The sequence below is a fragment of the Nonlabens sp. genome (genome assembly GCF_039941875.1).
Classification (GTDB): domain Bacteria; phylum Bacteroidota; class Bacteroidia; order Flavobacteriales; family Flavobacteriaceae; genus Nonlabens.
The window spans coordinates 346028-461370 of sequence record NZ_JBDVDQ010000003.1; the positions used below are offsets into that span (position 1 = coordinate 346028).

At 35.7% G+C, this 115343-nt stretch carries 91 protein-coding genes and 1 tRNA gene (2 of these 92 running past the window's edge); 42 read left to right on the forward strand and 50 right to left on the reverse strand.

From position 1 onward, the window contains the following. Window positions 1-417, forward strand: partial view of a PfkB family carbohydrate kinase gene (locus ABJF08_RS02000; protein WP_104513962.1) — the 3' end only. Its footprint begins 504 nt before the window's first position; only the last 417 of its 921 coding nucleotides appear in the window; the start codon falls outside the window, past its left edge; the stop codon is at window positions 415-417. A 69-nt stretch (window positions 418-486) separates the two neighbouring features. Further along, window positions 487-2385 (forward strand): amidophosphoribosyltransferase, encoded by a 1899-nt coding sequence (locus tag ABJF08_RS02005; protein WP_348114370.1) that lies wholly within the window; start codon window positions 487-489, stop codon window positions 2383-2385. Between the two features lie 70 nt (window positions 2386-2455). Here ABJF08_RS02005 and ABJF08_RS02010 read toward each other — a convergent pair whose 3' ends face one another. Beyond that, on the reverse strand, window positions 2456-3064 hold the full coding sequence (locus ABJF08_RS02010) for a superoxide dismutase (RefSeq protein ID WP_348114371.1): 609 nt from the start codon (window positions 3062-3064) through the stop codon (window positions 2456-2458). 191 nt (window positions 3065-3255) lie between these two features. Here ABJF08_RS02010 and ABJF08_RS02015 point away from each other — a divergent pair, with 191 nt between their 5' ends. The 3 genes from ABJF08_RS02015 (at window position 3256) to ABJF08_RS02025 (ending at window position 9128) form a co-directional block, all read left to right on the forward strand. Further along, window positions 3256-6405: a UvrD-helicase domain-containing protein gene (locus ABJF08_RS02015; RefSeq protein WP_348114372.1), complete on the forward strand. Its 3150-nt coding sequence runs from the start codon at window positions 3256-3258 to the stop codon at window positions 6403-6405. Between the two features lie 46 nt (window positions 6406-6451). After that, the gene (kbl, locus tag ABJF08_RS02020) at window positions 6452-7645 is read left to right on the forward strand and encodes a glycine C-acetyltransferase (RefSeq protein ID WP_348114373.1); all 1194 of its coding nucleotides are present in this window, start codon (window positions 6452-6454) and stop codon (window positions 7643-7645) included. A gap of 115 nt (window positions 7646-7760) precedes the next feature. Beyond that, window positions 7761-9128 (forward strand): OmpA family protein, encoded by a 1368-nt coding sequence (locus ABJF08_RS02025; RefSeq protein WP_348114374.1) that lies wholly within the window; start codon window positions 7761-7763, stop codon window positions 9126-9128. Window positions 9129-9310: 182 nt separating this feature from the next. Here ABJF08_RS02025 and ABJF08_RS02030 read toward each other — a convergent pair whose 3' ends face one another. The 3 genes from ABJF08_RS02030 to ABJF08_RS02040 all read right to left on the reverse strand — a co-directional run bounded on the left by ABJF08_RS02030 (window position 9311) and on the right by ABJF08_RS02040 (window position 14082). Beyond that, the gene (locus tag ABJF08_RS02030; protein ID WP_348114375.1) at window positions 9311-9508 is read right to left on the reverse strand and encodes a hypothetical protein; all 198 of its coding nucleotides are present in this window, start codon (window positions 9506-9508) and stop codon (window positions 9311-9313) included. A 271-nt stretch (window positions 9509-9779) separates the two neighbouring features. Next, window positions 9780-11207 carry a DUF5689 domain-containing protein gene (locus ABJF08_RS02035; RefSeq protein ID WP_348114376.1) on the reverse strand — a complete coding sequence of 476 codons (1428 nt, stop codon included), beginning with the start codon at window positions 11205-11207 and terminating at the stop codon, window positions 9780-9782. Window positions 11208-11238: 31 nt separating this feature from the next. Next, complete coding sequence (locus ABJF08_RS02040; protein WP_348114377.1) at window positions 11239-14082, reverse strand: TonB-dependent receptor; 2844 nt, start codon at window positions 14080-14082, stop codon at window positions 11239-11241. 135 nt (window positions 14083-14217) lie between these two features. Between ABJF08_RS02040 and ABJF08_RS02045 the strand changes: the two genes are divergently transcribed. Further along, window positions 14218-15309 (forward strand): endonuclease/exonuclease/phosphatase family protein, encoded by a 1092-nt coding sequence (locus ABJF08_RS02045; RefSeq protein ID WP_348114378.1) that lies wholly within the window; start codon window positions 14218-14220, stop codon window positions 15307-15309. Between the two features lie 64 nt (window positions 15310-15373). Here ABJF08_RS02045 and ABJF08_RS02050 read toward each other — a convergent pair whose 3' ends face one another. Next, window positions 15374-15736 (reverse strand): YraN family protein, encoded by a 363-nt coding sequence (locus ABJF08_RS02050; RefSeq protein ID WP_348114379.1) that lies wholly within the window; start codon window positions 15734-15736, stop codon window positions 15374-15376. A 2-nt stretch (window positions 15737-15738) separates the two neighbouring features. Beyond that, window positions 15739-16641, reverse strand: coding sequence for an LD-carboxypeptidase (locus ABJF08_RS02055; RefSeq protein WP_348114380.1), 903 nt, complete (start codon window positions 16639-16641; stop codon window positions 15739-15741). Between the two features lie 165 nt (window positions 16642-16806). Here ABJF08_RS02055 and metG point away from each other — a divergent pair, with 165 nt between their 5' ends. The 4 genes from metG (at window position 16807) to ABJF08_RS02075 (ending at window position 23647) form a co-directional block, all read left to right on the forward strand. Then, window positions 16807-18879, forward strand: a complete 2073-nt coding sequence (metG, locus tag ABJF08_RS02060; RefSeq protein WP_348114381.1) for a methionine--tRNA ligase — start codon at window positions 16807-16809, stop codon at window positions 18877-18879. A gap of 65 nt (window positions 18880-18944) precedes the next feature. Then, window positions 18945-19403 (forward strand): hypothetical protein, encoded by a 459-nt coding sequence (locus ABJF08_RS02065; protein WP_348114382.1) that lies wholly within the window; start codon window positions 18945-18947, stop codon window positions 19401-19403. Between the two features lie 305 nt (window positions 19404-19708). Further along, complete coding sequence (locus ABJF08_RS02070) at window positions 19709-21145, forward strand: hypothetical protein (RefSeq protein ID WP_348114383.1); 1437 nt, start codon at window positions 19709-19711, stop codon at window positions 21143-21145. Between the two features lie 312 nt (window positions 21146-21457). Next, entirely contained in the window at window positions 21458-23647 is a 2190-nt protein-coding gene (locus tag ABJF08_RS02075; RefSeq protein ID WP_348114384.1) for a TonB-dependent receptor, read from the forward strand. 91 nt (window positions 23648-23738) lie between these two features. Here ABJF08_RS02075 and ABJF08_RS02080 read toward each other — a convergent pair whose 3' ends face one another. Then, entirely contained in the window at window positions 23739-24173 is a 435-nt protein-coding gene (locus ABJF08_RS02080; protein ID WP_348114385.1) for a hypothetical protein, read from the reverse strand. A gap of 188 nt (window positions 24174-24361) precedes the next feature. Here ABJF08_RS02080 and greA point away from each other — a divergent pair, with 188 nt between their 5' ends. Both greA and ABJF08_RS02090 read left to right on the forward strand, forming a co-directional pair. Beyond that, on the forward strand, window positions 24362-24838 hold the full coding sequence (gene greA, locus ABJF08_RS02085) for a transcription elongation factor GreA (RefSeq protein ID WP_348114386.1): 477 nt from the start codon (window positions 24362-24364) through the stop codon (window positions 24836-24838). Window positions 24839-24840: 2 nt separating this feature from the next. After that, window positions 24841-25233 (forward strand): HIT family protein, encoded by a 393-nt coding sequence (locus ABJF08_RS02090; protein ID WP_348114387.1) that lies wholly within the window; start codon window positions 24841-24843, stop codon window positions 25231-25233. A 74-nt stretch (window positions 25234-25307) separates the two neighbouring features. Here ABJF08_RS02090 and ABJF08_RS02095 read toward each other — a convergent pair whose 3' ends face one another. Continuing rightward, complete coding sequence (locus ABJF08_RS02095) at window positions 25308-25757, reverse strand: nucleoside deaminase (RefSeq protein ID WP_348114388.1); 450 nt, start codon at window positions 25755-25757, stop codon at window positions 25308-25310. A gap of 169 nt (window positions 25758-25926) precedes the next feature. Here ABJF08_RS02095 and ABJF08_RS02100 point away from each other — a divergent pair, with 169 nt between their 5' ends. The 3 genes from ABJF08_RS02100 (at window position 25927) to ABJF08_RS02110 (ending at window position 29310) form a co-directional block, all read left to right on the forward strand. After that, complete coding sequence (locus ABJF08_RS02100) at window positions 25927-26847, forward strand: hypothetical protein (RefSeq protein WP_348114389.1); 921 nt, start codon at window positions 25927-25929, stop codon at window positions 26845-26847. Window positions 26848-26892: 45 nt separating this feature from the next. Continuing rightward, window positions 26893-27417 (forward strand): hypothetical protein, encoded by a 525-nt coding sequence (locus tag ABJF08_RS02105; protein WP_348114390.1) that lies wholly within the window; start codon window positions 26893-26895, stop codon window positions 27415-27417. A gap of 129 nt (window positions 27418-27546) precedes the next feature. After that, window positions 27547-29310 (forward strand): 1-deoxy-D-xylulose-5-phosphate synthase, encoded by a 1764-nt coding sequence (locus ABJF08_RS02110; protein ID WP_348114391.1) that lies wholly within the window; start codon window positions 27547-27549, stop codon window positions 29308-29310. On the opposite strand, the gene ABJF08_RS02115 is transcribed toward ABJF08_RS02110, so the two are convergent. Both ABJF08_RS02115 and dgt read right to left on the reverse strand, forming a co-directional pair. Then, entirely contained in the window at window positions 29311-32127 is a 2817-nt protein-coding gene (locus tag ABJF08_RS02115) for a T9SS type A sorting domain-containing protein (RefSeq protein WP_348114392.1), read from the reverse strand. 49 nt (window positions 32128-32176) lie between these two features. Beyond that, window positions 32177-33508, reverse strand: coding sequence for a dGTP triphosphohydrolase (dgt, locus tag ABJF08_RS02120; protein ID WP_348114393.1), 1332 nt, complete (start codon window positions 33506-33508; stop codon window positions 32177-32179). A gap of 158 nt (window positions 33509-33666) precedes the next feature. Here dgt and ABJF08_RS02125 point away from each other — a divergent pair, with 158 nt between their 5' ends. From ABJF08_RS02125 to ABJF08_RS02135, 3 genes are all read left to right on the forward strand, one after another. Beyond that, window positions 33667-36396, forward strand: a complete 2730-nt coding sequence (locus ABJF08_RS02125) for a TonB-dependent receptor (protein WP_348114394.1) — start codon at window positions 33667-33669, stop codon at window positions 36394-36396. A gap of 90 nt (window positions 36397-36486) precedes the next feature. After that, window positions 36487-37632, forward strand: coding sequence for a hypothetical protein (locus ABJF08_RS02130; RefSeq protein ID WP_348114395.1), 1146 nt, complete (start codon window positions 36487-36489; stop codon window positions 37630-37632). Window positions 37633-37815: 183 nt separating this feature from the next. Beyond that, window positions 37816-40077, forward strand: coding sequence for an inorganic phosphate transporter (locus ABJF08_RS02135; RefSeq protein ID WP_348114396.1), 2262 nt, complete (start codon window positions 37816-37818; stop codon window positions 40075-40077). 311 nt (window positions 40078-40388) lie between these two features. Here the strand turns inward: ABJF08_RS02135 and ABJF08_RS02140 are convergent, their stop codons facing one another. Genes ABJF08_RS02140 through ABJF08_RS02155 form a run of 4 tightly spaced genes read right to left on the reverse strand, consistent with a single transcriptional unit; the run spans window position 40389 to window position 47121 of the window. Continuing rightward, window positions 40389-43928 carry an efflux RND transporter permease subunit gene (locus ABJF08_RS02140; protein WP_348114397.1) on the reverse strand — a complete coding sequence of 1180 codons (3540 nt, stop codon included), beginning with the start codon at window positions 43926-43928 and terminating at the stop codon, window positions 40389-40391. A gap of 3 nt (window positions 43929-43931) precedes the next feature. Beyond that, window positions 43932-45107 (reverse strand): efflux RND transporter periplasmic adaptor subunit, encoded by a 1176-nt coding sequence (locus tag ABJF08_RS02145; RefSeq protein WP_348114398.1) that lies wholly within the window; start codon window positions 45105-45107, stop codon window positions 43932-43934. Window positions 45108-45129: 22 nt separating this feature from the next. Continuing rightward, window positions 45130-46503, reverse strand: coding sequence for a TolC family protein (locus tag ABJF08_RS02150; RefSeq protein ID WP_348114399.1), 1374 nt, complete (start codon window positions 46501-46503; stop codon window positions 45130-45132). Beyond that, window positions 46504-47121 carry a TetR/AcrR family transcriptional regulator gene (locus ABJF08_RS02155; protein ID WP_348114400.1) on the reverse strand — a complete coding sequence of 206 codons (618 nt, stop codon included), beginning with the start codon at window positions 47119-47121 and terminating at the stop codon, window positions 46504-46506. A 134-nt stretch (window positions 47122-47255) separates the two neighbouring features. Between ABJF08_RS02155 and ABJF08_RS02160 the strand changes: the two genes are divergently transcribed. Continuing rightward, window positions 47256-48239: a polyprenyl synthetase family protein gene (locus ABJF08_RS02160; protein WP_348114401.1), complete on the forward strand. Its 984-nt coding sequence runs from the start codon at window positions 47256-47258 to the stop codon at window positions 48237-48239. 87 nt (window positions 48240-48326) lie between these two features. Here ABJF08_RS02160 and ABJF08_RS02165 read toward each other — a convergent pair whose 3' ends face one another. The 4 genes from ABJF08_RS02165 to ABJF08_RS02180 form a co-directional block, all read right to left on the reverse strand. Next, window positions 48327-49937, reverse strand: a complete 1611-nt coding sequence (locus ABJF08_RS02165) for an ATP-dependent DNA ligase (protein ID WP_348114402.1) — start codon at window positions 49935-49937, stop codon at window positions 48327-48329. Next, window positions 49934-51031, reverse strand: coding sequence for a ligase-associated DNA damage response exonuclease (locus tag ABJF08_RS02170; RefSeq protein WP_348114403.1), 1098 nt, complete (start codon window positions 51029-51031; stop codon window positions 49934-49936). Before ABJF08_RS02170 ends, ABJF08_RS02165 begins: the two co-directional genes overlap by 4 nt. A gap of 56 nt (window positions 51032-51087) precedes the next feature. Next, the gene (locus tag ABJF08_RS02175) at window positions 51088-51597 is read right to left on the reverse strand and encodes a hypothetical protein (protein WP_348114404.1); all 510 of its coding nucleotides are present in this window, start codon (window positions 51595-51597) and stop codon (window positions 51088-51090) included. Between the two features lie 99 nt (window positions 51598-51696). Then, window positions 51697-52386 carry a hypothetical protein gene (locus ABJF08_RS02180; protein WP_348114405.1) on the reverse strand — a complete coding sequence of 230 codons (690 nt, stop codon included), beginning with the start codon at window positions 52384-52386 and terminating at the stop codon, window positions 51697-51699. 254 nt (window positions 52387-52640) lie between these two features. Between ABJF08_RS02180 and ABJF08_RS02185 the strand changes: the two genes are divergently transcribed. Then, the gene (locus tag ABJF08_RS02185) at window positions 52641-53579 is read left to right on the forward strand and encodes an NAD-dependent epimerase/dehydratase family protein (protein WP_348114406.1); all 939 of its coding nucleotides are present in this window, start codon (window positions 52641-52643) and stop codon (window positions 53577-53579) included. A 53-nt stretch (window positions 53580-53632) separates the two neighbouring features. Next, complete coding sequence (locus ABJF08_RS02190) at window positions 53633-54058, forward strand: TerB family tellurite resistance protein (protein ID WP_348114407.1); 426 nt, start codon at window positions 53633-53635, stop codon at window positions 54056-54058. 10 nt (window positions 54059-54068) lie between these two features. Here the strand turns inward: ABJF08_RS02190 and ABJF08_RS02195 are convergent, their stop codons facing one another. Genes ABJF08_RS02195 through fbp form a run of 5 tightly spaced genes read right to left on the reverse strand, consistent with a single transcriptional unit; the run spans window position 54069 to window position 58290 of the window. Next, window positions 54069-55571, reverse strand: coding sequence for a hybrid sensor histidine kinase/response regulator (locus ABJF08_RS02195; RefSeq protein ID WP_348114408.1), 1503 nt, complete (start codon window positions 55569-55571; stop codon window positions 54069-54071). Next, window positions 55568-56050 (reverse strand): Rab family GTPase, encoded by a 483-nt coding sequence (locus ABJF08_RS02200; protein WP_348114409.1) that lies wholly within the window; start codon window positions 56048-56050, stop codon window positions 55568-55570. Before ABJF08_RS02200 ends, ABJF08_RS02195 begins: the two co-directional genes overlap by 4 nt. Window positions 56051-56055: 5 nt before the next feature. After that, complete coding sequence (locus ABJF08_RS02205; protein ID WP_348114410.1) at window positions 56056-56886, reverse strand: cell envelope biogenesis protein OmpA; 831 nt, start codon at window positions 56884-56886, stop codon at window positions 56056-56058. Between the two features lie 6 nt (window positions 56887-56892). Next, complete coding sequence (locus tag ABJF08_RS02210; protein ID WP_348114411.1) at window positions 56893-57246, reverse strand: fructose 1,6-bisphosphatase; 354 nt, start codon at window positions 57244-57246, stop codon at window positions 56893-56895. Between the two features lie 33 nt (window positions 57247-57279). Continuing rightward, complete coding sequence (gene fbp / locus ABJF08_RS02215) at window positions 57280-58290, reverse strand: class 1 fructose-bisphosphatase (protein WP_348114412.1); 1011 nt, start codon at window positions 58288-58290, stop codon at window positions 57280-57282. Window positions 58291-58405: 115 nt separating this feature from the next. On the opposite strand from fbp, the gene ABJF08_RS02220 reads away from it, so the two are divergent. From ABJF08_RS02220 to ABJF08_RS02235, 4 genes are read left to right on the forward strand one after another with little or no spacing between them, the layout of a single operon-like run. After that, window positions 58406-58879: a GNAT family N-acetyltransferase gene (locus ABJF08_RS02220; RefSeq protein ID WP_348114413.1), complete on the forward strand. Its 474-nt coding sequence runs from the start codon at window positions 58406-58408 to the stop codon at window positions 58877-58879. Continuing rightward, window positions 58880-60166, forward strand: a complete 1287-nt coding sequence (locus ABJF08_RS02225; protein WP_348114414.1) for an aspartate kinase — start codon at window positions 58880-58882, stop codon at window positions 60164-60166. It begins immediately after the preceding gene. A 49-nt stretch (window positions 60167-60215) separates the two neighbouring features. Further along, window positions 60216-62051: a lysophospholipid acyltransferase family protein gene (locus ABJF08_RS02230; protein ID WP_348114415.1), complete on the forward strand. Its 1836-nt coding sequence runs from the start codon at window positions 60216-60218 to the stop codon at window positions 62049-62051. A gap of 12 nt (window positions 62052-62063) precedes the next feature. Further along, the gene (locus ABJF08_RS02235; RefSeq protein ID WP_348114416.1) at window positions 62064-63077 is read left to right on the forward strand and encodes a carboxypeptidase-like regulatory domain-containing protein; all 1014 of its coding nucleotides are present in this window, start codon (window positions 62064-62066) and stop codon (window positions 63075-63077) included. Between the two features lies 1 nt (window position 63078). Here the strand turns inward: ABJF08_RS02235 and ABJF08_RS02240 are convergent, their stop codons facing one another. The 5 genes from ABJF08_RS02240 to ABJF08_RS02260 form a co-directional block, all read right to left on the reverse strand. Then, window positions 63079-63585 carry a hypothetical protein gene (locus tag ABJF08_RS02240; RefSeq protein ID WP_348114417.1) on the reverse strand — a complete coding sequence of 169 codons (507 nt, stop codon included), beginning with the start codon at window positions 63583-63585 and terminating at the stop codon, window positions 63079-63081. Between the two features lie 55 nt (window positions 63586-63640). Beyond that, complete coding sequence (locus ABJF08_RS02245; protein WP_348114419.1) at window positions 63641-64051, reverse strand: TM2 domain-containing protein; 411 nt, start codon at window positions 64049-64051, stop codon at window positions 63641-63643. Between the two features lie 37 nt (window positions 64052-64088). Beyond that, window positions 64089-64484 (reverse strand): VOC family protein, encoded by a 396-nt coding sequence (locus tag ABJF08_RS02250; protein ID WP_348114420.1) that lies wholly within the window; start codon window positions 64482-64484, stop codon window positions 64089-64091. Continuing rightward, entirely contained in the window at window positions 64481-65425 is a 945-nt protein-coding gene (locus ABJF08_RS02255; RefSeq protein WP_348114421.1) for a 2-hydroxyacid dehydrogenase, read from the reverse strand. The genes ABJF08_RS02250 and ABJF08_RS02255 overlap by 4 nt, the downstream gene beginning before the upstream one ends. A 68-nt stretch (window positions 65426-65493) precedes the next feature. Next, the gene (locus tag ABJF08_RS02260; RefSeq protein ID WP_348114422.1) at window positions 65494-65970 is read right to left on the reverse strand and encodes a hypothetical protein; all 477 of its coding nucleotides are present in this window, start codon (window positions 65968-65970) and stop codon (window positions 65494-65496) included. 270 nt (window positions 65971-66240) lie between these two features. Here ABJF08_RS02260 and ABJF08_RS02265 point away from each other — a divergent pair, with 270 nt between their 5' ends. Together ABJF08_RS02265 and ABJF08_RS02270 are read left to right on the forward strand one after the other, a co-directional pair. Further along, a complete protein-coding gene (locus ABJF08_RS02265; RefSeq protein WP_348114423.1) occupies window positions 66241-66471 on the forward strand; it encodes a hypothetical protein in 231 nt (76 codons plus the stop codon). A gap of 36 nt (window positions 66472-66507) precedes the next feature. After that, the gene (locus ABJF08_RS02270) at window positions 66508-68040 is read left to right on the forward strand and encodes a T9SS type A sorting domain-containing protein (RefSeq protein WP_348114424.1); all 1533 of its coding nucleotides are present in this window, start codon (window positions 66508-66510) and stop codon (window positions 68038-68040) included. A 44-nt stretch (window positions 68041-68084) separates the two neighbouring features. Here ABJF08_RS02270 and mgtE read toward each other — a convergent pair whose 3' ends face one another. The 10 genes from mgtE to ABJF08_RS02320 all read right to left on the reverse strand — a co-directional run bounded on the left by mgtE (window position 68085) and on the right by ABJF08_RS02320 (window position 78581). Further along, on the reverse strand, window positions 68085-69434 hold the full coding sequence (gene mgtE, locus ABJF08_RS02275) for a magnesium transporter (RefSeq protein ID WP_348114425.1): 1350 nt from the start codon (window positions 69432-69434) through the stop codon (window positions 68085-68087). Window positions 69435-69506: 72 nt separating this feature from the next. After that, window positions 69507-70346 (reverse strand): 16S rRNA (adenine(1518)-N(6)/adenine(1519)-N(6))-dimethyltransferase RsmA, encoded by an 840-nt coding sequence (rsmA, locus tag ABJF08_RS02280; protein WP_104513913.1) that lies wholly within the window; start codon window positions 70344-70346, stop codon window positions 69507-69509. Between the two features lie 46 nt (window positions 70347-70392). Then, on the reverse strand, window positions 70393-70716 hold the full coding sequence (locus ABJF08_RS02285; protein ID WP_104513912.1) for a DUF4286 family protein: 324 nt from the start codon (window positions 70714-70716) through the stop codon (window positions 70393-70395). 19 nt (window positions 70717-70735) lie between these two features. Continuing rightward, a complete protein-coding gene (locus ABJF08_RS02290) occupies window positions 70736-72526 on the reverse strand; it encodes a tetratricopeptide repeat protein (protein ID WP_348114426.1) in 1791 nt (596 codons plus the stop codon). Window positions 72527-72538: 12 nt separating this feature from the next. Next, entirely contained in the window at window positions 72539-73810 is a 1272-nt protein-coding gene (gene serS, locus ABJF08_RS02295) for a serine--tRNA ligase (RefSeq protein ID WP_348114427.1), read from the reverse strand. A 67-nt stretch (window positions 73811-73877) separates the two neighbouring features. Continuing rightward, a complete protein-coding gene (locus ABJF08_RS02300; protein ID WP_348114428.1) occupies window positions 73878-75218 on the reverse strand; it encodes an HTTM domain-containing protein in 1341 nt (446 codons plus the stop codon). Beyond that, window positions 75199-76134, reverse strand: coding sequence for a bifunctional riboflavin kinase/FAD synthetase (locus ABJF08_RS02305; protein ID WP_348114429.1), 936 nt, complete (start codon window positions 76132-76134; stop codon window positions 75199-75201). Before ABJF08_RS02305 ends, ABJF08_RS02300 begins: the two co-directional genes overlap by 20 nt. A 146-nt stretch (window positions 76135-76280) precedes the next feature. After that, entirely contained in the window at window positions 76281-76919 is a 639-nt protein-coding gene (pth, locus tag ABJF08_RS02310; protein WP_348114430.1) for an aminoacyl-tRNA hydrolase, read from the reverse strand. Between the two features lie 63 nt (window positions 76920-76982). Next, complete coding sequence (locus ABJF08_RS02315; protein ID WP_348114431.1) at window positions 76983-77615, reverse strand: 50S ribosomal protein L25/general stress protein Ctc; 633 nt, start codon at window positions 77613-77615, stop codon at window positions 76983-76985. A gap of 24 nt (window positions 77616-77639) precedes the next feature. After that, entirely contained in the window at window positions 77640-78581 is a 942-nt protein-coding gene (locus ABJF08_RS02320; protein ID WP_348114432.1) for a ribose-phosphate pyrophosphokinase, read from the reverse strand. Window positions 78582-78714: 133 nt separating this feature from the next. Between ABJF08_RS02320 and ABJF08_RS02325 the strand changes: the two genes are divergently transcribed. From ABJF08_RS02325 to ABJF08_RS02350, 6 genes are all read left to right on the forward strand, one after another. Further along, window positions 78715-78796, forward strand: a tRNA-Leu gene (locus tag ABJF08_RS02325). 275 nt (window positions 78797-79071) lie between these two features. Next, window positions 79072-79815 (forward strand): MotA/TolQ/ExbB proton channel family protein, encoded by a 744-nt coding sequence (locus ABJF08_RS02330; RefSeq protein WP_104513905.1) that lies wholly within the window; start codon window positions 79072-79074, stop codon window positions 79813-79815. 22 nt (window positions 79816-79837) lie between these two features. Beyond that, entirely contained in the window at window positions 79838-80311 is a 474-nt protein-coding gene (locus tag ABJF08_RS02335) for a hypothetical protein (protein ID WP_348114433.1), read from the forward strand. A 3-nt stretch (window positions 80312-80314) separates the two neighbouring features. Beyond that, window positions 80315-80941, forward strand: a complete 627-nt coding sequence (locus tag ABJF08_RS02340) for a biopolymer transporter ExbD (protein WP_348114434.1) — start codon at window positions 80315-80317, stop codon at window positions 80939-80941. A 2-nt stretch (window positions 80942-80943) separates the two neighbouring features. Beyond that, window positions 80944-81429 carry a biopolymer transporter ExbD gene (locus tag ABJF08_RS02345; RefSeq protein WP_348114435.1) on the forward strand — a complete coding sequence of 162 codons (486 nt, stop codon included), beginning with the start codon at window positions 80944-80946 and terminating at the stop codon, window positions 81427-81429. A gap of 88 nt (window positions 81430-81517) precedes the next feature. Then, on the forward strand, window positions 81518-82228 hold the full coding sequence (locus ABJF08_RS02350) for a porin family protein (RefSeq protein WP_348114436.1): 711 nt from the start codon (window positions 81518-81520) through the stop codon (window positions 82226-82228). A gap of 16 nt (window positions 82229-82244) precedes the next feature. Here ABJF08_RS02350 and ABJF08_RS02355 read toward each other — a convergent pair whose 3' ends face one another. The 7 genes from ABJF08_RS02355 to pyrH form a co-directional block, all read right to left on the reverse strand. Further along, on the reverse strand, window positions 82245-82850 hold the full coding sequence (locus ABJF08_RS02355) for a hypothetical protein (protein ID WP_348114437.1): 606 nt from the start codon (window positions 82848-82850) through the stop codon (window positions 82245-82247). 6 nt (window positions 82851-82856) lie between these two features. Next, window positions 82857-84314 (reverse strand): RNA polymerase factor sigma-54, encoded by a 1458-nt coding sequence (gene rpoN, locus ABJF08_RS02360; protein WP_348114438.1) that lies wholly within the window; start codon window positions 84312-84314, stop codon window positions 82857-82859. Window positions 84315-84481: 167 nt separating this feature from the next. Further along, on the reverse strand, window positions 84482-85930 hold the full coding sequence (gene asnS / locus ABJF08_RS02365) for an asparagine--tRNA ligase (RefSeq protein ID WP_348114439.1): 1449 nt from the start codon (window positions 85928-85930) through the stop codon (window positions 84482-84484). A 124-nt stretch (window positions 85931-86054) separates the two neighbouring features. Beyond that, a complete protein-coding gene (locus ABJF08_RS02370; RefSeq protein WP_348114440.1) occupies window positions 86055-88445 on the reverse strand; it encodes an efflux RND transporter permease subunit in 2391 nt (796 codons plus the stop codon). Between the two features lie 82 nt (window positions 88446-88527). After that, on the reverse strand, window positions 88528-90717 hold the full coding sequence (locus ABJF08_RS02375; RefSeq protein WP_348114441.1) for a DUF5686 family protein: 2190 nt from the start codon (window positions 90715-90717) through the stop codon (window positions 88528-88530). A gap of 133 nt (window positions 90718-90850) precedes the next feature. Continuing rightward, the gene (gene frr / locus ABJF08_RS02380) at window positions 90851-91405 is read right to left on the reverse strand and encodes a ribosome recycling factor (RefSeq protein ID WP_348114442.1); all 555 of its coding nucleotides are present in this window, start codon (window positions 91403-91405) and stop codon (window positions 90851-90853) included. 43 nt (window positions 91406-91448) lie between these two features. Then, complete coding sequence (gene pyrH, locus ABJF08_RS02385) at window positions 91449-92156, reverse strand: UMP kinase (RefSeq protein WP_348114443.1); 708 nt, start codon at window positions 92154-92156, stop codon at window positions 91449-91451. A gap of 237 nt (window positions 92157-92393) precedes the next feature. Here pyrH and ABJF08_RS02390 point away from each other — a divergent pair, with 237 nt between their 5' ends. From ABJF08_RS02390 to ABJF08_RS02405, 4 genes are all read left to right on the forward strand, one after another. Then, window positions 92394-92957, forward strand: coding sequence for a DUF3109 family protein (locus ABJF08_RS02390; RefSeq protein ID WP_104513893.1), 564 nt, complete (start codon window positions 92394-92396; stop codon window positions 92955-92957). 353 nt (window positions 92958-93310) lie between these two features. Next, window positions 93311-94303: a ribonucleotide-diphosphate reductase subunit beta gene (locus ABJF08_RS02395; RefSeq protein ID WP_348114444.1), complete on the forward strand. Its 993-nt coding sequence runs from the start codon at window positions 93311-93313 to the stop codon at window positions 94301-94303. Window positions 94304-94451: 148 nt separating this feature from the next. After that, the gene (locus tag ABJF08_RS02400; RefSeq protein ID WP_348114446.1) at window positions 94452-97058 is read left to right on the forward strand and encodes a ribonucleoside-diphosphate reductase subunit alpha; all 2607 of its coding nucleotides are present in this window, start codon (window positions 94452-94454) and stop codon (window positions 97056-97058) included. 285 nt (window positions 97059-97343) lie between these two features. After that, window positions 97344-97790, forward strand: coding sequence for a PA2169 family four-helix-bundle protein (locus ABJF08_RS02405; protein ID WP_348114447.1), 447 nt, complete (start codon window positions 97344-97346; stop codon window positions 97788-97790). 124 nt (window positions 97791-97914) lie between these two features. Here ABJF08_RS02405 and ABJF08_RS02410 read toward each other — a convergent pair whose 3' ends face one another. Then, entirely contained in the window at window positions 97915-98832 is a 918-nt protein-coding gene (locus tag ABJF08_RS02410) for a hypothetical protein (protein ID WP_348114448.1), read from the reverse strand. A 408-nt stretch (window positions 98833-99240) separates the two neighbouring features. On the opposite strand from ABJF08_RS02410, the gene dnaE reads away from it, so the two are divergent. From dnaE to ABJF08_RS02430, 4 genes are all read left to right on the forward strand, one after another. Beyond that, a complete protein-coding gene (gene dnaE, locus ABJF08_RS02415) occupies window positions 99241-103590 on the forward strand; it encodes a DNA polymerase III subunit alpha (protein WP_348114449.1) in 4350 nt (1449 codons plus the stop codon). A 141-nt stretch (window positions 103591-103731) separates the two neighbouring features. Continuing rightward, on the forward strand, window positions 103732-104052 hold the full coding sequence (gene trxA, locus ABJF08_RS02420) for a thioredoxin (protein WP_348114450.1): 321 nt from the start codon (window positions 103732-103734) through the stop codon (window positions 104050-104052). A gap of 180 nt (window positions 104053-104232) precedes the next feature. Further along, window positions 104233-105231 carry an NADP-dependent oxidoreductase gene (locus ABJF08_RS02425; RefSeq protein ID WP_348114451.1) on the forward strand — a complete coding sequence of 333 codons (999 nt, stop codon included), beginning with the start codon at window positions 104233-104235 and terminating at the stop codon, window positions 105229-105231. A 124-nt stretch (window positions 105232-105355) separates the two neighbouring features. Beyond that, complete coding sequence (locus ABJF08_RS02430; protein ID WP_348114452.1) at window positions 105356-106285, forward strand: DUF58 domain-containing protein; 930 nt, start codon at window positions 105356-105358, stop codon at window positions 106283-106285. A gap of 207 nt (window positions 106286-106492) precedes the next feature. On the opposite strand, the gene ABJF08_RS02435 is transcribed toward ABJF08_RS02430, so the two are convergent. The 4 genes from ABJF08_RS02435 to ABJF08_RS02450 form a co-directional block, all read right to left on the reverse strand. Then, on the reverse strand, window positions 106493-109225 hold the full coding sequence (locus ABJF08_RS02435; RefSeq protein ID WP_348114453.1) for an alpha-amylase family glycosyl hydrolase: 2733 nt from the start codon (window positions 109223-109225) through the stop codon (window positions 106493-106495). A gap of 61 nt (window positions 109226-109286) precedes the next feature. After that, the gene (locus ABJF08_RS02440) at window positions 109287-110423 is read right to left on the reverse strand and encodes a SusE domain-containing protein (protein ID WP_348114455.1); all 1137 of its coding nucleotides are present in this window, start codon (window positions 110421-110423) and stop codon (window positions 109287-109289) included. Between the two features lie 19 nt (window positions 110424-110442). Next, window positions 110443-112035: a RagB/SusD family nutrient uptake outer membrane protein gene (locus ABJF08_RS02445; RefSeq protein WP_348114456.1), complete on the reverse strand. Its 1593-nt coding sequence runs from the start codon at window positions 112033-112035 to the stop codon at window positions 110443-110445. A 17-nt stretch (window positions 112036-112052) separates the two neighbouring features. Continuing rightward, window positions 112053-114935, reverse strand: a complete 2883-nt coding sequence (locus tag ABJF08_RS02450; RefSeq protein WP_348114457.1) for a SusC/RagA family TonB-linked outer membrane protein — start codon at window positions 114933-114935, stop codon at window positions 112053-112055. Between the two features lie 190 nt (window positions 114936-115125). Between ABJF08_RS02450 and ABJF08_RS02455 the strand changes: the two genes are divergently transcribed. Beyond that, window positions 115126-115343, forward strand: partial view of a LacI family DNA-binding transcriptional regulator gene (locus ABJF08_RS02455; RefSeq protein ID WP_348114458.1) — the beginning only. It continues 802 nt past the right edge of the window; the window shows 218 of its 1020 coding nt (coding positions 1-218); its start codon is at window positions 115126-115128; its stop codon lies beyond the right edge, outside the window.

A 115343-nucleotide genomic window follows, 5' to 3' on the forward strand; every position in this document is an offset into this window, starting at 1 on the left:
GTAATTACTATTAATGATGAAGAGGCTAGACAACTGTCTGGAGAATACTCTCTAGTTGCTGCAGCAAGAAAGATTCATGCTATGGGTCCTAAGTATGTAGTAATTAAAAAAGGAGAGCATGGAGCATTATTATTCCATAATGAAGAGATTTTCTTTGCACCAGCATTACCACTAGAAGAAGTGTTTGATCCTACTGGAGCAGGAGATACATTTGCAGGTGGATTTGCAGGATTCCTTGCAGCTAGTGGCGACTATAGTTTTGAAAATATGAAGCGTGCTATTATTTATGGATCTAACTTTGCATCCTTTGCAGTAGAGAAATTTGGTACAGAGCGTATGCAAACTATTACAAATGAAGAGATCAAAACTCGTTTAGAGCAATTTAAGGCGCTAACAAAATTTGAAATAAAAAATTAATAATTCTATCAAAAAGCCTCAAGTAATTCTTGGGGCTTTTTTTATTTTTATATCCTTATAATCCCCATCATGAGCGATCAATTAAAACACGAGTGTGGTATAGCACTTATCCGTCTTCTTAAACCATTAGAATTTTACAAGGAGAAATACGGTACTGCCTTTTATGGTATAAATAAAATGTACTTAATGATGGAGAAACAGCACAACCGTGGTCAGGATGGTGCTGGATTTGCAAGTGTAAAACTGGACTTAGATCCAGGGCAACGCTATATTTCTAGAGTACGTAGTAATGCTGCGCAACCTATTCAAGATATTTTTGCGCAAATTAATGACCGTATTAATACTGGGCTTACTGAAAATCCAGAGATTAAAGATGATGTCGCTGCACAGAAAGAACAACTTCCATATATCGGAGAGTTGTTAATGGGGCATGTGCGTTATGGAACTTTTGGAAAGAATAGTATAGAATCGGTACACCCTTTCTTAAGACAAAACAATTGGATGCACCGCAACCTGATTATGGCAGGTAACTTTAATATGACTAATGTGAACAAGCTTTTTAATAAGTTAGTGTCATTAGGACAACATCCTAAAGATATGGCAGACACGGTAACTGTCATGGAAAAAGTAGGTCATTTTCAAGATAGACAAGTAAGTAAGTTATACAAGAAATTCAAAGCTAAAGGGCTCTCTAAAAGAGAGGCTAGTCCTAAAATAGCAGAAGAGCTAGACGTTGCAAAAATCTTGCGTAAAAGTGCAAGAGACTGGGATGGTGGTTATGCTATGGGTGGACTTATGGGACATGGTGATGCATTCTTATTACGTGATCCTGCAGGAATACGACCAGCTTATTATTTTAAAAATGATGAGGTAGTAGTAGTAGCGAGTGAGCGACCTGTTATACAGACAGCCTTTAATGCACCTTTTGATGAGGTAAAAGAGCTGGACCCTGGTAAAGCAATTATCATAAAGAAAGACGGTACAGTTACTCTAGATCAGATTACAGCACCATTAGAACGCAAAGCGTGTTCTTTTGAGCGTATATACTTTTCTCGTGGTAGTGATGCAGAGATCTACAAAGAGCGTAAAATGTTAGGGAAATTGTTGTTCCCTAAGATTATGGAAAGTATTGATAACGATATTGATAACACCGTGTTCTCTTACATTCCTAACACTGCCGAAACATCATTTTACGGTATGGTAGAAGAAGGTCATGCGGTTCTTAACCAGCAAAAAAGAGATTTTATTATTGCAGGTAATGGACAGTTAACAGCAGAGCAGGTGGAAGAAACGCTATCGCGAAAGCTGAGAACTGAGAAAATAGCTATTAAAGATGCAAAGCTACGTACCTTCATAACAGAAGATTCTTCTCGTGATGATCTGGTAGCTCACGTTTATGATGTGACTTATGGTGTAGTAAAGCCAGAAGATAATCTGGTAATTATAGATGATTCTATCGTAAGAGGAACGACCTTAAAAAAGTCTATCCTTAAAATGATGGATAGATTAAACCCTAAGAAAATAGTAGTAGTATCTAGTGCGCCACAAATACGTTACCCAGATTGCTACGGTATAGATATGGCACGATTAGAAGGTCTAGTTGCTTTTAGAGCGGCGCTAGCACTACATAAAGATCGTGGTACTTACCATATTATAGAAGATATCTATAAGAAATGTAAATTACAAACAGAGTTAGAAGATGTAGATGTAGTAAATCACGTAGTAGATTTATATGCGCCATTTGAAGACCAAGAAATTTCTGATAAAATAGGAGAGTTGCTGTCTGATGAAGATATTAACGCCGAAGTGAAAGTGATTTATCAAACGGTAGAAAATCTTCATAAAGCCTGTCCTAAAAACTTAGGAGACTGGTACTTTACAGGTGACTACCCAACTGCTGGTGGTAATCGTGTGGTAAACCGTGCTTATATCAATTTCTTTGAAGGAAATGATGAGCGTGCTTATTAAGAACTAGTATTTACTGAATAAAAAAATCCCCAAATCAACTTGTTGATTTGGGGATTTTAGCTAGTTAGGATTATTTTCCTTCAGCATATCTTTTAGAAACTTCTTCCCAGTTAATTACGTTAAAGAAAGCTTCAACATAATCAGGACGTCTGTTTTGATAGTTTAAGTAATAAGCATGTTCCCATACATCAAGACCTAAAATAGGAGAGCCACCACAGCCTACACCAGGCATTAATGGGTTGTCTTGATTAGGAGTACCGCATACATCTAGTTTTCCACCTTCGTGAACACATAACCATGCCCATCCAGAACCGAATTGTCCTTTTGCAGCAGTACTAAATTTGTCTTTGAAAGATTCAAAAGAACCAAAAGAAGCATTGATAGCATCTGCAAGGTCTCCAGTAGGAAGACCACCACCATTAGGAGTCATTACTTCCCAGAATAATCTATGGTTATAAAAACCACCACCATTATTTCTTACCGCTTTATTTTCTAAGTCTAAATTTAAAAGAATGTTCTCGATAGTTTTACCTTCTAGATCAGTTCCTTCTACAGCATTGTTTAATTTAGTTGTGTATCCTTGATGATGCTTACCATGGTGTATTTCCATTGTTTTAGCATCGATATGTGGTTCTAACGCGTCTGTTGCGTAGTTTAATTTTGGTAATTCAAAAGCCATTGTATATCGTTTTTAATTTGTTAATTCTCGAGCTATAAAATTAAGTACTTAAAAGTTACTGTTAAAATAATCTACGTTATTTTATACTTAAAGTGTTCAACCTTAAAATGATGAGTAAAATAGTTAAAAGAATAAAGACTTCTTTAAGAATAATTTCAAATTGATGCTGTTTTCTATGCTTATATTTGACTATGTCCCAATCATCTACTACTTTTTATAGCGCCAGCGCAGGTTCCGGTAAGACCTTTACACTAGCTAAGGATTACCTCACACTGCTATTTAAAAATCCTTATTCAAATGGGTATCGTCGCATACTCGCCGTTACTTTTACCAATAAAGCGGTAGGCGAGATGAAAGAACGTATTCTCGATTACTTACATAAATTTACTCTAGAAGAATTAGAGGAAAGCGTTGCAGGTATCGCTAATCATATAATGACAGAGACTGGTCTAGATGAGGAGCAGTTTAAAAAGAAAGCACGTGCTATTTTTAATCAATTGCTTCACGATTATTCGGCTTTTGATATTGTGACTATAGATTCTTTTAACCATCGTATTTTAAGAACATTTGCAAAGGATATAGACCTGCCAGATAACTTTGAAGTAGAGCTAGATAGCAATAAACTTATATCTAAAGCCATTCATAACCTTATTGCGCGTGCAGGAAAAGATAAAAAGCTCACACAACTTCTGGTAGATTTTTCATTATTAAAGATAGAAGAAGGTAAGAGTTGGGATGTAGAGTATGATCTTTTAGATATTGCAAAATTAATCCTCAATGAAAATCATTACCCTTATTTAAAGCAATTAAAAGGTAAAGAGGTAGAAGATTTTTTACGCTTTCGCGAAAGCTTATACAAGAAAATCAATTCGTCTCAAAAAGACTTAACTGAAAAAGCAAAAGCTCTTGTGGCTGTTGCAGAAAGTGCCCACATTGCTCCTAAAGATTTTAAAGGTGGATCTAGAAGTATTTTTAATGTAGTGATTAAAGTATCTCAAGAAGATTTTACCGTAAAACTAGATGCAGCCTCCATAAGAGATTTAATAGCTGGTGACCTGTATCCTAAAAGTAAGGCTCAGGAAATTAAAGACGCTATTGATACCATGGCGACAGACCTTAAAGTTTTTGCAGAGTCTTATAAAGAAAACATGGGGACTGTACTTTTTTATAAAAACATAGCAAGCAGCCTCACACCATTATCATTACTTAATGAGTTGCTTCAGGAGATCGATAAAATTAAGGATACAGAACAAATAGTACCTATTTATGAATTCAATGCACTTCTTGCAGAGCAGATAAAAGATGAACCAGCCCCATTTATTTATGAAAGACTAGGTGAGCGCTACCGCCATTATTTTATAGACGAGTTTCAAGACACCAGTCGTATGCAGTGGGAAAACCTCTCGCCGCTTATAGAAAATGAACTACAGCAAGAGCGAGAGAATGAAGAGAGAGGTAGTCTTATGCTTGTGGGAGACGCAAAGCAGTCCATATATAGATTCCGTGGTGGAGATGCCGACCAGTTTTTGAGACTACTCGCTACTCCAGACCTTTTCATGTTGCCTAAAAAAGATGAAACCTTAGAGTTTAACTGGCGCAGTTTTGATGAAGTAATTAAATTTAACAATGAGTTTTTTGACACCTATGGAGATCACTTAAATAGTGATGTTTATCAGACATTATATAAAAAATATTTAGAACAAAAAACTAGAGCAAAGGAAGGTGGTTATATACAGATAGACTTTATAGATAAAGACTTTGAAGCTCCTTATGAAAACGAAGACGACTTTAAAACGCCGTATCCTTATCACGTGCATCAACAATTATTAAAAGCCCACAACAACGGTTTTGCTTTAGGTGAGATATGCGTGTTAGTCCGCGCTAATAAAGAAGGTCACGAGATTGCAAAATATCTCGTGTCTCAAGAAATGCGTGTTGTTTCTGGGGATAGCTTACTGGTTTTTGCATCGCATAAAGTCCAGCTGTTAGTTTCACTGATGAAAATGATTCAGGTCCCAGACCAGCAACAGCCACGTTTTGAGTTTTTGATAGCCTATACAAGAGTTTTTAATATTGAAGATATTCATTCTTTTGTGACATCCCATTTACAAGAGAGTTTGCTGGATTTAGGTAAAAAACTAGTAGGTGTAGAAGAAGAAGATTTAGGTTCTGCTTTCGCGAAAGCGGCATTATTTCAAGCAACAGAACACGTAGCAGAATCTCTAGGGTTATTTAAGGAACAAGATACCAGGTTGCAATCTTTTATGGAGTTCTTATTTGAATACTCCACAGGTTATGAAGTTTCACTTTCTGGGTTTATCGAGCACTGGGAATTAAAAAAAGAAAAACTGAGTGTACCAGCTGCTGCAGATGCTGATGCAGTGCAGATAATGACTATTCATAAGTCTAAAGGTTTAGAATTTCCTGTAGTAATAGTCCCGCATTGCGATAAGAAACTAGACGATGCAAGAAATCCGACTGGTTGGGTTGCTGTAGATGAAAAGGAATACGAAGGTTTTGATCAGGTTTATATCAATTTAAAAAAGGATAATGAATTTTATCCTGGTGAGGCGCCACAAGTGTATCAAAATAATCTTGCCAAAGCGCAAATGGATCAAATAAATACGCTTTATGTTGCATTTACAAGAGCTAGAGAGCAATTGTATATAAGTGGTATAGATAGTAAGACGACTAATTATTCTTCTTTATTAAAAGATTTTGTCGATAAAAAGGGGCTTGTCTTAAATGTAGAAGAAGGTTTTAAAAGTGCCCAAATAGGAGAACCGCAACGCAGGTCTGATCAAGGTAAGACAGATGTGAGCGAGATGCTGGAAGAATATAAGGTAAACCTAGACACAGATAGGTTGAGTATTTCTACTAGAAAAGGATTGCTATGGGCTAGTGGTGTGAGTGATGCTATTCAAAAAGGAAATGTGTTACACGAGTATCTTGCGCAAGTGATCACGGCTAAGGACATTGTAAAAGTGAAAGCAAAGATAGACCGTGATTTTTCTTTATCAAAAATGGAACAAGAAGAGATGAAGGTGATGATTACTGATGTGATCCATCATCCTGATCTTTTACCTTATTATAAAGAAGGATTAGAGGTGCGTAATGAACAGCCTATTTTACTTCCTAAAGGAACGCGATTAATACCAGATAGATTAGTGATTAAAAAGGAAGGTGTTGTGATTATGGATTATAAGACAGGAGCGGTTATGGATAAGCATCGAACTCAACTTAATGATTATGAGGCTTTGTTAATTTCTATGGATATGGAGGTTTTAGAAAAAATCCTGGTGTATACAGATTCTCTAGAAATAGTGAAATGGCAAGGATAAGCCTCGTTAGACTTATTATCTTTGTAAAACTTAAAAATAAATAAATATGTACGGATCAATTAAGGAACACCTACAAAAAGAGCTAGCTGATATTAAGGAAGCTGGACTATATAAAAAGGAAAGAATTATTACATCACCACAAGATGCGGTTATTACATTAGACGATGGATCTGAGGTAATAAATTTTTGTGCTAATAATTATTTAGGATTGTCTTCTCATCCAGAAGTAATACAGGCTGCAAAGGATACTTTGGATTCTCATGGTTTTGGTATGAGTTCAGTAAGGTTTATTTGTGGTACTCAAGATATTCATAAAGAGCTAGAACAAAAATTAGCAGACTTTTATGGTTGCGAGGATACAATATTGTATGCGGCATGTTTTGATGCTAATGGAGGTGTTTTTGAACCGTTGCTTACTAAAGAAGATGCGATTATTTCAGATTCTTTAAATCATGCATCTATCATAGACGGTGTGCGTTTATGTAAAGCAGGTCGCTACCGTTATGCTACTGGAAACATGGCAGATCTAGAAAAACAATTACAACAAGCAACTGAAGATGGTGCTAGATATAAACTAATAGTGACAGATGGTGTGTTTTCTATGGACGGATTATTAGCGCCTCTAGATGAAATTTGTGATCTTGCAGATAAGTACGATGCGCTAGTTATGGTAGATGAATGTCACGCTGCTGGATTCTTAGGAGATACAGGACGTGGTACTCTAGAAGCAAAAGGTGTTTTAGGTAGAGTAGATATTGTTACTGGTACTTTAGGTAAAGCATTAGGTGGAGCAATGGGTGGTTATACGTGTGCAAATAAAGAGGTGGTTGAAATCTTAAGACAGCGTTCTAGACCATACCTTTTTAGTAATTCTCTTGCACCTTCTATAGTAGGAGCATCATTAAAAGCATTAGAATTAATAGATAGAAGTACAGAGCTTATCGATAAAGTACAGTCTAATACGGCGTTTTTCAAAAAAGGAATGCAGGATTTAGGATTTGACATCGTAGATGGTGACAGTGCAATTGTTCCAGTTATGTTATACGATGCCAAGCTATCTCAACAAATGGCAGATATGCTTTTAGAAGAAGGAATTTATGTAATTGGGTTCTTTTATCCAGTTGTACCTAAAGAAAAAGCAAGGATTAGAGTGCAATTAAGTGCTGCTCATGAGCATATTCACCTAGAAAAAGCGATCTCAGCATTTGAAAAAGTTGGGAAAAAGCTAGGTGTTATCTAAAATTATCAAGTAATAAGCAATAAAAACAGCATTTTTAGACAAATTTATCAGTTTAAGTCTTGTAATAGAGGTGGAACGGTTTAATTTTGCAACGTTGATTAATAAAAACCCCAACATGAGAAATATTTACAAATTATTAGTTGCTGGAGCAATTTTACTTTCTGCCAGCATGAGTTACGCGCAAGATGAAAGCAATCGCTGGAGTATCGCAGTAGGAATTAATGCTATCGATCTTTATCCTGTAGGAGAAAAGGACGCTGGATTAGGTGACTACTTTGATGAATTCTTCAATGTGGATCATTACAACATTATGACTGTTCCTAGTCGTTTTGAAGTAGGTTACTATGTTGGTGATGGTATCGTTGCAACTGGTGCATTTTCTGTGAATTCAATAGACACAGTAGGTGATACTAAAATTGATGACCTATCTTACTACTCTTTAGGTGGTGGATTAAGATATAATCTTGCAGAACTATGGAATGGTGAAGTGTTTAGTCCGTATTTAGGTGCAGGTGGTTCTTACCAGTGGTTAGATGATGAAGGTTTTGGTACTTTCAATGGAACTTTTGGTTTTGATGTGAAGTTAATGGACAACGTTTATGCAAACGTTCAAACTTCTTACAAGCATGCTTTTGAAGATGATTTACCTAAGCACTGGCAACATACTGCTGGTCTTAAGTTTACTTGGGGTGCAGTAGATACTGACGGTGATGGTATCGTTGATTCTAAAGATGCATGTCCTACAGTAGCTGGATTAGAGAAGTTTATGGGTTGTCCAGATTCTGATAATGATGGTATAGAAGATTCTAAAGATGGTTGTCCTAATGATTTCGGTCCAGCTGAAACTAACGGATGTCCAGACAGAGATGGTGATAAAGTTCTTGATAAAGACGATAAATGTCCTGATACTCCTGGTGTTGTAGCTCTTATGGGTTGTCCAGATGCAGATGGTGACGGTGTTGCAGATGCTGATGATAAGTGTCCTAATGAAGCAGGTCCTGTTGCAAGACAAGGTTGTCCTGTAAAAGATAGGGATAATGACGGTGTTGAAGACGCTATGGATAAGTGTCCAGACGTTAAAGGTATCGCAGAATTACAAGGTTGTCCAAGACCAGTTATGCCTACTAAAGAAGTTCAAGCTCAATTAAACGAGTATGCTAAAACTATCTTGTTTGATACAGCTAAAGCTTCTATTAAAGCACAATCTGCTGCAACGTTAGCTGATATTACTGCTATCTTAAAGAAATACCCAGAAGCTAAATTTACAATTGAAGGTCATACTGATAGTGTAGGTAGTGCTAAATACAACGAAAGACTTTCTGACGATCGTGCGCTTTCTGTAAAAGAATACTTGGTAAAGAATGGAATTGATGAATTCCGTTTAAGTTCTAAAGGATATGGTGAAGCTAATCCTGTAACTAGCAACAGTACTAAAGCTGGTAGAGCTCAAAACAGACGTGTAGAGATTAACTTAGTAAAATAAGTTATTACTAACATTTCAAAATAATAGAAAGCCACTCTGAAAAGAGTGGCTTTTTTTATGCGATAAACTGAAATTTTATGTATTGAATTAGATTCTGTTTCATTGGCATTTCTAGTAGTATCTACTTGTCATTGGTTAGTTTTTATGTTGTCTTAAATTATATGTGGGTAGTTAGCTTTACCTTATACATGATTCTGTTTATAATAGGGTCTGTTAAGGTGTTTTAATCCATTATCAATAAAGCTAGCAGCAGTAGTATTATAGGGAGAAGAAGAAGAAGAAGAAGAAGAAGAAGAAGAAGAAGAAGAAGAAGAAGAAGAAGAAGAAGAAGAAGGCAGTTTTAATTCATTTACAGTAAATGAGCATAACGATGATGTCATATGAACTTGAAATGCTTTTATTAAAAATATGAGTATGATTGTTTGTTGTAAAACTTAAAAAATTAGCTGCCAGTAATTGTTGTCTTTGCGTTTATTGAACCTCAAATAAGCTTTCTCATTTAACTTATTATTGTATTATGAACATTACTGGTAAATAGTATTTATTTGTGTTAGACAGCTTTAAATTTATTATAAGAAAAAGCCCCTAGAATCAATTGATCCTAGGGGTTTTTTAAGATTACGCTTTTGCGAAAGTAGAATTTTATTAGTGTTAGTCACTAGTTAGAGATATGTTATCTAACTCGTAAGTAACATCGTTAGAACTGTCTCCACTGCCGACATATTTAAATGCAATTGCTCCAGTTCCAGTAACACAATCTAAAGATACATTGCCAGAAGTTGGCCATTCATTAAAACTATGGCTTAGAGGAGCGCTTTGATCTGCAATTATAGCATCGCTTAAAGGTTCCCAAGTTGCAGTGGTAATACCTGCAGTTGTACCATCCCAGTCAGAACTAAATAGGGCTTGCATATTTACAGAGCTGTCATAGAAGTCAAATGAACTTTGGAAAGTAATAACTTCACCTGTTTGTGCATCAAAGTCAAACAATGGAGTAATTAACCATGCTATATTACTAGCGTCTCCAGATCTGAAAGGACGTACTCTAGCACTTCTACCTAAGGAATTAGCATCAGTAAAAACTTCCCAAAAAACAGAACCAGCTTCTATGAAGTTAGTCCATCCAGTTGGCATTGCAGCAAGGCCTGTAGATTGCGCCTCAAAATCTTCGTTTAAAAGTGTGTTGGTACCTTGTGAAGCAACAGTACCGCAAGATGTTACAAGGAAATCACACCTTACAGAAGGATCAAAGTTGAAATCTTCAGTGCTGTTAACAGCAATCACGTAATTATCGTCTTCAAAATCTCTTTGTAAAATAGCAGATACAGAACCACTACCGTTAGGCAGTCTCAAAGCTTTAAAATCTGAAAATGTACTGGTTTCTAGTCTTATTGGTGCAGCTGCAAAGTCTGAGCAGGTTTGAAGAAAACGAACTCCATCAAATTGATCAGTAGCTTCAGAAGCAAAAGTTCTTCTGTTATCTATATCTTCCTGATTAAACTGTGTCTGAGGTAAAACTATCATAGTTAGTAATGGAGTGGATATAAATTCAGTTGGTCCATTAACTTCTGTAGGGGTAATGGTGAATACCTCAGAATCTCTTAAGATAACCTGGTCTTGTAATGCAGGGCTAATTTTTTCAATGTTACCATCAATTCCAGCTATTCCTAGTACAGGGACTCCATTTGAAATACCTGCAGTAAGTCCGTCTAATTTAATATAAACACGTTGTCCTAATGTGTAAGTAGTAAATAAAGGACTGTTATCAACAAGAATTTTGATTCCTGCAGTAGGGTTTTCTGTAGCATCTTGAATGATTAATTCTTCAAAATAATTTCCTGCTTCATCACTTGAGATAACATAGCCTTCTGTATACTGACTGTTATCACTTCCAAAAGTGATAGTTCCTGTGAACGATTGCTCTATTTGAGAAATTACAGCACTCATATCTATTAAATTTGCAGGTGCTTCAATATCAACAGCTGCAGTGTCTGGAATGCTGAAGTCGTCATCCTCAACACAAGAAAATGTAATTACTGATAATACAGCAATTGCAAAAAGTTTATGGAATTTTTTCATTTTATTATTTTTATATAAATTCATTTTTCTTTTAAAATCTTAAATATACGTTTAGGTAATAGGTTGTTCCGTTACCAAAGAAGTAACGTGGTGCAAATACTTCCTGAGGATTGTTCTGATCTTCTTGTACCGATCTAAAGTTAGAATTACGAGATTGTTCAAAACCACCAGTTTTGTATTCTTGATCAAATACATTGTTGATGGTAGCAAAGAATCCTACATACTTGTCATCAATTCTCCACGATTTACCACCTATGATATTCCATAACATGTAGTTGTCAAACTGCTCTTGCTTTAAAAGCTCATTAGCAACCTCGTCATCAAAATCATTAAATTCTTGTCCGTCGTAATCTAATCTAAAGTTAGCTGATCTTCTTAAGTTACTAATGTCAGCATAACCATTTGCAAAATAGTTTGCAGTTACACCTACATTCCAGTACTCAGGATCTCTGTATTCAAAACCTACTTGTAAAGCAGTTTCAGGTCCACCGGCAACGTGGTAGTCTTTTAAACTGGTTGTACCGTCACCAAATGTAAGTTGACCATCAAAGTCATCACTTGTAAGATAAAGATCAGGATTATTTGTGTAAACGTTTTGTCCTACTGCAGCAGCACCTTTTAGTTTAATAGTAGGAGTAACTTGTACTTCTAGACCTAATTCTATACCAGCATTACGTCTCTCTACGTTAGTTAACACTTCTTGTACAAAAGCACTACCGTCATCCAGTGGAAGTCCTGTAAGATCTTCTGTAAAATAAAAACCTAAGTCAGTTCCATTAGTAAACTGTGTGTAGTAACCAGTTAATCTAGCTTTTACTATAGGAGTTGTGTAAACATAACTAATATCTCCACTGTATGATTTTTGAGATTCTAACCCTACTACAGTTTCATTATTTTGTCTAGCATTGCTGAAAGAGTTTCTGATAGTTGGCGCTTGAGTTATAAATGCTGCATTTGCAGTAATAAATTTTTGTCCAGAGATTTTATAAGTCATACCACCTTTAACACCGTAGTCTGTGAAATCTAACTCCTCACTTTCACCAAAGGAAAGGTTACCTAAATAGTTACCATTTTCAAATTTTCCATCTCTTTGGTACGTAGTTCTAGAAACATTACCAGCTACAAAGAAATCTACGTTTTTAGTCTTGAATTGTGTTTGAGCAAATGCGGCAACAACTTCTGCATTAATGTCGTAGTTGTATTTATAACGATCACCTACACCTACTATTCTGTTAGGAGTACGTACGTTAGATTGTGCAGCTTGGTCTAGGTTAATATCACTTGTTTCTTCTGCAAAGAAGTCTACATCTAAGAAACCAGTACCTCCTAAAAGGTCATTAATTTGAGCATAGTTTTCACTATTTAATCTTCTGTATCTAACACCACCGTTAAAAAGGATGTTGTCAGTAAGGTCTGCAGTAAGAATACTGTTTACAGATAATTGCTTGTCATCTATACGGTCTTCTTGAATAACATATATAGAATTTCCGCCGTTTTCTCTCACGATACGGTTACCTTCATATAGCGCATCCCAGTTCAACTGTCCATCATTGATAAAAGCTTGTTGTGCCTCATATGCATATTGAAAATCGATAGCATCTTGACCATTTCTTAAGAAATAACTAGGTAAGTTTTGATAATAATCAGGATTTGGGTTTCTAGCTCCACCTATGTATGAGCTTTGACCATCAGTTTCTACAAGTCTAGTACCACCGTTATCTATACGAGTGTTTCCTATTTTACCAAATTGATAACCTACATTAGTATTCAATTTAACTTTATCATTAATCGTCCAGTAGTGGTTCAACATAAAAATAGGTTCTTCTATCTCTCTTATTCTACTGTTGCGTTGTACATTATTTTGTAAGCCCCAGAAAGGATTATACTTTGTACCTTTTAAATCTCTTATCTCTTGAGTAACTGCCGTCTGGCGGCCGCGTCTGTTAGGTGTATAAAGACCTGTAAAGTTAATAGAGTGTGCATCGTTTATTTTTTTCTCTACAGAAAGACCTAAAGAATTTGCGTCATATAAAGTACCATCTATATAACCTTCGTCTCCTGCTCTTCTAGAAGCGTTGATCGCATACGACCAGCCATTGTTAAGAAGTCCAGAACGGTGCGAGACCATAAAACGACCTCTATAACTTCTATTAGAACTTGCATAAGAAATTTGACTTCCTGCACGTTGCTGTGAAGCTCTCATGTCTATATTCTGTACACCTGCATAACCACCAAAACTTTGATCGGCAGCAGTTAATCCCATAGTAAAAGTTTGATTACGTTGTAAATCGTTAACTCCACCCCAGTTGCTCCATTGTGGTCTACCAGAAAATTGCTTATTCATCTCGATACCATTGATAAGTACCTTACCATCTTCACTGTTTAAGCCTCTAGGTCTGAAGAATGTTGCGCTAAAATCAAATGCAGCAGCTCTTAAAAATTGATCTTTAGAAGATTGTAATAATCCAGAAAAGTTGTTTGCTGCGTTCTCATCTTCGGCAAGTTCATTTTCTGTTAAAGAAATAATACCTTGAGATTGAGTAATGTCAGAATTATCTAACTGTAAATAAAGAGGGTCAATATTTACTATGTTAGTTAAGTCTATAACGACAGGAATCGTTTTTGAATAATAACTGTTAAAACTAACAAGAATTTTTTGATCTCCTACAGGAATTGCTCCGGTAACAATAAAGTAACCATTTGCATCAGTAGTAGCCTTAAAGCTAGTGCCGATTACAGAAATGTTTACGCCAGGGATAGCCTCTTCAGTTGCGTCATCTATTACACGACCTTTAAGTAATTCTTGTGCCATACCTAGACTAGATATGAGCATAAAAACACCTAGAAAAAGCTTCTTAAAATGTTGATTTGTCATTTATTAATATTAATTATACGTTATGAAATGCGGGCAAAATTACAATTTTATAATCAGTTGCGTACCTTTGGCCCGTAGTTTGTAATGAAGTTTACAATAACATAACTTAACATTCCTTAACATATCTTTAGTAAAATGTTTAAAAACCTAATAATAAGTGCTTTATGTATTTTCGCTTTCGCGGAAGCGGTAACGGCACAAAACACTGTAAAATCAAAAAAATATAAAGTTAGAACAGTAGCGTTCTACAATTTGGAGAATTTATTTGATACAGAAGACGATATAACCATCAATGATGAGGCTAGTCCTATTATGGAAATGTCTGAAGGCGTAAGAGCCGAAGTCTATAAGAAAAAACTTACTTCTATGGCGCGTGTAATTCGCAAAATAGGTGCTGAAAAATCGCAATCTGCTCCGTCAATTTTAGGAGTTTGTGAAGTAGAAAACAGAAAGGTTTTAGAAGACCTCGTAAATCATCCATTGCTTATAGAATTTGATTATGGAATTGAGCATTACGATTCTCCAGACCGTCGTGGTATCGATACAGGATTGCTTTATAAAAAGAGTGATTTTAGAGTGTTGAATAGTCAGAGTAATGAGCTAGTTATTTATGATAAAAGTTCTGGAAGACGTAGATATACTCGTGACCAATTAGTCGTTACAGGAGAATTAGATGGTGATAAAATGAGTATTATCGTTAATCACTGGCCATCACGTAGTGGTGGAGAACAAAAAAGTCGCGCGTCTCGTGTGGCAGCAGCAGCTTTAAATCAAAAAGCAATAGACTCTTTACATAGTATAGACGCGATGTCTAAGGTTTTTGTAATGGGAGATTTAAATGATGATCCTACTAATAAGAGCGTTTTAGTAACTCTTAATGCGCAAAAGGATAGAGAAGATGTAAAACCACAAATGATATATAATCCATATATACAGATGTTAAAGGATGGTTTTAATACACTAGCATACCGTGATTCTGGAAATATTTTTGACCAGATCATGTTTACTTACCCATTGCTTAACGAAGCAAATCAAGGTGGCTACCGTTATTACCAGGCTAATATCTATAACCCAAGTTTTATGACTAATAAAACAGGTAGGTATAAGGGATATCCTATGCGTAGTTTTTCTGACGGTACATTTACAGGTGGTTTCAGTGATCACTTTCCAGTATTTGTGTACTTAGTAAAAGAAATTAAGGACAGCGATAAAGCACAAGAAAAATAATAAGATACCTATACTCTGGTATTACGATATTAAAAAAGCGCCTCTATTGAGGTGCTTTTTTAGTTTAAAAATGATAAAAAGCATCTTCTATATGCTCTAGTTTTGTTCCTGCTTTATTTTTAATAATGGCAACTATGTCAAAGCGTACCTCTACATCCTCATCTATTAGATTTTCTACAAAATGATTTGCCGTAGCAACCAGTCTTTGAATTTGTCCAGGTTTTAAAAAATCCTGTGGATCGCCAAAATCAGGAGTAGACCTCGTCTTAACCTCTACCACAACTATTACATCTTTTTTGCGGGCTATAATATCGATCTCACCCTTTAGATAGGTGTAGTTTCTTACCAGAATATCATATCCGTTTTTAATCAAATGTGTGGCAGCAAGTTCTTCACCTTCATTACCTAATTCATTATGCTCTGCCATGATTATTGATTAAATTTAATAGACTCAGGTGTAATACTTATAGTCATTTCTTCACCTAAAATTAAAGAGCGATTATCTGTAATATGTCCAGCAGGAAAATTAAAAATAACAGGAAAATCATAACTCTCTGTAAGGGATAGAATAATCTCTTGGGCATTTTTACCAAAAGGGATTTCATGATCATTCATATCTGTCATACCGCCTACTAGTAACGCCTTTATGTTTTTAAGTTTGCTTGCTCGTTTTAAGGAATACATCATACGTTCTATATGGTAAAGGTATTCATCTATATCCTCGATAAATAAAATATGACCGTCCGTTTCTGGAAAGGTGTCGCTACCTAGCATACTGTATAAAATAGAAAGATTTCCACCTGTGACAGGAGCTTTTATCACCTGATTAGGTAAGTGAAATGAATTTTCGATGGTTATAGTTTGGCTTTCGCCGAAGAGAGCTTTCCTCAGGCTTTCTATACTAGAATCTGGTTTTTTAGATAGTTCTAGCGGCATGAAACTATGCAAACTGGCAAAACCTTGAGATTGTAATTTCCCATGAAGCAGTGTCACGTCAGAGTAACCTATGATGACAGTAGATTTTACTTTCATACTGTCAGAAAAATCAATCGCATCTATTAATTGTACCGTTCCATAACCTCCACGTGCTATCCATACGGCATCTACATCGGTATTGTTTATGCTGTCTTGTAAATCGGCCAGGCGTTCTTCTTTTGTGCCACCTAATTGGTGCTCTATTTTTCCTATCGTATTTCCATAACTTACCCTAAGTCCCCATGATTCTAATAGGTCTTTAACAGGTGCTAGTTGGCTTTTTTCGGCACTTCTAGCAGTGCAAAGGATTTTGACGTGGTCGCCTTCTTTAAGTTTGGGAATAGAGTGGTAGTTCAATTTTTCAAGAGATTTGGTTTAAAAATACGGTAATCGATTAAATATGTTTGCGGTTTGTTGGAATTCCGCTTTCGCGAAAGCGAGATCAACACCAATTTATAGAATACTAAAAGCATCTTTTAAAAGCGTGCAATGTCGTAAATTTGCAGCTTTCAAAAGAATTTCATGAGCGATCAAAAACGTTTTACGATTACGGCAGCATTGCCTTATACTAATGGACCAGTACACATAGGTCACCTAGCTGGTGTATATGTCCCAGCAGATATTTATGCACGTTACCAGCGTATGAAGGGTAGCGATGTAGCATTTATTTGTGGTAGTGATGAGCACGGTGTACCTATTACCATTAAGGCAAAGAAAGAAGGGATTACACCTCAAGAATTGGTAAATCGTTACCACAAGATCATAGGAGATTCTTTTAAGGAATTCGGTATTTCTTTTGATAATTATAGCCGTACCAGTGCGCCAGTACATCATGAAACGGCTAGTGCATTTTTTACCAAATTATATAATGACGGTAAATTTATTGAGCAAGTAACAGAACAATTATATGATCCAGAAGCAGACCAGTTTCTAGCAGATCGTTTTGTAGTAGGTACTTGTCCTAAATGTGGTAATACAGAATCTTATGGAGATCAATGTGAGAAATGTGGTACTTCTCATAACGGTACAGATTTAATAGATCCTAAAAGTGCCATAACCGGAAATACGCCAGAGTTAAAAGAGACTAAACACTGGTTTTTACCACTAGATGAATACAGTGACTGGTTAAATGAATGGATCGTAGAGGGACATTCTAAGGACTGGAAAGCAAATGTATTAGGTCAGGTTAAAAGTTGGATTACAGACGGGCTGCACCCACGTGCGGTGACTCGTGATCTGGATTGGGGTATCCCAGTGCCAGTAAATGGAGCAGATGGAAAGGTACTTTATGTATGGTTCGACGCACCGATAGGATATATCTCTGCAACTAAAGAATGGGCAGCTAGAGAAGGTAAGAATTGGGAAGATTATTGGAAGAATGAAGATACTTCTCTACTTCATTTTATAGGTAAGGATAACATCGTTTTTCACTGTATTATTTTTCCTGCGATGTTAAAAGCGCACAGCGATTTTATATTGCCAGAAAATGTTCCGGCAAACGAATTCCTAAATCTAGAAGACGATAAGATTTCTACTTCTAGAAACTGGGCAGTATGGTTGCATGAATACCTAGAAGACTTCCCTGGGCAACAAGATGTATTGCGTTATGTGTTAACGGCCAATGCGCCAGAAACAAAGGATAATAATTTTACTTGGAAAGATTTTCAAGCGAGAAATAATAATGAGCTGGTAGCTAACTTAGGAAACTTTGTAAACCGTGTTATTGTACTGACTAATAAGTATTACGACGGTATAGTTCCAGAAACGGCAAATCTTACAGAACGCGATCAAAAGGTTTTAGATCAGATTAAGACATTCCCTAAGTCTATAGGTGATAGTCTAGATCGTTACCGTTTTAGAGAGGCTTTGCAAGAATTTATGAACTTATCTAGTATAGGTAATAAGTACATTGCCGAAGAAGGTCTTGAGCCATGGAAATTGGTAAAAACAAATCCAGAACAGGTGAAAAACATCATGTATGTATGTATACAGATAACAACGGCACTTGCTATATTAAGTGAGCCGTTTTTACCACATACATCTGAAAAATTAAAAAATATTCTTGATTATAAAAGCGCATGCGATGCGCAGTCTGCGGCTCTTAATTCATGGAATGAATTAATTGCGCTGCCATCAGGACATAAAATCAACAAATCAGAATTGCTTTTTTCTAAAATTGAAGACGAGCAAATACAGGCACAATTGGATAAACTAGAAGCTACAAAAACTGCAAATGCTGCAGAAAAATTAACTCTCATGCCACAAAAAGACGAAACTAATTACGACGACTTCATGAAAATGGACCTGCGAGTAGGAGAAATTCTTACTGCAGAAAAAATGCCTAAAGCAGACAAGCTTATGGTCATGACAGTAGATACAGGAATCGATAAAAGAACCATCGTTTCTGGAATCGCACAACATTATACTGCCGAAGAATTAGTAGGTCGCAAAGTAACAGTTTTAGTAAACCTTGCACCTAGAAAACTAAGAGGTGTAGAATCTCAAGGAATGATTTTACTAGCCGAAGATCCTGATGGAAAATTAGTATTTGTAAATCCAGATGACGCAAGTGTGAATGGTGCTGTGATTGCTTAAAAAGCTATATTACTCAAAGAGCAGAATTAATTCTGCTCTTTGTAAAAGTAAATTGAATATTAAAAATGAAAAATCTTCAATTAGGCGACATATTTGAAATTAAAACGCAACGTGGTTGGGCTTATTTTCAAGTGTGTCATTTTGATAAGCTAGAAGGTGATTTAATAAAGATTTTTAATCATGTATACGATAATTCTCAAACTGATTTTCAAAAAATAATATCGGTTAATGACACGTATTATTATAGATCCCTTTTAAAACCAGCATATAGAAGAAAATTAGTTGATCTAGTAGGGTATGAAGATTTACCTAAGGGATTTGAATTACCTCGTTATTCTAGAAGTAAGCATTTAGTACGAGGTGAGTTTTTAGGTTGGTTTATTATTGATCATGTCGCAAATACACAAATACTGATACAAGAGCTTAGTGAGGATCAAAAGAAATATTCTAGTGACGGTATTGTTAATGATACTTTTCTAATAGGAAGACTAGACTCAAAATGGTCTTTGAGTGCATGGATTTGATTATTTTTTAGTTCATGAAAGTAAATTATAAAAAGTACTATTTTTATAGAGATTTAGCTTTTTTAAATAATTTAGATAAAAACTTCTTTACTAGCCGAAGACCCAGATGGAAAACTAGTATTTGTAAATCCAGATGATGCGAGTGCGAATGGTGCGGTGATTGCTTAAAAGCTATATTACTCAAAGAGCAGATTAATTCTGTCCCTTTTTTTATGGTTCAAAATTATAGGAAATCTAATACTATAAGAATAATTTCTACATATCATTAATCTTCATATATTTAGCCTAACCAAACCTACCACCCAATGAAAACAGTCATTCAACTATTGTTAGCTTTTGTCATTTTAACTAGTTTTATAAAACCAGATCGCAGTACTGCAGATGGTTTTAAAATAGACGAGAACTATAAAGTACAAGGGACTTTTTCAGGAAATACTCAAGGTGAGGACAGCTTTCATTTTATAATAGCTAAAAATAAAAAAGAGAAAAACTACGATATCTTACCTTTTCAGTTTAAAAATGAAGAGATTGTAAAAATGGAACCTATCACTTTTAAAGAGCAGCCTAATGTGTTGTCATTTCACAATAATGGAGATCAGCTATCTGTAATTACATCTTATAAGGATGGTAAATCAAGAAAGTTTCAAGTGGTAGATGTTAATCTTAAAGATTATACTGTTAAAAAATCTGAGGCTCTGGATGGCGAGAATTATAAAACCACAGTTAGAGAAAAAGATCAAAATTTTCTGGTCTTTTCAGATAAAGAGTCGCTTAAAATAGTGGCTGTTAAAAATGCTAGCGATGTAAAAGATATCACTATAGAAGCTACGGCTGCAAATAAAGAATTTTTAAAAATGCTTTCTAAAAATAATCTTGATGCTATAAGTAGTCAAGATTTTGTGGAAAATGGTTCCATAAACGATTTTAGAATCTATAGTGATCAAGGCACGATTACCATTACACAAGAAGATACTAAAGAAGGTACTACAAATGTGGCGCAAATAGACACGAGTGATTCTTCAAATACAGAATTAAAGGTGACTAACTTTAAAAGTAATGACAGTGGAGAAGGTAAATTGAAGAAGAGTACTTCTTACGTTTCAGATAATAAGTTGTTCCAGATGAATCTTAAAAAAGATGCTGCTACTCTAGATGTTCACAATCTAGATGATAAGAGTAACAAGCAACTTAATCTATTGAGTGGTGATGTGGTAAGTGCAGCTTCTAGTAAAACAGCTGCAAATAGCTTTCTTAAAAACGCTACCAAAGGTAAGAACCAACCTACCGTTACGGTTAATGAGGCGCAAGATGGAGCCTTAAAACTGAGGATAGATTATGTAAATAAGAAGTTATATAATTACAATTATAACTGGTGGTGGCACCATCACTGGATGATGCAAAACCAAATGTGGATGATGCAACAACAGCAACAACAGATGATGTTGCAAAACAGCCTACCACGTTTTGGACCAGATGTGTCTGACGCCTACCCTATTTATACGGTAAAAGAAAAGGAAGATTCATTTTTTGAGATAGGCCTTAATACTAATGGATCTATCATACCGGCTAGCGATGTAACGACTATTCATAAAAACATTGATAAGAAATCTTACATCGACGATATAGATAATAACAAGAAGTTGAAACACTCGTCTACCGTTTTTACTAAAACTACATTTAGATACATTTCTTACAACAAGAAAACAAAAAGCTTCCTCATAAATAGTAAGTCATTGAAATAAAATAGATTAAAATAATTTTTGAACAAGGGTTAAAATTATTTTTGATTTTGATTTTGGTTTTGAATTTCAGTCGTACTTTTGCCGCCTGTCTCAAGGGGTGCTACTGGAAACAAAGGCTGAGATAATACCCAAGGAACCTGGGCGAGTAATGTCGCTAAGGGAATAGATTTAGATTAGTTTTGATGTGTGTTGTTATATCGCTTTCGCGAAAGCGTGCATCTCAATTATTTATTTCAAGAGAATCCTTCAAACATTTAATTTTAATTCAAACCGAATAAATGCCCCTTTTATTTGAACTTAAACAAAGTTCATATGAAACATTTATCTCGCGTTGTAATTGCTATGGCATTAACTGTAACAGGCCTAGCAACAGCGCAAAATTCACAAGAACAAGATTCTACTAAAGCAAAAAAGCTGGATGAGGTACTGGTAAAAGCAGTGCGTGTAGATGCAAAATCACCTATTACACACAGCAATTTATCAAAGGAAGAGATCGCAAAACGTAATATAGGACAGGATTTGCCGCTGTTGCTTAATTTTTTACCATCTGTAGTAACTAGCTCTGACGCTGGTGCTGGTATAGGTTATACGGCTTTAAGAGTGCGTGGTGTGAGCTCACAATCTACTAACGTGACTATTAACGGTATTCCATATACTGATGCAGAATCACTGGGTGCGTTCTGGGTAAATCTAGGTGACTTTTCTTCTTCTATAGAAAATCTACAGGTGCAACGTGGTGTCGGTACGAGTACAAATGGTAGTGGAGCATTCGGTGCGAGTATAAATATCTTAACTGATGCTGCTTCTCAAGAAGCGAGCGGTGAGATTTCTAACTCTTTCGGTAGTTTTAATAGTAGAAAACATACGGTAAAATTCTCTACTGGATTGATGAATGAGCATTTTGAAATCGCAGGTAGATTATCAAATATCGCGTCTGACGGTTATGTAGATCGCGCCTCTACAGATTTAAAATCTTATTTCTTACAAGGTACTTATGTGGACGATAACACGCTTATTAAAGCAATCACCTTTGGTGGTAGTGAGGTAACCTACCAGTCATGGAATGGTATTGACGAAGATATGCTAAGAGATGATAGAACGTATAATACTGCTGGAGAATATGAAGATGAAAATGGAAATGTGCAATTCTATGATAATGAAGTAGATGATTATAAGCAAGATCACTATCAATTGCACTGGAACCAGCGTTTTAACAATAACTGGTCTACTAACATAGGTTTAAACTATACCTATGGTCGTGGTTTCTTTGAGCAATTTAAAGAAGATGAAGATTTTGCTACTTATGGACTGGACCCACTAGTAGTAGATGGACAGCCACTTGAAGAAACAGATTTAATACGTCGTAGATGGTTGGATAATGATTTTTATGTGCTTAACGCAAGTGTAAATTATAAGAATAATGAGATAGATGTAACCTCTGGAATATCTGCTAGTCATTATGATGGAGATCACTTCGGTGAAGTTATTTGGGCGCGTTTTGCTAGTCAGAGTAACATTAGAGATCGTTATTATGACGGTAATGCTTTAAAAAATGATCTGTCTGTGTTTTCAAAAGCTACCTATAAATTAAACGATCGTTTTCAATTGTATGGTGATGTGCAGGTGCGAAATGTAAATTATAAAACATCTGGGATAAATTCTGATTTAAGTGAATTTCTAGTAGATGAGAACTTTACTTTCTTTAACCCTAAAGCCGGTGTTACTTATAAGTATGACGACACTAATGATTTGTACTTTTCTTATGCTAGAGCAAATAGAGAGCCTAATAGAAATGATTTTGAAAGCAATCCAGATGTGAAACCAGAACAACTTAATGATTTTGAATTAGGATGGAGACATAAGAAAGGGAACTTTACTTTTAATGCAAATACATACTTCATGCTTTACAACGAGCAACTAGTTTTAAGTGGAGAACTTAATGACGTAGGTGCGCCGTTAAGAACTAATAGTGGTAAAAGTTACCGTTTAGGAATAGAGCTAGAAGCAATTATACCAGTTACTAAGCAACTTACTCTACAGCCTAATGTAGCATTGAGCAGCAATAAGAATGATGAAACGATACGTTCTTTTGATGGAGAATTACAGAATCTAGGATCTACCGATATCGCTTTTTCACCTAGTGTGGTGGCAGCAAATGCAGTAGTGTATCAGCCGTTGAAAAACTTTCAAGTTTCTTTATTAAGTAAATTTGTAGGAGATCAATTTATGAGCAATACAGAAGCCGATGCTTCTAAGCTGGATAGCTTTTTTACCAACGACATCAATCTAGTTTACACTATAAAGCCGAAGTCTATATTTGAAACGGTAGTGTTTACTGGTTTAGTGAATAATATATTCAATGAAAAATATGAAAATAATGGGTATTACTTTACCTATGACGACGATTTTTCAAATCCAGGAACCATCTCTACGGTAGAAGGTAATGGATTCTATCCACAAGCAGGGACTAATTTCTTATTAGGCGCTACGCTTATTTTTTAAAATATAAAATCAACCAGTGCCATTAAGAATAAATAGGTATGTACATTTATTCTTAATGGCTTGGCTTGGTAAATTCTACTTTATTAATCTGCTAATTAGATATTCTAATAGTAGCACCATTTCTTTCTACTCGGTAGGCTTTTAAACCATACTGTCCGTCACCTTCTATAGGCTGGCCGGTTAGAATATTATATTTATTAATATCATCAGTACATGGGCAGGTCGCCTCTATACCGTTTATTTCGAGTGTAGAGCAACTGTTAGGCGAGTGATTAGGATCGCTTAATTCATAAGCCACATATTGCGAGTTATTAAAGTTATAGACCACCGCACCACGTAAACCTACATTAGGAACGATCACAAAATTACCTGGAAAGTTAAGGTTGCTATATTGAGGTAAATTAGTATTAAGGTCCATCTGGAATCCTATATCTACTAGAAATGGGTTGTTATTACGGCCGTCATCGCTTGTGCAAGCAAAAACGATAAGCAATAAAGCGAGTATATAAGCGTTACGTATTTTCATAAGAAATCAATTGGCTTCAAAAGTATAACGAACTGATTGATATTTATTATATTTGTTTGATAATCCCGCAGCAATGATGGGATTTTGTTATTTATAGACGCCTAGTCATGATGTAAGCAGTGAGACTAGTGGTTATATCGCTTTCGCGAAAGCGGAACACAAACAACAACATTTAAAATTGAAAAGACATGAGTAACGTATCATATTATACAGAAGAAGGACTAAAAAAATTAAAGGACGAGTTAAAGCAACTTAAAGATGTGGAGCGTCCTGCAGCATCGCAAGCAATAGCAGAGGCTCGTGATAAAGGTGATTTAAGTGAAAATGCAGAGTATGATGCTGCAAAGGAAGCGCAGGGAATGCTAGAAATGCGCATCTCTCAACTAGACGCTATAGTTAGTAATGCACGTATTATAGATGAAGAAACGCTAGATCTTTCTAAGGTTTTAATTCATAGTACGGTTAAAATTAAAAACTTAAATAATAAAATGACCATGAATTACAAGCTAGTCGCACAAAGTGAGGCAGACGTAACCAAAGGTCACATATCGGTAGAGTCTCCTATAGGTAAAGCACTATTAGGTAAAGAAGTGGGAGAAGTCGCTGAGGCTGTTGTACCAGTAGGCACGATTAAGTTAGAAATCATGGAAATTACAAGAGATTAACTATGAGCGTTTTCACAAAAATTATTACTGGAGAAATACCTAGCTATAAAGTCGCAGAGAATGAAGATTTTATCGCATTTCTAGATATAAATCCTAATGCGCCAGGACATACCTTATGTGTTCCAAAAAAAGAAGTGAATAAAATCTTTGATCTAGATAGCGAGACTTATTTTGATCTTATGGATTTTTCTAGAGAGGTAGCTCTTGCATTAAGAGAAGAGATTACTTGTGAGCGTATAGGTATGTCGGTAATAGGACTAGAAGTACCACATGTACATGTGCATTTAATACCATTACGTGATATGGAAGATATGCGTTTTAGTAACAAAGTGAGCTTAAGTAAAGAAGAAATGCAGGATATTGCAACTCGTATAAAAGCACGTTTTGATTCTTAAAATTGAAAAAAAATTGAAAACAAAAAACTCCAAGTGATTCACTTGGAGTTTTTTGTTTTAGATCATTTGTAGATTTAATTTAGTCCACGCTGTCTTATAAAAAAGTCCTTCATTAATTTTGCACAAGGTTCTTCTAGAATTCCAGATATTACTTTAGTCTTAGGGTGCAATTGTGTTCCCATAGTTTGGTAACCACGTTGTGCATCACTTGCTGCAAAAACTACAGTCCCTATTTGTGACCAGTATAAAGCACCGGCGCACATCTGGCAAGGTTCTAAGGTTACATAGAGCGTGCAATCTTTTAAATATTTACCACCTATAAAACTAGATGCCGCGGTTATGGCTTGTATCTCTGCATGAGCAGTCACGTCTGTTAGCGTTTCTGTGAGATTATGACCTTTGGCTATGATTCTATTTTGCGCTACAATAACAGCGCCTACAGGAATTTCATTACGATCAAAGGCAGCCTCAGCCTCCTGTAACGCTTTTCTCATGAAATACTCGTGATCGTATGGTTCTATCATAATCTAAAATCAAAATCAAAATCAAAATCAAAATCAAATTTAAAAATAATATTGTCAGTTTGAGTACCAATCAGAAACGATTACAAATTATCAATACTTTTATTGATTTCTATAATTTAGGCAGGGCTTTTGATGAGGTTAAAGAATATCAATTAATTCACTAACCATTATGAATTATTATTCTTTTAAAATCTCAGAGCCTTGTCATGAAGACTGGAATGAAATGTCGCCTGCTGCAAAAGGTAGATTTTGTTCTTCTTGCGCTACAACAGTCATTGATTTTACAAAAATGACACCGCAACAAATCCATGATTATATGGAATCGCAAAAAGGCAAACGTGTTTGCGGTAGATTGAAACAGCAGGAACAAGAAAAACTAATTGTTAAAATTCCAGTAACGGAATTGCAAAAACCTACTTCTCCTTACCGTGTATTTGCTTGTTCATTATTAATCATTATGGGAACTACTTTGTTGAGTTGTAATTCTAAAAATGGAAACAAACAAAAAATAGATGCTGTTGAGGTAGTGGATACTAATGCTGTAGAAAAATTAGATTCTTTGATTCAAGAAAATAATAAAGAGGTTGCTGTCTTAAAAGATTCTCTAGAAGAAGAGATTCCTGTTGTTATGGGAATGTTAGGGCCGCCACCATCACCACCTGAAGGTCCTATAGTGGCTGTAGGTAAAGTTGTTGAAGTTGTAGGTGATATCATCGAGAATAAAGAATATCATAATGAAGTTCCTTTTGCAATAGTGGATAAAGTTCCAAGATATAAAGACACACCAGAACATCTTTCTAAAGAGGAGTTTAAATCGTATTTTACAAAAAGGTTAACCCAAGAGATACGAAAGAATTTTAATACTAAAGTTATTGATTCGACATTAAAAGATCGCCATAAAATTGCAGTTCAGTTCAAAATAGACACTATAGGAACAGTGGTTGATATTAAAGTTAAGGCGAGATATAAAGAATTAGAAAAAGAAACAATTCGTGTATTGAATATGTTGCCACAATTTATACCAGGTGAACATAGAGATGAAAAAACTACTGTGATTTATTTATTACCTATCATTTTTGAGAATAAGTAGAACCGATCGAATAATTTCATTTAATTTTAAAATTAAATTGTTTCAATGATATCACTCTTTAGTAATTCTTTGTTTTTTGTAGTTGTATTTATGTTATGTGCCTGTTCTTCAGTAAGAACTAATGATTTTGATCAAAAAAATGATCTCAATACAATCGCAAAAATATTAGATAGTGTTGATCAGTCTCAAGGTTATAAGCAGAACGTATTCCCTGAATTAATTGCAGATATTCCTTTTCTTTTTGTAGACAAAACACCTCGATTTAATGATGTTCCAGAAAGTATTTCAGAAAGAAATAATAAAAAATATTTTCAAGAAAAAGTAAAGGAACATTTAAAGAGTAACTTTAATAAAGATGTTACTGATCGGGACTTATTAATTAGAGATAAGGTAAAAGCTCAATTTATAATAGATGAATCAGGGGAAATCACAGAGATTCTTATAGTTGCAGAGAATTTAGCATTAGAAAAAGAATTCATTCGTGTCTTAAATATGTTGCCTAGGTTTGTTCCTGGTAAGCATAATGGTTCTAAAGTTAGAGTTCTATATGCTGTAAGAGTTGATTTGTAATCAATAGAAAAAATGTTGAAGTAGAGTCATAGTTAATATTGTTTAAAATTATTGTTAGCTCAGTTGATTTTGTTTTTCAAAATTCATTTTCGAGTTCAGATTCAAGTTGATAGGTCTTACCTTTGAAACATGGCTCAAACACTACTTTCTAAGATTAATTCTCCTGCTCATTTAAAGGAACTTCCCGAAGAGGATCTGGCTAGAGTTGCGCAAGAATTAAGAGCTTTTATTATAGATATAGTGGCTGCTAAAGAAGGACATCTAGGTGCCAGTCTAGGTGTGGTAGAGCTAACTATTGCGTTGCACTATGTATTTAATACTCCAGACGATCAACTGGTTTGGGATGTTGGGCACCAGGCTTATGGACATAAGATTTTAACTGGCCGTAGAGACGTTTTTCATACCAATAGGGATTTGGGTGGTATATCTGGTTTTCCTAAAAGGTCAGAGAGCGTTTATGATACCTTTGGGACAGGACATAGTTCTACCTCTTTAAGTGCTGCTCTAGGAATGGCTATGGCTAGTGCTTTAAAGAAAGAAGATAGAAAACACATAGCAATAGTAGGTGATGCGAGTATTGCTAGCGGTATGGCTTTTGAAGCTTTAAACCATGCTGGCGTCAGTGGAGCAGATGTACTGGTGATTCTTAATGACAACGCGATAGGAATAGACCCTAGTGTAGGTGCGCTCAAAGAATACTTAACCAAAACAAAATCTGGTAAAGAAACAGGTAGTGATAATATCTTTGAATCGCTACACTTAGATTATTCTGGACCTATAGATGGACATGATTTACCGCTGTTAATTAAAGAACTAAAAAGACAAAAAGACTTAAAAGGACCTAGACTTTTACATGTGAGAACGGTAAAAGGTAAAGGACTTAAACAAGCCGAAATAGACCAAGTGCGTTACCACGCGCCAGGGAAGTTTGATAAAATTACAGGCGAAATTACACCTAGTGATACCAGTAAATTGCCTCCTAAATTTCAAGACGTCTTCGGACTTACCATAGTAGAGCTTGCAAAGCAAAATGATCGCATTGTAGGTATTACACCAGCGATGCCTACTGGTAGTTCTATGAAAATAATGATGGAAGAATTGCCAGATCGTGCCTTTGACGTAGGTATTGCAGAGCAGCATGCGGTAACGCTAGCCGCAGGAATGGTGACTCAAGGTTTAGTACCTTTTTGTAATGTGTATTCCACCTTTTTACAGCGCGCTTATGATCAGGTGATTCATGATGTAGCATTGCAAAAACTACCAGTGGTTTTCTGTCTAGATAGAGCAGGTATAGTAGGTAAAGATGGTGCGACACATCACGGCGTTTTTGACCTGGCCTATTTAAATTGTATACCAGACATGATTATCGCAGCACCTATGGACGCTGTAGAAATGAGAAATATGATGTACACCGCTTCTCAAGGACTGGAGTTGCCTATAGCCATTAGATACCCTCGTGGTCGTGGTAAAATTGTGGACTGGCAGCAGCCTTTTACACTTATGGAAATAGGTTCTTCTAGATTGCTCAGTGAAGGAAATAAAATAGCGGTAATAAGCATAGGACCTATAGGGACTATGATTCAAGAGGTAATAAAGGAAGAGCAATTAAATAGTACTCATTTAGATATTAGGTTTTTAAAACCTATAGATACTAGGGCTTTAGAATTGATTTTTAAAAATCACGATCACATTATTACCATTGAAGACGGTACAGTAGTCGGTGGATTAGGCAGTGTTGTTGGTGATCTCGCTTTCGCGAAAGCGTACCAAGGAAAAGTCCATAAACTAGGTATTCCAGATTCATTCATGGAACACGGCCCCACTGCCGATTTGCATAAAATTGCAGGAATCGATAAAGGGACCGTGTTGAAATTGATTAAAGACCTTCTTTAATTACTCAATTATTATTTTCTCTGATTGTGTGTAACCGTTAGAGCTAAGTTTTATCAAGTAAAAACCACTTTTTAAATCGAGTTGTATGGCAGCTTCTGTATTGCTTAGGTTGATTTTATTTGCAAATACTTGTTGTCCACTTAGGTTATAGACTTCCATATTAGTATTTAAAAGATCTTCGCTAGAAATGATGTGAATGTTACCATTAGACACGGTTGGGTAGATTTTAATACCTAAATCTGTTTTATCTACTCCGCTTATACTAAGTGTGTCAAATTTTCCAGTAAACATACCTCGTCCATGAGTAGTTGCTAGTATGGTGTTATCGCTAGTTCTTAAATCTAAGTCTACTACTTTTACGTTAGTCATACCATTTATAAGCGGTTGCCATGTTGGACTAGCGCTGTTAAAATCACTACTTGCATAGATTCCCATTTCAGTACCTATAATAACCTCTCCTGGTAATAAAGGATTAGGTAAAATAGTTTTTACTGGCATATCAGGTAGGTCACCTTCTTTGGCAGTCCAGGTTGCACCAGCATCATTTGTGTACCATATATTCTCAACTCCATAATTATGCATGGTTACATAGATCTCTGACTCTGTCGCACCGAATTCTATATCAGACACACTGCCTAAAAAATTGGGTCCAGTTATACTAGTCCATATAGGGTTAGTAGTATTTGCGCCTGTAACTTTTAATAATAATGAAAACTCTGTTCCTACCATTAAAGTAGAAGAACCTAATGTATAAGGAGAGATCTTCATAGCGGTAGGTCTATTACTAGAAATAAAACTATTAGTAATAGTCGTACATACAGATGTGTTGTTTAATAACTCGCAAGTATCGATACCGTTGGTTCCATTAAAGTTTCTTGAGTTAGAGAATAGGTAATTAAGATTACGATCTAACTCTGCTACATTAATAAAATCACCATCTGCATTTGCGCCACCATCCGCACAACTTGCTGTAGCAATACAGTAGGCAAAATTATAACTAGGATAACTGACTAGTCTATGGTTGTTAAATTGGGAGGTAATTACAGCATAGTTATCGTCACTATCTATTGCTACATGAGCACCATCGCCTCCTAGAGCTTCTATAAAATCATTTGTTCCTGCGGCCGCGTTATTTATAGCTAGTGTTCCATTGTCTTGTGCACCACCGACTAGATTATCTCCATTAGAAAAATCAGAATCTATACTACCGTAGTAAAACTGAGTCACGTTATAACCATTATTTCTAGTAGATATAGAGCCGTTATTGAAAGAAGCACTATTAAGACTGGATGCCCATGAGACACCGCCATCACTACCTATAAGTGCCTGGTTAGAATCTGTAGGGTGAAAACTCAATGTATGAATGTCTGCATGTACAAACGGTGCGTTAATAGATTGTAATCCATTTGCGTTGATCCATTTTGATATTTGAGACCAAGAAGTACCTCCATCTGTAGATCTAAAACTATCTATTCCTGCCGCATAAACGATTTGATCATTAGTGGGATCTACCTCTATAACAAGGTTATAAAAAGCCTGGCCTCTAGAAAAATCGTTAGCAGATATGGAGTTATCTGCATCGTTAGGTTCATTAATTGCCGTGGTAGTTAATAAACCGTCATTACTAACATATAGATCTACAGCACTGCCTTGCTGCAGGGCTACATAAAATAAGTTAGGATTAGTTTTTGAAGCTGCGATTTCCACACGGTTACCACTCCTAATAGTGCTTTGTACAGTCCAGTTGATTCCATCGGTAGATTTATAAAAACGACCGCCACCAGCATTTGTGCCAGGTACAGAGATGGTACCCATGTAAAGACTGTTATCTGCGCCTATTTCAAAGTCATTAGGAGCGACATAAAAAGTCTGCCCGCCAAACAAATATGACATTGAGGTATTTTCAATTCTCGACCAGTTTACACCACTGTCTATACTGCGATAAAGCCCAGCGTTTTGTGCTCCTAAAACATTTACAGGATTTGAAATATTGAAGTTAGGTGATACATAATTGGTAGATCCTACACCTACATATACTTCACTAATACCATTGTTGTTTCTAACGATTATATCGTTAATAAAGAATATACCAGCTGTAAATAAATCTGCTTGTCCACTACCTAAAGTTCCTTGTCCTGCAGGTGTGATGTTCACATTACTCCATGTGGCGCCACCATCAGTAGTTTTGTACAGTCCGTTACCTACTGCAGCACCTGCAGCATATTGCTCACCAGTACCTATATAAAATGTCATAGAATCGTTAGGATCTATAGCATGTGCGCTTACGTTTAAGTTGGCAGCTAGTCCAGGCATGATGCTCCATGTAGAGGTAGGTGAAGTAATGTCATCGTTAACCCATAAACCACCGCCTACACCACCGGCAAAAACACGATTGTAATCAATACCATCACCATTATTAACACCTACATCGTTAGGGTCATAAAAAACCACTCTAGTTCTACCGCCTATGTTAGATGGTCCTCTTTCTTCCCATGCTCTACCTGCAGATCCAGGTGCGCTTTTAGTAAAATTAGTTGAAATAGTCTCTACTTCATAAGGTGTAGGAATCCCTATAGTAGGATTCATACTTAATTCCCATTCACGCTCGTTATATGCATTAGGTGGTAGAGAAAGTGCTTTGCGCTCACTTCTAGAAAGTTTTATAGTCTCTTTATAAGGGCTGTTTTCTACATATTGTTGGTGTAGATCCCTCGCTTTTTGAATAGAATTGATAGCCTCTGTTTTATTAAAATAATAATAAGAGCTAGCAGCTATAAAACATAGAAGTATACTGGTGAAAAGTATTTTTTTATTCATGGTAAAGCAATTAAAGGTTTAAAGGTAAGGTATTTATAAGTGGCTGCTTCTAGATCTTACCATTGATAATGTTGAAAAGAGCAATAGATTTACTGTCCGTTAATGAAGCTACATAACCACATACATCTAAAATGCGTTCATAATCTGTAGTACCACTTAACCTTAATCCTTTGCAAGATTTTAAAATAAGTTTATCATAAGAGTCCTCCGCATTATTGAGGCTATTTATACTAGCATTTACTGCAGCATCTAGTATGTCTTGTAAAATTTTATAACCAGCGACTTCTTTTTGAATGACCTCTTCGTTGTTATAAACCTTATCAATAGTTATGGCTAGTATGTCGTCTATTTGTGCTTTGTATGTGGATTTATCAGTAAGTGCATGTGGAAAAGTACCATTAAGTATCGCTTCTTCATTTTCCATGAATATAGAAATGCAGTCTGTAATTAAGTTGTTAATCGCTAGAGATCTTAGATAAGACAGCCTTTCTGAAGTCGTAGAGAGCTGAGTGTAAATATCTGTTCTTATCGTATCTCTTACTAGTTTAATTAATTGCTCTAGAGCGTGGTCCTCACTTATCCAGCCTAGATTGATACCGTCTTCAAAATCGATTATCGTATAACAAATATCATCTGCTGCTTCTACCAGGTAGGTAAGTGGGTGGCGGTAATGAGACTCTTCACTATCGGTATTGTTAAGAAGACCTAGCTCGTTAACTACATCATTAAAATGATCTACATCTGCCTGAAAGATGCCGTATTTTTTCTGAGAAATATGCTTAGTAGGCCTGTGTGGCAAGGACTCTTTAGGATATTTTATAAAAGCACCTAAGGTTGCATATGATAATCTCAATCCGCCAGAAGTTCCAGGACTATCGAGATTTAATAAACGATATCCATTTGCATTTCCCTCGTAAGAAAGTAGGTCTTGTTGTTGCTTTCGCGAAAGCGTACTTATCATCTTTGCTCCTCGATCAGTTTTAAAATAACTGCCTATAGCCTTCTCACCACTATGTCCGAAAGGAGGATTCCCTATATCGTGAGCTAGAGCAGCAGCGGCTACTATAGCTCCAAAATCTTGCTGTTTATAACCAGAAGCTACGAGATCTTGATGTTTTTCTAGAATAAGTTTTCCTGCCATTCTACCCAGAGAGCGACCTACAACGCTTACTTCTAGACTGTGTGTGAGTCTAGTGTGTACAAAGCCTGTCTGACTCAATGGGATTACTTGGGTTTTATCCTGTAGTGACCTGAAATGTTGTGAGAATATCACACGGTCATAATCTACTTCAAAGCCTAGTCTTAACTCATCTTGTTTTGCTCGAGGTCTAGGATATGAATCGCCATATCTCTTTAATGATAATAATTGCTGCCAGTTCATTTAAAAGGAAATTTTGTGCAAGATAAGAATCATTTTAAGGTATGATTAGGTTACTTAAAATTTACTGTTTCTTAACAAAACAAATAAGCGACTTAATATTATAGTAACCTAGTCTAGGGTATTTAGTTTGTTCTTTTGCAAAATATAATTCACATATAATGAAGAAGTTATTTTTTATTTTTATTTTGTTCGTAACTGCCTTTGCCACAGCTCAAAGCGGTAAGGTTTCAGGGTTGATTACCGATAAGGATTTTGACAATGAATCGGTTGCTTTTGCGTCCATTCAACTTAAAGGGACTTCTTTAGGTGCACAGTCAGATATGGATGGAAATTATTCCATCGTAGCACCTGTAGGAACTTATACGCTAGTGGTGACATTTGTTGGAATGCAAACCGTAGAGATTACTGATGTAAAAATAGTAAATGGTTCTACCACGACAGTAAATGTACCCATGACTGCCGAGGCTGCAACATTAGGAACTATAGAAATAGTAGTTACTAAAAGTAGGGAAAGTCAAGAGGCTTTGATCCAAGAAAAAAAGAATGCTGTGACTATAGTGCAGTCTATAGGTGCCGAAGAGTTGTCTAAAAAAGGTGTGAGTGATGCCGAGGGCGCTGTTACTAAGGTAAGCGGTATATCTAAGCAAGCTGGTGTAAAAAATGTTTTTGTACGTGGATTAGGTGATCGTTATAATTCTACTACTCTTAATGGTTTACCATTACCGTCAGATGATCCTGAGTATAAAAATATATCTTTGGACTTTTTTGGTTCAGATCTTTTAGAAAGTGTAGATGTAAATAAGGTGTTTACATCTGGTATCACTGGAGATAACGCTGGAGCAAACATTAACATAGACCTTAAAGGATTAAAAGGAAGAAGTGCTCTTGAGGTAGGTCTTTCTTCTGGAGTGAATACTCAGACTATAGGAGAAGATTTTAAAGGAATAGATGGAGAGGGTTTCTTCGGTTTCAGTGATGCAGATTTACCTGTGAGCAACTTAAGATTATATTCTTTTGAGAACCAGCTAGCACCCAATGTTAGTTCTACGAGTCCGAATGTAGGTTTTTCTATCGCTGGTGGTAAAAGAATCGATATTGGCGATAATTACTTGAACGTGTATGGTTTACTTACATTTGATAATGGATATAAATTTGCTGAACGCCAGGTGCGAAACACTACTAGTAATGGTACTTTATATTTTGATGTAGAAGGAGAGAAGTATGATTATGAAACTTCTCAAATCGCAATGGCAGATCTTGATTACCGTTTTGGTAAAAACAACATAGAATTCATATCTAGTTATATTCACAAGAATTCACAAAGCTTTCAAGAGTATGAAGGTGTAAATAATCCAGAACAAGAAGGAGATAGGGTATTTGTAAGAAGACAACAAACTAATAATAATAACCTTTATGTAAATCAATTATTATCTCATTTTGAGCTTTCTGATAGAATAGATCTTGATGTAAAAGCTTCTTTTAATGCGATAAGAGGTAGCGAGCCAGATAGACGTAGCTTTGAGTACTTATTAAGAGATGGTTTTTATTCTCCAAACATCGATTCTGGTGGTAATAACCAAAGGTATTATAGTGAGGTGCAAGAAAACGATTACAACGGTATCGCAAACTTAAAATATAACTTTAATACTAGTGAAGAAGATGAAAGAGCTCATTATATCACATTAGGAGCTGAGTATAGAACAACGCATCACGTTTTTAAAGCGACTACTTTTAATCACACTTTTGATACAAGAATAGCTGTAGATATTAATGATACAGACGCTATTTATAATCAGCAATCTATTAACGCAGGAAACTTCAGACTAGAGACAGGACGTGGTAGTGCTCTTAATCCTAATGCATTTGATCCATTTTATTACATAGGTGATAAAACAACTATCGCAGGTCAAGTAAACTATGTAAAAGCATTTTCTGATAAATTTTTAATTAACGTAGGTGGTAGATTTGAAAATATAGATCAAGAAGTAGAATTTAGTACAAACATTGCACGTAGTTCTATAGACGGTGCTTCTACCATTAAAGAATCATTTTTCTTACCTAGTTTAGGTATGAAGTTTAATATTAATGAAGATAACATTATAAGATTAGGTGCAAGTCAGACTTATATGTTACCACGTTTTAAGGAAATTGCACCTTTTAGATACGACGGTGTACAGTTCTCTATACAAGGTAACCCTGATCTTGAGTTCTCTGATATTTATAACTTTGATCTGGCTTATGAATATTACCCTACAAAAGGAGAATTGATTTCTATTACTGGATTTTATAAAAGTATTTCAAATCCAGTAGCGAGAGTAGAAATTCCTAGTGCAGGTAGTACGCTTACTTACTTAAATGTAGGAGATAACGCAACGGTATTAGGAGCAGAATTTGAAATAAGAAAAAACCTATTTGTAAGAGAGATGGCTGATACAGGTTTAGAAATAGATCGTGAATCAAAACTAGCTGCTGGTTTTAACGCATCTTATATCTACAGTAAACAAGACCTAGAAGATCCACTAGCGCAATTTAGTGAAGACTCTACAGAGCTTCAAGGAGCTGCGCCTATTTTATTAAACTTTGATGTTAACTATAACACCTTTATAGGTAAGAGTAATGTGAATGCTGCGGTAGTATTTAACTACTTCAGTGAGCGTGTATTCTCTGTAGGAACACGTGGATTTGAAAACATAAAAGAAGTAGGTGTGCCTACTCTGGATCTAGTAGGTTCTGTAGGAGTAGGAGAAAATGGTAAGTTTTCTTTAAAGGCAAAAAACCTTCTTAACCCAGATATAAAGCTAGAAAGAGACGGATCTGCTAACAGCGTAGTGTTAAGTAATTATAAACGCGGTGTTGATATTAGTCTAGGATACAGCTATAAATTTTAAAGTTTCGTAAACTTTAGATAACCTTAATCGCCTTATTACAATGGTATGTTTGCAGCAACAAACGAATTCAAAAAATTTAAACTCAAAACGATGAAAAAATTAATTCTATCTGCTCTTGCAATTGCTGCTTTAACATTCACTGCATGTGAAACTGATGACGATGTGGCTGGACCAGCAACTGGTGGTGATGATGCTAACCTAATAGGTAACATTACAGAAAGTAGAACACTTGACTCAAATGTATCTTATGTACTTAGTGGTCCTGTTTTTGTAAAAGACGGTGCAACATTAACTATTCCTGCAGGAACAACTATTACAGCAAATGCTGGTGGTACTGATGTTTATCTTCTTGTAGAAAGAGGTGGTCGTATAGTAGCAGACGGTACTGCTTCAGCTCCTATTAGATTTACTTCTACTTCACAAACTCCTGCTGCTTGGGGTGGTGTAATCATTAACGGTAATGCATTTATATCTGGTCAGAACGCACAAGGACAGAATGAAGCTGGTACTGAAGTAAACGCTGGTATTCTTTTCGGTGGTGATAATGATACAGAAGATTCTGGTATCCTAGATTACGTAATCATTGAATATACTGGTGCTCGTATCGATGGTGATGCAGAGCATAATGGTCTTACTCTTAACGGTGTAGGCTCTGGAACAACTCTTTCTAACATCTGGATCGCAAATGGTGATGATGATGCTATCGAGTTTTTTGGTGGATCTGTGAACGCTTCTAACATATTTGTTTTAAATGCAAAAGATGACATGTTTGATGTAACACAAGGATATAGAGGTACACTTACTAATCTTTATGGTGTTCGCGAAGGAGATTATAACGCAGTAACCTCTGACCCACGTGGTATTGAGGCAGACGGTAACCTAGATGGTAATTCTCCATCAGATAATACTCAGTCAGATTTTACAGTTAACAATGTAACTATTATTAATGGTGGTAGTTCAACTGATTTTTCTGATTTAATCAAAGTACGTCGTGGAGCAACTGCTACTATTACAAATGCATTAGCTTCTACAGTAGGAACTGCGACTGCGTCTGATTTTATAGATCTAGAAGATACAAAAGGAGATGCTACAGCAGCAACTTCTATTGAAGCTACAGCTGGTGGTACTGCAGATGGTGCTGATATTAAAAATGCACCTGGAGCAACAGTAACTGTTACTACTGCAAATGCTGGTACTGACGCATCTTTATTTGCTTGGACTGGTTATATTTTCTAGAACATTAAATAATTAATTTTTAAAAAGGCTGCTCCATCGAGTAGCCTTTTTTGCGTTTATAAGATATTGCTAGTTTCGCTTTCGCGAAAGCGGTGTTGATAAACTAGGGGAATATTAATAACAGTAGCATAACATTTGAAATACTTATATAGCCGACTTTTGCAAATTGAATAAAACAACGTAATGTCTGATATTTATATATACATGCTTATTATCCTTGCTGGACTTTCTATTACCGACCTGGTAGTAGGAGTAAGCAACGATGCTGTTAATTTTTTAAATAGCGCCATAGGTTCTAAAGCGATTAACTTTAAAACTATCATGATTATCGCTAGTATAGGTATAGCCTTTGGGGCTATGTCTTCTAGTGGTATGATGGAGGTTGCTCGTAAAGGTATTTTTGTTCCTGGAGAATTCTTTTTTGATGAGGTCATGATCATTTTTATGGCCGTTATGATTACTGATATTTTACTTCTAGATTTCTTTAATAGTATAGGTTTACCTACGTCTACTACGGTTTCTATCGTATTTGAATTATTAGGTGCAGCCGTGTGTATGTCTGTAATAAAAATTAATGGAAACGATGCAGAATCACTTCTTAATCTAGGTAAATATATCGCTACGGATACTGCTATAGAGATTATATTAGGGATATTACTATCTGTAGTAGTGGCCTTTATTATAGGTGGTCTGGTACAGTTCTTTTCTAGATTGCTACTTACTTTTGATTATGAAGGAAGACCTCCTTTTCTGGCTGCACTTTTTGGTGGTGTGTCACTTACTAGCTTGTTTTACTTTATCATTTTTAAAGGACTTAAAGGAGCAGATCTAGGTGTGATAACTGAGTTTATAGGTAGTACAGATGTCTATACGTTTATAGGAGTAGCCTTTTTCTTTTGGACGGCATTTAGTTTTGTGTATGTATTCTTAATTAAATGGGACGTTTATAAACTGATTATAATCTTAGGAACGTTTGGTCTAGCCATGGCATTTGCAGGTAATGATTTAGTAAATTTTATAGGTGTACCTATAGGTGCATACCAAGCATGGGAATTTGCTGAGGGGACTGGTCTTAAAGCTAGTGAGATTAACATGAGCTTTTTAAGTGGTAGGTTGCCTTCTAATAAATTATTACTAGTAGCAGCTGGTTTGATAATGGTAGCAACGCTATGGTTTTCTTCAAAAGCGCAAGCTGTTGTAAAAACATCTGTAGATCTAGCTAGACAAGATTCTGGAACAGAGCGTTTTCAATCTAACTTTTTATCTAGAATTTTAGTAAGATACTCTATCGTTGCTGCAGACGGTGTTCAACGTATTTTACCAGATAAAGCTTCTAATTTTATATCTTCTAGATTTGAAAAACTACCTGTTCCTACGGTGGTGCCTAAACATGCAGATAAACCAGCATTTGATTATGTGCGAGCATCTGTAAATTTAATGGTAGCTAGTGTATTGATCTCTATTGCGACATCTTATAAATTACCACTTTCTACTACTTATGTAACTTTTATGGTAGCTATGGGAACCTCGCTAGCAGATAGAGCATGGGGTACAGAAAGTGCTGTGTATAGAATCGCTGGTGTACTTAATGTAATAGGTGGATGGTTTTTTACAGCCTTCAGTGCCTTTACTGCCGCTGCAGTATTTGCTTACCTTATTTATTTAGGTGGTATGTATGCAGTAGTTGCTCTAGTAACAATCGCAGTTTTATTAATCATACGCAGTTTTATAGGGCATAAAAAATCACAACAAGAACAAAAGGTAACAGACCAACTACAAAAAGCAGAAAGTAATACCATACAAGGTATTATTGATGAAAGCTCTGATAATGTTGCTACAGTGTTTAAACGTTCTAAGCGTATTTATAAAAACACGTTAGATGGACTTATAGCACAAGATCTTGCTATATTAAAGACCTCTAAAAAAGAAAGTAAGAAGTTAAGCGGTGAGATAGATGATCTACGTAATAACATCTTCTTCTTTATTAAGAATCTTGATGAGCACAACCTAGGTGCAAGTAAATTTTATATAGATGTTTTAGGTAATCTTCAAGACGTGTCTCAATCACTAGATTATATTTCTAAGGCGAGTAACACACACATAAGTAATAATCATAAGAGTCTTAAATTTAATCAGATAAAAGACTTAAAGGAAATCATATTGCGTATTCATGAAATATTTAATGATGCACAAGAGACATTTACTACAAAGGATTTCAGTAATCTAGGAGCTATTATCGTAGAACAAAGAGAGCTGATTACCTTAGTTGATGAAAAAATAAACAAGCAGGTGAAACGTACTAAGGATGACGAAGAATCACCTAAGAACACTACGCTTTATTTCAGTCTGTTGTTAGAAACTAGAGATCTAATGAATGAAACTATTCAAATAGCAGAGCAGTATTATCTAGAGTATGATGCTTCTAAATTTGAACCAGAAAATTAATAACACAATTTTATAAGCATAAAAAAACCGACTCTAATCAGTCGGTTTTTTTTTATGTCTTATAGGTACTTACTCCATTATCATAGAAGAGATAGATAGGTGTTCCGCTTTCGCGAAAGCGTAATTTAAAGCTATCTTATCCTTTATTCATATAGCTGATCACTTATAACTGTAGGGTTCAATGACGTGTTTAATAGCTTAATATAAATAGCTGGTTAATAGATTTAGCTGCAATTAAAGAGCATTAAAAAAGGTGCTTACCTTGCGGTAAACACCTTTTCATTTGTAAATTAATAAACTCTTACTGTTTCTTATTCTTCTTCGTCAGTTGTATTAGAAGACTCAGATTTGTTGATTTCAACAAGTTCAGGATTCTTGTATCTTAAAATTCTTAATTTTAATCTATGTACTAGGTACAATAAGATAGGAACAATAATTAAGGTTAAGAAGGTAGCAAATAATAATCCGAAGATTACGGTCCATGCTAGTGGTCCCCAGAAGATTACATTATCTCCACCCATGTAGATTTTTGCGTCTGCCTCACTGAAAAGACTGAAGAAATCTATATTAAAACCTATCGCTAGTGGTATAAGACCTAGTACGGTAGTAATCGCTGTAAGTAGTACGGGACGCAAACGTGCTTTACCAGCTTGTACGATCGCGTTATAAGAGTCTTCTTTGCTTATAAGGTGCTTATCGTCATCGATACCTAATTCTTCTCTTCTACGTAGTTTTAAGATATCTACATAATCGATAAGTACCACACTGTTATTTACTACAATACCTGCTAGAGATATTATACCCATCATAGTCATCATAATAACAAACGGCCATCCTGTAACCATAAGCCCTAAGAATACACCTATGAAACTAAGGAATATAGAAACCATGATAATAGTAGGTTTTGAAATACCACCGAATTGGAATATCAAAATAAAGAAGATCAATGCTAGACCTACCATAAGTGCAGTCATTAAGAATGCTTGCTGCTTATTTTGTTCTTCTAACTGTCCTGTGTAATCTATTTTAATAGTATCTGATAGACCTTCAAAATCTAACATCTCGTTTTGAATTTGAGCAACTGCAGCACCTGCATCACTGAATCCTGGTTTTAAAGCGCTGTAAACGGTAACAACTCGCTTGTTGTTTTTATGCTTAATAGCACTAAAACCAGATACATTTTCTTGAGTAGTAACAGCATTTACTGGTATTTCTAGAACCTGACCAGTCGCCATGTCTCTATAGGTAATGCGCTGATTAAATAGTGAACTGCGGTCATAACGATTCTCTTCATTAAAACGCACGTAGATGTCATAATCTTCACCGTCCTTTTTATAAACACCTGCTTTCTCTCCAAAAATAGATCTACGTAATTGCATACCTACCTGACTAGCACTTATACCTAATTCTCCTGCTTTTTCACGGTCTACTTTTACTTGTACTGCAGGTTTGCTTTTATTTACGTCTATCTTAAGTTCATCTACAGGAGCAATGTTTTTCTCATTTAAGAATTTTACCATACGCTCTGCAGTAACAATTAGTTCTTCATAATCATCACCTTGTAATTCTACGTTTATAGGATATCCTGCAGGTGGTCCTGCAGCATCTTTTTCTACACTTATAGCAATACCAGGGAATTTGCCTTGTATAGCTTCTTGTATTTTTTTACGTAAAATCTCACTGTCGGCACCATTACGGTACTTGTATTCTCGCATAGAGGCAGTGATTTTACCTTTGTTAGGCATCTCTGCGCTACTACCACCATCAGTTTGAGGGTTTCCGGCACCTTCACCTACTTGCGATACAGCACTTTCTACTAAGAAGTTCTCACCATCTGCTATATACATCTCTTCATTAATTACATCATAAACGATGTTCTCAATATCTTGAGTTGTTCTATTGGTTTTGGCAATAGATGTTCCTTGTGGGTACTCTATGTAAACCATAATCTGGTTAGGTTTGTTCTCAGGGAAGAACTCTACCTTAGTACGACCAGTACCTACAGACCAACCGAAATACATAAACAGTACTCCAAAAAACATAACTACCATTCCGGCAGTAAAGAAATAAGGTTTCTTACCTCTTAAAGCAAATTTTAAGAAACGTTCATATATATTATCTAACCATCTCAGTATTCTACGTTGAAAGAATAGGGTCGATTTTTTAATGAAATATTTATAGAGCCAAAGTAAAATAACAGTTACTACCATTACAGATCCTAGTCCTCTTATAGCACCACCAAAAAGTAAAATCAATAAGCCTGTTCCACCCATTACAGCTGTGATAAGTAACAGTTTTTTTACAGGTATGACCTTCTCGTCTATGCTCATGTATTTTGATACGAGCATAGAGTTAAATAAAATGGCAACTACTAATGAACTACCTAACACAACAGATAGCGTGATAGGGAAATACTTCATAAATTCTCCCATTACACCAGGCCATAAACCTATAGGTACAAATGCTGCTACAGTGGTAAGAGTAGAAATGATAATAGGTACGGCGATCTCACCGATACCTATTTTTGCCGCTTTAATGCGTGACATACCTTCTTCGTCCATTAAACGATAGACGTTTTCTACTACTACAATACCGTTATCTACCAGCATTCCTAATCCCATAATCATGGCAAAAAGAATCATCGTGTTTAATGTATAGCCTAATAAATTAAGGATTATAAAACTCATTAACATAGACATAGGGATAGCAAACCCAACAAAAAGAGCGTTTCTAAAACCTAAGAAAAACATCAATACCGTTACCACTAGAATCACACCAAAAATGATGTTATTTACTAGATCGTCTACTTTATTAAGAGTACGATTTGCACCATCGTTAGTGATAGTAATTTCTATGTTTTCAGGAATTCTTCCGTTCTCCTGAGATGCTTTTACTATCTCTCTAATACTTTCTGAAGCAGTAATCATGTTCTTACCAGATGACTTCTTAATGTCTATCATTACGACAGCATCTCCAGATTCTCTAGCATAGGTTGTTTTATCTTCTTCTTTAAAACTTACCTCAGCAATATCTTTAAGATATATAGGTCCGTTTTCATTTTTAACTACAAAACGTTCTAGTTGATTAGGTTGTGTGATTTCACCTAAGATTCTAATAGTACGTCGTTGATTTTCTGTTTTAATGTTACCGGCACTCATTGTAGCATTTCCACCACGTACTGCATTAATAACGTTATCAAAACTCACCTTTGCAGCGGTCATTTTATAAATGTCTACAGCTACTTCTACTTCTAGTTCTTGTGCACCTCTTATACTTGCTTCTTTAATTTCTTGTAGACTTTCTATTTCGTCTTCTAGATATTCAGCAAATACTTTAAGTTCTCTAACCGTATAATCACCACGCAGGTTAATATTCATGATAGGTACCTCTTCACTCATTTTGAGGTCAAAGACATTAGGTTCAATTTTAGCACCGTTAAAAGTAGGCCAGTCTTCATTAGACGTTTCTACATCTAACTCATCTTTAACCTTCTGTTTTGCCGCCTCTACAGTAATACTGCTACCTAATAGAGATCCTTCTTCAAATTCTACCGTTATAATAGAATAGTCTTCTTGAGATGTAGAAAGAACCTCTGCAACACCAGAGATGTTCTTTAATCTGTCTTCTAATGGATCTGTTATTAATCGTTCAATATCCTCGGCAGTGTTACCAGGGTAAACGCTAGAGATATAAATTTTTGTTTCTTTAACCTCTGGAAAATCCTCTCGAGGCATAGAGAAATAACCTTGAACTCCTAATACAAGTACAAGACCTATAAGAATCCATATGACCGTAGGGTTATTAATCGCCCATGAGGAAAATCCAAACTCTTTTTCACTTTTCTTTCCCATGACTTAGGCTTTTTTTATTCTAATTTGTTGGTCTTCTTTTACACTACGAGCACCTTCGATTATAATATTATCTCCTTTCTCAAGACCGCTTATAACCTCGATCATGTTTGCACTAGGTTTACCAGTAGTAATCACTCTTCTTTTTGCAACTGCAGTGCTGTAGTTGTCACCGTCTTTTAAGTCTGCAGCTATCATGATGTATTGGTCACCATTTTGATTCTCACTTATAACCGCAAGAGGTATTAAAATAGCACCTTCACTAGTGTAATCGTTAATCTTTAATCTAGCAGTAAGATTAGGTTTGATATTCCCTTCTTTATTGTCTACCGGAATTTCAATTTTGAAGGAACGGTTTGCAGGGTTGATGAAAGAACTCGTCTGACGTACTTTGCTTTTAACCGATTCACCTAGCATTGGGAATTCTACCATTACCTCAGTACCTTTTTGAATAGAAGAAATATAACTTTCTGGTACTTCGACATCGATATACATATCTTTAAGGTTAACAATTCTAATAAGTGGTGTCATACCTGGCGATACGGTGTTCCCTTGTTCTGTAATGACGTCATCAATAACACCAGAAAACGGTGCTGTAACAATAGTTTTAGCCAGTTGTTGTTGCATAGATCTTATGGCACTTTGTTGAGATTCATATCCAGCCTTTGCTTGTAAGTATTGAATTTCAGAACCTATTTTTTGATTCCAAAGTCTTTCCTGACGCTCATAAGTAGTTTTAGCAAGTTGCGCTTGTACTTTCATCTGCTCGATGTTTTGAGCGATACCACCGTCGTCTATTCTAGCCAGACGCTGCCCTTTAGAAACGCGCTGCCCTTCTCTAACATAAACGTTAGTTAAGACACCGCCCATTTCTGGCATTAAAGTGATGTTTTGCTTAGTGTCTACATTACCTTGCAATTCTATGTAGTGATTGTACAAGGTGTCTTTAACAGTCTCTATACTAACTAGAGCACCATCTTTCTTAACCGTGTTTTTATCTAGATATTTTTCTATCGCTTTTATCTCTGTCTCTAGTTCTTTCTTTTCATTAAGTAACTCAGTTTTCTTTTGAGAAATTACCTTAGTATCTCCAGTAGCGATTAACTCGTCTATGGTTGGTTCTTTATCACCACATGAGGTGAGAATAAAAAGGCCTATAAATAGTATGCTTAATTTTTTCATGATATATAATTCTGTGGTGGTTTTATTTTTGTGTAGTAAATTCTGGTGTGTTGAGAATAGTCTCAAGATTTGCTTTTTCATTAATGACATCATACATACTTTGTAAGTAAGTAGACTGTGTACTATAAAGTTGAGTTTGCGCCTGTCTTAGATCAAAACTAGTTGCAAGACCTTCTCTAAATTTAATTTGGTTCTTATTCTCTATGCGCTCAGCCAGTCTTAAATTTTCTCTACTCGTACTATAATTATCTATTGCAATTTGATAATTGTTAAGAGAGGTTTGATAATTTAATCTTATTTCTTCTTTAGTGCGGTCTAGGTCTGTAATAGATTGATCCCATGCTATTTTTGCACGATCTGTTCTAGCCTGTCTACCTAAAGAGCTGAAAATAGGAACTGATAAACTAACACCAGCTATAGACTGTCCGTACCACTTATTATCACTATCGAAAAAGGTAAAATCATCATTAAAAGAATTTACCCCATAATTAAGAAATCCTGATAAGGTAGGAAGTGCTTTTGCTCTTTCTAATTTGTATTCTAGACGTCTTTGTTCTGTAAAATTAGATGCGATATTATAATCTGCATTTTTTTCTAATTCTAGAGAAGTACTCGTCATACTTGGGTCCATGTTTTTTAAGGCTAGAGATGCAAGATCTTCTTCTAGACTAACAGATTTTTGTAGATCGATACCTAAAGCTAGTTTTAACATGTCTGTAGCAATATCTTCCTGACGTCTCGCACTGTTCAATTGGTTTTCTAGTTGTGACTTTGTAATTTTTAATTGCTCTACATCTTCCTCTTCGGCAAGACCATTCTCATAGATTTTTGTAGTTTCATTTAAATTTTTAGTCAGTGTCTCAAGGTTGCGCTCGATAATAGATATGTTTTCCTGAGTAAGAAGCACGCCTCCATAAGCATTTATAATCCCTTTTCTTACTTCCAGTTTTGTCTTGTTATTAGCATTTTTTGAAAAGTCTAAGAAAGTTTTTGATGCCTCTAGTGCTACTATATAAGAACCGTCAAAGATGAGTTGTCTTAAAGTAGCCGTTAAGGTCGCACTTTGCTTAGGTGAGAAGGTTACTGGAATAAAAGTCCCTGGTGTGCCTCCTACTATCTCTGCAGGTAATGGTGTAATAGGTTGTTTTATCTGGTAACTATAGTCTGCACTACCATCTATTTGTGGTAATCCTGTAGCAGTGGTTTCCCATTTTTGCTTCAGTGCTTTTGCTATATCTCTTTTTGCGTTTATGGCTTGGTAATTATTCTCTAGGCCATAGTTTACAGCCTCTTCTAGTGTAAAGCTGTAAGAATCTTGATTTGCGGTTTGTTGTGAGTACGCTTTCGCGAAAGCGAGAACACAAAAAAACCAAATGTATAATGATTTGTAATTCATTTAATCGTGGTTTGTATTGGTTATTTTATTTAAAATTTTACGTCCCAAAGGAGTTACTATTCCTCTAAGATGGTATTCTAAGTACTGGTCGTGTAATGCAGCAGTAGGGTGTTTACTAGGTGGGAAGATGTTTAAATTTTTGATCCCTTGAATACCTATATAGTAGATGCGGGCAATAAAATCTGCATCTATATTATCTCGATATAATCCTTTTTCTATACCTCTAGTAACATTCTTTTTGATACAGTTTTCCATGTGGTCAAATTGTACCTCGGTAATTTTTTTATGAACCTCTGGATAGTATTTGTGCAGTTGATAGATAGGAGAACTTTCATCACCCTTTAAATGTTCCATGACATAACGTTTAACGGTATACAGTTCTTCAATAGCATTTTCTGTCTCGCCTTCTATAATATGATCCACACCACTGCATATATGATTGCACAAGTGTATAGAAGACTCTTCTACCAGCTGCCCTTTATTTTTAAAATGCGCATACAGGGTTTTCTTACTCATCCCTAATCTAGATGCGATCTCATCCATAGTCACACTTTTAAAGCCCAAGGTCAGGAATAGATCCAGAGAGGTTTCTAATATGTTTATTTTTGCTTCGCTCATTTATTTATTAAAGGGCGCAAATATACGTCTAGGAAACTAACGAAACTCTAGAAGTTTCCTAAGTTTTACAATTTTTTAACAAGACAGTCTCTTTTTCTTATAAAATACAACTGTTCATAGATTATTTTTACAGCATGAATGCATTAGAACACTTACGAATTACGTTTTTAGATCATCTTAAAAATAGAATAACAGAAAATGAGCCTGCAGGTCTTTATGATCCAGTTCATTACATACTTAGTTTAGGAGGTAAAAGAATACGACCGTTATTAACGATGATGAGTGCAAAGATGTATGGCGCACCAGTTGAAGACAGTCTAGATGCTGCGGTAGCGGTAGAGGTGTTTCATAACTTCACGTTATTACATGATGATATTATGGATGCTGCAGACTTGAGAAGAGGACAGGAAACAGTACATAAAAAGTGGAATCTTAACACAGGTATTCTTTCTGGTGATGCTATGTTGATAATGGCATATCGTTTATTTGAAGGGTATGACAAGGATCAATTTTTTCAACTGCATAAAGTGTTTTCTAAAACAGCACTTGAGGTATGTGAAGGACAACAGTATGATGTAGATTTTGAAACTCGTGACGATGTCACGGTTCCAGAATACTTGAATATGATTAAATTAAAAACATCTGTACTAGTAGGTTGTGCGTTACAAATGGGTGCTATTATAGCTGGAGTTAAAGAAGAAGAGCAACATCTTATTTATAATTATGGTGTTCATTTAGGTCTTGCGTTCCAGTTAATGGATGATTATCTAGACGCATTCGGTGATCCAGCAACCTTTGGTAAAGAAGTAGGTGGTGATATAAGAGAAAATAAGAAAACCTATTTGTACCTGCGTAGTATAGAAAATGAAGATTGTGCTACAGAATTAAAAGAATGGTTTGCTATCGATCAAGAAAAATTGAATGAAGACCAGATAGAAGAAAAGAAGGAAATTGTTAAAGTGTTTTTTGAAGCAAGTGGTGGTGCCGCAGCAACATTAGAGACTATTAAAAGCTATACAGAGGAAGCGCTATCTATTATAGAAACCTTATCTATAAATGATGAGGCAAAGAAACAATTAAAAGATTTTTCTATAGAATTAATGAGTCGTGTAAGTTAGAGAGAAAATTTCTGCTCCATATGTAGAATTTTATATCAAAAAGGGTGGGGTTTATTCACCCTTTTTTTTATGATAAGCTCATTCGTTTCAGGGTATCAAAGCTTTTAAATCATCTAATGTATTTGCCTCTTCCAAAGGTTTATCATGTCTCCATCTTACTATTCTAGGGAAACGTGTTGCAACGCCAGATTTGTGTCTTTTACTAGGTGCAATACCTTCAAATGCTATTTCAAAAACATGATGAGGTGTTACAGATCTCACTGGACCAAAACGTTCTAACGTATTTTTCTTAATCCATGCATCTACTTTTCTAAACTCAGCATCAGTTAAACCACTGTATGCTTTTGCAAAGGTTACTAGCTCCCCATCTTGCCATAATCCAAAGGTGTAATCTGTAAATAAATTTGCTCTTCTACCATGACCACGCATAGCATAGGTGAGAACTGCATCTATAGAAAAAGGATCTGTTTTCCATTTCCACCAGTCACCTTTTTTACGACCTATTAGATAAGGACTGTCTTTTCTTTTAATCATCAATCCTTCAGATCTTTTTTCTCTAGCAAGATCACGCTCTGCAGCCATGTCGTCCCAAGAATTAAAATTCATAGTTTTTGATAGGAGCAAAGGTGTTTTTTCTTCTTGCGGTAATGTTTCTTCTTTCTTATTGAGGTCTAGAACTAGTTGGTCAAGTATGGCTCTTCGTTCTATAAAAGGCTTTTCTCTTAAATCTTTTCCTTGCCACTCTAGCAGATCATAAGCTACGATTACTACAGGAACATCTTTCAATAGTTTTTTACCAACGGTTTTACGACCTATTCTTGTTTGTAGATCGTTAAAATTCATAATAACACCATCTTTAAATGGTAGTATCTCTCCATCGATCACAGTACCATCTGGGATTAAATCTAGAAATTTCTGAAACTCCGGATATTTATCGGTAACTAATTCTTCACCTCGCGACCATACAAATAGTTCATTTGCACGTATGATAGTTTGCGATCTTATTCCATCCCATTTATGCTCTGCGCTCCATTCATTTACATCGCCTAGATCGCTTACTTCACCTTCAATAGCATATGCTAGATAAAACGGATAAGGCTTACCACGCATAGCAACTTCATTATCTTCAAAAACAAGCTCTTGAAACGTTGTGTTTTCTCCTGTCCAGCTACCCATGAGTTTATGGGCAAGAATGTCTTTGTCTATACCAGTAGCACTAGCCAGCGCTCTAGTCATTAATTTTTGAGAAACGCCTATTCTAAAACCACCAGTAAGAATTTTATTGAATACAAAACGCTCGTAATAGTTAAGTTGCAACCAGTTATTCTGTAAATAGTCTCTTTTTTCTTGTTCGTCCTTAGATTTTAAGTCTATGATCTCAGTTATTATTTGAGATAGACTTTTATCGCTAGACTCGTTTGCAGTAGGGAGAATTAGAGCAATAGTTTCTGCTAGGTCACCTACTATATGATAGCTTTCTTCAAATAACCACATAGGTACACCGCTTATTTGTGTAGCCCATTCTCTCATTAAAGTAGTGTTTACAGGCCGTTTAGGTCTCCTATGTGATAAAATGGCAATAGTCCATAATTTATCCTCGTCGCTGGCTATTTTAAAATACTCGGTAAGCGCTGCGACTTTAAGATTAGTTTTATTAGTACCATCTATGGTTCTTATAAGTTCTGCAAACTGCTTCATAACTCTGTATTTGAATTAGAAGATAATGCAGATTCATTTATTTCTTTTTCAACTTGTTCTTGTTTAGTGCCGGTTGCAGTGTTCTCTTCATTTGGGTTTAATTCAGCATTTTCACCTTCATATTGCGTGCGTTCACTGATTGCGTTTAATCCTTTTTCTTCTCTTAAAAAGCGAGCAAATATATCTTGATATCCATGTGTTGTTATGACGTTTTCACAACCAGTTGCATCGATACTATTTAATAAGCCATCCCAATCACAATGATCGGAAAGTACAAAACCTTTATCAATAGCTCTTCTACGGCGTGCACCTCTAAAAGTCATCCAGCCACTAGCGCTTGCCGTAACATAAGGAACCATTTTTCTCATCCAGGCACTTCCATGGGCACTAGGTGGTGCAATGACTATGTTTCCTGCAATTTCTTCTTTTGTAGTCTCTCTAGTTATTAAATGCGTAGGAGGAAAATTAATTTGCTCTCGCAATACCTCAGTCATTTTAAATACTGCACCATGGCAGTAGATTTTCATTTGCGAGGTGTTTAGATGTTTAATTATGCGTTGTGCCTTGCCAAGTGAGTAGGCAAAGAGAATAGAAGTCTTTTTTTCTACATGATTTTGTGCACACCATAGATTTATATCTTCCATAACCTGTTGCTGTGGTCTCCATTTAAAAGCAGGTAAACCAAAGGTGCATTCTGTTATAAATGTATCACACTTTATAGGTTCATAGACCGTAGAAATACCATCGTCTTCTGTTTTATAATCTCCCGTAAAAACCCAAACCTCTCCTTTATGTTCTACTCTTATTTGAGAAGACCCTGGAATATGGCCGGCAGGGTGAAAAGAGAATTTTACATTATTAATAGAAAAACTATCGTTATAAGCTACTCCTGACACATTTATATCGCCCAGTCGGTGACTTATAATTGGAACATTATCATTTTGAGTGATGTGCTTTTTATGGCCCCATCTAGAATGGTCTGCGTGTCCGTGCGTTATTAGTGCCTTTTCTACAGGCTGCCATGGGTCTAGATAAATTCCTGCAGGTTTGCAATAAATACCTTTGTTAGTAAATTGTAATAATGCTTTACTCATGTCATAAAGTTACATGACAGAAGTTTTTATATCGATGGATTAAGAGAAGTTTATAATTAAACTTTATCAGGATCTAGATCTGCTTTTAAATCTTCTAAAGCTTCTCTGTTGCTTGATTCAAAGTCGTTTTTAAACCAATTCATTTGATCGGTAAGCTGGTCTAGTGCCGTTATGATATCGTTGTATTTTCTTTGGGACTCTTCAGTAGTTTTAATGCGGTAACCTAAGTATGATTTATAAATACTTAATCTAGTTTTTAAAACCAGCATGCGAGATAAAACAGTCTGATCATTAAATGCGCTGTCCTTAAATTCTAACATTTTATCTACATGATCTATAAGTTCATTAGTCATACTTATAGAGTGGTCATAATTTTCTAACCCAGTAATTAAATTCTGGTAGTCCATCCATTTAAGAGCCTCTTTTTGTGCTTTACCTACTAGTGCCATTTTTGTAACACTTAAATTCATAGTAGAATAATCAATTTGATTTGATTTTGTAGACACATTTGCAGGTGCAGGTTTACAGGCAACTATTAGAAAAAGAAATAAAATTGATAAACGCATAGATAGGTAACGATGAATTGCAAATATGATTATAATATAAACAAAAAAAAAGTGCTGTAACAGTACAGCACTTTTAATAAATAATAAATTAGGGATCTATTATTTGTCTTTCATCTCTTCATTGTACTCTTCAGTAGCATCTAGATACCTCTCTGTCGTAGTTTGATTTCTACTGCTATTTATTTCTTCCATGTACTCTTCCATCGCATCTTTTTTATTATCGATAAATTTTTCACGTGCCTGTATCATTTCTTTTTCTAGATCGTCAAAGGCTTCTTGAATTTCTTCCATGTTCTCTTTGTTATTCTTTTCAGATGCTTTTTCACCCACCATCTCTTCTTCGTATTCTTTAATTTCTTTTTCTACATCTTCAATGGCGTCATTCACATCATCTACACGTAAATAAGCAGGAATACTTGTTTTAAAACTGTTGAAAGAAGCTCTTAAAGACTCACTTTTCATTTTCATGTCAGCAGTGTTCGATTCTTTAAGGTCTGCAAAGCTTATTCTTAAATTATCATAGGCGTCATATCCTTTTATAGATACTATCTTTCCATCTTTTACTTCCACATTGCTCTCAAAATCATTTGCCATTTGAGTAGCTTGCTCTTCAGTATAAGAAACGGTTTTGTTTATAGCATCTTCTGTATCGTTCATCATGTCTTCTGTAGAATTTTCTACTTCATCCATAACATCATCAGAAATATCAACCATATTTTCTTTGTCACTCTCCTTACATGCAGTTAATGCTGCTGCTGCAAATACTGCAGCTATTATTGTCTTTTTCATAATTGTTTGATTTGTTGGATACAAAATTACAATGGCATAGCAGCTCTGGATTCAGTTTAATAGGTAATAGATTGTTAATTATTCATTGGTATTCATAATTTATTTAACAATTGACTGATTTTATGTGTAAATTATATTAAAATGATTGATTTATATGTATTCCGCTTTCGCGAAAGCGAGATATTTATAACAATTAGAATAAATCTAAGAATTGCATGTTTAATGTCTTCTTATCTTTGTGAAAAAATATACAAATGCCGACTAAAGTATTAGTAATAGGTGCCTGCGGGCAAATAGGTACAGAGCTTACCATGCGATTGAGAGAGATTTATGGAGGTGAGCAGGTGGTTGCTAGTGATATACGTGAGGGAAATGAAGAGTTAATGTCTTCTGGCCCTTTTGAAACGCTAGATGCTATGAATAAAAGCCAGATAGAAGATATATGCCTTCATTATGAAATTAATGAGGTCTATTTAATGGCTGCTATGTTAAGTGCTACTGGAGAGAAATTTCCTAAAAAAGCATGGAGTCTTAATATGGATTCTCTAATGCATATACTGGATATAGCAAAAGAAGGTAAGATAGATAAGATTTTCTGGCCTTCTAGTATTGCTGTTTTTGGACCTACTACTCCTAGAGATAATACAGAGCAACATACTATTATGGAGCCTACTACGGTTTACGGTATAAGTAAGCAAACTGGCGAAAGATGGTGTGAGTACTATTTTAATAAATATGGTGTGGACGTGAGATCTATTAGATATCCTGGCCTTATTTCTTGGAAAACATTACCTGGTGGTGGTACTACAGATTATGCAGTAGACATTTTTCATAAAGCTGTTGCAGACGGTAGTTATGATTGTTTTCTTAAAGAGGACACTGCGCTACCTATGATGTATATGGAAGATGCGGTAAGAGCAACCATAGAAATTATGCGTGCACCTTTAAAGGAGATTAAAGAACGTTCTTCTTATAATTTATCAGGAATGAGTTTTACACCGACTGCTATTGCAGAGGAGATTAAGAAGCATGTGCCTGATTTTAGTATAGAATTTAATCCTGATTTTAGACAAGAAATAGCAGACAGCTGGCCTAGTTCTATCGATGACAGTGCAGCAAGAGAAGACTGGAACTGGAAGCATGAGTATGACCTTGATAACATGGTTACAGAAATGCTATCTCACCTTAAATAATTAATAAGTTCTACAAGAGCTATCCTTATATTTGCATTAATTAAATATAGATTATGTCGTTTTCAAGTTTATTTGAATCTGGAGAAAGTGCCAGAAATAAAAGTCATTTTGCAACTTTAGTAAATCTAGCCCAAGTGTCTGGAATGCATGAAGAAGAGAAAGCAGTATTGAGCCGCTTTAAGTCGATTCTAGATATTTCTGACGCAGACTATGATAAGATAGTGGAAAATCCAAAGGCTTATCCTGTAACGCCTCCTAATACATCTGAAGAGCGCATCCAGTGGTTGCATGATCTTTTTAAGGTCGTGTTTGCTGACCATCATATGGAAGAGGCAGAGCACATTTTACTAAGAAAATATGCTACTGCATTGGGTTATAACGATGAAGATGCTGAATATCTAGTAGAGCGTTCTATTCAAATATTTAATGGACATCTTAATCTTGAAGATTATAGACACTTATTAAACAAAGACAGATAGATTCCTATTCTTAAAGGAATTTTTTAAGATTAAGCCTTTTATAGATGGTGTTTAACAACTCGTCATCTGTATAAGGCTTTTTTACTACATCTTTAAATCCAGCCTTGCGGTAAGTAGCAATGTCTTCTTTACTAGTACGCACGGTTAAAGCGATTATAGGAATGCTTTTATTCTTATCGTTTGCAAATTCTTTGATGATACCTATTAATTCTAATGCATCTATTTGAGAAATACTAGAAGATATAAGAATGAGATCGTATTCATGCTTTTCTACTGCTTCTAAAAGTTCTCTAGGATCTTTATAAACTACCGTGTCAAAGTTACCTGTGCTGACAAGAACTTTTAAAGCGGTAAATTGTGTCGTGCTATTCTGGTCTGCAATGAGAACTCTTACTTTGTCTGTAAAGTTATACTGTTGTGCTGTTTTAGTTTCTTTTACTGGTATTTCTACGTTGTGTAGTGGGAAAGAAACTCTTATGTTTATTATTTGTTGCGTACTGTTTTTATCTATTTTCTTAATAGAAATATTACCATCCATTAAATCAACCAGTTCTCTCACTATAGAAAATGATAGTCCTTCTGGCTCTATTTTTTCTATATCCTTAACCAAGTGTCTGTTCTCTAGATCTTCTGGAACAAGTCCTTGATGGTGAACGACAAATCTTAAACTAGATTTACCAGCTCTTCTATTATTTTCTGAAATTTCTAATCTAATCTTATTACCGCTATTGTATAATAAAGCGTTTTCAATAAGATTACTAATAATTTGCTCTATTCTTCTTTTATCTCCTATTAAGAATTCTGGAACGTCTGGCGAGACACTCATTTCAAAAACATTACTAGAGATGCTTATTTTTGAACTAAAATTAAGGTGAATACTTTCTATTAATTCTAGAAAAGAAAAAGGAGTATTTATAATTTCTGGCTTTCCTTTTTTAAGTTGAGACAGTTCTATAATATCGTCCATTAATTTTCTTAGCTTATCGCTTTGTTCATTAACAGCTTCTACTAGTTTAGTTTGGTCTAGATTAAGTTCTCCTTTAAGTAATAAAGAAGAAAAAGCACTTATTAAGGTAAGTGGACTTCTCACCTCGTGTGCAAAATTCTGTATGAACTTAGTTTTAAAGGCTTCTTTTTCATGAAGCATGTTGTTCTTTAATTCAAGAACTTCATTAAAAATAAGAGACTCGTTGCGCTTTTGTGCGATCTTTTGAATGCGATCGTAAAAATCTGTGCGATCTCTTAAAATAATAACACCAGTATTATCTTTATGGGTTATTACTTCTATATCATAAGAATGGTCGAACATGTTGACACAATCTAATTTTATATGATCAGATTTATGGTCAAAGAAAGTGATAACAGATTCAAAAAAAGGATGAACATCAACTATCTGAGTTCCTTCAGTGAATTTTATTAAATTTTGGTCTGACTTTTTAATGCGACCTTGATCGTCTATCGCTATAAACTGTACTTTTACTACAAAGTCTTTATTGCTTTTATCTGGTATCATGCGATAAGCATTTTTGCCATTCTTTCAAATAAGCGTTGCACGTTGTTTCCTTCTTTTGCACTTATAAGTAAGTCTAAGAAATCCATTTCTTCTTTCATTTGTGCTATGCTACCTTTGGCAAGTAAATCTGTTTTGTTACCTACTGCTATGATAGGCACATTACCGAATTGTTCATTCAAGTATATTTTATGAGCTGCTAGATTCTCATATGTTTTAGGTCTGGTAATGTCTGTAACATATATAAAACCATGAGTGCCTAGAAGATAGGCTTTTCTTATTTCTTCTATGTCGTCAGTTCCTTCTGTATCCCAGATAATAAGGTTTACTATGTTTTCTTGTATCTCTACAGTTTTCTTTAGTATATGTACACCTATAGTAACTTTGTAATCTTCAGAAAAAGTCTCGTCTACAAAACGACGTATAAGCGACGTTTTACCTACTCCAAAACTTCCTACTATAACTATTTTTTTTGATGTCATTTTATTTATTCCTCTGTGAATTTGTATGTTTTGAATCTGTCTAGTAATAAGGCTTCTAGAGCAGCTCTATCGTGTAAGATACTTTTTTTGCTTATATCTTCACTTATTTCAAAATTAAAATTTTCTAATTCGTTTTCTAATCTTTCTGTAAATGTACCGCTTACAGCAGACGCAATGTAGTATTTGTGAAAACTGTGTAGGTGTATTTCATAAAGATCATATTCTATAGATTGAAGATCGTGCTGTGTTTCTTTAAAAGCATCTTCTACAAATGCTTTAATGGCTGTAAGCATACCGCTTATCATATCTTCATCTACGGTTTCTTTAGTCTGATAGCTGCCTAAGAGTATTCCAGATCCTTTTTCTATAACAAAAATTTGCTCTACATGTGCTTTGGCCAGCGCACTTATGATCATGTCATTTTCCTTAACGCCACTAAATAGCGCCATGAATTTTCTTTTGATTCCTTTACTGGAAAAAGCTTCTTTGGTAGATTTATCTATACTTTCAGAGAGCATTTTTATCTCGTTAGAAATGTATTTTTTTATCATTTTACCCAGTATTGGGTATAGAGCTTCTACTACTTCGTCTTTAGACTCTTCTATTTGAACTTTAAGAGTCTTTGTGATTACAGGGCCTAATGTTTTAGGAATGCTCAGGGTGTACTTTTCTAGCTCTTCTTTTATGATGGGTGTTACTTTTACAGAAAGTTTTTCTCTCTCTCTAATGGTTTCTTCTAGGATAGAAATTTTATTAGAGATACTTTCAGTAAGCTGTCTGTCATCAGTAAGTAAAAGAGTGCGTAATAAGTCTAGCTTATCATCCTGATTAATCATTTAACTTTAGGCTTTTATCTTTTTACCTAACTCAATTAATGCCTCGCCTAACATAGAACGACTAGTCTTATCGTCTTCTATGCTCTCTAGTCTGTCTTCCATTTTAGATTCTAGATCTGTAATACGGATGTTTAAATCTGTAGAAAGGCTGTCTATGCTTTTATTCAATTCTTCACGAGTATCATCGATCATCTCGTTAAGCTCCTGACGTTTAGCTAAAAGGTCTTTTTTTAATAAATCAAATTCAGAGTCGTACTGTTGTATGTTCTCTCCAAAGATGAGGTTCTTTATCGCTTCAAGTTTAGAACTACTATCTATAGATAATGCAGGTTCTTCTGCTTGTGATTTGTTATTGGCCATAAGGTTAATATTAATAAGCTAATTTAAGTAAAATTATCGAGGATATTTAGTCATGAATTCCTCTGCTTTTGAGACCATGTTTTTACTACCACAAAAGAATGGTACTCTTTGGTGTAATTCAGTAGGTTTAAGGTCTAGAATTCTTTCATGTCCATCACTAGCACTACCGCCGGCCTGCTCTGCTATAAAAGCCATAGGGTTACATTCATAAAGCAATCTCAGTTTTCCTTCTTTTGCTTTTGAACTTCTAGGGTACATGTAAATACCTCCTTTAATCATATTACGGTGTATATCACTTACTAGACTACCTATATACCTACTGGTATAAGGTCTGTCGCCTTCTTCGGTCTGACAGTATTTGATATAATCCTTAACTCCTTGAGGGAAATGACTGTAATTACCTTCGTTTACACTATAGATGTTACCATCTTCTGGAAAAGTCATGTTAGGGTGTGATAGGTAATACGTACCTAATGATGGGTTAAGAGTAAAACCATTAACACCGTTACCAGTTGTATATACTAACATGGTAGAAGTACCGTAAATTATGTAACCAGCTGCAACCTGCATATTACCAGGCTGTAAAAAGTCTTCTAATTGTACAGGTGTTCCTACTGGTGTAATTCTTCTATAAATAGAAAAAATAGTACCTACAGATACATTTACATCTATGTTAGAACTACCATCTAGTGGGTCCATCGCAACCACGTATTTGTTACCATGATCATTGCGCTGTCCTTCAATAGTAATGAAGTCATCATTTTCTTCACTAGCGATACCACAGACTATTTGTCTATTAGTTAATGTTCTAATGAATGTGTCATTTGCAAATACATCTAGCTTCTGCTGGTCTTCACCTTGTGTGTTAATTTCACCAGCACTACCAGTTATATCTACTAGGCCAGCTTTGTTAACTTCGTGGTTTACCATCTTTGCAGCAAGCCTGATAGAATTGATCAGTCTCGAGAGTTCTCCACTACTGTATTGAAAGTCATTTTGGTTTTCAATAATAAATTCTCCTAAGGATTGATTCTTTGTAGCCATAATTTGATAAGTTGTGCAAATATCTTAATAAAAACGCTGCCGCTACAACGTTGTATAGGATAGTTTTTAGATTTCTTTAAAATTCGTCAATTATATTTACATCAAAATTCACCTTATGATAGAAGTTAGAGAGGCAGTTAAAGAAGATTTTCCTAGAGTTCTTGAGCTTATTACAGAGCTTGCTATTTTTGAAAATGAGCCCGATGCGGTAGATATCACGGTAAAAGACCTAGAAGAGCATGGACTGGGTAAGTCCAGTTTATTTAAATGTTTTGTAGGTTTACATGAAGGTCAGATAGAAGGAATAAGTTTATGTTATCCACGTTTCTCTACATGGAAAGGTAAAACCATTCATCTAGAAGATTTAATAGTTACAGAGAAAATGAGAGGTAAAGGTCTAGGTAAAGCGCTTTATGATAAGGTAATGCATTATGCTTATGAGCAAAATGCAGGTCGTGTAGAATGGGTAGTTTTAGACTGGAATACTAACGCTATAGAGTTTTATGAAAAGTCTGGAGCTACTATTGATAAAGAATGGTACCTAGCTCAAATGGATAAAAAATCATTAAAAGCTTACATTAATAAATAGATGAGGATATTCAAATTCGGTGGTGCGTCAGTTAAAGACGCCGCAGGAGTGCGCAACGTTTTAAATGTATTGCAAACTACAGGTACAAAAGATTTAGGTATCGTAGTCTCTGCAATGGGAAAAACGACTAATGCTCTAGAAGTTATTATCGCGACATATCAAGATAATGATGCCAGTTATCTCTTGCTTATTGATGATTTGTATAAGCAACATTTAAAAATTATTGAAGATCTAGAAATGCCGGCTACAGGTATAGAAGATTTATGGTTGTCTCGCTTTCGCGAAAGCGGAATTAAAAAGGACATAAAAGCAATAATAGAATCTCTTAAAGGTGAAATGTTGCGCAATCAGAGCAAAAATTATAGTTTCTTATACGATCAAGTAGTGTGTCATGGTGAGCTGCTTTCTACAAAGATAGTTGTTGCTTTTATGAATGCTTGCGGTATTCCTATGATATGGAAGGACGCTAGACAATTGATTAAAACAGATCAAAAATATCGTGATGCTGGCGTAGACTGGAAAGAAAGTGAGAAATTAATATCTCGATCCTGTCAGGGGCAATTATTTATTACACAAGGTTTTATAGGGTCTGATGATAACGGTTTTACCACTACGCTAGGTAGGGAAGGTAGTGATTACACTGCAGCTATTCTTGCCTACTGTCTTAATGCAAGAAGCGTGACTATATGGAAAGATGTACCTGGAGTGCTTAACGCAGATCCTAGAGTTTTTGAAAACACCGTTTTACTTAATAAAATGCCTTATAACGAGGCGATAGAACTAGCTTTTTACGGAGCGTCTGTTATACACCCTAAAACATTACAGCCGCTACAAGGTAAGGAGATACCACTTTATGTAAAGTCTTTTATTAACCCAACTAAAGAAGGTACGGTCATTACATCTGTGAAGACTATAGAGCCATTAATACCTTGTTATATAGTTAAAAAGGGAATGGTATTCCTTAAAATTTCTTCTAGAGATTTTAGTTTTATAGGAGAGAATAATATATCAGATATCTTTCAAGAATTAAGCGTGCATAAAATGCAAGTAGGACTATTGCAAAATAGTGCAATTAGTTTTTCAATTTGTGTAGAAGATAAATATCATAAAATTAATGAGCTAGTTAACGATCTAGAATCGCGTTATAGGGTAAGTCATGTAGAAGATGTATCACTCTATACCGTAAGACATTATGATGGTGATTCTGTCGAGGCGATAGAGTCAGATAAAGAAGTTTTACTGAAGCAACGTGCACAAGAAACACTTCAGTTGATCGTTAAGGAATAGTCGGTTTACAATTATCTTATATTTGTAAACTTATTACTAACCAACTTTTATGGGAATTGTTAATGCAAAAGAGGTAGCCAAAGCTATCCATATAGATAAGTACGGTTTTCTAGGTACACTAGGAGGCTGGTCACTTATGAAGTTATTGCGCATCTCTACTCTTAATAAGTTATACAATAGACACAAGGATAAAAGTTCTACAGTGTTTTTAAATGCACTTCTAGAAGATTTAAAAATTGAGTTTGAAATTCCTGAAGAAGATTTAAGACGTATTCCTAAAACTGGTGCTTTTATAACTATTTCTAATCACCCACTAGGTGGAGTAGATGGTATTCTTCTTTTAAAACTACTTTTAGAACGTAGACCTGATTATAAGATCATAGCAAATTTTTTACTGCACCGTATAGAGCCGTTAAAGCCTTATATAATGCCGGTAAACCCATTTGAAGATCATAAAGATGCAAAGTCTAGTACTGCTGGTTTTATGCAGGCTATTAGGCATTTAAAAAATGATTTGCCATTAGGTATTTTTCCTGCTGGAGAGGTTTCTACTTATAAGGATGGTACACTTATGGTAGATAAAAAATGGGAAGAAAGCGCTATGAAGTTAGTTCAAAGAGCTGAGGTGCCTGTTATTCCTATCTACTTTCACGCAAAAAACAGTCAGTTATTTTACAGACTTGCAAAATTATCATCTGTTTTTAGAACGGCAAAATTACCGTCGGAAGTTTTATCTCAAAAACGTCGTGTAATTAAAGTAAGAATAGGGAACCCTATTTCTGTTAAAGCACAAAAAGAACACAACACGCTAGAAGACTTTACAGACTTTTTACGCAAGAAAACATACATGCTATCTAAGGCATATGATAAGGAAGCTAAGAAGTTAAGCGATATTCCTAAGACTATTAAATTACCTAAAACGCCTAAAAAGATCATCGATACAGTAGATCAAAATGCGATGATTAAAGAGGTAGAAAAACTGCGTAATAAAGGTGATAAACGATTATTAGAATCTAAAAACTACGAGGTATTTTTAGCCAGAAAAAATGATATACCTTACATTCTTAAGGAATTGGGTAGGTTAAGAGAGATCACTTTTAGAGCCATAGGAGAAGGTACTAATAATGCTACAGACCTAGATCGATATGACGAGTACTATCATCATATGTTCTTGTGGGATCGTGATGCAAATCGCATAGCTGGTGCATACCGTATGGGAATGGGTAGTGAGATAAGTAAAGCTTATGGACTAGAGGGTTTTTACCTTAATGAGCTATTTAAATTTGAACCAGAATTAAATAAAATGATGAGCGAGTCCATAGAAATGGGACGCGCATTTATTATAAAAGAATACCAGTTAAAGCCTATGCCTTTATTCCTTTTATGGAAAGGTATCGTGCATTGTACTCTTAGATTTCCAGAGCATAAATATTTAATAGGTGGTGTGAGTATCAGTAATAAATTTTCTAATTTCTCTAAATCGTTGATGATAGAGTTTATGAAAAGTAATTATTACGATCCTTATATAGCACAATACATTACCCCAAAACAAGAGTTTAAAGTAAAGTTAGAAGATGCTGATAAGGACTTTATATTTGACGAGAGCGAGGCAGATCTTAATAAATTTGACAAAATCATTGACGAGTTAGAACCTAACGAGTTGAGGTTACCAGTATTAATAAAAAAGTACGTGAAGCAAAATGCTAAGGTAATTGCTTTTAATGTCGATCCTTTGTTTAATAATGCGGTAGATGGATTGATGTATATACGTATAGCAGATTTACCAGAAAGTACTGTGAAGCCAGTCTTAGAAGAATTTCAGGCAGAGATGGAGTCCAAATATTTTTCTAAGCAGGACGATGATAAAGTAGAAGATAAATCTTAAACCGGTTATACTTTGAATTTCAAATTTTTATTATTCTTAATTCTCCCACTTTCTCTAAGTGCACAGTTAATTAAAGGAACCGTTTATGATGCTGTGACTAATGAAACACTGGCTTCTGTAAACGTTTACTTTTCTGGTACTTCAAAGGGTACCATCACCGATTTTGATGGAAATTTTGAAATTCCTTATTATGACAATAGCCAAAGTGTTTTTACAATAAGTTTATTAGGTTATGTCTCTCAATCTTTTAATGATCCTACACATACAGATTTTTCTAATATCAGGTTACAACCTAAAGTAGGTGAGTTGCCAGCGGTATTTCTTAATCCAGATCCATGGAGTAGAGAGAAGAAAGAACAATATTTTATAAAGCAATTTTTAGGAACTACATTAATTGCAAAACAGTGTACCATTCTAAATCTCGATAAAATTAAGATGAGGTTTAATCCATCTACAGGTAAGATGATAGCCTTTGCTCAGGAACCTGTTTTAATAGAAAACAGAGATTTAAATTACCTAGTAACTTATGATTTAACCGATTTTGAAATTACATTCAAAGCCTATAGAAGTAACCCTCTAGAAGATCCGTCTTATACTATGTATTCCTCTTTCTTTGTAGGTAGTGCCTTTTTTAAAGAGTTAGATGAGAATAAAGCAGATAAAGGTTGGGTAAAACGCCATCGCAAGCGAGCTTATAAAGTGTCAGAGGTACGTTTGTTTAAATTAATGGCTTCAGGAGAGTTTGAAAAAGAAGGCTATAAGTTATTCTTTAAAAGGAAAAAGGTCTCTTTTGATAAACATGTGAGGAGTAGAAAACGAGGTAATAGATATGTCTTAGATTTTAGAGAGACACAATACGATATTATGGATTCTAAGAATTTTCAGTCTACGATATATTTAGAAGAGTCTAAATTAATAGTTTCTGAATCAGGTAATGTAATTAACTATCCTGTACTTAAAACGGGAGGTTTTGTATCTTATTTAAAAGTGTCTGGTATGCTGCCTCTAGATTATGAATTAAAGTAATCTAGTCTTTCTTATTTTTCTTCTGTAGATGATTCTCGGCAAACTCGATACAGTAATTTTGTAATTCCTTACGACTCGCTTTAAATGCTTGTTTAACTTCTTTATTAGTACCGTTTACTTCATCAAGGTTATCCATGTCTAGATGTAGTATTTGAGCTCTTTTGGCAGTTTTAACAGCTAGTTCATTCGCTTTTTTAGAAAAAGTGAAGATGTAATCAAAAGTGATTTCTTCTATATCTTCAAAACTCTTTCTAGATTGCTCTACAGGTATACCTAGAGAGTCCATAACCTTAAGAGTCATCTTGTTTATAGGCAAAGGTTTTAAACCGGCACTAATTACTTTTGTTTTCTTAGAACTATAATAGTCTAGAAAACCTTGAGTCATAGGACCTAAAGTAGAGTTAGTGGTGCTGAGAACTAATATTTTTAAAGCCATGTGTTGAACATTAATAACCTCTGGTAGTTGCAATGTTAAGGCAAAGTTAACTCCATTAATTCGTGCACACAAAAAAAGGCCTTAAACTTAACATTTAAGACCTCATTTATCTGTTAATCAGTAGGTGTTAGAACCATGCTTTCTTACCTACTTGGTAAGTTTGATAAAATTCTTCATCTGATTTTGTAAGGTAAATGATACCTTCTATTAATCCTATAACTCCTGGAATCCAAACAAATAAAGCTCCTATAAAAAAACAAGAAGTTATAATACCTACTAAAGTGATAGCAGCTAGAATGATTCCCTCATTAGTATATCCTAAAATAAATTTATGAACACCGAATGCGCCTGCAACGATAGCTAATATTCCAGCAAGCATTTTCTTGTTCTCCTGATTGTTCATAGTTTGATTAAAACCTTGTTGAAAGTCCTTTGCGCTTTCTTTTGCTCCTTGAGATGCTTGATTAAAAGTCTCCTTTGCAGACTCTGCTGCGTTATCAAAACTGCTTTTTGAACTATCGTATCCTTCTGTACTCATCTTTAATTTTTTTAGATTAGTTTTTTGTAAATGTATGTTATTTTTCAAAAAGGTGTTCATTCATCGGTTCCCAAAGTTCTACTTTACGGCCATCACAGTCTATAATCCAGCCAAATTTACCGTAATCAAATTCTTGAATGTCTCCTGCTATTTCAACATTGTTTTCTCTCAGTTCGTTTATTAATCCATGTAAGTCATGTACTCTATAATTAATCATGAATTCTTGTTCTCCTGGCTCAAAGTAATTACTGTCTTCTTTAAAAGGACTCCACTGCTGGCTTGCTTTTTTATCTAGCGCAACACTATCTGCTTGCCAGAAGGTGCATCCATAATCATCTACTGGTAGACCCAAGTGCTTTTCATACCACGCCTTAGTCACTGCGGTGTCTTTACATTTAAAAAATATACCGCCTATTCCTGTTACTTTTTTCATGAGATAGTATGATTTGCAATTATTTTATCAGCGATTACTTCTGCTAGTTTATACTTAGATTCTACAGTCCATCCTGCTACATGAGGACTTAAAAGAACATTTTCCATCTCTAACAATTCTTTAAATGCTTGAGGTATTTCACTGTCGCGAAAAAGAGATTCAAAAGAACCCTTCTCATACTCTAACACATCTAACCCTGCAGCTAGTATTTTATTTGTTTTTAAAGCCGCAACAAGATCTTCTGTAACAACAGATTTACCTCTAGCGGTATTAATTAAATAAAAAGGCTTTTTAAAAGCAGCGATAAAAGCTGCATCTATCATCTTTATAGTCAGCGGTGTTTGTGGTGTGTGTAAACTTAACACGTCAGACTGTTCTTGTAATTCTTTAAGAGAGACCTGCTTGCAGTTCTTATCTCCTACATGTTCCTTTATGTCATAACAAATTACCTTACAGTCAAATCCAGAGAGCTTTTTTGCAAATGCTTTTCCCATATTACCATAACCTATAAGACCTACCGTTTTACCATCCAGTTCTACACCGCGATTTTCTTCTCTATGCCATAAACCAGAGCGTACTTCTTTATCGCCTTTGTTTAAATGATTAAATAAAGAGAGCAACATACCTAGAGCGTGTTCTCCTACGGCGTTTCTATTTCCCTCTGGTGCGTTATAACAGGCGATGTTATTAGCTGCCGTATAATCTAGATCTATGTTTTCTAGTCCAGCACCTACACGACCTATGTATTTTAAATGAGTCGCTGCACTTAAGAATTCACGATCTATAGGAAAACGACTGCGTACTATGATGCCATCATAGGTATCGATAACTTTCATTATTTCTTCCTTTGAAGAAGTAAAGTCAAAGTGATTTTCAAAACCAGCCTCTTCTAGCTTTTCTGCTAGAATATCATGGTTACTATCTAGGTGGAGTATTTTCATAAAGAGTTAATAGTTAGGATCGAGAAAGATAAAATCAGATGTTGTAATAAATGCATAAAGAAAGCTCATTAAACCTCCACCATATTCAGTTCTTGTTCAAAATCATATTGAAGATCTTCATGTAAGGTAGAAATACGAGTTCGTATCAATATTATTTGTCTAGCCATTAAATCTCTCATGGTTTTACTGCGCATGACTTGTGGATGTGTCTCGCGCATTAATCGACAGAAATGGATAAGCACAGCCACCTCAGTTTCTTTACTTCCAGAGTAACGCACGTACTTTTTTGCCTCGCGCAGTACTTTACGCACTCCTTTTTGTAAGCGATAATTATTAGAAGTGTTAAGTGCCAGAAACATAGTATCCATTAAGGTTTTTACATTTACCACATAATCATCTTCATCATTAGACTCAAAAAGCAAGTAAGTAAGCAGTTCCTTATTTTCTTTTTTAAATCTAGAAAGGCGCAAGATTATCTTCATCAAGTCTTCTTCAGACCTGAATTTAAGTTCTTCTTTTAATTCTTTTACCGTTGCCGTTTTCATATGGGAAAGATAAGTAATGGATGCTACTTTTTACTTAATCTTATCTTAGAAATACTTGGTGATCTTTTGGGGCTCGCTTTCGCGAAAGCGGAATAAAATCTTACTTATAGAATAAATAGACTTTAGCTTTAACCATTAACTCATTTCTATAACTCTATGAAATGTATTATGTAATGAGTGATTATACTCAAATTGAGCATAATTTTTCTCAATTCAATATATACTATGTATTTTAATGCCGAGGAAAAGTACTTTTAAAACAAATCATCCATGAAATCACTACTCTTAATATTAATTTTTTGCTTTTCCATATACAGTTTTTCACAAAACTATCAATATACCTGGGCAGAGCGTGGTGGTACGAGTACAGACGTGGTGACCTCTTCTAATCCTAATCGCAATCATGATCACGAGCATATACTAGACATAGCGGTAGATAACAATAATAATTATTACTACCTCGCTTTGAGTATGCACGGTAATGAGAGTATAGGCAGTTAGGCTTATACCAGTTATGGAACTAATCGCGCACAAGATTTGTTACTTTTTTCTACCGATTGTGCTGGTACTTTAAGATGGAGCAAGACCTTTGGTGGTGGTATGACGGTATTTGGTGGTGGGCTAGAGACCGATGCATTGGGAGGTGTTTATGTAAGCGGTATTGTTAGACCTAGAAGTTCTAGTTCACAACCTGCCATGCAATTTGATACTGATTTTGCCTTCGATCCTAATGGTACGACTTCAAATATTGGAAATCATAATAAAGAATTTTTTGTGGTTAAGTATAATACTCAAGGAATTTATCAATGGATAAGTCAGCCGCAGTTTGATAATCCTGCAGCAGGCGAAGGCGCTGCTCGCAACTATGGAATGGTGGTAGAAGCTGATGGTACCATAACTGTACAAACGTTGTTTATTGCTGGTACACATTTTAACGGTAATATAGTAGTACCAGCTCCTTTTAAAGGACTGGTGATCCAGATGAATAAAGACGGTAATTATTTGAATCACTTTGAATACGATATAGGTGGAGAAATTACTTATGACCGTAACGTGACTTATCATTACGACCCATTAAACGGGCAGCATTACTTTGGCCTTCATAAACGTATAGGTGGTGGCGGTGCAGTTTCCTTCGGTGGTGTGCAGCAAACTGGTGACGCGCTTATTGTTGCACTAGACGCTACTGGTACAGAATTATGGAGACATGATAGTATGGGTGTAAATAATCTTAAAAGTATAACAACAGATGATCAGTCCAATGTTTATATTTCTGGTGCTGGAAACAATTCTGGAGGTGTCAATCAAGAAGGTTTTGCAGGTCATGTATTTGATCAGGTAAATAGCCCAACTATATCTGGCGGAGAATTAGCTATCTATGTGATTAAATTAAACTCTAGTGGAATGCTACAATGGGGAACAAATCCTACTTATTCTACAGGTGGTATCTCTACAGGTTATGCTCTTCAAGTTAATGGTAACGAGGTAGCAATGGGCGGTTCTTTAGGTAATGCAAATACTTGGAGTGGGATAAACTTTAATAGACCACTATTGAGCAGTGCACAAGATCCAGTTGTAGTTCGATTTAATAAGAATACAGGAACGGTTATCGCTATAGAAGATATAGAAGGCCCATCTGGTTTTGATGACGAGATTACTGCTCTAGGAGTAGATAACTTTGGTAATTACATAGTAGGTGGTTATGTGACAAACAGCCTCTTTTTAAACGACCCCAATGTTCCTGTAATTACTAACGGTACTGGCGATAGTGATTTTTGGTTCGGTCAACTGGCCAAAACAGATTGTGCAGGTGTGCTATTAAGTAATGAAGATTTACAGCAATCTAGAGCGAGTATTTATCCTAATCCGGCTGTAAATGAGATTCAAATAAATAGTGATTTAGAATTTAGTTCTGTTTCTATTTATAATGTAAATGGTCAGCAAGTGTTGACCCAAATTTTGAACTCAGATCAGCGATTAAATATCTCTACCTTGTCTAATGGTGTGTACTTTTTAAAACTAGAAAACAACGGTCTGGAGATAGAGACATTGAAACTGGTTAAGGAGTAGTTGTTTGATCTCGCTTTCGCGAAAGCGGAATAAAAATCTATAATCTAGATGCCTATTATAGCTTTTGCAATCATGAAATAGATGAGAATCCCAAATATATCATTACTGGTGGTGATAAATGGACCTGTCGCAAGTGCTGGGTCTATACCACGCTTGTGTAAAGCAAGAGGGACAAAAGTACCTACGAGTCCGGCAACAATGATCACAACAAAAAGTGATGTGGAGATTGCGATAGATGTAAATAGTTCACCTTTAGTCGCAAATGTATAGGCAAATAAAAGAATGGCTAAAATGACGCCATTTAACATAGCTAGTAAAATTTCTTTTATTAATCGATTACTGATACTTCCCTTAAGGTCGTCGTTTGCAATACCTTGTACTATAATAGCGCTAGACTGTACACCTACATTACCTGCCATTGCAGCAATTAATGGAGTGAAGAAAAAGAGTACGGCGTGTTTTTCAAATATTTCTTCAAAACCGCCCATAATAGCCGCAGCGCCTATACCACCTAGAAGTCCTAAGACTAGCCATGGTAATCGTGCTTTAGTCAGTTCCCAGATGCTATCGTTAGCCTCTACATCTTGCGATATACCACTGGCTAGTTGGTAATCTTTTTCGGCTTCTTCTGTAATGAAATCTACAATATCATCTATGGTAATACGACCTACTAACCGGTCGAGCTCATCTACGACAGGTATGGCTTCTAGGTCATACTTACGCATGATGCGAGATACTTCTTCGCCTGGTGTGTTTACGGTTACAAAATCTACTTTGGGAATATAAACGTCTTTTATAGGAGTGTCTTCCTTACTGGTTAAGAGATCTTTTAAAGAGAGTCGGCCTTTAAGTTTATTATTGTTATCTACTACATAGATGGAATGTACGCGTGTAACATTTTCTGCCTGTGCGCGCATCTCGCTCACGCAACCGGTAACGCTCCAGTTCTCGTTAACTCTCACGAGTTCTTTGGCCATAAGTCCACCAGCACTGTTTTCTTCATAGCGCAATAGATCTACTATGTCCTCAGCATGTTGCTCATCTACGAGCTCATTGATTACAGATTGTGCTACATCTTCAGATAGTTCGTTAAGAATATCTGCCGCATCATCGGTATCCATTTCTTCTAGCTCTCCAGCTATTTCTTTAGGAGATAATGCATTAAGAATGCGGTCTCTTTGAGCCTCATCTAGCTCCATGAGAGCTTCAGACGTTTTTTCAGAATCTAGTAACTTTACTATAAAGACGGCATCTTCTAGATTAAGTTCGTCTATAATCTCTGCGATGTCTGCAAAGTGTAGTTCTTCTAGAATATGTTCTAGTTTATTAGTATCACTGACTTCAATAAGTGATTTTACTTCTTCAAGAAAGTCGTTGGTGATATTAAACTGCATGATTCTTACTTAAGCTAGCAAAGATAATTTTTTGAATAGGAGTAGGTGTCGTTTTTTACAAATTTGTAGGAATTATGACTCTAGTGCCTCAATTTCCTGAACTAATTCTACAAACATGGCTACACTTATTTGTTCTGGACGTAGATTAAAGAGTTCTTTTTCTCGCATCTCGTCAGGTAAATTCATCGTTTTTAATGAATTTCTTAAGGTCTTGCGACGTTGTTGAAAAGCTAGTTTTACTACCTGACGCAATTTTGCATAAGAACAAGGTAGTTGATCATAATCTTCTTTACGTGTTAAAAGCAATACACCACTATCCACTCTAGGCGGAGGATTAAACACCTCTGGACCTACAGTAAAAATATACTCTGCATGGTAATAAGCCTGTGCAAGAACAGATAGAATACCATACGTTTTTGAACCGTGTGGTGCGCAAATGCGCTGTGCTACTTCTTTTTGAAACATACCACCGAATTCTGGAATCTGGTCTCTGTTCTCTATAGTCTTAAATACTATTTGTGTACTTATATTATATGGAAAATTACCTATTATGGCAAATGAGCGATCTCCATAAATATCTGACAGATCTTTTTTAAGAAAATCTGCTTCTATTACGGCAAATGTTTTATCATTTACCAGGCCAGCGTGTTCTATCGGGAAACTGGTAGTTAAATATTCTACAGACTCACTGTCTAGTTCTAGTGCAGTAACCTTAATATCTTTTCTCAGTACATGTTTAGTAAGTACACCGGTTCCTGGTCCTATTTCTAGTACTTGATCATACCCTTTGTAAGTTAAACAGTCGGCAATGCGCACGGCTACAGTATCATCCTTAAGGAAGTGCTGTCCTAGGTGTTTCTTTGCGGTAACACCTTTGTCTTGCGATGTGTATTTAGGTTTATATTTTGCCAATGTTTTTCTGTTTGAATATGTTTTTAATCGAAATCAATGATTATTTCTAACCTCTACGTACGTTATATTCATCGATTAATTCTAGCTCTGTTCTAAAAGAAAGAACTTGTTCTCCAAATTTACTTATGCCTTCTTTTCTCAATTCTGCAGCATGATTTTCATAGTAGTCCAATAATGCTTCTTTACTGTTAGCCTTATACTGGATAGAAAAAGTACTGTGTCCATCTTTATCCTCTACAAGAACTCTTGTGAATCTAGCGTCCATAAACAGTCCTGTTCCCAGTACTTTGGCAATGTGTTCTCTAATCCATGGTACCCATTCTGGTTCTAATGAAGAATGCATGTTACAAGTGACATTATATATGATCATAAATCTGTTGATTTTATACTTAAAAAGCTTTGTCGTTTTCATCACCACGCAACCTGCGATAGCGCCTGCGAGCATCTACAAAGTGAATGCTGTCTGCGTGTGAAAATATTATTTTTTCAAAAAGCTCTTTGGCTTTTAATGGGTTTTCTAGATGTTCTTGATATAATAGACCTAGTCTGTAATAAGCATCGTCTGCAAGAATACCATCGCTGTAATTATCGATAATAAGCTGGTAATTATCTCTAGCTTTTTCAAACTTGCTATCTATTTCATAAAGCTGTGCTTGTTTTAATAAGACTTCATCTTCGATAGGGTCTCCTTTGTGATCTAACAGTAATTGATCGTATAAGATTATGGCTTCAGATCTTTTATTCTGGTATTGTTTTAATTCCGCTTTCGCGAAAGCTTTTAAAGCAACAAACGTCGTGTCTTCTACAGAGTGGTCTGCAATAGTCAGGCTTAATTCCATAGCATCGTTTGCAATTAATTTACTGGCAGCGCTGCGCAATACTTTTAATTGAGTCAGACTCCAAGGAAAGTCGCCTTGATAATAGCTGGTACGTGCTACTTTAAATTGAGATTCTTGAGCACGCAGGTCGTTAGGTAGATCGTTTTGAACCTGACTGTAAAATATAAGCGCTCTGTTAAATTGCTCTTGTAGAACGAGTATGTCTGCAAGGAGAATTTTTACATCTGCTTTTTGAAATTTACTTAAATTAGTTTTTTCTAATGCTATCAGTAAATCACTAGCCATTTGAGGCTCATTAATTTTAAAAGCTATAAAATTTGCATAGTCTAGTTGCAGTCTAAAAGTTTCTTTGTCCCTACCATAAGTGTTAAGCAAGTTTTCATAATCTAATTTAATAGATTCAAATTCTAGAGCGGTAGCGGCGTCTGCTCGCAATTTAATTTTTAACCTTTGTGCACTATATTTAGTAATCAAAGATTGCGTTTCTTCAATCATGTAATCAAGAATATCCTTTGCGGCGTCTAGGTCATTCTCGTCTATAGCAGTGACCACAAGATTTTTGAGGTTGTCCATATTAGACTCCTCACGTTTATAAATAGCTTTTTCTTGGATAAATGCTTTTTTAAAATCCTTTTGTTGTACAAATAACCAGGATAGCAACTGATTATAAATAGGGTCTGGATTTTCACGCAAGCGTAATAAAAGTACCTTTCTTAATAGTTTATTACCTTCATTATCTGCATTATCGGTAACATATTGAGAAAATATTGCTTGTGCTCGAGAGCGGTAAACGGCATTTTGCTCTATTAAGGTCACGTTAGTGTCGAACATCTTTTCTAGATCTCCTTGTTCACCGTATAATTTAGCCAGTTGATAATTGTAATTAAGCTTATCGTTAAGAGCCATTCCTTTTTCATAGGACAGTATAGCTTCTTCTAGCTCATTGCGCTTTTCAAATCTATAGGCTATTTGATAGGTAAGTTGTGGTAAAGAATCTATAACATGAATCGCTTTTTGGTAATAATTAGTTGCGATACTGTCTTTACCTTGTAGCGTTGCATTATAACCACGTTCTATGTAAAATTGCTCTTTGCGCGGCGTGCTTTTTTGCGCAATATCTATAATAGAATCTACACTGGAATAACGCTCTAGTTGCTGGTATACTTCAATAAGCGCAAACACATTCCTGGGATTGCGCTTATTTTTATCGTATATTTTTTGATAGATTTTTAATGCCTTATTGTACTCACCTTGATCCATGTAATTTTCAGCAAGTTTAGAATCTTGAGCAAAACTAAAGGTGCAAAAAAGTGCCGTAAAAACTACAAAAAGGTAACGCATAAGGTTTTAAAGTTAATCTATAGTATCAAAACCGCAATAAGGAATCAATACTTTAGGGATTTTAATACCACCTTCTACTTGAAAGTTTTCTAGAATACTTGCAAGAATACGTGGTAATGCTAGTGAGCTACCATTCAAAGTATGTGCCAGTTCTGTTCCTTTTTCTCCAGATCTATAACGCAATTTCAAACGATTTGCTTGAAAAGCTTTAAAGTTAGATACACTACTTACTTCTAGCCATTTGTCTTGTGCAGTACTGTAAACTTCAAAATCATAAGTTAGAGTAGAGGTGAAACCTAGATCACCACCGCAAAGACGTAAAATGCGATAAGGTAATTCTAGCTCTTCAAGTATTTCTTGCACATGTGATACCATGTTATCTAGTGCTGCATCACTATTTTCAGGATGCTCGATACGTAAAATCTCCACTTTATCAAACTGATGTAAACGATTAAGACCTCTTACATCACTACCATAACTACCAGCCTCACGACGGAAACATGGTGTATAACCAGTCATTTTAATAGGGAAATCTTTATTTTCTAAAATACGGTCTCTATAAATGTTAGTTATAGGAACTTCTCCAGTAGGGATTAAATAGAGATCGTCTACACCTACATGGTACATCTGTCCTTCTTTGTCTGGTAACTGACCTGTTCCATAACCACTTGCTTCATTTACAAGATGCGGTACTTGCATCTCTTCATATCCTGCAGCGGTATTTTTATCAAGAAAATAATTGATTAACGCACGTTGTAAACGAGCACCTTTCTTTTTATAAACAGGGAATCCAGCACCAGTAATTTTATTACCCAATTCAAAGTCTATGATATCATAATCTTTTACCAGTTCCCAGTGTGGTTTTGCGCCCTCATGTAAATTAGGTATTTCCCCATGTTCAGAAATCACCTCATTATCTTCATCGCTATTTCCTGCAGGAACGCTGTCCTGTGGTATGTTAGGAATGGTGTACAGGATATTTTGTAATTCTTCTACAGCAGCATTTAATTGTTCTCCCAGTTGTTTAGAAGATTCTTTTAAATCGGCTGTTTGGGATTTCAGTTCATTAGCTTCGGCAGCTTTTCCTGACTTAAAAAGCATTCCTATTTCTTTAGAAAGTTTATTGCTTTTTGCTAGTGTTTCGTCTAGCTGTCCTTGTAAACTGCGACGGTTTTCATCTACGGCAATAGCGCTTTCTAATAAAGGAAGTGCATCGATGTTTCTCTTTTGCAATGCGATTGCAAACGCGTCTTTGTTTTCACGTATTTCTGCTATTTGTAGCATGTGATCTGATTTAAAGTATGGTGGTAAAATTAGCAATAATCGTTAACATAACGGTAGGAACAGCTGCTTAGTTTTTAAGCGTGGGAATTTCTTCATAAAGTGAAGAAGGCATGATCCAAGAATGGTGTTCAAAGTGGCTCCATTCTTCTTGTGTAAGATCTACCGTTGGGTCTGTAAGTTGTTTTCTAGGTCTACCGTTTATGGAAACCTTTATATCTGCATAGACCTCTATTTCTTTACCTTCTCTAGCGTAGATTTCTTCTAGCTTTTGTGCAAATTGCCATATAAAATCAGGTTTAGACTGTACAGAGCGCTTCTGTTTTTTACTTAAATATTGACTTAAATGTACAGGCATTTTTTTGCCAGTTTCTTTATCTACTATATAGAAAATACCATATCCAGACCTACTGCGCAACATCATGCGCCAGCTTAGTCGGTGTCCTTCTTCAGTCCATAATACATCATCTTCTATTGCCCAATGTCTTAATGGTAGTAATAGCATGGTGATTAAAAATGTGATGCTGCAAAAGAGAATAATAGGTTTTGTTTTAGGTACAATAACTTCGGCTGCTGCATAGTAGGTTTTTTTCCAAATCAACCTTTTGTGCAATACCTCGGTAGAGAAAAAGAACAATAAAAAGGATAGTGCCAGATAAGGAAAGATTCCTATCTGAAAAACAATACTATTAAATATGTGGAAGAAGATAGACGCAATAATAGCTATCCATCTCGTTTTTTTCCATAATAAGAAAGGCACGATTAACAAATCAAAGAATAAACCGAAATACAATATCGCCTGATGTGACCAGTCGTGTTGTAAAATATCAAAGGACTTACCTCTTGTACTCATTAAATATTTTGCAAAACTACCGTCTAACCAGTCTGGGTAGAACTTTGCGATACTTGCATATGCATAAACGATCCATATAAAGGCGATAATAAATGCATAAATCCACCTAGACATATGCTCTTTTCTAAAGCTAGCATCTAATCTCGCATCTATGGATGCCGACCTGTTTGCAGGTAAAAAGATCATGATAAAATTGAGTAGCATTAATAAGTAACAGTGGTTGTTGTAACTACTCTTTTGCAATAAGTAAACATAGGCCCAGCTTATAGCATAAAAAATTATTGCCATGCGATATTTGTAACCTACCATGACCATTAAGCCAGCGATTCCCATAATCGAGTATAGTACGTACATCCAGTTACCAGGTAGAGGTTCAAGAAATTCAAAACCTATAAAGGTAAAAGTAAAATCTGGCTCTATAAATAATCTTCTTACTGCGCCTAGTGCAATAGAGCCAAATGCTTCACAGGCTATAAGTAGTCCGAAAATCATCCTGAAGATGACCAGTGCAGAATTATCTACCTGTGTAAAAAGCCATTTATCCCACTTGCTGTACATAGGCTCTTGTTTTTTGCTCGTCCAGTTGCATTGCTTTAATTAGATCTTCTAGGTGATTAAATTTTTCTTCTTGTCTCAATCTTTTATGAAAGAATAATTCTAATTTCTTACCATAAAGATCTTCATTAAAATCTAGGTAATAGGTCTCTATAGTTTGAATAGCTTCATTAGAAACAGTAGGATTTACACCTATATTAGTCATTCCATACACACGAGTGTCGTTAATAATAGAACTCGTGATGTAAACACCTGGTGCAGGAATAAGTTTATAAGATTCCTTAACTATTAAGTTTGCGGTAGGATAGCCTATAGTGCGACCCACTTGTTTTCCAGTAACGACAGTGCCGTGTATACTGAAATTGCAGTTCAAGTATTTATTAGTTATTTCTATTGCGCCGTTTTCTAAGGCATGTCTCACCTTAGTACTGCTTACCGCAACTTCTGCTACTTCTTTTTTTGAAATTTCTATAACTTCAAAATCATATTCTTTAGAATATTCTATTAGTTGTTCAATGCTAGCAGATCGATTAATGCCGAAACGGTGGTCGTAACCTATCACTATTACTTTGGCATTTAATTTATCGACTAATATGTTTTTTACATAATCTAAGGCAGTTGTTCTGGAGAATTCTTTAGAAAAGGGATGTATAACGATGTTCTCAATCCCTTGATTTGCAACTAGATCGACACGTTCTGTAATAGAATTAATTAATTTCAGGTCATGATCTGGCTGTAATACCATTCTAGGATGTGGAAAAAAGGTGAGAAGAAGGCTCGTTAGATTATCTTCTTTAGCTTTTTTGACTACACGTTGTAAGATTTTCTGATGTCCTTGATGAACGCCATCAAAGGTTCCTATAGTTACCACTGCACCTTTTACAGCATTATATTTATCAATATTATCGTAGGTATTCAATTCAGAGTCTTCTTTTGAGAGCTTGCAAATTAAAATAATCTGCGCATATTTTTATGTTTTTAAGAGCCTTTTAATGGATGTGATGTTGGTAGTTGTTCCGCTTTCGCGAAAGCGAGATCCATATCCATCCATTATTAAGAGTCCAGTTATTTTCCATTGTATTGATTCATGGTGTTAGCTAGACCTGCGTGAGTAAAGGATAGCGCCATGTCTGCAGTGGTGCTGAGGCGTTCTGGAAGATCTTTTTGTTCTTCTTTATTCCATTCTCCAAGTACATAATCTACCTGTCTGCCACTGGAAAAAGTATTAGAAATACCGAAACGTAAACGTGGGTATTTAGGCGTGTTAAGTGTGATTTGAGTGTCTTTTAAACCATTGTGGCCGCCATCAGTACCTTTTGCTTTCATGCGCAGTGTACCGAACGGTAGGTTCAAGTCGTCGGTGATAACAAGTATGTTCTCTATATCGATACCTTCTTGTTTCATGTAATATTTAATCGCTTTACCGCTCAAATTCATGAAGGTGTTAGGTTTAAGTAGAATAATGCTTTTACCCTTGTGTTTAATAGAAGCAACGTCGCCTAGTTTTAGGGTTTCAAAACTAGCCTCTTTTAATGAGGCGATTTTATCTAGTACTTTAAAACCTATATTGTGTCTGGTCTCTGTATATTTTGCGCCTGGATTACCCAAGCCTATGATCAAGAATTTTTTCATGGGGTCTTCTTCCTTTAAGATAATAGTGGTTTGAGGTTCACTATTCCATATGTTTTGTAACCATTTAAACATGCTGTAAAAATAAAAAAGCTGCAAGAAATAAATCTTGCAGCTTGTAAAAGTATGGAAAAGCGATTAATCTTGTTTAACCGCAGCTTCATCACTTGTTTCAGTAGAAGGAACATCACCTTCTTCATCATCATCATCATCATCTGCAACAGCAGTACGAGATGTTTTGATCATACAAACTACTACAGAGTCTTGGTGCATGATTTCATATTCATCTACTCTTAAGTCACGTACGTATTTCTTAGCACCAATTTTCATTGGAGAGATATCGATTGTGATATAATCAGGTAAGTTAGCTGGTAAAGCTTTTACTTTTAATTTACGGTTGTTACGACGTAAAACACCACCATTAAGTACACCTCTTGCAGAACCTTCAAGAATAACTGGTACTTCCATAGTTACAGCTTTATCATCAAATATTTGATAAAAATCTGCATGTAAAAGAAGTTCTTTTACTGGGTGCCATTGCATATCTTGAGCGATAGCATTAAACTGTCCGTCTTTTCCTAAATCGATAACTACAGTGTGTGCATCTGGAGTGTAGATAAGTTTTTTGAACGCTTTTTCTTCTGCTGAGAAATGTATTGCTTCGTCTCCTCCGTAAATTACGCAAGGTACCAATCCAGCATTACGTAGGGCTTTAGTTGCCTTTTTACCCACGCTTTCTCTTTTAGATCCTAAGATCGTGATTGATTTCATGTTATATATATTTAGTTAATGAAATTACATTATAAAGTTGTCACTGATAGATTCATTGTTTTGTACGCTTTGCATAACGCCTGCAAATAGTTCAGCACAAGATAATACTCTGATCTTGCTGCTTTCTTTTTTCAATGGAATCGAGTCTGTAACGATTAATTCTAATAATTGAGAGTCTTCTATGCGTTCATATGCCTTGCCGGATAGAATAGCGTGTGTACAAATTGCTCTTACACTTTTTGCGCCTCTTTCCATCATTACATCTGCCGCTTTAGTAAGTGTACCTGCTGTGTCTACCATGTCATCTACTAAGACTACGTTTTTACCTGTTACATCACCTATAAGTTCCATGTGAGAAATCACATTTGCTTTCTGGCGTTGTTTGTAACATACTACTACGTCGCTTTCTAATACTTTAGCATATGCATAGGCACGTTTTGATCCACCCATGTCTGGAGATGCTATAGTAAGGTCACTTAAATTAAGACTCTTTAAATAAGGAATGAATAGAGAACTGGCAAAAAGATGATCTACTGGCTTTTCAAAGAATCCTTGTATCTGGTCTGCATGTAGGTCCATCGTTATAATACGAGTAGCTCCTGCAGATTCTAGAATTTTTGCGATCATCTTTGCACCTATCGGTACACGAGGCTTGTCTTTGCGATCTTGTCTAGCCCAACCGAAATATGGTATTACTGCTGTGATGTGTCTCGCGCTTGCGCGTTTTGCAGCATCCATCATTAATAACATTTCCATTAAATGGTCGCTACTAGGTTGTGTAGATCCTATAATAAAGACACGACGGCCTCTTATAGATTCTTCAAAAGAAGGCTGGAATTCTCCATCACTAAATGTAGAGAAATTTACCTTACCTAAAGTTGCGCCGTACTTGTCTGCTATAGCAGTAGCAAGGTCCATACTTTGGCGACAGCCGAATAACTTAGCGTTGTTTAAAGGGTAGTTCATATTAAAATCCTTTAGGTCTTGATTTTAAGGCTGCAAATGTACTTATAATTTTAGAGAAGCCTCTCTAAATAAGAGTCAAATTGTATTTAAAAATAATTTTAATGTATTACTTTTGCCGCTCCAATTAATTAATGCCTCAGTGGTGGAATTGGTAGACACGTTGGATTCAAAATCCAATGCTTCACGGCGTGCCGGTTCGATTCCGGCCTGAGGTACAAAAGGAGTGCTCTTTATTATAAAGACACTCCTTTTTTTATTTAAAAGCAGATTTTTAAATATTAACATTTACATAACATCGCTTCTGTCTAGTAGGCCTAAACTTCTGAAAGTCTTACGGTTTCTAGTGGTTTTTCTTGCCGTTGAAACAGCTATTCCTATACGTTTGCTAGAATATTTAATTATAGATTAACATTAGTTGTGCTATTTTAGCTCAAGAAATTATATATTTACCTCCTTTAATCTGAAAATTCAAATAAATCAAATAAGTCAAATGAAACGATCACTTTCAATTTTATTCACGGCAGCCATGACATTAGGTGTTACTGGTGTTGCTTCAGCATCTGCATTAATTCAAGAAGCTCCAGAGGTAATTAAGACAGAGTCTTTCCACCAAGTTTTAAAGAAAAACTTTATTGATGGAGGGCCTGGATTTATGGCCATCGTATTAGTATGTCTTATATTAGGACTTGCAGTTGCTATAGAAAGAATTATTTACTTAAACCTTTCTACAACAAATTCTAAGAAACTTGCTGCTGATGTAGAGCAAGCTCTAAAAAGTGGTGGTATAGAAGCTGCTAAAGATGTATGTCGTAACACAAAAGGACCTGTTGCTTCTATCTACTATCAAGGACTTGATAGAGCAGATGAAAGCATTGAAGCTGCTGAAAAAGCTGTTGTAGCTTATGGTGGTGTTCAAATGGGTCAATTAGAAAAGAATGTATCTTGGGTATCTTTATTTATCGCTCTTGCACCTATGTTAGGTTTCATGGGTACGGTAATAGGTATGATTGGATCATTTAACAGTATTGAAGAAGCAGGTACTATGGAGCCTTCTCTTGTAGCTGGTGGTATTAAAGTAGCACTTCTTACAACAGTATTTGGTCTTATCGTAGCGATTATACTTCAAATCTTTTATAATTATATCGTTTCTAAAATCGATAGTATTGTAAACGATATGGAAGACGCTTCTATTACTCTTATCGATATTCTTGTAGACTATAAGAACGGTAAGTAATTAACCATTACAAAAACAAATCATGGTTTTACATAAAGTATTAAAATACCTAGTTCTTCTTTTGAGCCTTATAGCTATGGGATTCTTTTTCTATACGCTAGCTCTAGGTGACGAAGCAATTGAACTAAATACGGAAGGCAGCCAGGCTGTTACCGTATCGCCATTAATCTATTTGGCTTATATTTCGTTAGCTCTTATCGCTGTTATAGTGGTAATCTTTGTTTTCAAAGGACTTTTCTCTAGTGCTGAAGTTTTAAAGAAATCTTTGATTTCTGTTGGACTTCTTGCTGTGGTTGCATTGATATCTTATTTCGTTCTTGCAGATGATAGCGTTTTAGATGCGTCTGGCAAGGTTATTGAGTTAGAGGATGGAGAGTTGTTAACTGCTGGAACTTCTCAATGGATAGGTGCTTCTTTATATATGTTTTACATATTAGGAGTAGTTGCTGTTGGAACAATAGTATGGGCAGGAGTAAGTAAACTTATAAAAAAATAAATTATGGCTAGAAGATCTGCACCAGAAGTAAACGCGGGATCGATGGCAGACATCGCATTCCTACTATTGATCTTCTTCCTGGTTACCACCACGATTGAAGTGGATAGTGGTATCGCAAGTAAATTGCCACCACCTGCTCCAGAGACGCCACCACCACCAATTAAGAAAAAGAATATTTTTCAGGTGATAGTGAATGCTGAGAATCGTTTACTTGTAGAAGATGCTGACATGGATATCAAAGATTTGACAGATGCTACTGTTAAATTTTTAGATAACGGTGGAGGAACAGATGCTAGAAATGCTTGTACGTACTGTAGAGGTGCTAAGGATCCAGAGTCTTCTGATAATCCTAAGAAAGCTGTTGTTTCCCTAGTTAATGATAGACAGGCATCTTATAAGATGTATTTAGCGGTGACCAATGAGCTAGTTAGAGCTTATTCTATCCTAAGAGATAGAGAAGGGAAGCGTCTTTATAATGAGACTTACGGTTCTATGACGAAAAGATTGTCAGATTGGCCTGCGACGGAGGTAGATTCTCCTGAATACGATGATCTGAAAGATAAAATTGATAAAGTGAGAGAATTGTTTCCTAGAAACCTTTCTGAAGCTGAACCTCAAAACAGAGAATAATTATGTCTAAGTTTAAGAAAAAAAAGAGTGGTGAATTGCCAGCTGTTTCTACAGCATCTCTTCCAGATATTGTTTTCATGTTATTATTCTTCTTTATGGTTGCGACTGTAATGAGAGATGATGAACTACAAATTGAAAACAAATTACCACAAGCTAATCAAGTTGAAAAGCTAGCGGAAAAGAAGAAGGTGGTTACTATTTATATAGGTAAACCTAATCCTAACTTCCAAAAGACTTACGGTCTTACTGAAGTTGTTCAATTAGGAGATAAAATTGCTCCAATTTCTGATGTTCAAACCTTTGTCAATACTAAGAGAAATCTTATGGATGAAGATGATAAGGATGCAATGACTGTTTCTTTAAAAGTAGATCAGAATTCACAGGTTGGTATTCTAACTGATGTAAAACAAGAGTTAAGAGATGCATATGCTCTTAAAATTAGTTATACTTCAGTAGAAGGTGATCCTTTAAAAAACTTAAAGAATTAATAATAAGTTCTTTAATTTAATATTAATAGCCGTTCTTTTTTAGAGCGGCTATTTTTTTGCTTTAACTTTACGCTCTAATCTATCTATTATGAGATTATTTTTGTTTGTTTTATTGTTTTTAACCGGTTTTATAGTTGTAAGAGCTCAAGATGTTAAACGTTCTGAAAATGCTATTCCTACGGTGGTAGATTCGCTTTATAGAGAAGATCAATTCTATGTAGCTTTATCCTTTAACCTTATTAATAATGAGCCGGATTCTTTTTCTCAAAATGGATTTTCTGGTGGTTTAAGTCTGGGTTTTATTAGAGATATGCCAGTTAATAAAAGACGTAATATTGCCATAGGTGTTGGTCTTGGTTTTTCTACTAACTCTTATAATTCTAATTTGTTCATAGGAGAAGACGCCTCAGGAACTACTGTTTTTAGTATTCTGGAAGATGAGGATAGTGTAGATAGAAATCGTTTTTATACTAATTTAATTGAGATGCCTATACAGTTTAGATGGCGTACTTCTACAGTTACTAATACTACATTTTGGCGCATATACAGTGGTGTTAAATTATCTTACATGTTCACTCACAGAGCAAGCTTTAAGGACGACGTTACTACAGTTAAGAAAACCTCTATTCCAGAGTTGAATAGATTTCGTTATGCTGCTACTCTTACGTTGGGTAACGGTAGTTTTAATGCTTTTGTGCAGTACGATTTAAATACTTTATTTGATGAGAATGCGGTAATTGATGCAGAGCGTGTTAATCTGCAACCTATAAAGTTTGGTATTGAATTTTATATATTATAATCTTTAAACCCTTTAATTATGAAGTCATATAGCTGAAAGCTAGTAACTGACTTACCAGTCCTAGTAAGAAGCCGAAAATAAGTTGGTGTCCGTTATGTGCCTTCATGCTTAATCTAGAGGTTGCGGTAAGGCCGGATATAATACCAAGTAATGCAATTTCTAATAATAGATTTATTCCTAATGCATAAGAAAGTATTATTAAAAAACCTAGAGTACCTCCTGTAGCCATTAAATGAAGGCTTATTTTGTATTTAACAGATGTAAGTATTGTTGCTACTATAGTAGCGATTAACGTTCCTAAAAAGAAGTTGTAAAGTGAAGTGTGTAAACCGTTCACAAATGCAGTTCTTAATAGCATGACTAATAAAATTGCGTAAACTATTAAAGGTGTTATTCTCTCCCCAGTAGTCGATAAGTGTACACTTTTAACGATTCCTAAAACTTTGAGAATGCTGTAGATAAATAAAGGTATTGCTGCAGTAAGTATGACGATTAAATACAGTTGTAATTTGACACTATCAGCATCGCTATAATAACTGAAGTTAAAGTACCATAGGGATACTAAAGAAGGAATGAATATAGGATTTACTATATAGCTCCATAGTTTGAGAAACCACTTCATAAGATTCTAGATCTCTTTTCTTAACCTTGCTACTGGTATGTCTAGTTGCTCTCTATATTTTGCCACAGTTCTACGTGCGATAGGATATCCTTTTTCTTTTAGTAATTCGGCTAGTTTTTGATCAGTAAGTGGTTTTTTCTTGCTTTCTTCTCCAATAACTGTTTCTAGGATTTTCTTTATCTCTCTTGTAGAAACCTCTTCACCATCAGAATTAGTCATTGATTCTGAGAAAAATTCTTTAATCAATTTAGTACCATATGGTGTGTCTACATATTTTGAGTTTGCAACTCTTGAAACTGTAGATACATCCATGTTGATCTTATCTGCGATATCTTTTAAGATCATTGGCTTTAAATTACGTTCGTCACCTGTAAGGAAATATTCTTCTTGATAATGCATAATCGTAGACATGGTGACAAAAAGTGTCTCCTGACGTTGTTTAATCGCATCTATAAACCACTTTGCGCCATCTAGTTTCTGTTTGATAAACATAACCGCATCTTTTTGAGATTTGGTCTTTTCTTTTGCTTCTTTATAACCACGTAGCATGTTGGAGTAATCTCTAGAAACATGTAATTCTGGAGCATTACGACCATTAAGAGTTAGTTCTAGAAGACCGTCTTTAATTCTAATATTAAAATCTGGTACTACTTGTTCTACTATTCTTGTACTTCCACCAGTGTAAGATCCTCCTGGTTTTGGGTTTAAGTGCTCAATATCATCTATAGCGTCACGTAATTCTTCTTCAGTGATATCGTATTTAGTCATTATTTTAGAATAATGTTTTTTACTAAATGCGTCAAAGTAGTCTCTAATCAGCTTTATCGCTAATTCATTACTCTCTGATTTGTTTTTGCGTTTTAGTTGTAATAGCAAACATTCTTGTAGGCTTCTAGCTCCTACACCTGCAGGATCTAGATCTTGAACTACAGTAAGAACTTTTTCTACCTCGTCCACATCGGTATAGATATTCATGGTAAACGCAAGGTCATCTGCGATGTCCTCAATAGATCTTCTTATGTAACCGCTACCATCTATACTACCTACTAGGAACTCTGCAATAGCTCTATCTTGTTCATTTAATCTTCTAGTATTTAATTGCTCTACTAGAGTTTGTGTAAATGACTTACCTGCTGCGTAGGGCACACTCTTATCATCATCGTCAGCACTGTAATTGTTTACTTTTGTTCGGTATTCTGGAACATCGTCATCACTTAAATAGTCATCTACATTGATGTCTGTTTCTATAGTTTCATTACCGTCATCATAATCATCTTGATTAGAATACTCGTCGTACTCATCTTCAGACTTTTCCTTACCGCTGTCTAGAGCAGGATTTTCTTCTAATTCAGATTTTACACGTTGTTCAAAAGCCTGTGTAGGCAATTGTATCAACTTCATCAACTGAATTTGTTGAGGAGATAACTTCTGGGATAATTTAAAATTTAAAGACTGTTTAAGCATGTTTGTTTTCTAACTATGTAAAAATACTAAAAGCCTATTTGATAAGTGCTAAAGTTGTTAAAATTATAAGTAATCATTATTCATGTGGTTTTGACTACTCACTTTAACTAGAAAGTCCCGATTTCTAATTTAGAAATCGGGACTTTTATAAATGTATTATATGTTATTTAAAATTCAGCATTTCCAGGAGTACGTGGATAAGGGATTACATCTCTTATGTTACCCATACCAGTTACGAACATTACCAGACGTTCAAATCCTAGTCCAAAACCACTATGTACCACACTACCGAATTTACGCATCTCTAGATACCATCCTAACTCTTCATCAGAGATTTCCATGTCGGTCATTTTCTGTTTTAAGACATCATAACGCTCTTCACGTTGTGATCCACCTACCATTTCACCTATTCCAGGGAAAAGGATGTCCATAGCTCTTACCGTTTCATTTCCGTTAGCATCTTTATCATTAAGACGCATGTAGAATGCTTTAATCTTTGCAGGGTAATCAAAAAGGATTACAGGACATTCAAAATGTTTTTCTACTAAGTAGCGCTCATGCTCCGACTGAAGATCTGCGCCCCATTCGTTAATAGGATATTTGAATTTCTTCTTTTTGTTAGGCTTAGAATTTCTAAGAATATCGATAGCTTCTGTATAAGAAACACGTTTAAAGTTATTCTTGCCTATGAATTCTAGCTTTTCACGTAGAGGCATTGGACTGCGCTCTGCAGCAGGCTTTTGTTTGTCTTCGTCGGCCTGTCTTTTTTCTAAAAAGGCAATATCATCTGCACAATTTTCTAATGCATAATCAATAACAGATTTCAAGAAACCTTCTGCTAGGTCCATGTTTGCATCTAGATCGTTAAATGCAACCTCAGGCTCTATCATCCAGAATTCTGCAAGGTGACGAGACGTGTTAGAATTTTCTGCTCTAAAAGTAGGGCCGAAGGTGTATACCTGACCTAATCCTATCGCGTACGTCTCAGCCTCTAGCTGACCTGAAACCGTAAGGTTAGATTCCTTCTCAAAGAAATCTTGTTTGTAATCTATATTTCCTTCTTCATCCAGCGGCGGATTCTTAGGATCTAACGTAGAAATGCGGAACATCTCTCCAGCGCCTTCTGCGTCACTACCTGTAATTATAGGTGTATGCGCTTGATAAAATCCTTGTTCTTGAAAATATTTGTGTACCGCAAAAGAAAGTGCGGCTCTCACACGCATCACTGCGCCAAAGGTGTTCGTACGGACACGTAAATGTGCTTGTTCTCTTAGTGTTTCTAGATTGTGCTTCTTAGGCGATAGAATAGTCTTCTTTACCTCTTCAGGGTCTGCAGTAGCAAGTATTTCTACTTTGGTAGCTTGCAATTCTATGCGCTGTCCAGATCCTGCACTTTCTATAAGTGTACCTGTTACAGCAACGGCTGCAGCAACATTAATCTGATCTAGAAGATCGCGATCATAATTTTCAGGCTCTATTACTGCCTGTAAATTATGTATGGTAGATCCATCGTTTAATGCTATAAATCTATCGTTTCTAAAACTACGTACCCATCCTTTTATGGTTATCTCGACCATACTAGGGTCAGACTGGAGTATTGCTGCTATTCTTTTCATTGGTTTACTTGATGAATTCAGTACGGCAAATATAATTTTTATGGGCCGTAAGCACAATTAATAATGATTGTAAATGTAATGGTGTTGGTGTTTATCTCGCTTTCGCGAAAGCGGAACTAAAATCTTACTCCTCTTCCTCATCTACCGCTGGCGGAATTAATGGAATCGCTGGTTTTTTAAAGGTGCGCTCGTTTGCTATGCTTTTTTCTAATGAAAGCAACATACTAGGTAATAATAACAAGTTTGCTGCCATTGCAAAAAGTAAGGTAGCACTTACCAAAGCACCTAATGCAACGGTACCACCAAAGCTTGATGCGGTAAATGTCAAAAAGCCAAAAAACAGGACGATAGATGTGTAAAACATACTCACGCCGGTTTCTTTTAAAGCGCCATAAACAGAGCGTTTTATTTTCCAATCGTTTGCGATCAATTCCTGACGGTATTTTGCTAGAAAGTGTATCGTGTCATCTACTGATATTCCAAATGCGATGGAGAATACCAGTATGGTAGACGGTTTAATAGGCACGCCTAGGTAGCCCATAAGTCCTGCGGTAATTAATAGTGGTAGTAAGTTAGGCACGAGTGATACAAAAATCATGCGTAGAGACTTGAACATCCATGCCATAAATACGGCTATAAGAATAATAGCTAATGATAGGGATAAAATAAGATTGTTGATAAGGTAGTTGGTACCTTTTTGGAAAACGAGAGCTTTACCAGTTAGGGTTACTTCATAACGTTCTTCTGGGAAAATGGTTTTAATTTTCTCTCTTAAGTTTTCTTCTACACGTTCCATGCGATCGGTTCCCATATCCTTCATGAAAGTGGTAATACGAGCATTCTGTCCTGTGCTGTCTACAAAGCTTTTCATTAGAGAAATATCATTAGAGCTTTTCTTTACGAGCTTAGACATGGTAACTGCGTCATAAGTAGATGGTAGATCAAAGTATTCTGGATCTCCACCATAATGTGCCTGTTTACTGAATTTTACGGCAGACACGATAGACATAGGTCTGGACAGTTCTGGAGTCTCAATAATGTGTTCTTCTAGCTTATTGAGTCTTTTAAGTGTCTTTAAGGAAGTTACTTTTTCGTTTTTACTGTGTACTAAAATTTCTAAAGGCATGATACCATCAAAGCTCTTTTCAAAGAACTTAATGTCTTTATAGAACTGCATGCTTTTAGGCATGTCTTCTATAAGACTACCAGAGACTTTAATCTGATATATTCCTATAAAACTTAGAATTAGTACGACAACGCTGGTAATGTAAATAGGGATGCGCTGTCTTTTTACCATGCGTTCATTCCAGTCTACAAATTTGTTGATCCATGTTTTACCTAGGTGTTTTAAGTGACGCTCTTTAGGAATAGAGAGGTAACTATAAATGATAGGTATAATCATTAGGCTTAGTAAGAATATAGCGATTATACATATACTCGCTACTACCCCAAACTCAACTAATAATTTACTTTCTGTAAAGATGAAAGTAGCAAATCCACTGGCAGTGGTTAGGTTAGTCATTAAAGTGGCGTTACCAACTTTAGTAATGACACGCTGTAAAGATTTTGCCTGGTTACCGTGTTTCTTAATTTCTTGCTGATATTTATTAATCAAGAATATACAGTTAGGAATCCCTATAACGATAATGAGCGGTGGTATTAATGCGGTAAGCACAGTGATCTCATAACCTATCCATCCTAAGAGGCCAAAAGCCCACATTACACCTATAACAACGGTTACTATGGAGATAAATGTAGCACGCCAGGATCTAAAGAAAAAGAAGAAAATACCAGACGTAATAGCTAGAGCTGCGAGCAAGAACATTCCTATCTCATCTACTATGTTTTGAGCATTAAGTGTTCTTATATAAGGCATTCCAGATACTTTAATGTCTAGTTGATTATCGCTAGCATATTGATCTAGTATAGGTTGAAATTTATCTATGATAAAATCCTTGCGTAGTATGGTGTTGACGATATCTTTTTTAATGTAAACAGCGGTACGTATAACGCTGTCGTTTTCTGAATAGATTAGGTTTTTATAAAAAGGAAGATCGTTAAAAAGTTTCTTTTTAAACGTAGCTAATTCTTGATCGTTTTTAAGAGGTTCTTGTAGAACAGGTTTTACTATAAACTGTGTATTATCACTATTTTTAGTAAGGTTAGGCAGGTTAGAAGTGGATAAGACCAGTTCTACTTCTTCAAATGTTGCAAGAGAGTCTGCTAGTGCATTCCAGGCATTAAATCGTTGGTAATTATCGAGATTATTGTTTTCTACACCTAGAATAATTAGGTTTCCTTCTTCACCAAACTTGTCTAGAAATTTATTGTACTCTTCATTAACAGGGTGATCGTCAGGTAGTAAGTTAGCCTCTGTATGAGTAAACTGCATGTGTTTCCATTGCGTGGCTAGTGCAATAGTTGCAATAACTATTAAGGCGAGAATCACTTCTCTATTGCGCAGTATAAGTCTAGCGATACTATTCCAAAATCTAAAACTAAATAACTTTTGCATGGCTCAATTTAAGGCGCGCAAAGGTACTTTTAAAAGACGTAATTATATAAGGAATGAAGACTTAATTATGCTTAAAACAGTGTTATAGCTCTAGATAGAATGTAAACTTGAGAGCAAGGTTATCTGCAAAATCAGGTAAATGATAGGCTCCATAACGATAACTAGCACTTAAACCGAACCCAAAGATGAGTTTATTCAATTCAAAACCGCTCTCTAAATACCCTTTTTCTAGGGTGTTAAAGGTTATGTTTTCATGGCGTTGCTCATTATCTAGATCACCCCATGCGGCTTTAGATATCAATACCAGTTCTGGCTGTAGAAAAGAGAATATTCTAAATGGAGCAAATCTATGTTTTACCTGTCCTATTAAAAGTTTATCAGAGAAAAACTCATTAAAATACATGGTTTCAAAACTACGCCTACCAGCTACAGAAAAACGCTGTAAGATTTCATCTTTGTTAGGTGCGTTAGGGTAGGCATGATACAAGTGTGTTAGAGGTACTTCTCCAGCACTGTAATGACCTTCTATCATAAAATCGGTACTGGTTTGGTTAGGTCTGTTTATGGTGTATTCTGCTTTTCCAGAAACTTTAAGATAGTTAAAGTTACTCTCTGCTAGGCCTTTTATTCCTTGTGTAATTTGCCCGCTTAAAATAGGATAACCTCTAGATATTTCTTGATAACCTTGTGGTGTGCGCATAAATTCACTGACAGGACTCCATCTTGCGCCTAGAGAGATTTCTGATAATACATATTCAGAAAAGGGATCTCCAGTTGGGTTAAACTGGTAATTTGTTGTTTGGGTAACTCGCTTTCGCGAAAGCGATACTTCACTAATCACAGATGGAAATAATCGCTGTTGTAAAGACATTCCATACTGCTTGTAAAGATAAAAAGTAGGTATGTTAATTAATCTAGGTTCAAAAAGAGAGTAGACCCTTGCATCGGTTAGAAAACTTTCTGCAGCAAATTCGTTGATATCATCTTGTTTATAGATGTTTAACCAGGTGTTCTTTTCTTTATTAATACGATAGCCTATTCCTATTTTATGTTTAAAAACAGCGTCGTTAGTACCGTAGGCTAGGTATCCATTAATTCTAAAGTTTTCACTTAGTTTTTCATTAGTTTGTCCACCTATACCTATTCTAAAAGCCTCGTAATCATTGAATTTAACTAAGTATTTTAAATCTATGTCAAAGAAACTTACAGGGAAGTAACCGACTTTAAATTTGTCTAGAGTTTCTAACTTACGAGTGATGTTAGACGCTGCGACTATACTGTCTAGATCCATAAATCGAGCAAGCTCTGTGGTAGAAAACGCATCATCACCGCGATACTTATCCCAGTATTTTTCTTGTTGTATTATGGCACTGTCTTGGACTTCTATTTTAAGACCTTTTCTACCATAATTAATCTCTTTGTTGGTTTTAAAATTTGAGTTTACAGCTTCTATAATAAGGTAAAGCTCTTCAGATGCATTTTGATCATCACCTACTTTTTTTTCTATACCTACTTCTAGTCTTGCACCTAGTATTTCTAATTCTTTTCTAGTTTTCTCTTTTCTTACATAGAGTTTTCTAGAACTGTTAAACCATAAGGACGTGGTAGGATTATAAATAAAGTCATGGTATGCGATGATGTTAAGGTCACCTGTTTTTTTAAAAACAGCCTTTGCTACACCATTAGTTTCATGATCTATATATAAGGAGCCGTAGAATAATTGTGCTTCTTTTTTATATCTAGGAGTAAAGATGATTTTGGAAACAGGCCTGTCATTAATTATCGTGTCTTTCTCTATTTTAAAATCATATAAAGAAGGAGCCTTTTCATTAAGTGGGCTTATAAACTCTTGATCAAATATTATATAGGTGTTGTCATATATATTTTCAGATTGAAAATCTATATTATAAATAGGATAGACTGGTTTCTCAAATCCAGGCATATTTGCTCCAGTGATAATCTCTTTGTAGCCTTCTATATCATCATAAATGTGTTGCGATGTTTTTTCGGCAAAGAAGACTCCGGTTTTCTTAAGTGTTTTTCTTAATTCTGTTTTTTTATATCCAGGACCGGTAAGTGCCTCTGGATCTCCAGAAACTTTGAGGTTCTCATAAGCATCGTACTTATAGGAATTCAGTTTATGAGTAGGGTCATTTTTCTTTGAAGAGATCAGTACCTTGGTCATTAACATCTCGGCCTCTCTGGTGCTTTGCTGTTGAGCAAACATACCAGTGCATAAAAGCGAAATGAAAACACCAAAAACTAACTTCATAAAATGATTTGCTTAGAAAAGTTAAAAATAGAATAAGCACAGTAATAAAACTACGGTACTTAAGAGAATATTGTGAAGGCAAAAAAAAACGCCAGTAATGACACTGGCGTTTTATTAAATAGACAGCAATCTATTATACTTTCATGATTTCTTGTTCCTTAACTACTAGATGCTCGTCTATTTTAGCGACATATTTGTTAGTTAAGTTTTGCACATCGTCTTCAGCATTTTTAAGTAAATCTTCAGAGATATCTAGTTTCTTAAGATCATTCATAGCTACCTTACGGTCGTTACGTACACCTATTTTTGCTTCTTCGCCTTCAGCTTTTGCTTGTTTTGCAAGATCTTTACGTCTTTCTTCTGTAAGAGCTGGTACGTTTATGATAACGCTTTCTCCGTTATTCATAGGGTTTAAACCTAAGTTAGCATACATGATACCTTTTTCAATTTCGGTAATCATTCCTTTTTCCCACGGCTGTATAGTTAATGTACGTGCGTCAGGAGTAGAAACGTTTGCTACCTGTGATAATGGCGTCTGGCTACCGTAGTAGTCTACCATTACTGTGCTCAACATGGCAGGAGTTGCTTTTCCTGCGCGTATACTTAAAAGTTCTTTTTCTAAGTGTGTGATAGCGTTGTCCATGTTTTCTTTGGCGCTATCTAGTATAAAATTAATTTCTTCAGTCATCACTAGTATTTTTATAATATGCTATGCAAATATATTGCCGTTTTTACATTTGTACTTTAGTACCTATGTTTTCTCCACTTAAGAGCTTAATTAAATTACCATTTGTATTCATGTCAAAAACGATAATAGGTAATTCATTTTCTTGACTCAAAGTAAATGCCGTAGTGTCCATTACTTTAAGACCTTTGCTCAATACATCGTCAAAGGTTATGAAATCAAATTTAGTTGCTGACGCATCTTTTTCTGGGTCTGCAGTGTAAATTCCATCTACACGAGTACCTTTAAGAATAACATCTGCCTCTATTTCTATAGCTCTTAGAACAGCAGCACTGTCTGTAGTAAAGTAAGGATTACCTGTTCCACCACCGAAAATTACTACGCGTCCCTTTTGTAAATGCCTCATGGCCTTGCGACGTATAAAAGGCTCAGCTACTTCGTTGATTTTAATCGCAGTTTGTAATCTAGTAGGTACATCAGCATCTTCTAGAGCACTTTGTAACGCAAGACCGTTAATTACGGTTGCTAGCATACCCATATGGTCACCTTGTACGCGATCCATACCATTACTAGCTCCAGCAACACCTCTAAAAATGTTACCGCCGCCTATTACTATGGCTACCTCTATACCTAGATCGGTAACTTCTTTTATTTCCTGAGCATATTCTGCCAGGCGTTTAGGATCGATACCGTACTGTCGTTCACCCATTAAGGCTTCTCCAGATAGTTTTAATAAAATGCGATTATATTTCATAACATAGATGTGTGTGCTGCAAATATAAATGAATTAGAAATCCTATTAAATTTTTATTTAGGTATCGCTTTCGCGAAAGCGATATAAGTACAATCATCTGTAAACATATAAGGAGTGATCATAAAACTAATATTTTAAAACGTGTCTATGGTTTATTTATGGGCTATGTATTTAGAATCTAAGATTGAATTCTTAATTCAGGTTCAAAAGCTATCTTTGCAATCTAATATTTGCCTTATGTTCCAGTTAGGAAAAACCATTGTGTCTGATGACCTTCTTGAAAAAGACTTTGTATGTAATCTTACTGCATGTAAAGGAATTTGTTGTGTAGCAGGAGAGGCTGGCGCGCCTCTTGAGCAAAAGGAGTTAGATATACTAGATCGTGAATATGAGAAGATAAAACCTTATTTACGTCCAGAAGGTATTGCGGTTATAGAAGAACAAGGTACGTGGATAGAGCGTGAGAATGGAGAGCTAGAAACACCACTTGTTAATAATGAAGAGTGTGTTTATGCTACTTTTAAGGAAGATGGTACGGCATTGTGCGGTATAGAGTCTGCTTATAGAGATGGTAAAACGACTTTTTACAAACCTATCTCTTGCCATTTATATCCAGTGCGTATTCAAGAATATACCGATTTTAAAGCGGTGAATTATCACAAATGGCAAATTTGTGACGATGCCTGTGCGCTAGGTGAAGAGTTAGGCGTACCAGTGTATAAATTTTTAAAAGAACCACTGACTAGAAAATTCGGTCAGGAATGGTATTCTGAATTAGAAGAAATCGCAAAGGATTTTTAGAGCGGTAATTCAAAATCTGCGTTTTTAAGGAGTGTTTTTTACAGTTCTGCTTTTATAAAATCGTGGATAACTTCTTATAAAAATACTCTAACTTACCGTAGGAAAAGTCCTCAAACCGTGGCTCAGTAGTGATGAAATAAGTGATTTAACATTTCTAAATTGCGTAAAAAACCATTCGTCGTAACAATATGTTAAACGACTGTAGGTTAGTTTTTTGCAGCAAATAATTCACAAAAGTTCTATGTTGAAAACTTGTGAAAAAGGCAAATGTTAAAACCTCCATATCGCCTCAAACTTTAGCCATCTTTGTTACTCTTAAGTTTTAAGAAATTAACGAGATAATTAAAGGCCACATGCAGACGACTCAAGAACCTATATTACAAGAGAATCCAAATAGATTTGTTATTTTTCCTATTCAACATGATGATTTATGGGAATGGTATAAGAAACAACAAGCTTGTATCTGGACAGCCGAAGAAATCGATTTGCAAGTTGATATTACAGACTGGGAACAATCTCTTAATTCTGACGAGCGTTATTTTATAAAACACATTCTTGCTTTTTTTGCAGCAAGTGACGGTATTGTAAATGAGAATTTAGCAGAGAACTTTGTAAATGAAGTTCAATATTCAGAGGCTAAGTTTTTCTATGGTTTCCAGATCATGATGGAAAACATACATTCTGAGACTTACTCGCTTCTTATTGATACTTATGTAAAAGACGATAAAGAAAAAGACCAGCTTTTTAAAGCGATAGAAAATTTCCCGGCGATTAAATTAAAGGCAGACTGGGCAATGAAATGGATTGATAGTCCATCATTTGCAGAGCGTCTTATTGCATTTGCAGCGGTGGAAGGTATTTTCTTCTCTGGTGCTTTCTGTTCTATTTACTGGTTAAAGAAACGTGGTTTAATGCCAGGACTTACGTTTTCTAATGAATTGATATCTCGTGATGAGGGTATGCACTGTGATTTTGCAGTACACTTACATAATCACCACCTTATTAATAAAGTACCTAAAGAACGTATCACAGAAATTATTGTGGACGCCTTAAATATAGAGCGCGAGTTTATTACAGAGTCATTACCTGCTAGTTTAATAGGTATGAATGCAAAATTAATGACTCAATACCTAGAGTTTGTAACAGACCGTTTACTAGTAGAGCTAGAGTGCGAGCCTGTTTATAACGTGACTAATCCGTTTGATTTTATGGATTTAATAGGTATGGAAGGGAAGACCAACTTCTTTGAAAAAAGAGTAGGTGAGTACCAAAAAGCTGGTGTTATGAATAGTACTAAAGAAGATAAAGATTCTATGGATTCTTTTTCTTTAGATGCTGATTTCTAGATCGCAACAGCTTTAAATCTTACAACTGTACTAGTTGTTCCATTATAGATTACCGAAAATATGTCAAGATATTTTCACTTATGTTAACCCAATTACAAGAGAAAGGGAGTAGAATCCTTATCTCTTAACCCAAATAAAATAGTTCAATATGTTTGTAGTAAAAAGAGACGGCCACAAGGAGCCAGTGATGTTTGATAAAATCACAGCGAGAGTACGTAAATTATGTTATGGTTTAAGTAATCATGTAGACCCAGTAAAAGTAGCTATGCGTGTAATCGATGGGTTATATGACGGTGTTACTACTAGTGAACTAGATAACCTAGCTGCAGAGACTGCTGCAACTATGACTACTGCACATCCAGACTATGCAAGACTTGCAGCGCGTATATCGGTTTCTAACCTGCACAAAAACACAAAAAAGACCTTTACTGACGTAGTAACAGATCTTTATCAATACGTAAATCCGCGTACGGAGAAAGCTGCACCTATGATCTCTGACGAGGTGTATAAAGTAATACAAGATAATGCAGACCGCTTGAACTCGGCCATTATCTATAATCGTGATTTTGGGTACGATTACTTTGGGTTTAAAACATTAGAACGCAGTTATTTATTAAAAATTAACGGTCAGATTGCAGAGCGTCCACAACACATGTTAATGCGTGTGTCTGTAGGTATTCATATGGACGATTTAGACGCAGCTATAGAGACCTATGAGTTGATGTCTAAAAAGTTCTTCACTCATGCAACACCTACATTATTTAACGCAGGTACACCTAAACCTCAAATGTCTTCTTGTTTCTTATTAACGATGCAAGACGATAGTATAGAGGGTATTTACGATACATTAAAGCAAACAGCAAAAATCTCACAAAGCGCTGGTGGTATAGGTCTATCTATTCACAATATACGTGCGAGAGGTTCTTACATAGGTGGTACTAACGGTACTTCTAACGGTATTGTACCTATGCTTAAAGTATATAACGACACAGCGCGTTATGTAGATCAAGGTGGAGGAAAACGTAAAGGTTCTTTTGCTATTTATATGGAGCCATGGCATGCAGATATCTTTGATTTCCTTGATCTTAAAAAGAATCACGGTAAAGAAGAAATGCGTGCACGCGATCTATTCTATGCGATGTGGATCTCAGACCTTTTCATGAAAAGAGTAGAGACTAACTCTACATGGACATTAATGTGTCCACACGAGTGTCCAGATCTTTATAACCTTCATGGAGATGAGTTTGAAGCATTGTATACTAAATATGAGCAAGAAGGAAAAGGTCGCAAGACCATCCAGGCTCGTGAATTATGGGATAAGATACTAGAATCTCAAATCGAGACTGGTACACCATATATGTTGTATAAAGATGCAGCAAATAATAAATCTAACCAGAAGAATTTAGGTACCATCAGGTCTTCTAACTTGTGTACAGAGATCATGGAGTACACATCTCCAGACGAGGTTGCAGTATGTAACCTAGCCTCTATCGCATTACCTATGTTTATTAAAGATGGTGCATTTGATCATAAATCACTTTATAAAGTAACAAAAAGAGTAACTCGCAACCTTAATAAAGTTATCGATCGCAACTATTACCCAGTAATCGAGGCAAAAAATTCTAACATGCGTCACAGACCAGTAGGATTAGGTATTCAAGGTCTAGCAGATGCTTTTATCATGTTACGTCTTCCATTTACTAGTGACGAGGCAAAGAAATTAAACTCAGAGATCTTTGAGACTTTATACTTTGCAGCTTGTGAGGCTTCTATGGAAATGGCTATTGAAGAAGGACCTTATTCTACATTTGCCGGTTCACCTATGTCAAAAGGAGAATTCCAGTACAACATGTGGAATGTAAACGATACAGATTTAAGCGGTCGTTGGAACTGGGCAGACCTAAGAACTAAAGTAATGGAGCACGGTGTGAGAAACTCACTATTAGTTGCGCCTATGCCTACTGCTAGTACTTCTCAAATCCTTGGTAATAACGAGGCGTTTGAGCCTTATACTTCTAATATTTACACACGTAGAACGCTCTCGGGAGAATTTATCGTAGTAAACAAGCACTTACTTAAAGATCTTGTAGATCTAGGACTTTGGGATGATAGTTTGAAGAATGCTATTATGAGAAATAATGGTTCTATCCAAGCAATTGAAGGAATCCCAGAAGATATTAAAGAGCTTTATAAAACAGTGTGGGAATTGAAGATGAAAGATATTATTGATATGTCTCGCGAGAGAGGTTTCTTTATCGACCAGTCGCAATCCTTAAACCTGTTCATGGAAAACGTGACTACTTCTAAGCTTACCTCTATGCATTTCTATGCGTGGAAAAGTGGTTTAAAAACAGGAATGTATTACCTAAGAACTAAAGCAGCAGTAGATGCAATTAAATTTACAGTAACAAAAGAAAAGAAAGCGGCACCTATCACAGCACCTGCAGCAGTAGAGGTTCCTGTTCTTAGTACAACAGCGCCAGCACAAGCAGCAAATACATTAAGAGCACAACAGCAAGTATCACAACCAGCTCCCGTACAGCCTCAAGCAGCTGCTCCAGCACAGTCTCAGTCTCTATTTGTAGAAGATAGTGCGCCAGCAGCGGCAAATGTTATGAATCAAACGCAGCCAGTTGTGAATACTAACGTGATCACAGAAAATGAAGAAATGACTGCCGAAGAATATAAATTAATCTTGCAACGAGCAAAAGACGCTGCCAGTAATGGTGACGACTGTGAGATGTGCGGTTCATAATTTTAATTATATTTATTACTAAAACGTATCAAAGCCCAATCCTGTGATTGGGCTTTTTTATGTTCTATAGTTTCGCTTTCGCGAAAGCGGAATGGTAAACTATTTTAAGAGGTTGTTTTGAATGATACAAAAACCTTAAATCTCTTAACATAAAAACGAGATAAAGTAAGGTAATCTTAAATCTCTACTAAGCTTTTTTTAAACCTGTCTTAATCGGTCGTTTGTAACTGGTTCATTGTTATATGTTTGTGGTGTAATTAATTATTAACCATACAAACAAATATTATGAACTACACAAAAGAAGTATCACAAAAATTAAATGATTTACTAACTAAAAACTATGATGCAGAGGCTGGATATAAACTAGCAACAGAGCAAGTGAATAGCAGTAGATTAAAAGACTTTTTCTCAAAACAACAACAAGAGCGTTATAATTTTGGACATGAATTAAAGGAAGAGATTAAAAGTTATGGAGAGAGTCCAGAAAAAGGGACAAGTTTAAAAGGAGATGCACATCGCACCTGGATGAATATAAAGTCCACTTTTACCTCAGATAATGAAGAAGCAATTCTAAAAGAGGCTGTAAGAGGTGAGAAAAGCGCAGTAGAAGAATACAATGAAATTATTGCAGAAACTACCTTGCCACCATCAACAAAAAGCGTGTTGATAAAGCATAGAGATACTATTCAAAATGCATTAATTAAAGTAAATGCCATGGAAGAAATAGCCTAATAGAATAGGTGTAAAATAGTAAAAGCTCGATCTTTTAAGATCGAGCTTTTTTATGTCCTATTTTTAAGGTTTATAGAAGCGATTTTCTGGTAAGAGTTCTCTTCTATAAAATAGAACTAACTAATTATTTTGCTTTCTTAGAACCGACTGAAAGCGAATAGGTCACTCCTAGATTAAAATAATTAGAATCTCCTACATTGCGTCCGTCGACTAGTGTTCCATATCCAGCGCTTAATCCTAATGAAGGGAGTACAGGTACATAAGCGGTAACACCTATACGTGTATAATCTACTTGTGTCTCTGGAAATCTACCACCAAAATCTGCGTCAGAAATATCTCTACCGTCAGAAGAAGACTGGTAATCCATCCATGCTTCTACATAAAAAAGAGCGTTAGAATATCCTATTTTACCCATGAATAATAAAGCATCTGGTACATCTAGATCGCTACCACCGTTAACACCTATATTATCATCTGCATCACCACGTAGACTGTATCCTGCAACCGCTGTAGCAAATAAACCAGAGTCTGCCTGTAAGTGAGCACCTAGATGTAAGTTAGTCGTTACCGCTCCAGAACCTAGAGATAATATACCGTTAGGCTCATAACCACCAGGTAATGTAACACCTACAGCACCTAGACCGTCTAGTCTTGCTTTACCTAGTTTTGTACTGAAGGCTCTGTATTTACCGTATAAACTTATATCTTGAAAATCAGATTGCTCTGTTGTCCCATTTACTGGGTCTGCAACTCCATTTCCTTGAGCGCTTATATAAGGTGCATTTGCGATAACAGTAAAGTTATCTGTGATGGAATACTTTGCATATAAATTATAAATATCTTGATCTATTTCATTGTGAGCAGGTATAGGGTCTACTTTATCTTTTCCTATATAAAAAGCGTCAAAGGTACTGCGTGTATAACTTGCTGTAACAGATAAATCACCCTTAGGGTTAAAAAAACCATCTACCAGTCCTTGAGAAAATACAGTAGATGTAAATACTACTGAGAGTAATAAGGTGAATAAAAAATTTGTTTTCATGATAAAATTTTAAAATTGAATATTAAGTCTGAGTTTATTCTTTAAGACAGTCAGCGTTTTTAGTTCTTATAGAAGCTTACTGTTTTTGAACATAACAAATAGCGATATTTTAATTCACGATTGCCTCTCGTTTTCATTTCATTTCTATCACATGTTATTGCAAGATTGTGATAATTGTGTCGGGATAAGTAAGAATGGTTTTGTTTGTCAAGCATCTCTAGTGACTATTGAGACGTAATTTTAACTTAGATTGTTCATAACTCGGCTTTCAAAAAGCAACTCAAAGACCTATATTTAAAATCCGAAAAATAATTACATTACAGTTTTCATACTATTGATAATCAGTTTTATGTAAATATTTTTCAACTCCTTTTATAGAAGTAATTTCATCTTTTAGAACACGCGCTTATGTACTTAATTTTTGACACAGAAACTACTGGATTACCTAAACGCTGGGATGCACCTTTTACAGATGTAGATAACTGGCCTAGGGTTATACAGATAGCGTGGCAGTTGCATGATGAGATGGGTAACCTCATAGAGGCTCAAGATTACTTGATACAACCAGACGGCTTTGATATTCCATATGATGCAGAGCGTATACATGGTATCTCTACAGCACTAGCTCAAAAAGACGGTATTACTCTCGTAGAGATGTTAGAGAAATTTAACATTGCACTTAGTAAAACAAAATTTATCGTAGGTCAGAATTTAAAATTTGACCTTAATGTAACAGGAGCAGAATTTGAACGTACCCAAATAGGTAACGATTTACAAGAATTACCTGTTCTAGACACTTGTACAGAGCATACAGCAAATTTATGTCAGATTCCAGGTGGGCGATATGGTAAATTTAAATTACCGACTCTTACAGAGCTGCACCAGTTTTTGTTTAATCAGCCCTTTGGAGAAGCACATAACGCCACTGCAGATGTGGAGGCAACCACGCGTTGTTTCTTAGAATTACTTAGAAAAGAGCAGTACTCGCTAGAACAACTAGGTTTTGAAGATGGATATTTTTTACGCTTTCGCGAAAGCAACCCTACAACCATCGCACCGGCAGGAATAAAGCATGTCAATCTTAAAAAAGCATCAGAAAGATTAAAGTCTAACGATAGTCCAGAGATTTCTAAGGCAGAAATTAAAGAGAACTTAAATGAATTAAGAGATGCGAGTTTTGCACACTTACACAGTCATAGTCAGTTTTCTATATTACAATGTACGGCTAGTGTAAAAGATTTAGTTACAGCTGCTGCGGCAAATAATATGAATGCCGTTACCATTACAGACCATGCAAACATGATGGGAGCATTCCATTTTGTACGTGCCGTAAAAGCACATAATGCGAGTCTAGCCGATGCGGAAGAAGTTGAAGAAAAAGAACCTATAAAACCTATTATAGGTTGTGAATTCCAGGTGTGTGAAGACATGTACGATCGTACACATAAGGATAACGGATACCAGATAGTAATTCTGGCCAAAAACAAGAATGGATACCACAATCTAGCCAAAATGGCAAGTAAAGCCTACACAGATGGGTTTTACTACATGCCGCGTATAGATAAAAAACTGGTAGAAGAATATAAGGAAGACCTAATTGTCCTAACAGGAAACATGTATGGAGAGGTACCTTCTAAGATTTTGAATTTAGGAGAAAACCAGGCTGAAGAAGCGCTACTGTGGTGGAAAAAACACTTTGGCGACGATCTTTATGTTGAGGTAATGCGTCACGGTCAAGAAGATGAAAATCGTGCAAACGAGGTGTTAGTTAGCTTTGCTCGCAAACACGATGTAAAAATAGTAGCGACTAACAATACGTATTACATACATAAAGAAGATGCCAACGCTCACGATATTTTACTTTGTGTAAAGGATAATGAAAAACAAGCAACGCCTATAGGTCGTGGCCGTGGTTACCGTTATGGATTGCCTAATCAGGAGTATTATTACAAGTCTGCTCCAGAGATGAAAGAACTCTTTAAAGACTTGCCTGAGGCGATACTTAACGTACAAGAAGTAGTAGATAAAGTAGAGGCATATGAGCTGGCGAGAGATGTACTGTTACCTGCCTTTGATATACCTGCAGAGTTTGTAGATGAAAATGACGCGGCTAACAATACTAAGAATGGTGAGAATAGCTATTTGAGACACCTTACTTATGAAGGTGCAAAAATACGTTATGGAGAGATCACTCCAGAAATAGAGGAGCGACTAGAATTTGAGTTAGACACGATTAAGAAGACCGGTTATCCTGGTTATTTCTTGATTACTTGGGATTTTATAAAAGCAGCCAGAGACATGGATGTGGCTGTAGGACCTGGTCGTGGTAGTGCCGCAGGTAGTGTGGTAGCCTATTGTTTATGGATTACAAATGTAGATCCTATACATTACGACCTGCTTTTTGAGCGTTTCCTAAATCCAGATCGTGTATCCATGCCTGATATTGATATAGATTTTGATGATGAGAACCGTTACAAAGTAATGGACTACGTTATTGAGAAGTATGGAGCGTCACAAGTAGCACAAATTATTACTTATGGTACGATGGCTGCAAAGTCATCTATTAGAGATACGGCTCGAGCACTAGATTTACCATTACAAGATGCAGACCGTGTGGCAAAATTAATTCCTGATTTTGCTAAATTGAAGAAAATGTTTGCTCTAGAAGATAATGAGATCGCAGGAAAATTCCGTGGTGATGATGCAGACATGGTGCGAGAATTAAGAAGCCTAGCGGAAGGAAATGATCTTATCGCAGAAACCATACAGAAAGCTAGAATTCTAGAAGGATGTGTGAGAAATACCGGTGTACACGCCTGTGGTGTGATCATTACACCAGATGATCTTACTAATTTTGTTCCTGTAGCCACAGCAAAGAATTCAGACCTTTATGTGACACAATTTGATAACGAGGTCGTAGAAAGTGCTGGATTACTTAAGATGGATTTCTTGGGATTAAAAACCTTGAGCCAGATTAAAGATACCGTTGCTATTATTAAGGAACGTCATGGGATAGAGCTAGACATAGAATCTATACCGCTGGATGATGAGAAGACTTATGAGCTTTTCCAGCGTGGAGAGACTACTGCCATATTCCAGTATGAGAGTTTGGGGATGCAAAAGTATATGAGAGAGTTAAAACCTACTCAATTTGCCGATCTTATTGCCATGAATGCCTTGTATAGACCTGGTCCACTGGAGTATATTCCAGAATTCATTGATCGTAAACATGGTCGTAAAGAGATCGTTTATGATCTAGATGCGATGGAAGAATACCTTAAAGAAACGTATGGTATTACTGTTTACCAAGAGCAAGTAATGCTACTATCTCAAAAGCTAGCAAACTTCTCAAAAGGTGATGCCGATGTTTTGAGGAAAGCTATGGGTAAAAAGCAAATGGCAACGCTACAGAAGATGAAGCCTAAATTTCTAGATGCTGGAGAAGGAAATGGGCATGACCGTACGGTATTAGAAAAAGTATGGAAAGACTGGGAAGCCTTTGCATCTTATGCCTTTAATAAATCTCACTCTACCTGTTATGCATGGATAGCTTATCAAACGGCCTATCTAAAAGCAAATTATGGTGCAGAGTTTATGGCAGCAACCTTATCTAACAACATGAACCAGATTAAGGATGTGACTAAGTTTATGGACGAGTGTCGCCGTATGGGACTCGATGTATTAGGTCCTGATGTAAATGAATCTAATTATAAATTTACAGTAAACCCTAAAGGAGCGATACGTTTTGGGATGGGAGCCGTAAAAGGTTTAGGTCATGGAGCGGTTATGACTATTATAGAAAATAGACAAGATGGGCATTACAAGAGCATCTTTGATATGGCAAAGCGCATAGACCTGCGTGCTGCAAATAAAAAATCTTTTGAAGCACTAGCTTTAAGCGGTGGTTTTGACGGATTAGGAGGAGAGAACCGTGCGCAATTTTTTCACGAATTTGATAACGGACAGATATTCTTAGAACAAGTAGTTAAGTATGCACAGAAGTTTCAAGAAAATGAGAATAGTGCTCAGGTGAGCCTTTTTGGTGAGGCAAGTGATGTACAAATTCCAGAACCACAATTACCTGTTTGTGAAGATTGGGGAACGATGGAGAAGCTGAAAAGAGAACGAGAAGTAGTAGGAATCTATATATCTGGTCATCCACTAGACGATTATAAACGAGAGATGAAATTCTTTTGTAATGCAAACCTCGCTGCTATGAAAGATCTCACACCTCTAGTAAATAGAGAGCTTACCTTTTGTGGGGTAATATCTGAGGCACGCCATATGATGAGTAAGGCAAATAAACCTTGGGGTATTTTTACCATGGAAGATTATGACGAGTCTTTTGAATTCAGAATGTTCGGTGAGGATTATTTAAAATTCAGACACTTTTTAGTACCTAACAGTTTCTTACATGCTAAGGTGAAAATACAACAGGGCTGGATAGATAAGAATACCGGTAAGCCGCGAGACCCACGTATTTTATTTGTTCAGATGGCACAATTACAAGATGTCATGGCGCAAGCTGCAAAGAAACTTACTATAGAATTTCATGTTAGTGAAATACTAGAAGAACGCATTGCTGTATTAAAGGAGGCGTTAGATAAGCATCAGGGAGATCACAGATTGCTCTTTAATTTAAAAGATCATGAAGAGAAGATTTCTATAGATATGTCTGCTAGATTACAAAAGGTAAATGTAAGTGCAGAGCTGTTGCAACTGCTAGATGATAACGACATAACCTATGGGGTGAATTGATACCATCTTGAGATGATAAAGTACTTATTATCCAGTCGGCATTAAAAAGTGAAATATCAATATAAGTAACTACAATACTAGACTAGTGTGTATGGCGTTAGTTTTGTTTAAATTTGTATATAATTATTAAAGAAAAATATCATGGCACTAGAAATAACAGATGCAAACTTTGAAGAAACAGTATTAAAAAGTGATAAGCCAGTATTGGTTGACTTTTGGGCAGCGTGGTGTGGACCATGTCGTATGGTAGGACCTATCATTGATGAGGTTTCTACTGAGTATGCTGATAAAGCTGTAGTAGGTAAAATGGATGTAGATGCAAATCAAGAATTTGCTGCTAAATATGGTGTACGTAACATCCCTACAGTATTAGTTTTTCAAAATGGAGAAGTAGTAGGTCGTCAGGTAGGAGTTGCTCCTAAAGATGCTTATACAGAAGCTTTAGACTCTCTTTTGAACTAGTATTCAAAACATAAGATAAAAAAATCCTGCTCCAAAAGAGTAGGATTTTTTTTGCTCTTTTCTTAAAAAATAAATCGATAATAGCCTTGTTGAAATTTTAACCCTTTAAGGGTCAATTTTAATATAACCCTAATACTTTTCCAGAGTATTTGGGCTACCTTGAAAATAAAATTAGATATTATGAGCAAGACTATATTGTTGAAAAACAGACCGCAAGGAACACCACAAAACAGTAATTTTGAATTCATAGAAGAAGAAAAGCCGTCGCCTAAAGATGGTGAGGTATTATTGAGAACTAAATATGTGTCGGTAGATCCTTATTTACGTGGACGCATGCGAGATGAAAAATCTTATATAGAGCCTTTTGAAATAGGTGCTCCTATAGCATCTGCAGTTGTTGCTGAGGTTATAGAAAGTAAAAATGACCGATTTGAAAAAGGAGATTTTCTGACAGGATCATTAGAATGGAAAGAATATCAAACAAGTACTGCAGAGAATTTACGTAAAGTAAGTAGTGATGAAAATTCATTAAGTGCAAACTTAGGGATTTTAGGTATGACTGGACTTACTGCATACTTTGGGCTAGATAGAATAGGTGAGCCTAAAGAAGGAGAAACCTTATTAGTCTCTGGTGCAGCAGGCGCTGTAGGATCTGTAGTAGGGCAAATAGGTAAAATAAAAGGCCTTAAAGTTATAGGTATCGCTGGTTCTGATGAAAAGGTGGAGTTACTTAAGAGTAAGTTCAGTTTTGATGCAGCTATTAACTATAATAACACCGATGACCTTGCTGCTGCAATTAAAGAGCACGCACCAGATGGTATAGATATTTACTTTGATAATGTAGGTAGTTATACGCTAGATGCCGCTATGAAAAACATAAACCGTTTAGGTCGTGTTATAAACTGTGGTGCGATCTCCTTATATAACGAGACAGAAAATCCTACTGGTCCTAGATTAGAAACTACTATTGTAAAACAAAGCGTGAAAATGCAAGGTTTTATAGTTAGTAATTATCAAGAGCACTTTCCAGAAGGTGTTAAGCAACTATCTCAATGGTTAAATGATGGGAAACTGGTAAAAGAAGAGACCGTTGTAGAAGGTTTTGACTCTATTCCACAGGCATTCATTGACTTGTTCGAAGGGAAAAATAAAGGTAAGATGGTGGTTAAAATCTATTAATCACTTTTTTAGAACTATGTTTTTTTAGTATTCGCTTTCGCGAAAGCGGAACAAATTTAAACTCCATAAATAAAACAAGCATGATCGTCGATTAAGATGGTCATGCTTTTCTTATCTTCACACTATGGATGTACAAAAGGAACTTAATAAAACTACTGGCTTTAAAAACCTGCAATTACTGGCTAGTCAGGTGGTAGAAGGTTATATAAGTGGTATGCATAAATCTCCTTTTCATGGTTTTAGCGCAGAGTTTGCAGAACATAAAATTTATAATCCTGGTGAGAGTACACGGCATATAGACTGGAAACTGTTTGCAAAAACAGATAAGCTCTACACAAAGCGATATGACGAAGAGACTAATTTGCGCTGTCATCTTATAGTCGACAACAGTCCTTCTATGCACTATCCACTGACTAAAAAACAAGAGATAGGCTCGCTTAATAAAATAGGTTTTACAGCGCTGGCAGCAGCAAGTGTTATGAATCTGCTTAAGAAGCAAAGAGATGCAGTAGGAATGAGTATTTATGCAAATGAGTATGAATATTATGCACCAGAAAAAGGTAGCGAAAGGCATCACAATATGCTGATAGATCAATTGACTAGAATAAGTAGTGAAAAACCTAGTGGGCAAACTACAGATACTTATAAATACCTGCACGAGATAGCAGAGAATATAAAACGTAGATCACTTATTTTTCTTTTTACCGATATGTTTCAAAGCGATAGACATGAAAACGAACTCTTTGAAGCGCTCAGACATTTAAAATATAATAAACATGATGTGGTACTTTTTCATACTTATGATAGTGCTACAGAGGTGAACTTTGATTTTTCTAATAAGCCTACTCGATATACAGATGTAGAAACAGGAGAGCATATCAATCTTTATGCAGATAATGTTAGAGAAGATTATCAAAAAGCGATAAAAGAATATTTTGAAAAACTAAGAGTACGTTGTGGGCAAAATAGAATTAAGTACATGCCAGTAGATATTCAACAAAACTTTGATGTGGTAATGACTACCTTTTTATTAGAACGACAACTGTTTAAATAAAATAAAAGCCTGTCAGGGACAGGCTTTACGTAACCAATTGAATTATGAAAAGAGTAATGGGTTACTGCAAAGTAATTACTTAAGAAATTTAGGGAATTTAATAAGCATCTCTCTTTGGTAAAGCAAAAGTAAACCTCACTTTAATTATAAGGTAAAGATCTTTTCATAATCATTGTTAATCTTTAAACAGTGTAAAAACAGGTTGAATTACATCTTTATTAATTTTTCTACCTGGGTTTGATCTGCGGTTGTGATTTTTACAAAGTAAATGCCTTGCTTTAAATCGCTAACATTATAGATATCTCTAACTCCTTTAAAAGTAGTAGTAAGCTGACCAGAGGTATTATAGACCTGTACTAATTGTGCTTCTTGAGATAGTTTAAAAGTACTTGCTGTTGGGTTAGGGTATAATTTTATAAACTCTTGAGTAAGAAATGAATCTTCATTACTTAATGGATCTTGTAATAGCTGTGTTGTAAAAAGTTTATATTCTCCTGGTTGTAGGTTAATCATCGCTGTAGTACTCGTAATATTTACCGCGGTATTATTATCGAAGTAATCGTACCATGTACCAGTCTCAGAGAAATTAGGGTTTACGTTTTGAGCAGTTATACCAAAGTTAGCTACAACGACAGCATCAAATTGAGTACCGTTAAGATTAATTCTTTTAACTATTCCAGATACGTCTAGATCGTTATTAACTGAGTTAAATGTTTCTGGATAAAGGGTCTTTAAGTTAATCATAGTTGCCGTCACATTATAAAGAGCCATGCGACTTGCGTCTGTATCATAACCTAGTGTCCATGGAATAGGTTTGCGACCTGTACGTCCATTAAGATCTATATCTTGTTCATAACCTAGTTCTCCAAATTGCCATAACATCTTAGGACCTGGAATACTGTATAAGATTGCTGCGATAGCTTCTTGTCTTTCTAGAGCGATAGGTAACGTTCTTACATTATGGGATGAATTTGCGTTATTACCAAATTGTAGGTTTTTATACATTAAGCGCTGCTCATCATGACTTTCTGCATAGGCAACTAGGTGTTGGTTATTAAAATTACGTGAGCCAAAATAAGAGCCACTAACATCTGCATTACTACCATATCCCATAGAATTCTGGTTGTACTGATCAGTCATTTTACCCCAAAGCATAAATCCAGCATTTGCAAGAGCAGTTTCTTCACTATTATCTGCTAGATGTTCTAGTATCATGTAAACGTCGTTACCATTTGCATTCCATATGGTATTGCGGTAATCATTAAGAATATCAACCCTAGACTGATCATAAGCATTCCATGCGCCTACATTTCCTAGAGTGTTGTTTTGAGTAAAACCTTTTGATAGGTCAAATCTGAAACCATCTACCTTATACTCGTCTATAAGAAACTGAAGAGTTTGCTTTACATAATCACGAGTAAAAGTACTCTCGTGATTCATGTCATAACCTACATTAAAATCATGACGCGCGGTAGGATTCATGTAAGGATTATTTGCTGCTGGTCTAAAGTTAGCATCATCCCACCACATTTGACATAAAGGACTTTGACTAAAAGCGTGGTTGTATACTACGTCTATGATGATCGCAATTCCTTTTGAATGACATAAATCTACTAGTTCTTTAAACTTATCTGTAGTACCATATGTTTTATCTAGAGCACCGTGAAATTTAGGATTATAACCCCAACTATCTGCTCCTTCAAATTCATTGATAGGCATTAATTCTATAGCATTAACTCCTAGTGTTTCTAGATAATCTATACGATCAATTACTTGCTGGTAACTGTCCTGTTCAGAAAAATCTCTTACTAGTAACTCATAGATTACTAAATTCTCTTTATCTGGTTTTGTGAAATTAGTTACGTTCCAGTTATAAGGTGTTTTTTGATACGTATATAAGGTAACATCTCCTGTAGTCTGGTTAGTAGGATAGGCAGGTAGGTTAGGGTAATTTCCAGCCACGATAAATTGATCGCTTCCTGGATCTAGAATAAGCTGGCTGTAAGGATCTGCTATTTTTATATCAAAATCTACTAGATATTGATACATAAACGCTGTGTTTGCAGTAAAAGCTGTAGCTGGTATGGTAACCCAAAAATAATCACCATCCTTATTCATTTGGTATGTAGTATCTAGATTCCAGTTGCTGAAACTACCTACTAGGATCACATCATTTTTAAGAGGTGCGGCAAGTAAAAAGGTAACACTACCATCTGCATTTTCATTAACTCCATTTTTTAAACCAGCAGGACGAGTTAGATTTTGTGTCGTACCAGGTACAAAAACACTAACAGTATCGCTAGAAGAGTCTGTACCGCTAGACGCAGTTATAGTAATGTCATAAGATCCAGAGGCGTTAAATGTGTAAGCATTACTTATAGTACTAGCTGTAGTGCTCGCTATACTAGTAGAGTTAACACTTAAATCTAAGGTTGCATTTTGAGAACTATCACCTGTTATGGTAATGGTCTGGTTGAGGTTAAATACAGCACCATCCTGTGGAAATGTGATTGATGTATTTAATCCAGGAGGAAAAACATTTAGAAATATATCTGGAGAGGTTTGTGCTGTTGCCGCTGCATTTCTAACGACTAGTGATATTTCTGTAACGACATCTCCTGGTGTTACACTGTAAAATTGGTTTATACTCGTACCTAAATCTAGTGTGTAAATATTACCAGTACCGCTGTAGGTAAACTGCGGTGCACCGTTATTATCATTAAAAGTGGGTACTATAATGTTTTGCCATCGTTGCCCATTTATAGTTACACCTGTATAGGCGTATAGAGTTCCAGTTTCATTTTCTAATGCTGTACCAGTAGCATCAAAGGTTAATATGACTTGATCTGTTTGAGTAGGTGTTGATGGAGTTGTTGTTACTTGCGCTTTCGCGAAAGCGAAACAAATAAAGGCCATCAAAGCCAGAGTATAGTTTTTCATAGCTTGAGTTTTAAGCAAAAAAAAGGCTGCGAACAGCCTTTTCATTTAAGATGAGTTTTATTTATTCTTGTGGGATAAGAAGGAAGCTACCATCTAGATCATTAAAGAAAATGTCATAAGTACCAGCTTTTGCAATGATGTTAGGGTCGTTATTGTTAGCGCCTTGTCCAGCATATGGAGATACATTATCACCCCAACTATCTGTCCAGTCATCGTTTGCTCTTATTTTTAATTCTCCAGCGATTAATGCAATATCGCGACCTACCCACTGGTGTGGATCAAAAGAAGATTGTGTTAAATCAAGATCTGGTCCGTTCCATCCATTAGGAGTAGACGGGCCTATAAGACCTATACTCGTATATGTAGTTGCAGTTGCAGCGGTAGTATTTGCTACTATGCTAAAACTAGAAGTACCTTCTGAAGCATTAGTAACACCAGTAATGTCAATGTTGAAGTCGTAATATCCTGCGGTAGGAGCAGCAAATGAAGCAGGGTCGCTACCAGCACCATCATTAACACCTACAGCGCCATTTCTCTCACCGTACTGTGGTTGCCACATTCCTAAAGTAGAAAGGATTTTAAACTCATCAGCATTAAAGAAACCTGTGTAATAATGCTTGTTTACGTCTGTTACATCTACAAAAAGAGCAGGATTAGTCTCTCCATTACCATCTCCATTATTCCATCCAGGCTCTGTTGCCGCACCTACAAAATATAATGGGCTAAAAGGGTAAGCTTCAAAAGCCGTGATTACCGCAGTGACTTCATTAGAAAAGATAGGATCTACCGCAGTTGCTGCTGTAGTTGCTTTTACTCTTAATTTAAAGTTAGTTGCTATACCAGGTTCTGCGCCTAAAGAAAGAGCGGCATCGTTAAGTGCATTATAAGTTACTGCTGTGTTCGTACCATTATTAGATCCTAATACTGCTGGTGCACTATAATCGCCAGATTCTACATCCATTTCTAATTGGTAATCTATCTGTACAGGTGTTTCTAATGAAACTCTGTTCCAAGAAAAACGTTCTGCAAGATCTGCTCCATTAGTTTCAGTAACTTCAAAAGTGTTTACGTCTGGAGATAAGGTAATCTCTCCAGATGTGTTTGTGTTAAGTGAAAATTCTTCACTGTCTGTATCATCACAAGAATTAAAACCTGCAATAGCTAAAAACGACAGCATTAATATAGAAAACTTTTTCATTTTTAAATTATTTATAAGATTAGTAACCAGTGTTTTGTGGTTGTAGATTTGGGTTTAAATTTAATTCTTGTGCAGGAATAGGAAGTATATTTCTAAATGCAGGAGTGGTCGTACCGTTTCTTACATTTCCTTTCCATGCCCAAACTTTTGAGGTAGTGAACTGACCGAATCTTACTAGATCCTGACGTCTATGTGCTTCCCAGTGTAATTCTCTAGCTCTCTCGTCTAGTAAATAATCAAGATCTATTTGACCTACAGTAATGTTTCCACTAGTGTTTCCATAAGCTCTTTCTCTTATCTGATTCAAATAACCTTGAGCTGTTGTTAAATCACCACCAGATCCACCTCTTACTACAGCTTCTGCATACATAAGATAAGCATCTGATATACGGAAAATAGGAAAGTCTATGTCTACAAAGTCACCTACTGTATCACTACCTGCACTACCATCAACATTTACATTCTTGAATTTTTGAATGGCAAAACCATCTTTAAACTGACCTACATCATTGATTTCTTTTGTTTGCTCGTCAGTAAAGAATGTTTCTCTTGTATCTGCAGAGTTTTCTTCTCCTGGGAAAAGCTCTACAAATTGCTCTGTAGTTCTTATTCCACCCCAACCACCGTTGATACCGAATACTGATGGGTCCATGTTTCCGCCTACTGGAGCGTGAGTTAAGTAAGTAGTCCCACCAAATGTTTGCGTATTTAAACCGTCAAAGTTAATCGTCCATATAAAACCATCTTCAGCACCATTACGGTTGTTGTCTGCCTGAAAACTGTATGCATAGGGCACGTTAGGAACGTTATAACCTGCACTAATTACTTTGTTCAATTGAGTGATAGCATCTGTGTATCTAGGTGTTCCTGTATACACTTCGGCATTCATATAAATTTTTGAAAGTAACATCCATAGTGCTCCTTTATCAGCGCGACCGTATTCGTTCATACGGGCTTCTACCATATCGTCTTCGATAGCGAGTAATTCAGATTCTATAAATTCAAATAGCTCTGTTCTAGACTTTGCAAGAGGTAAAACTGCTGGATCTGAATTCTCATCAGTAAAAGGCATTTTACCAAAAAGGTCCATACCGTGATAATAAGAATATGCTCTTAAGAATCTAGCTTCTGCACGATAGTTTGCAACATCAGCTCTTACATCTGCCGGGATGTTGTATTCGTCTAGTTTTGCATCAGTACTTAGAGATAAGAACTCATTACATACTGCAATTTGATAATTAACACGAGAGAACATCGCGTTGATAAATTCATTACCGTCTGTCCATACATGACCGTGTAAATCTTTTATGGTACCATCATTCCATGCGATAATAGCCTCGTCAGTGGTAAGTTCTTGCATGTTCCAGTATAATCTCAGGTAGTTAGAAAAACCACCATCTATACCAGAGATATCTGCATTTCCATCTCCTCCTTCTTGACCACCTAGAGCAAGACCAGCATAGGCCTTAGCAATAATACCACGATACGTCGCAGGATCTTGAAATAACTCAGCTTCTGTAACTCGGTTATCTCTTGGTTCTACAGTAAGCGCATCCTCACATGCAGTAAAAACAAGCATTCCAAGGAACAAAAAGATAATTGATTTGTACATTTTCATAGTGTTGCTTTTTAAAATTTAAATCCTAATCCAAAGATTAGACCTCTATTACGAGGAAATAGGTTGTTATCGATACCTCCAAATACTTCTGGATCAGTACCATCATAATCAGTGATAGTTAATAAGTTAGTTCCTGTAATAGAAGCTCTTATGTCTACTTTGTCGCCAGGAAAATTATACCCTAACGATACATTATCTAATTTGATAAAGTCAGCTTTTTGTATGTAATAGTCAGACTGTAATCTTTGTTGAGAAAAATTAGTATTTAAAATGTCTACAGTTGAATTCACATAAATAGGAGTTTGTGTGTTAGTAGGGAAGATACTTCCATAACTAGCAGAATTAGAGTCTACGTTATTATAGTTGTAACCACCAGCAGCACCTCTAAATGTGAAGCTAAAATCAAGATTCTTATAATTAAAATTAGAAGTTAAACCGAAGTAAACATCGTGATTTGCTTTTTTGTATCTCACTCTATCTGCATCATTAATGATGTTATCACCATTAGTATCTACATACACACCATCTAATGGGTTACCATCCTGATCATATACCTGACGGAAAACATGAAAAGAGGTAGGGTCAGATCCTACCGCCCATTCTTGAATTGTATTTCCTGTACCACCGGATATTCCTCCCACAGGAACCGGTGCGTTATCTGCACCAGCTAGGTCTGTAATTTCTATTTCTTGAACAGTCGCATTTGCAGACAGTGTCCAGTTCATATTTTCCGTTTGAATTATTTTTCCTGAAATACTAGTTTCAATACCTCTACTTAAAGTAGAACCTGCATTTTGAAAACTACCATTTTCTAATCCACCTGCTGGAAGCGGACCGAATAATAATAAATCTTTAGTCTCTCTATAAAAACCATCTACGCTACCGGTAATACGGTCATCAAAGAACCCTATGTCGATACCAGCATTCCATTGGTCTGTAGTTTCCCATTTAAGATCTATGGATCCTTCTGGACGTATAGTAGTTACAAATTGATCACCGAACTGTACAGCAGCTTGTGGCTGTCCAGGAGTGAAAACAGATAAGTATGCAAATGATGCGTCTATATCTTGCTGTCCTGTCTGACCGAAACCACCACGTATTTTTAACTGTGATAAGAAACCACTGTTTTGTACAAAGTCAGTATTAGTAAGTTTTAACGCAGCACTTGCTCCATAGAAATTAGCCCATCTATTTTCTTCAGAAAACCTTGAACTACCATTGCGGGATGCACTACCAGAAATAACCACTAAATCTTTAATGTCAAAAGAAGCTCTTGCAAATGCAGTTACTAATGCAGAGTCATCTATAGCGATAGGATTTTCTTGAAGTTCGTTGTTTACTGAAGAACGACTTGTACTCTGACGTGTGAAATCTTGAAAACTTCCTCCTAGAGTAAAATCCATGTCAGTATCTAGAGACTCTAAAGTTCTTTTGTATTCAAAACGACCATCTAATAATTGGTTTCTTCTAAATCCTTCACCAAAGCTTCTGTTGTTTCCACGAGCACCAGCACCAGAGTTGAAATCTCTAATCGTGTACTCATCAAACTCATTATAATCGATACCAGCGTTACCAGTAAATTTTAAACCAGGTACTTGTCTTATGTTATAGGCAGCATTAAGGTTTAATCTCGCTTGCTTATTATCCAGTTGAGAATCTAAACTGTTTAATAATCCTAGTGGATTGCGAGGTGCATTACCTTCTGGTCCAGTCGAGTTAGTGTATTCAAAGAAACCGCCGAATTCTCCTGTATTATTAAATATAGATTGCGTTGGGTCAAATACCACCGCAGCACCTACAGCACCTTCATCTGCTCTTCTTAATTCTTCTTGAGCTAGTTGAGACGTAAAGTTTAGTTTTAAATCTCCTTTTAAGAAGTTTTGTCTTACGTTAAGACCTAAAGTAGCTCTTTCATAACCAGATCTTAATAAAGTACCATTCTCGTTAGTGTAACCTAAAGATGCTCTAATAGAAGTTGTTTCATATCCTTTTTCTACAGTAAGATTATGAATAGCTCTGGTTCCATTTTGATAGATTTCATTTTGCCAGTCTGTATTAGCATCTCCTAATACTGCAGGGTCTCTACCTTGATCAGCAACTAGTTGTCTAAATTCGTCAGCATTTAAAACATGAGCATAATCTTGAACTTGATTTACAGCAAACTGTACATCGTATCCTATTTTAAGATCACTATTAAGTTTAGCTTTTTTAGTAGTAATTAAAACTACACCGTTAGATGCACGGTTACCATAAATAGCGGTAGCACTAGCATCTTTAAGAATAGTAAAAGATTCAATGTCTGCAGGGTTAATAGTATTTAAACTAGCGTTACGTTGATCTAGTGGTACACCATCTACTACATAAAGAGCATCTTGATTACCACCTAATGTAGAACCTGGACGTACTCTAATAACAGGTCCATCACCTGGACGACCAGAAGCTGCTGTAACCTGTACACCGGCTACTTTACCAGATATTAACTGACCTGGAGATGTGATCGCACCTTTATTAAATTCTTCTGCTTTTACTGTAGTTTGTGCTGCGGTAACATTTGCTTTTTTAGTACTACCATATCCTATAAGAACGATAGTATCTAATTCTGATGGGTCTTCTGCTAGTGTTATATTAATAGAAGTCTGTCCGTTTAAAGGAATCTCTTGTGTCGTATAACCTATAAAAGAAAATACGATTACTGCATCACTAGGTACATTATTTAAAGTGTACTTTCCATCAAAGTCTGTCGATGTACCATTTGATGTGCCTTTTACAGATACAGTTGCTCCTAAAGCTGGTAGGCCATTAGATTCCAATACTGTACCAGTAATGACACTTTGCGCAAATGCAAAAAATGGTAGTAAAATTAACAGTAAAACTGTTTGTAATTTCTGATTCATTTTTCTGATTTAGTTAAAAATTAATGATGTCTTCTTCTCACACGGCGGCTAAATTATGTAAACTAAATGTTAAGAAAACGTTTTCGCTACTACATTCTACGAAAACGTTTTCGGTAATCGTTAATTTATTTTTATAGTATCTTCACTTTCGCGAAAGCGAAACGGATAATAACTCCTAATCTAAGTTATAATGGCTCAAAAGATTACATTAAAAAAAATATCTCAAGACTTAAAGGTTTCTGTATCAACAGTGTCAAAAGCGCTAAGAGATTCTCATGAGATAAGTGCAGAGACTAGAGATAAGATAAAGGAATATGCCAAAAAATTCAATTATAAACCCAATAGTATTGCACTAAGCTTAAAAAATCAAAAGACTAAAAAGATAGGGATAATCATTCCAGAAATAGT

What these genes read in the sequence shown, in the direction of transcription:
- ABJF08_RS02005 (WP_348114370.1), top strand. Translation starts at nt 487, where the DNA reads ATGAGCGATCAATTAAAACACGAGTGTGGTATAGCACTTATCCGTCTT.
- ABJF08_RS02010 (WP_348114371.1), bottom strand. Translation starts at nt 3,064, where the DNA reads ATGGCTTTTGAATTACCAAAATTAAACTACGCAACAGACGCGTTAGAA.
- ABJF08_RS02015 (WP_348114372.1), top strand. Translation starts at nt 3,256, where the DNA reads ATGTCCCAATCATCTACTACTTTTTATAGCGCCAGCGCAGGTTCCGGT.
- kbl (WP_348114373.1), top strand. Translation starts at nt 6,452, where the DNA reads ATGTACGGATCAATTAAGGAACACCTACAAAAAGAGCTAGCTGATATT.
- ABJF08_RS02025 (WP_348114374.1), top strand. Translation starts at nt 7,761, where the DNA reads ATGAGAAATATTTACAAATTATTAGTTGCTGGAGCAATTTTACTTTCT.
- ABJF08_RS02030 (WP_348114375.1), bottom strand. Translation starts at nt 9,508, where the DNA reads ATGACATCATCGTTATGCTCATTTACTGTAAATGAATTAAAACTGCCT.
- ABJF08_RS02035 (WP_348114376.1), bottom strand. Translation starts at nt 11,207, where the DNA reads ATGAAAAAATTCCATAAACTTTTTGCAATTGCTGTATTATCAGTAATT.
- ABJF08_RS02040 (WP_348114377.1), bottom strand. Translation starts at nt 14,082, where the DNA reads ATGACAAATCAACATTTTAAGAAGCTTTTTCTAGGTGTTTTTATGCTC.
- ABJF08_RS02045 (WP_348114378.1), top strand. Translation starts at nt 14,218, where the DNA reads ATGTTTAAAAACCTAATAATAAGTGCTTTATGTATTTTCGCTTTCGCG.
- ABJF08_RS02050 (WP_348114379.1), bottom strand. Translation starts at nt 15,736, where the DNA reads ATGGCAGAGCATAATGAATTAGGTAATGAAGGTGAAGAACTTGCTGCC.
- metG (WP_348114381.1), top strand. Translation starts at nt 16,807, where the DNA reads ATGAGCGATCAAAAACGTTTTACGATTACGGCAGCATTGCCTTATACT.
- ABJF08_RS02065 (WP_348114382.1), top strand. Translation starts at nt 18,945, where the DNA reads ATGAAAAATCTTCAATTAGGCGACATATTTGAAATTAAAACGCAACGT.
- ABJF08_RS02070 (WP_348114383.1), top strand. Translation starts at nt 19,709, where the DNA reads ATGAAAACAGTCATTCAACTATTGTTAGCTTTTGTCATTTTAACTAGT.
- ABJF08_RS02075 (WP_348114384.1), top strand. Translation starts at nt 21,458, where the DNA reads ATGAAACATTTATCTCGCGTTGTAATTGCTATGGCATTAACTGTAACA.
- ABJF08_RS02080 (WP_348114385.1), bottom strand. Translation starts at nt 24,173, where the DNA reads ATGAAAATACGTAACGCTTATATACTCGCTTTATTGCTTATCGTTTTT.
- greA (WP_348114386.1), top strand. Translation starts at nt 24,362, where the DNA reads ATGAGTAACGTATCATATTATACAGAAGAAGGACTAAAAAAATTAAAG.
- ABJF08_RS02090 (WP_348114387.1), top strand. Translation starts at nt 24,841, where the DNA reads ATGAGCGTTTTCACAAAAATTATTACTGGAGAAATACCTAGCTATAAA.
- ABJF08_RS02095 (WP_348114388.1), bottom strand. Translation starts at nt 25,757, where the DNA reads ATGATAGAACCATACGATCACGAGTATTTCATGAGAAAAGCGTTACAG.
- ABJF08_RS02100 (WP_348114389.1), top strand. Translation starts at nt 25,927, where the DNA reads ATGAATTATTATTCTTTTAAAATCTCAGAGCCTTGTCATGAAGACTGG.
- ABJF08_RS02105 (WP_348114390.1), top strand. Translation starts at nt 26,893, where the DNA reads ATGATATCACTCTTTAGTAATTCTTTGTTTTTTGTAGTTGTATTTATG.
- ABJF08_RS02110 (WP_348114391.1), top strand. Translation starts at nt 27,547, where the DNA reads ATGGCTCAAACACTACTTTCTAAGATTAATTCTCCTGCTCATTTAAAG.
- ABJF08_RS02115 (WP_348114392.1), bottom strand. Translation starts at nt 32,127, where the DNA reads ATGAATAAAAAAATACTTTTCACCAGTATACTTCTATGTTTTATAGCT.
- dgt (WP_348114393.1), bottom strand. Translation starts at nt 33,508, where the DNA reads ATGAACTGGCAGCAATTATTATCATTAAAGAGATATGGCGATTCATAT.
- ABJF08_RS02125 (WP_348114394.1), top strand. Translation starts at nt 33,667, where the DNA reads ATGAAGAAGTTATTTTTTATTTTTATTTTGTTCGTAACTGCCTTTGCC.
- ABJF08_RS02130 (WP_348114395.1), top strand. Translation starts at nt 36,487, where the DNA reads ATGAAAAAATTAATTCTATCTGCTCTTGCAATTGCTGCTTTAACATTC.
- ABJF08_RS02135 (WP_348114396.1), top strand. Translation starts at nt 37,816, where the DNA reads ATGTCTGATATTTATATATACATGCTTATTATCCTTGCTGGACTTTCT.
- ABJF08_RS02140 (WP_348114397.1), bottom strand. Translation starts at nt 43,928, where the DNA reads ATGGGAAAGAAAAGTGAAAAAGAGTTTGGATTTTCCTCATGGGCGATT.
- ABJF08_RS02145 (WP_348114398.1), bottom strand. Translation starts at nt 45,107, where the DNA reads ATGAAAAAATTAAGCATACTATTTATAGGCCTTTTTATTCTCACCTCA.
- ABJF08_RS02150 (WP_348114399.1), bottom strand. Translation starts at nt 46,503, where the DNA reads ATGAATTACAAATCATTATACATTTGGTTTTTTTGTGTTCTCGCTTTC.
- ABJF08_RS02155 (WP_348114400.1), bottom strand. Translation starts at nt 47,121, where the DNA reads ATGAGCGAAGCAAAAATAAACATATTAGAAACCTCTCTGGATCTATTC.
- ABJF08_RS02160 (WP_348114401.1), top strand. Translation starts at nt 47,256, where the DNA reads ATGAATGCATTAGAACACTTACGAATTACGTTTTTAGATCATCTTAAA.
- ABJF08_RS02165 (WP_348114402.1), bottom strand. Translation starts at nt 49,937, where the DNA reads ATGAAGCAGTTTGCAGAACTTATAAGAACCATAGATGGTACTAATAAA.
- ABJF08_RS02170 (WP_348114403.1), bottom strand. Translation starts at nt 51,031, where the DNA reads ATGAGTAAAGCATTATTACAATTTACTAACAAAGGTATTTATTGCAAA.
- ABJF08_RS02175 (WP_348114404.1), bottom strand. Translation starts at nt 51,597, where the DNA reads ATGCGTTTATCAATTTTATTTCTTTTTCTAATAGTTGCCTGTAAACCT.
- ABJF08_RS02180 (WP_348114405.1), bottom strand. Translation starts at nt 52,386, where the DNA reads ATGAAAAAGACAATAATAGCTGCAGTATTTGCAGCAGCAGCATTAACT.
- ABJF08_RS02185 (WP_348114406.1), top strand. Translation starts at nt 52,641, where the DNA reads ATGCCGACTAAAGTATTAGTAATAGGTGCCTGCGGGCAAATAGGTACA.
- ABJF08_RS02190 (WP_348114407.1), top strand. Translation starts at nt 53,633, where the DNA reads ATGTCGTTTTCAAGTTTATTTGAATCTGGAGAAAGTGCCAGAAATAAA.
- ABJF08_RS02195 (WP_348114408.1), bottom strand. Translation starts at nt 55,571, where the DNA reads ATGATACCAGATAAAAGCAATAAAGACTTTGTAGTAAAAGTACAGTTT.
- ABJF08_RS02200 (WP_348114409.1), bottom strand. Translation starts at nt 56,050, where the DNA reads ATGACATCAAAAAAAATAGTTATAGTAGGAAGTTTTGGAGTAGGTAAA.
- ABJF08_RS02205 (WP_348114410.1), bottom strand. Translation starts at nt 56,886, where the DNA reads ATGATTAATCAGGATGATAAGCTAGACTTATTACGCACTCTTTTACTT.
- ABJF08_RS02210 (WP_348114411.1), bottom strand. Translation starts at nt 57,246, where the DNA reads ATGGCCAATAACAAATCACAAGCAGAAGAACCTGCATTATCTATAGAT.
- fbp (WP_348114412.1), bottom strand. Translation starts at nt 58,290, where the DNA reads ATGGCTACAAAGAATCAATCCTTAGGAGAATTTATTATTGAAAACCAA.
- ABJF08_RS02220 (WP_348114413.1), top strand. Translation starts at nt 58,406, where the DNA reads ATGATAGAAGTTAGAGAGGCAGTTAAAGAAGATTTTCCTAGAGTTCTT.
- ABJF08_RS02225 (WP_348114414.1), top strand. Translation starts at nt 58,880, where the DNA reads ATGAGGATATTCAAATTCGGTGGTGCGTCAGTTAAAGACGCCGCAGGA.
- ABJF08_RS02230 (WP_348114415.1), top strand. Translation starts at nt 60,216, where the DNA reads ATGGGAATTGTTAATGCAAAAGAGGTAGCCAAAGCTATCCATATAGAT.
- ABJF08_RS02245 (WP_348114419.1), bottom strand. Translation starts at nt 64,051, where the DNA reads ATGAGTACAGAAGGATACGATAGTTCAAAAAGCAGTTTTGATAACGCA.
- ABJF08_RS02250 (WP_348114420.1), bottom strand. Translation starts at nt 64,484, where the DNA reads ATGAAAAAAGTAACAGGAATAGGCGGTATATTTTTTAAATGTAAAGAC.
- ABJF08_RS02255 (WP_348114421.1), bottom strand. Translation starts at nt 65,425, where the DNA reads ATGAAAATACTCCACCTAGATAGTAACCATGATATTCTAGCAGAAAAG.
- ABJF08_RS02260 (WP_348114422.1), bottom strand. Translation starts at nt 65,970, where the DNA reads ATGAAAACGGCAACGGTAAAAGAATTAAAAGAAGAACTTAAATTCAGG.
- ABJF08_RS02265 (WP_348114423.1), top strand. Translation starts at nt 66,241, where the DNA reads ATGAAATCACTACTCTTAATATTAATTTTTTGCTTTTCCATATACAGT.
- mgtE (WP_348114425.1), bottom strand. Translation starts at nt 69,434, where the DNA reads ATGCAGTTTAATATCACCAACGACTTTCTTGAAGAAGTAAAATCACTT.
- ABJF08_RS02285 (WP_104513912.1), bottom strand. Translation starts at nt 70,716, where the DNA reads ATGATCATATATAATGTCACTTGTAACATGCATTCTTCATTAGAACCA.
- ABJF08_RS02290 (WP_348114426.1), bottom strand. Translation starts at nt 72,526, where the DNA reads ATGCGTTACCTTTTTGTAGTTTTTACGGCACTTTTTTGCACCTTTAGT.
- serS (WP_348114427.1), bottom strand. Translation starts at nt 73,810, where the DNA reads ATGCTACAAATAGCAGAAATACGTGAAAACAAAGACGCGTTTGCAATC.
- ABJF08_RS02300 (WP_348114428.1), bottom strand. Translation starts at nt 75,218, where the DNA reads ATGTACAGCAAGTGGGATAAATGGCTTTTTACACAGGTAGATAATTCT.
- pth (WP_348114430.1), bottom strand. Translation starts at nt 76,919, where the DNA reads ATGTTTAAATGGTTACAAAACATATGGAATAGTGAACCTCAAACCACT.
- ABJF08_RS02315 (WP_348114431.1), bottom strand. Translation starts at nt 77,615, where the DNA reads ATGAAATCAATCACGATCTTAGGATCTAAAAGAGAAAGCGTGGGTAAA.
- ABJF08_RS02320 (WP_348114432.1), bottom strand. Translation starts at nt 78,581, where the DNA reads ATGAACTACCCTTTAAACAACGCTAAGTTATTCGGCTGTCGCCAAAGT.
- ABJF08_RS02330 (WP_104513905.1), top strand. Translation starts at nt 79,072, where the DNA reads ATGAAACGATCACTTTCAATTTTATTCACGGCAGCCATGACATTAGGT.
- ABJF08_RS02335 (WP_348114433.1), top strand. Translation starts at nt 79,838, where the DNA reads ATGGTTTTACATAAAGTATTAAAATACCTAGTTCTTCTTTTGAGCCTT.
- ABJF08_RS02340 (WP_348114434.1), top strand. Translation starts at nt 80,315, where the DNA reads ATGGCTAGAAGATCTGCACCAGAAGTAAACGCGGGATCGATGGCAGAC.
- ABJF08_RS02345 (WP_348114435.1), top strand. Translation starts at nt 80,944, where the DNA reads ATGTCTAAGTTTAAGAAAAAAAAGAGTGGTGAATTGCCAGCTGTTTCT.
- ABJF08_RS02350 (WP_348114436.1), top strand. Translation starts at nt 81,518, where the DNA reads ATGAGATTATTTTTGTTTGTTTTATTGTTTTTAACCGGTTTTATAGTT.
- ABJF08_RS02355 (WP_348114437.1), bottom strand. Translation starts at nt 82,850, where the DNA reads ATGAAGTGGTTTCTCAAACTATGGAGCTATATAGTAAATCCTATATTC.
- rpoN (WP_348114438.1), bottom strand. Translation starts at nt 84,314, where the DNA reads ATGCTTAAACAGTCTTTAAATTTTAAATTATCCCAGAAGTTATCTCCT.
- asnS (WP_348114439.1), bottom strand. Translation starts at nt 85,930, where the DNA reads ATGAAAAGAATAGCAGCAATACTCCAGTCTGACCCTAGTATGGTCGAG.
- ABJF08_RS02370 (WP_348114440.1), bottom strand. Translation starts at nt 88,445, where the DNA reads ATGCAAAAGTTATTTAGTTTTAGATTTTGGAATAGTATCGCTAGACTT.
- ABJF08_RS02375 (WP_348114441.1), bottom strand. Translation starts at nt 90,717, where the DNA reads ATGAAGTTAGTTTTTGGTGTTTTCATTTCGCTTTTATGCACTGGTATG.
- frr (WP_348114442.1), bottom strand. Translation starts at nt 91,405, where the DNA reads ATGACTGAAGAAATTAATTTTATACTAGATAGCGCCAAAGAAAACATG.
- pyrH (WP_348114443.1), bottom strand. Translation starts at nt 92,156, where the DNA reads ATGAAATATAATCGCATTTTATTAAAACTATCTGGAGAAGCCTTAATG.
- ABJF08_RS02390 (WP_104513893.1), top strand. Translation starts at nt 92,394, where the DNA reads ATGTTCCAGTTAGGAAAAACCATTGTGTCTGATGACCTTCTTGAAAAA.
- ABJF08_RS02395 (WP_348114444.1), top strand. Translation starts at nt 93,311, where the DNA reads ATGCAGACGACTCAAGAACCTATATTACAAGAGAATCCAAATAGATTT.
- ABJF08_RS02400 (WP_348114446.1), top strand. Translation starts at nt 94,452, where the DNA reads ATGTTTGTAGTAAAAAGAGACGGCCACAAGGAGCCAGTGATGTTTGAT.
- ABJF08_RS02405 (WP_348114447.1), top strand. Translation starts at nt 97,344, where the DNA reads ATGAACTACACAAAAGAAGTATCACAAAAATTAAATGATTTACTAACT.
- ABJF08_RS02410 (WP_348114448.1), bottom strand. Translation starts at nt 98,832, where the DNA reads ATGAAAACAAATTTTTTATTCACCTTATTACTCTCAGTAGTATTTACA.
- dnaE (WP_348114449.1), top strand. Translation starts at nt 99,241, where the DNA reads ATGTACTTAATTTTTGACACAGAAACTACTGGATTACCTAAACGCTGG.
- trxA (WP_348114450.1), top strand. Translation starts at nt 103,732, where the DNA reads ATGGCACTAGAAATAACAGATGCAAACTTTGAAGAAACAGTATTAAAA.
- ABJF08_RS02425 (WP_348114451.1), top strand. Translation starts at nt 104,233, where the DNA reads ATGAGCAAGACTATATTGTTGAAAAACAGACCGCAAGGAACACCACAA.
- ABJF08_RS02430 (WP_348114452.1), top strand. Translation starts at nt 105,356, where the DNA reads ATGGATGTACAAAAGGAACTTAATAAAACTACTGGCTTTAAAAACCTG.
- ABJF08_RS02435 (WP_348114453.1), bottom strand. Translation starts at nt 109,225, where the DNA reads ATGAAAAACTATACTCTGGCTTTGATGGCCTTTATTTGTTTCGCTTTC.
- ABJF08_RS02440 (WP_348114455.1), bottom strand. Translation starts at nt 110,423, where the DNA reads ATGAAAAAGTTTTCTATATTAATGCTGTCGTTTTTAGCTATTGCAGGT.
- ABJF08_RS02445 (WP_348114456.1), bottom strand. Translation starts at nt 112,035, where the DNA reads ATGTACAAATCAATTATCTTTTTGTTCCTTGGAATGCTTGTTTTTACT.
- ABJF08_RS02450 (WP_348114457.1), bottom strand. Translation starts at nt 114,935, where the DNA reads ATGAATCAGAAATTACAAACAGTTTTACTGTTAATTTTACTACCATTT.